The sequence below is a fragment of the Acidithiobacillus sp. YTS05 genome (assembly GCF_024396695.1).
In the GTDB taxonomy this organism is placed as follows: domain Bacteria; phylum Pseudomonadota; class Gammaproteobacteria; order Acidithiobacillales; family Acidithiobacillaceae; genus Igneacidithiobacillus; species Igneacidithiobacillus copahuensis.
Genome location: NZ_CP094359.1, coordinates 1,356,685 through 1,470,855, shown reverse-complemented (window position 1 = coordinate 1,470,855; position 114,171 = coordinate 1,356,685). Strand labels below are relative to the sequence as shown.

The following is a 114,171-nucleotide window of genomic DNA, read 5'->3' as shown; positions in this document are numbered from 1 at the left end:
ATCGACCTCCTCACCGGCGCCGGTTGCGACTGCGACCAGTGTATCGGCTGCCCAGCACAGTGCTGCACAAGTCGTCATGTCTACCCCAGCGGAACCGGCAGCGCTTACCGGCTCGGCCTTCTCACCGGCAGCAACCGCTGCGACAACTTCGGTAACGGCAAGCACACTGTCTTCCCAGGTGGGCGCTTTGGCCTTTCATTTTACCGGAGATTGTTGGGTGCAGGTGCGCGACGCCAGTGGCAACATTGTACTTTCCACCCTCGGCAGGGCAGGACAGGACGTTTCGGTAACGCAAGGGCAGCCACCGTATCGTATACTGGTAGGGAAGGCCAGTGCGGTGCAAATTACCTATGCGGGGAAACCCGTCACCCTTCCGGCCAATGCCCTGAATGTGGCGCGGATGCAGGTGGGTATGGCGCCGGTCACGGCCTCGTCAAACTCGGCAAAACTTGCTCCAACCCCTCTGGCCGCGGCACAATCGCAGCAATCTTCTCGTCCCTCCGCCGCCACTGCCTCTTCTGCTGGCGTAGCGGTGGCAAGCGACATATCTACTTTCAGCGAGGTAGCGCATGCAACATCAGTCACCCATTCAGCGTCGTAAAAGCCGGCAGATCCATGTAGGCAAGGTCGCCATTGGGGGCGACGCGCCGATTTCCGTGCAAAGCATGACCAACACCGAAACCCGCGATGTGGCTGCCACGGTCGCGCAGATTCAGCGGCTCGAGGCAGTCGGTGCCGACATTGTTCGCGTGTCCGTTCCCAGTATGGAGGCAGCCGAAGCGTTCAAGGCCATTCGCGCGCAGGTTGAAGTCCCGCTGGTTGCCGATATCCATTTTGATCACCGCATTGCCTTGCAGGTGATGACGGATGGCGTGGATGGCCTGCGCATCAATCCCGGCAATATCGGTGCGATCGATAAAGCACGGCTGGTCGTGGAGATGGCGAAAGACAAAGGCATTCCCATCCGCATTGGGGTGAATGCCGGCAGCCTCGAAAAAGATCTGCAGGAAAAGTATGGTGAACCGACACCAGAGGCGCTCGTAGAGTCGGCTTTGCGGCATGTTGCCATCCTCGATGAGCTGAACTTTCATGACGTGAAAATCAGCGTCAAGGCATCGGACGTTTTCCTCGCCGTGGATGCCTATCGTCTGCTCGCGCAGAAAGTCGATTATCCATTGCACCTTGGCATCACCGAGGCGGGCGGTCTGCGTTCCGGGACCGTGAAATCTGCCATCGGTCTGGGTCTGCTTCTCAACGAAGGCATTGGTGATACCATCCGCGTATCGCTGGCGGCGGACCCGGTCGAGGAGATTCGCGTCGGCTTCGATATCCTCAAGAGCCTGCATCTGCGCCAAAAGGGGATCAATCTGATCGCCTGTCCGTCCTGTTCGCGACAGGAGTTCGACGTCATCAAAACCATCAATGCCTTGGAAGGGCGCCTGGAAGACATCCTTGAACCCATGGACGTATCGGTGATCGGCTGTGTGGTCAATGGCATCGGCGAGGCCAAAGAAGCGGATATCGGACTGACCGGCGGAGACAAACGCAGCATCCTCTATTACCGCGGCAAGCAGGTGGATCGGATCGAGAACCAGGATATCGTCGACGTCCTCGAGAAACGGATTCGCGCCGAAGTGGCAGAGCGTCGCGCCGCCCGTAACGAAGCCTGAGGACGATTCTTCTTGGCAAAAACGACCCTCAGCGCCGTGCGGGGGATGAACGACATCCTTCCGCCGGAAAGTGGCGCTTGGCAACAACTCGAGCAATCTTTCCGCAGCGTGCTGGCGCAATATGGCTGTGCCGAGATCCGCGTGCCCATCGTCGAGCAAAGCGCACTCTTTGCCCGTGCCATCGGTGATGTCACGGATATCGTGCAGAAGGAAATGTACACCTTTGCTGACCGCAATGGGGACTCCCTGACCCTGCGTCCCGAGGGCACCGCTGGTGTGGTGCGCGCGTTGATCGAGCATGGTGCCCTGCGCGGGCAGACCCCCAGGCTCTACTATATGGGGCCGATGTTTCGCCATGAACGCCCACAACGTGGTCGCTATCGCCAGTTTCACCAGCTCGGCGTCGAGTTCTTTGGCATTGCGGGTGCCAGCGCAGATGCCGAGATCATTGCGCTGTCGGCGCGACTATTGGCCAGCGCCGGGATTCCTGCCCAGCTACAGCTCAATTCCCTGGGCACGCCCGAGTCGCGCGCCGGCTACCGCGAAATTCTTCTCGCGTACCTGCGTCCTCATGCGCAACAACTCTGCAACGATTGTCAAGAGCGGCTGGAGCGTAACCCCCTGCGCGTGCTCGACTGCAAGATTGCGTCCTGTCAGGAGATCGCCCGTGGTGCTCCGCAGTTGCTGCAACATCTCGATCCGGAGTCGGCCGCACACTTCGTGGCTTTGCAGGAACTACTGCAGGCCATGGATATTGCCTATACGATCAACCCGCGCCTGGTGCGTGGTCTCGACTATTACCATCGGACTGTTTTCGAATGGGTAGCAGACGGCCTGGGTTCGCAGGGTACGGTCCTTGCCGGTGGTCGCTACGATGGCCTGGTGGCGCAACTGGGCGGTCCGGAAACACCGGCTATCGGTTTTGCCCTGGGTATGGAGCGGATTCTCGCGCTGCGGTCGCTGACGCAGGCGAGCGAATCCTCGACGGGTCCCGCACTTTTTCTCGGTGCCCTGGATGAGCCCGCATTGTCAGCCGTCTTCCAGCGCGCTGAGGAGTTGCGCAGCCAGGGTCTCAGTGTCGTGGTAGCCGGGCCGGGCTCGGTGAAATCCTTGCTAAAACAGGCGCAGCGCAGCGCAGCACGTTACCAGGTATTACTGGGCGGCAGCGACCTGACGGGCGGCGATATTCTCCTCAAGGAACAAGAGGGACAGGGCGAGTGGCGCGGCCCCTGGGCAGAACTGCCGCGTGCTTTGGCAACCCTCGGCGTTGATTTCCCCTAGCTCCCCCTCCATACTACGCGGCAAACGCCACAGGCAAAAACCTCATGACTGGCCCCGACTTTACTGAACTCCTCCAACGTCATCGTAAGCTGTTGATCATAGTCTTCGTGCTGATCATCGCCGGGGTGCTGGCGTTTTTTGCCTACGACAAATACCAGCGGCATCAAGTCGAACGCGCAGCGGTTCTGTACAGCGAGCTGAGTGATAGCCTGGCAAGTGGCAACGACGCCACGGCCCGCGCCAGCGCCGAAACCCTGATCCATGATTATTCGGCTACCCCCTACGCCAGTATGGCGAGGTTCTATCTGGCTCGGCTCGACATCGATGCCAAGCAGGATGACAAGGCAGAAGGGCAGCTACTGCAGCTGACCCGACAAGCTGACCTGCCCGAGGGGATGCAGGGGCTGGCGCGTAGCGCGCTGGCGCGATTGTATGTGGATAACGGAAAAAATCAGCAGGCGTTGGAGTTGTTGCAGAAGCCCGATGGCGCCTTTGCAGCGGTGGATTGGGAGTTGCGCGGCGATGCGGAAGCGAAGCTGCGACACGATGACCGTGCTCGCGACGACTACGAAAAGGCCATCGCCCACCTGCCCGCAAGTGACCCCTATGTGGTATACCTTCAAATGAAAATGGCAAATTTGGGAGTTTCTTGATGAGCTATGCTACGGCAGGCGGCATGCGTACTGGACTGCGTGCCATCGCCATGCTTGGGATGATCTTCACGCTGGGTGGTTGTGGTGTCTGGAATTGGGCCTTTGGCCCCTCCGCGCCGGCGCCCAAGCCAATGACGGCCATGCACCAGGAACAGGTCACTGTCGGTTTTGCCACCGACTGGCAGGCGCGTCTCTATGGCAACTGGCGCCTGGACCCCTATAACGCCACGCAGATTCGCGTGACGGACCACGCAATTTATCTCAGCGACGACGCTGGTGATCTGCTCGCTCTCTCGCGTAGCGGGCGTTTGCGTTGGGTGTATCGTTTGAACGGTAAGAGTCCTTGTGGCCCCACAGTTGCTGATGGTGTGGTCTATGTGGGTACAGATCGCGGCACTCTCTATGCGGTCTCCGCTGCACAGGGCAAGAAACTTTGGGATGTGCAGCTGGGCGCAGAGCCAAGCAGCCCCATCACCGTGGCCAATCAGCGTCTCTTCCTGCAGTTGTCGAATGGGCACTTGTTGGCCCTGGATGCCCAAAATGGCTCGGTGGACTGGACTTTCTCCCTTCCGCAACCTTCCTTGCTGCTGCGGCGAAGCAGCGGCATCGTGGTTTCCGGCCAGACCCTGTATACCGGTTTTGCCGACGGTAAACTGCTTGCCCTTAACGCCGACGATGGCGCCGAACTCTGGCGCGCTACCATCGCCATCCCCCACGGCAACAACGAACTCGCGCGCATGGTGGACGTCGCCGCAACTCCGGTATTGGACGGCAATCGCGTCATTGCCGCCGCCTATCAGGGGAATGTAGCAGCCTTTAGCAAGGATAGTGGGGAGCAAGACTGGGCTCGCCCAATGTCCACGCTCCTCACCCCAATTTTGCACGATGGCAAGCTCTTTGCCGCCGGCAGCGATGGCCAGATCTACGCCATGGATCCCGCCAGCGGTACCGTGGAGTGGCGCAATACGCGTTTCAAGGGCCAGTCGCTAAGCGGTATGACCCTCTGTGATGGCAAACTGTTGCTCAGCAATTATGCCGGTCAGGTCATCACTATCGACCCCCAAACCGGCCATCGTACGGGGCAGGAAACCGTCTCCAGCAGCGGGATCCAAACCGCGCCGGTCTGTGTTGGCAAAAATCGTTTTCTCGTATTGAGTGGTGTCGGAACCCTCTATCAGCTGCAGTTTGCGAAGCCCTAGTTGCCATGGCGGCAATACTCGCACTCGTTGGTCGCCCCAATGTCGGTAAATCCACGCTATTCAACCGGCTGACCCGTACCCGGGAGGCGCTGGTCGCAGACATGCCCGGTTTTACCCGCGATCGCCATTATGGGACGGCACGGCACCAAGAGCGGGATTACCTGGTTATCGATACCGGTGGTTTCGAGCCGGAAGAGCGCGAGGGACTGGTCGCTGCCATGGCCCTTCAGACGCGGCAGGCCATTGCCGAGGCCGATGTCCTCCTGTTCCTGGTCGATGCCAAAGAGGGGCTGGCTGGCCAGGACGAGGAAATCGCCCGGGAATTGCGGCGCAGCGGTAAGCCGGTACTACTGCTGGTCAACAAAATGGATGTGCGGCATGCCGTGGCAGAGTTGCCGGAATTCCACCGCCTCGGACTGGGAACACCCATCACCCTCTCCGCAGCCCACGGTCACGGGATGGAACAGCTATGGACCGCCATTTCTGCCCTGCTAGCCGAGGCACCGACGGGAGCCGAAACGTCGAGTGAACTGGAGGACGGCCCAGCCATTGCGGTGCTGGGACGTCCGAATGTCGGAAAATCCACCCTGGTCAACGCCATGTTGGGGGAAAAAAGGGTTATCGTTTTCGATCAGCCGGGAACCACCCGCGACAGCATCCGCATTCCCTATGAACGTGCGGGACGGCGCTACGTAATGATCGACACTGCTGGCGTGCGACGGCGCGCGCGGGTAGGAGAGGGGTTGGAGAAGCTGACCGTGCTGAAGACGCTCGCAGCCCTGCGTGAGGCGGACGTAGTGCTGATGGTCATGGACGCGCATGCTGGTGTCAGTGATCAGGATGCGCATCTGGTGGGTGTCGCGGTAGAACTTGGCCGCCCGATCGTTCTGGTACTGAATAAGTGGGATGGTTTGGAGGTGCGCGCGCGCGAGCGCATCAAGGACGAGCTGGAACGACGGCTGGCCTTTCTCCGCTACGCGCCGTTTCACAGCATTTCGGCCCTGCATGGCAGCGGCGTCGGAGAGTTGTACCGCAGCATCGACAAACTATGGCAAAACAGTCAGCGACATTTTTCCACTGGCGAACTCAACCGCCTGCTGGAGGATATCGTCAGCGGCCATCAGCCACCGCTGGTCGCGGGTCGACGGATCAAACTGCGCTATTGCCACCAGGGTGGTACCCAGCCAATCACACTGGTCTTTCACGGCAATCAGCTCGACCGCCTGCCTGGGGCCTACAAGCGCTATCTGGAGACGGCATTTCGCACGGCGCTGAAACTGGATGGGGTCCCCCTCCGTCTGCTCTTTCGTCAGGGGGAGAATCCCTATGCCAGCCGTGGAGCACGCGCATGAACCTCTCCTCATCCTATCGTTGGTGGCTACCCGCCGGGATTCTCTACGCCGCCTTCTTGTTGCAACACTTTTTCAGCATCCTGCAACTGCCGGCGTGGCATTGGGGGCTGGCAATCGCCTATGCCTTGTGGGCCGCCCTGGCTCTGGGCGCTATTGCCCGCAGCTGGCCGAAACTCACGCCCTACGGCTGGCGACCGCTGGTGATTTTTCTGGGCGCGATTCTCTCGGCGATCGACATATTCGCCGGGCCAGGGCCGGCCTCGGCGCAACGTATAGACACGTGGATGACAGCGCTGATCGGGATCGCCATTGTTTCGATTCTGGCGCGCTTCACGCCGCGAAAGTGGAGCAAGCTCTGGTTTGGGCAGGAGGTGCAACCTGGATCTCGTCCTTATTCGTCACGCTGAAGCCGAAGAGCATAGTGCCGATGACAGCGATGCCGGGCGCCGCTTGACCGCCCGCGGCGAAGCGCAGGCTGCCGTTGTCGCTGGGGCTCTGCGCCATTTCCACCTGCAAGACGCGGAAATCTGGTACAGCCCCAAAGTGCGTACACGGCAGACCGCAGCGGCGCTGCAGGCAGAGCTGCAGGCATCGGTGTATCGCGCTGAGGAGGCGCTCGTCACGGGCAACCTAGCCCAACTGCAGTTTGCCTGGCAGGAAGATCAGAGCAAGCAGGTGATTCTCGTTGGACACCAGCCGTTGCTTGGCGACTGGATAGCGCAACTGGCGGGCATCCACTTGCCGATAGCCAAGGCCAGTGTGACATTTTTGCGGGAAAATCCCTGCAGCGCACAGTTTCAGTTTCTCGGACATTTTCGCCCAGAGCTTTTCGCCGCCGCAAACTCTTCTGAAAAAAATCCGTAAGCGTGCTAAGGTGTCTAGATGGGAGCGACTGATTCGCGCCCGTGTTCCATCATCTATCGTACGCTCGAAAGGAGATGACTTATGTCGGAAAGTGAAGCCCCAGATCTCGTGATTATCCTCATTACCGGGCCAGAGAATCCAAAGCGCTTGCCTTCGGCCTTTTTTCTGGCAGCGACTGCCGCTGCGGGGGAACAAAAGGTGGTGATGTACTTCACCGGCCCGGCGACCGAGCTTCTCGCCAAGGGGAAAGCCGAGTCGATTTTCCCCATGCCCGGCGGCAAGAGTGTCGCCGACTTCATGAAGCTTGCGGAAGACAATGATGTGCAGATCATTGGCTGTCTGCAGTCTCTGGAGTTGAATGGTATGACCAAGGGTGACCTGGCAAAAGAGATCCCACTGTTGAATCCCAGCGCTGCTCTGCCTACCCTGGGCGCTGCCGGCCGCGTTCTGACCTGGTAACTTGCAGTGCCCGCGAATTGCGGGCACAGCTGCATCCATTCGGGAACTGTCTGCGTAGTTACGGACAGGATCAAGACGGAGCAAGCATGACGGCTTCCCGAATCGTAGAAAAATCGCAAACGATATCGTATCCGCGCGGAGCGCGCGTCTTGCACTTGGGGCTCGTTCTACTTTTCAGCTTCGAGTTGCTCAACTCAATTCTTGCCCTCTGGTTCCAACATTTTTCCCTGTTTCAGTGGCATATCCTGGTGGGTATTGTCCTGTCTTTCTGGCTGACGCTCTCCTGGATTGTCTATGGTTCGACGTCTTGGGGTCGACAGTTGTTGTATGTGTGGTACTGGCCGGGAAATATTCCCGCCATCTTTTCTGATGTCGGCAGACTGTTGCGTGGTCAGCTTCCTGGACATGGCCCCCAACCGGGGCTCTCCTCCTGGTGGCAGGGAATGTTTTTCTTGCTCGTCAGCTGGGTCAATTATGCCGGACTGGCTGCCTGGCTGACCATGCAGGGTTATCTTGGCATTCCCGATTTGACCCATATCGGGCTCAGTTCAATGCGGCTCGGTACCCCCATCTTGTTGTACTTCTGGCTGGGTCACGTGGGCATGGCTCTGTATCATGCCGCGCGGCGGCAGCCATTATGGTCCATATTCGCACTTTGGTAAGGGAGAAAAGAAATGCAACGTCGAGATTTTCTTCTGCGCGGTGCCGGGTTTGTAGGCGGAATGGCTGGTGGACTCCTCCTACCTGCCTGGGCACGTGCCAACGCGATCCCCGTCTTTCCCGAGTATTACACCTATGCTGGGTTCTATCCCAAAATCGATCCGCAACAGTATCAACTGCGATGTGGAGGACTCATTGGGAAGCCGCGCAGTTTTACCCTTGCCGAGTTGTATCAGCAAAGCGTTCAGCCCGAAGTGTATACCTTTCATTGCGTCACCGGCTGGACCGTGGCAAACGTGCATTGGCGAGGCATCCAGCTGGCCGACTTTCTCACCGAATTGCAGCCGCTGGACTCTGCACGCTTCGTTGTCTTCCATAGTGCCGATGGTGTGTACGTCGATAGTCTGAGCCTGGATCAGGCGCGGGCACCTGGGGTCCTCCTCGCGACGCATATCGCGGGACAGTCGCTGCTGCGCAAAGGGGGCTATCCGTTGCGTTTGCTGGTACCCCAGATGTATGGCTACAAGAGCGTCAAGTGGGTGAATCGTATTGATTTGACTGCCGAGAGACCCGAGGGCACCTGGGAGCGGGATGGGTATTCGAGTAACGCCTATATCAAGAAAGGCTTCAGTTGGCGCGATCTCCTCTAGCATCACGTGAAGTCGAGTGTCACAAAAGTGTCATAAAAAGTTCATGATAGTGTCATGAACTTTCGGTATGATTAGCAGCGCATAGGGATTTCCGATAGTGAAGTCCCCTACATGCTGCAGTGATTTTGATAACGCCATCTTCGGAGGTTTTATGTTGCCAGGTTTTAAGAAGACCGTCGCCCACGCCATGAAGGGCGCCGTTGTTGCGTCCCTCCTCGGCCTTGCTGCCACCGCCGCTACGCCCGCTGTTGCGGCTCCGCAGGTCAGTCTGCTGGAGACCGGTTCCACCCTGTTGTACCCCCTGTTCAACCTGTGGGTGCCGGAATACACCAAGATGCACCCCAACGTGAAAATCACCACCCAGGGTACCGGTAGCGGCACGGGTATTGCTCAATCCATCTCTGGTGTGGCCCAGATCGGTGCTTCCGACGCCTACATGTCAGATGCCCAGGTGAAGATGCATCCGATGTTGAACATCCCCCTGGCCATCTCCATCCAGATGATCAACTATAACCTGCCGGGTCTGAACAACAAGCATATCAAGCTCTCCGGACCGGTGCTGGCGGGCATCTATTCCGGCAAGATCACCAACTGGGACGATCCTGAGATCGCCAAGATGAATCCCGGCATCAAGCTGCCCAATCACAAGATCATCCCGATCCATCGTACCGATGGTTCTGGTGACACCTTCATCTTCACCACCTATCTCTCCGACACCGATGCCACCTGGTCCAAGAGCGTTGGTTACAGTACCACGGTCAGCTGGCCGACCGTACAGGGCGGAATCGGCGCCGTTGGCAACCCCGGAATGGTCGAAGCCCTGAAGTCCACCCCCTATGGTGTGGCCTACATCGGCATCAGCTGGAAGGAGCCGGTCGAGAAGGCGGGTCTGGGCATCGCCATGCTGAAGAATCGTGACGGTAACTTTGTGTTGCCCACCGTGGCGAACGCGAAGGCGGCCGCCGGCGAAATGGTCAGCAAGACACCGGCCGATGAGCGGATCAGCCTGGTCTTCGCTCCGGGCAAGAACTCCTACCCGATCATCAACTATGAATATGCCATCGTGAAGAAGCAGCAGCCGAACGCGGAAACCGCTGCGGCATTGAAGGACTTCCTCAACTGGGCGCTCGATCCCAAGGGTGGCAACGCCCCGCACTTCATGGAAAAGGTACACTTCGTACCGCTACCGGAGAGTGCTGTGGAGTTGTCCCGCAAGCAGGTTGCCGAGATTCAGTAAATTTTCGGCCCTGGAGCCTGGGTCTGCGACCCAGGCTCTCCACAGAATGAACGACGCGGCCCTTTTGTCGGAAGTGCCGCGCGTTTATTATGAGGCCTGCTCCACCGGAGGGTGAACATGAAGGTTTCCGTCTTTCGCTTTGGATTGGTAGGCACGGCCAGCTTTCTGCCGTTATCACTTATCCTTCTCGTAGCTTTTCTGACGGCCTATTCCTGGCCTGCCATCCAATACAACGGCCTGCAATTTTTGTGGACTAACGATTGGAATCTTGGCAGTCTCTATGGCAATCCAGTGTCCATCCACGGCCAACAAGTCATGCCGGGGGCACGCTACGGGATCTGGTTTCTTGTCGTTGGCACCTTGGCCAGTTCCTTCCTTGCTCTTCTGTTTGCGCTTCCGATTGCGGTGGGAGCAGCGTATTTTCTCGTCGAGATGATGCCCAAGTGGCTCTCCGGGCCGCTCGCACTGCTGGTCGATTTGTTGGCGGCCATCCCCAGTGTGGTTTTCGGACTGTGGGGATATGTGTTGCTGATTCCCCTTTTGGGGCAGACAGTCTTTCCATGGATGACCCAGCACATTGGATTCATTCCTTATCTGGGAGGCAGCCCGGGCAGCGGTTATGGCTTGCTGACGACTGCCATCGTCCTGGCGTTCATGATCGTGCCGCTGATCTCAGCGACGATGCGCGAAGGTATCAGCGCCATCGAACCTTCTCTCAAGGAAGCAGGCCTGGGTCTCGGTCTGAACCGTCTGGAGGTGCTGTGGAATATCATCCTGCCCAAACTCAAGACGACTCTGGTCGGCGTCTCTATTCTGGCCCTGGGACGTGCCCTCGGCGAAACCATGGCCGTCGTTATGGTCAGTGGTAACGCCCTTAACTATCTGCCAAACAACATCTATACCCCGATTTCCACCATGGCAGCGTTTATCGTCTCGCAGTTGGAGAGTGCCCTGCAGGATCCCACCAACATGGCGGTGGAAGCCTTAGCGGAGATCGCTCTGGTGCTTCTCGTGCTTACTGTGATTGTCAATATCATTGCCCGTATGATCCTCTGGGGAGCGAAGGTGCGCTCATGAGTACATCCAATCTCACGACGTCCATGACCGCCAGTGTCGGTTCTAAACGCCGGCAAATTCGCGTTTCCTGGAAACGTCATCTCTTTCGTACCCTCGGTACCGCCTTTGTCTGGTTCAGTTTCGTCATTGTTGCCGTTGCTTTCCTGTCCATCATATTGGATGTATTCCTCAAGGCATTGCCCGGATTGAAGCTCAGTCTTCTGACCGAGGTGAGCAACGGGATGAGCGGTGGCCTGAAAAATGCCATCGAGGGTACCCTCGTTCTTTCTCTTGGTTCCCTGCTGATCTCGGCGCCCGTCGGCATTGCGGCGGGGATCTACCTGAGCGAGTTTGGTAGCGGTATCGCCGGCAAATCCCTGCGTTTTCTGTCCGATGTTCTGGTGGGCGTTCCATCTATCGTGTTGGGTTACGTGGGGTATATCACGATGGTGATCTATCTCGGTTGGCAGTTTTCCGTGGCGGCCGGCATCATTACCCTGAGTATCATGCTGTTGCCGTATATCGCCCGTACCACCGAGATGGCGCTGGGCAATATCCCGCAAGCCGTGCGAGAGGCGGGCTTTGGTATTGGCGCGGGCGAGGGCTCGGTGATTTTACGGATTCTTCTGCCCGGAGCCATGCCCGCGGTCATGACGGGGCTGTTTTACGCGTTGGCCCTCTCGATGGGGGAGACGGCGCCGCTGATCTATACCGCTGGATGGTCTAACTATATGTGGAATGGACAGTTCACCAACCAGCCGATCGGGTACTTGACCTACGTCATCTGGACCTTTATCAACGAGCCTTTTGAAGAGGCCCACATCCTTGCCTTTGCGGCAGCGTTTTTGATTACCATGGTAGTACTGGGACTGATATTGCTCGGGCGTTGGCTGATGGTGCAGCAGTTGCGTAAGCGTGGCGCTTACCAATAAAAGCTAGTTCGTCAGTTCAAGGAAGGGGAAACCCCGCCGCGCGCAACATGGCTGACAAGCGAATGAGGGGAAGGCCAATGATGGCATTGGGATCTTCTCCCTCCATGCGCTCGATCAGACAAATACCCAGTCCTTCGGAGCGCAGGCTCCCAGCACAATCGAATGGTTGTTCTTTTTCGATGTAGCGAACAATTTCGTCTTCGCCAAATTTGCGCATCAACACGTGGTAGGGAATCAATTCGGTCTGCGCGTCACCGGACGGACCCAGCAGACAGAGACCATTCAACAGCTCTACTTTTTGTCCCTGCATCATCTGTAACTGAGCAAAGGCCTGTTCGGCAGAACCCGACTTGCCCAACAGGGCGCCGTCGCAACGTACCAGCTGGTCGGCGCCAATGACCCAGGCTTTCGGGTGTTGCTGCCAGATCGCGCGGGCCTTTTCATAGGCCAGGCGTTGTACGAGTGCCTCCGGTGCTTCCTGAGTCTTGCGGCTCTCATCAATCGCTGGCGACTGCCAGGTGAAGGGGATGCCCAATCGGGCGAGCAATTCCCGTCGGTAGGGACTGGAAGAGGCAAGGATGAGCTGCATATCAGCCCGTATTACGCTGCCCGGCGGCAATCGCGTTGATGCTGCGCAGCAAAGGATCGAGCCAGGTTTCCCGAAACTCGGGAGGGGTATCCTCGTTGCGGTACCGCCGTAACAGGGCAAGCTGGATATGGTTCAGTGGCTCCATGTAGACGTTGCGGCGCTGCAGGGAGAAGGCCAGTACCGGGTTTTCTTCGAGCAACTCTTGCTTCTCCTGGATGAGTAGGGTCTCCTGCATACTGACCATAAATTCTGCATGGATTTTTGCAAAGATCTGCTGCGCACACTTCTGATCGCGAGGTAGCGTCGCATACTCTGCGGCAAGTGTCATGTCCGCTTTTGCCATCGCCATGGTGATATTGCCCAGCAAGGAATAAAAAAACGGCCAGCGCTGGTACATTTTTCGCAAAAGCTCCAGTCGCTCGGGGTCTTCGCCACGCCAGCTGCGAATGGCCGAGCCCAGCCCAAACCAGGCCGGCAAAACATGCCGCGACTGTGCCCAGGCAAAGACCCAGGGAATTGCACGAATCGAATTCATCGAGCGGTCGCCACGCTGACGATGCGAGGGACGGGAACCGATGTTCATATGCGCGATCTCGTTCAGCGGAGTGGCCTCGTAGAAGTAATCCATAAAGCCCGGAGTTTGTTGAATCAGTTCGCGATAGACCGCTTCGCCGGTCTTGGTGAGTTCATCCATCACTTTGAGGAAACTGGGATCATCGGTGGGCACCGCCTGTATCAATCCAAAGCTGGCGCGCATCAATCCGGTGACACCGACGGTTAGCTCATATACGGCAGTTTCCAGGTTGGCATATTTGAACGAAAGCACCTCTCCCTGCTCGGTGATCTTGATCTGCCCGCGGACGGTATTGGCCGGCTGCGCCAGAATGGCTTCGTGGGTAGGTCCACCGCCGCGGCCGACGCTCCCGCCGCGACCGTGGAAGACCCGGATATGAATACGCCGGCGGTCTGCCAGGGCGCTCAGTTCGAGCTGTGCTTGGTATAACGACCAGCTCGAGGAGAGAATGCCGCCATCCTTGCAGGAGTCCGAGTATCCCAGCATGACTTCCTGCACATTTTCCTGGCTGCGCAGGATCTCGGCATACTCCGGATTGTCGAGTAATCTCCCCATCACGGTTTCCATGCGCTCGAGATCGTGGATGGTCTCAAACAGCGGCGTGACTGCGATCTCGCTATACAAGCCTTGGCGTGACCAGCCGGCAAGACCAAACTCTTTTGCCAAGACTAGGACTTCTAGAATATTGCTGGCCTCGTGGGTCATCGATACCACGTAATTTCCAAACGCGCGTTCTCCGACTTCTCGGCGCAACTGACCAATGCACTTGAACATCGCGCAGGTCTCCATCGCTAGGGGCGACAGTTGTTCGGGCATGCCTTCAACCAGTCTACCGGGCTTGCGTAGGGCATCACTCAACACCGCGAGTTTTTGTTCTTCCTCCATCTCGGCATAACCCTGAAACTCCGCTATTCCTGCAAAGAGTTCCGTGAGGGTGCGGGTATGTACGGTGGACTCTTGCCGAATATCCAGCGAAGCCAGGTGGAATCCGAAGGTTTCTACCAGCCAGACAAGATCTTGTACCGTATGATTGGCGATGTATTCATCACCGTGGCCCCGCAGCGAGTCACGAACCAATATCAGATCGGCGAGAAAGTCCTGATCACTGATGTACGCCGGAGTATCCGCCGCAAAGCCGCTGCCACTTTGACCATTTTCGAGCTGGTGCAGACGCAGATCGAGACGGGTCATCATGTAGCGCAACTTCCGCCGGTACGGCTCGCTGGGAAAGCGTTGATTCACCCATTCCGCAAGTTCTGGAAAGTCGTCGGCGTCCTTCTCCAGGGAGGCGAGGAGGATCGGCGAAATGCTGCAAAAGCGCGCCGAGTGCCCCAATAGCGGATAGAGTTCGGAGAGACGCCGCTGGTACTCGCGGAGGACCTCGATACTCTGCGTGCGCAGGGTCCAGCCGGTAATGGCCGCGGTCACGTTGGGGTTGCCATCGCGATCCCCGCCGATCCAGGAGCCGAAGCGAATGAAAGCGGGAATATCGACCTGCCGATCGCCGTACACCCGGCGCGCTGCGCGCCGCGCGGCGTGATAGGTCATCGGTACTGCCTGAAAGAGACTGTCGCGAAAATAGAAGAGGCCATTTTCGACTTCGTCCTGCACCTGCGGTTGATTGGTCCGCACCTCCTCCGTCTCCCAGAGGATCTGGATCTGCGCTTGCAGTTGACGCAGCACGTCACCTTCTTCCTCTTCGGTCAAGGTCGGGTCATCCAGGGCCTTGCTGGTGAGAAAGATCCGTCGCAGAGCATGCAGTACGGTGCGGCGCTTGGACTCGGTAGGATGCGCCGTAAAGACCGGCAGGTAGCGCAGTTGGCCCAGCAGAAACTGCAATTGTCCGGCATTTATGCCGGCCTCCTGCAAGCGCCGGAAGGTATCTTCAAAGGAGCCAACCCAAAGCCCGCTGCCGCGCTGCAACAAGCGACGCCGCTGCACATGCTGGAACTCCTCCTCGGCGATGTTAACCAGACTGAAGTAGGTGTTGAATGCACGGATGACAAGTACGAGGTCATCCTGGGGCAGGGCATCGATGAAACGGGCAAGGCGTTGACGGAGCTTGGCATCTTCCCGGCGATGCAGGCGGATGTAGCCCTGGCGAAGCTGCTCTACGGCGCTGAATACCCGCTCGCCGGCTTGCTCGCGCAACACCTCTCCCAGAATGTTTCCCAAGCGTTTTACGCGAGCACGCAACGCACGGTCGCTGGTCAGTTTTTTGGCGTCCACAAACTCTCCCCGGTACGGAATGTTGGCATGGGTGATAATGCAGAGAACTTATCGGCAATCCGGCAAAAGGTCAAAGACCCGTCCTGACGAAGTCTATGCGACGGAGGATTGGCATGCTGTCAGCACGGTGTCTTCCCCATAGCGCACCGACATCTTTTGAGTTAGTCTAAGGGTACTAGCCGATGGCACGATTTGCGTAAAAAAGGAGACAATAGTGGCCAGTCAACAAAAAGGGCAAATTTTGCAAGACCCTTTCCTCAATCTGTTGCGTAAGGAGCACGTTCCGGTAGCCATCTATCTGGTCAACGGCATCAAGTTGCAGGGCTTTGTCGAATCCTTCGACCAGTTCGTTGTGCTGTTGCGCAACAATGTCAGTCAGATGATCTATAAGCACGCGATTTCCACGGTGGTCCCCAGTCGCGACGTGCGTTTGCCACTGCCGGAAGGGGAAGGCGAAGCGACTGCCGGAGACGAGGCCGCAGACTGAGTCAGAGCCCAGGGATTCAGCGGTCGCATCGAGATCGCTGCTTACTGATCCACATTCATACCCCAGGAAGCACGGCGGACGATGGTGGAGAGGAGTTTCAGCAGTTGGCGGCAGACACTGGTGCCGAAATACTGGGCCTGTGGACGGTGTCGCGCGCGCGCCTGGATCCTGCCACCTGTGTTGGAAGTGGCAAAGTTCAGGAAATTGCCGATTTTGTGCGCGCCAACGCGGTCGATCTGATTCTTTTTGACCGTCCGCTGAGTCCGATTCAGGAACGGAACCTGGAGCGCTCCTGTGCTGCGCGGGTCATCGACCGGGTGGGACTCATCCTCGACATTTTCGCCCGGCGTGCACGTACGCACGAGGGACAACTGCAGGTCGAATTGGCACAACTGGATCATTTGCGCACCCGACTGGTGCGTGGCTGGACCCACCTCGAGCGGCAGCGGGGTGGCATCGGCCTGCGCGGACCTGGCGAAACGCAGCTGGAAACAGATCGCCGCTTGATCGGTGTGCGGATTCGCATCTTGCGCGAGCGGCTGGCACGGGTCGCTGCCCAGCGAGCTACGCAGCGACGCGCTCGGCTGCGTGCACCAGCGCCCACGGTTGCTTTGGTAGGCTATACCAACGCTGGAAAATCTTCTCTTTTCAATGTGCTGACGGCAAATGATCAGTATGCCGCCGATCAGCTTTTTGCAACGCTCGATCCCGCCATTCGCCGTCTCTCCGGCAATGGACCGACAACCCTGATAGCGGACACCGTTGGGTTTTTGCGCGATCTGCCGACGGAATTGATCGCCGCTTTCCGCGCCACCCTGGAAGAGGTGGGGCAGGCTCAGTTGCTGCTGCACGTCATTGACGCAGCGGCGCCCGATCGCGACGCGCAGATTCTTGCGGTGGAAAACGTTCTTGCCGAGATTGGCGCGGCCGGCGTGCCGCGTCTACGCGTATTCAACAAGATCGATCTGTTGGGTGAGGAGGTGCGGGAACGGGTAGATGAAACTGGCCAGGTGAGCGATCTCTGGCTCAGTGCCCATAGTGGTGCCGGCGTGGCCCGCCTGGCGGAAATAATCACGCAGCGCCTGCACGGTGCCCGCCTGCGTCTGCGTTGTACGTTGCGACCAGAGGCGGGGGCGCTGCGCGCACGCCTCTTTCGGGAGGCCGCGGTCCTGGAGGAACGTTTCGATAGCGAGGGGAGTAATCATCTGCTCATCGAAATCGACCAACAAACCTGGACCGGTTTGCAGGCAGAAATCGGGGCAGAGAGTTGTCAGCGGGAGGATCTGCCTTCTACAATGCGCCCATAGTCCGGGGTAAGGAGAGCGGGATGCCGTGGAGTGATCCAGGCGGAAACGGTAAACAAGACGGTAACGGCAGCAATAAAGGTCCCTTGGGACGGCGTCCCGGAAATTCCGGCGCAAGCTGGAATATCGACAAGATCACCAAAGAACTGCGCAAGCTCGGCGGCAAATTGTCGTCGTCTCCCGGATCTGGACCGCGACGAAAAATTCCTTTTGTTCGTTGGTTTCCCCTGATCGTGGTGCTTGTGCTGGTTGGTGTCTGGCTGCTCTCCGGCTTCTATCAAGTCGGCAGCGGTCAGGAGGGCATCGTGCTGCGCTTCGGTCGTGTGGTCGCCACCGTGCCGCCGGGAAGCCACTATCATTGGCCCAGTCCCATCGAGACGGTCGGGACCGTCGAGGTTGGGCGCAGCCGGCGCTTGGTCCTGGGCTACGGGGATTCGGGAGAGGCACTCAGCCCAGGTCGCATCCTCACCAGCAATAATGAGGTAGTCGATGTGCGCTATGCCGCGGATTACCGCATTGCGCACCCCCGCGACTTTCTTTTTGCCAGCAGTAATCCGCAGCAATATCTGGCCTTTGTACTGAGCGCTGCATTGCGCCAGGTGACCAGCGGTATGAGTTCTCAACAGCTGCTTGCCACGGCACACGCGCCGCTTGAGCAGCAGCTTCTGCAGAAGGCACAAAATCTCCTGGCCGGCAGCGATAGTGGCATCAGCCTGCAATCCGTGCAGATCATCGAGCTCACCCATCCCAAGGCGCTGGATGCCGAGTACGAGAAGATTACCAAGGCGCGCAAGGATGCTGCCGAGCAAGCCGAGCAGGCGAAGGCAGATACCGCCAAGACACTGCTTGCCGCCAAGGCTGAGGCTGCCAAGATGACCGATCGCGCCAGCGTCCAGGCAGAACAGTTACTCGGTAAGGCACAAGGAGACGTCGCCCGTTTCAATGCCGTCTATCAGGCCTATCAGCAGGATCCGCAAATCAGCACCAAGCAGATGTACCTGCAGACCATGCAGGACATACTGGCCAAGGCAGGCAAGATCGTCGTGGCGGATGGAAATGGTGCGCAGGTGGCAGTACAGGTTGCTGCACCAACCCAGTCGGCTCCGGCAGCTAAAGCTAGTGCTCCCACCAGCAGTGGAGATAAGGCCTCATGAAACCGATGACCTGGGGCTGGATAGCCCTGGCAGTTGCTGTTTTGCTATACCTGCTATCCGCCAGTTTCTACCAGCTGCGTCCAGGGCAGAGTGCGGTTATTCTCAACGCCGGGCACGTAGCGGCGGAGCGTTCGCAGGCAGGCCTCTACGTCCACTGGCCTTTTTTACAGTCGGTGCAGGTCATTGATACGCGCAGACGCAGCCAGAGTACCAAGGCAGTCACCGTTACGCCAACTACGGGACCAAGTCTGCAGCTCGACTGTTTTGTGCAGTGGCACGTGAGCGACGCAAAAAAGTTTTACCAGCGGGGTCTGAACACTGCCTTGGCCGAGAGCCAGATCAGTGACGTCGTGCAAGCCGCTCTCTCGCGTATCGTCGATAAAAATTCTGGCGTGACACCAAGCAATGCCGTTCTGGACGCTTGGCAGCAAACCTTGCGTAGCCAAGTGAGTGATTCTCTCGCGCGCGATGGCATTTCTCTGGATGAGCTGCATTTTCTGGAGCTTGGTTTGACTGCAGAGGCGCAACAGGACGTCTATCAGCAAATGCGAACGGAACTGCAGAGCAAGCTTGCGGCGGAAGAGCTGGCCGGCAAGGAACAGGTGGAGCAGATCAAAAATGCCGCGGAGAAGGAACGCCAGCAAGTTCTCAGCCAGGCCTATGCCTCGTCGCAGCAAACCTTGGGCAAGGCACAAGCGCAGGCAGCCAAGCTCTATGCCGATGCCTACGGAAAAAATCCACGTTTTTATGCCTTTTATCGTAGTCTCGAGGTATTGCGCGATAGCACCAAGGCGGGGGACGTCTGGGTCCTGCCGGCCAACTCTCCGTTGCTCCGCTATCTGCATGAGGGACTGCAAGGAGGCGGCAAGCCGTGAGCAAACGGAAAGATATCTTGGCGAGTTGGATGTTGCCTGCCGGTTTTGAGGATATGGGACCGCAGCAGGCGGCAGCACTCGAAGGAAAGCGTCGGGAGCTGCTGGATCTCTTCGCATCCTGGGGATACCGACAGGTGATCCCGCCCATGCTGGAGCATCTGGAGGGCTTGCTGACCGGCAGCGCCATCGATCTCGATCTGGAAACCTGGAAGGTACTCGATCAGGCCAGTGGACGGGTGCTGGGCTTCCGCTCGGATATGACGCCACAAATGGCGCGGATCGATGTGCAGATGGCACGCGGTGATGAGGCGCGACGCCTGAGTTACGCCGGCACCGTGTTGCGCGCACGTCCCGATGCCCTCGGTGGGAGTCGCGCGCCCTTTCAGGTGGGAGCCGAGATGTTTGGCGTCGCTAGTGCCGATGCCGATCTCGAAATTCTGAGCCTGATGGTGGAGAGCGTACAGCGCTGCTGTCCCGGTACCGAACTGGTATTGGACCTGGGGCATGTCGCAATTTCGCAATGTCTGGCAGAAGCGTGCGGGCTTGGTCAGCAGGATCGAGAGGAGCTATTGCGTTTCCTGGAACGCAAAGCCTGGCCGGATCTGCGACAGCTTCTGCAGGCGAATGCGGTGCCTGCGCAGCAGGCCGAAGCATTTCGGGCGTTGTCCGAACTGCATGGCGATCATGAAATCCTGGATCGCGCCCGGCAACGCTTTGCCTCTTATCCCGTCATTCTGCGCGCTCTGGAAGAGCTCGATTTTGTCTGGCAAGTACTTGCCCAGCGCTATCCGCAGCTCAGCATTCGTGCGGATCTAGCGGAAATGCAGGGGCATCGCTACCACACCGGCATGCTCTTTGCGCTATTCTCGCCGCAGCAGGGCGCGGCGATTGCCCGCGGCGGGCGGTATGACGGTGTCGGCAAGGCCTTTGGCCGCTATCGTCCGGCGACCGGATTCAGTCTCGATTTGCGTCCCTTGTTGCGCGATCTGACCGAGGAAAGAAATTCTCCACGGGTCCTTGCCCCGGGTGGTTCCGACCCCAGCCTGTGGCAGGCCATTCAGGACCTGCGTGCACAGGGGTATACCGTTGTCCAGGACCTGGCTGGTGGCGCCCCCGCGCAACCGTTGCCGGCAGGCTTCGACGCCTGCCTGGTAGTGGAGGGGGGGCGATGGACACTGGCCGGCCGCGAGCCTGAATTTCCCTTTTCTGCATCCTGATCTTTTGCGGAGTCGCTATCGATGTCCAGAAACGTAGTGGTAATAGGCACCCAGTGGGGTGATGAGGGCAAGGGCAAGATTGTCGACTGGCTTACCGAGCAATGTCAGGCAGTTGCGCGCTTCCAGGGTGGCAATAATGCCGGTCACACCCTGGTCATCGCGGGCAAAAAGACGGTGCTGCATCTCATTCCGTCCGGTATCCTGCGACCGGAGGTACAGTGTCTTATCGGTAACGGCGTGGTGCTCGATCCTGTGGCCCTGTTCGAAGAGTTGGATCCATTGCTGGAAACCGTTCCAGATGCGGCCCAGCGCCTGGTCATTTCCGAGGCGTGTCCGCTGATCTTGCCCTATCACAAGCGGCTGGACCTTGCCCGGGAACGGGCCAAAGGGGAAGCGCGCATAGGGACTACCGGGCGAGGGATTGGGCCTGCATATGAAGACAAGGTAGCGCGACGGGCCTTACGGGTGGCGGACCTGTTTCACCGCGAGCGTTTCGCAGCAAAACTGGGCGAGGCACTCGACTATCACAACTTTGTTCTGCAGCACTACTTCAAGGAAAAACCAGAGGATTTTCATCAGACGCTGGAGCAGAGTCTCGCCTATGCGGAACGTCTGGTACCCATGGTTGCCGATGTCTCCCTGCGCCTCAGCCAGATTCAGGCGGCCGGTGGACGGATTCTGTTTGAGGGGGCGCAAGGGACCATGCTCGACGTCGACCACGGCACCTACCCGTTTGTCACCTCTTCCAACACGGTGGCCGGGGCCGCCGCTGCCGGTACCGGGGTAGGGCCCGGCGAACTGGGTTACGTTCTCGGCATCACCAAGGCCTACACCACCCGCGTCGGCTCCGGCCCATTTCCCACCGAGCTCTTCGATGACACTGGACGCTGGCTGGCGGAGAAGGGCGGCGAGGTGGGCGCCACGACCGGGCGGGCGCGGCGTTGTGGCTGGTTCGATGCCGTGGCCCTGCGCGCTTCCTGTCGGGTCAACGGGGTGACCGGCCTGTGCATGACCAAACTCGACGTGCTCGATGGCCTGGCGGAAATTCGTGTCGCTACCGGCTATCGGGTACGGGGTGCGGAGTGTCGTGACCTGCCTGGCGGCGCCGAATCGCTGGCGGATTGTGAACCTGTCTACGAAAGTTTTCCGGGCTGGTCGGAATCCACTGCCGGTGTTCAACGTTGGCAAGACCTGCCACAAAACGCGCGAAGCTATCTTGAAGCTCTGGCGGAGCTGGTGGAGCGGCCCCTGGCAATTGTTTCTACCGGGCCGGACCGAGCCCACACGATTCTCCGTGAGGCGTTTTTATGAGCTTGAGTTTCTTGTCTTTTCTTGTCTGCATTGCGTAGTATGTCGCGTATCATTCCCAGTGGCTGTCATCAAAGTGTCATAAAACTGTCGCACTATTGTCATGGTTTTGGGTCATACTATTGTTTGCTGCAACCCGAACAGGGGGATTGAGGGATGCTCGAAACGCAAGTTCAGAAGGACATGGGTCGTAATACCAAAAAAGGGGAGCGCTCGCTGCGACTGTATCTCGCCCGCCATCAGGATGAGATCGAGGCGGCACAACGGCTGCGCTATCGCGTGTTCAGCGCGGAGTACGGTGCCCAGCTGAGTGGCCCGCCGGGAATCGATCAGGATGAATATGATCCCTTCTGCGAGCACCTGATCGTCGAAGATGAGGTCCGTCAGGAGGTGGTTGGTACCTATCGTCTTTTCCTGCCCGAGCAAGTACCCAATGTAGGCCGCTATTATGCGCAGACGGAGTTTGATCTCTCGCGTCCCTTGGCCCTGGGCTCTCGGGTCATGGAACTCGGTCGCTCCTGCGTGCATCCAGACTATCGCCAGGGAGCCGTGATCGTGCTGTTGTGGTCTGGCTTGGCAGAGGCTATGGGCATGTGGGACATCGACCATCTCATGGGTTGCGCCAGCGTGCATAGCACCGATGGCCCGGCGCTTGGCGCCCTGTATCGCTCGCTGGAGCAGCAGATGGTGCCAGCAGAGCAGCGCGTCTTTCCCCTGCGCCCGGTACCCGGTTTCGATTCCGACGCCCAGGTGGAGCCCGTCGAGTTGCCGGCATTGCTGAAAGGCTACTTACGGGCAGGGGTGCGGCTGGGGGGCGAGCCGTATTGGGACCCCCAGTTTCATTGCGCTGACTTTTTTGTGTGGTGCGATTCGCGACTTATTACCTCGCGCTACCAGCAGCGTTTTCTGGATCCTGTGGTCCAAGGCAAATGATCTTTCGTCGGCGGCGTATTTCCGCTTCTGCACAAGCGCAACTGATCCCCTATCCCAGCGACCGTATCCTGCGGCGCAGCGAGCCGCGTTTTTATCGCCGCTTGTGGCGTATCCCCGCCCTTGCCCTGCACTTGGCTTTGGCATTTCCCCTGAGCTGGTGGTACTACGGGCGCAGGGTGGAAATCGATGGATCTGCGTTGGCGGTATTTCGCTGGTGGTGTGGGGTTGCGCTGCGCATCCTGGGGATCCGGCTGCGGGTAGCGGGAACCTTACCCATGGCACCGACGATGTTGGCGGCCAACCACGTCTCTTATCTCGATATTCTTGCGCTTGCCGCGATCCGGCCGGGTCAGTTTGTCGCCAAAAAGGAGATGGAGTCCTGGCCTCTCTTTGGCCGCCTGGCGCACCGCCTGGGAACCTTTTTCATTGACCGTGGTGATGCCCGGGCCAGCCAGCGGGTGTTGAAAGAGGCGGCCGAGGTCCTCCGTGATGGCCGTATCCTGTCCATCTTTCCCGAGGGAACGACAAGCGATGGTACGGACGTCGGCGACTTTTTTGCCGCTCCTTTCGAGACCGCCGTCAGTGCCGGCAGCATGGTGGTACCGGTTACCCTGCGGTATGAGGATGTCCTGCGTCCCGGGCATGCGGATCAGGTCTGCCCGTTCATTGGCGACGATACCCTTGCGGGACATCTGTGGCGGCTCACGGCATCGGCACCGCTCACCCTGCGCATCCACTTCGGTTCGCCCTTATCGCCCCAGCTCGGTCGAAGAGAGCTCGCCAAGGAGACCCAGCGTCTGATTCGCGAGTCGTTACAGCGGATGGAGGAGGGCGCGGCAGTGACCTATCTGGATCCGTATCGCCACCGCCTGCGCGATGCCTGGGAGGCCTGGCGTCACGGTAGTCAGTCCCGCTAGGGTTTTTCAGGCCACATCAGTATTCTTCGTAGACGCTGTCATTGCTGCAGCCGTTCCAGGCGTGTACGGTCTCTACCAGCAGTTCTACATTGTCTATTGGTGTTTGCGGCGTGATGCCGTGGCCCAAGTTGAAGATATGTCCTGGCCTTCCCGCATTCGCACAAAGGATATTTTCGATTTCAGCGCGCAACAGGGCGGCTTGACCATAAAGTGCAATCGGGTCGAGATTGCCCTGTACGGCGATTTTCTTACCCAGACGTGTGCGCGCCACGTTAATGTCGATGGTCCAATCCAGGCCGATGACGTTGGCACCGCTCGCCGCCATGCGCTCCAACCAGTTACCCCCGCCTTTGCTGAAGAGGATGATGGGCAGCTCTTTGGCCTCTGCTGTGGCGCGCAGTCCGGCGATGACCCGCTGCAAGGGGGCCAGAGAAAAACGCTCGTAGGCCGAAGTCGTCAACGTACCGCCCCAGGTATCAAACAGCATTAGTGCCTGAGCGCCCGCCGCGGCTTGCGCGTGCAGGTAGTCTGTCAGCGCCAGCACCAAGCGTTCGAGCAATGCCTCCAGGCTTTCCGGATCGGAATACATCCAAGTCTTTGCATGCAGGAAGTCGCGGCTCCCTCGGCCCTCGATCATGTAGCAGGCGAGGGTCCAGGGGCTGCCGGCAAAGCCAATGAGCGGGACCCGACCGTCCAGCTCCCGACGGATGAGACGTACTGCGTCCATGACGTAGCGTAGATCTTGCTCGGGATCGGGCTGCCCCAGGCGCCGCAGATCACTGGCCTCGCGTAATGGATCGCGAAATACCGGACCCTCGCCTTCGAGGAAATCCAGTTCCATGCCCATAGCGTGGGGCACGGTGAGGATGTCGGAAAAGAGGATGGCGGCGTCGAGATCAAAGCGTCGCAGAGGTTGCAGTGTTACCTCGCAGGCCAATTCCGGCGTCTGGCAGAGCTCCAGAAAACCCGACACCTTGGCACGGGTGGCGCGATACTCTGGCAGGTAGCGCCCGGCTTGACGCATCAGCCAGACCGGCGTGCGATCGACCTCCTGGCCCCAGCAGGCCCGCAGGAAGCGGTCTGTCTTGCTCATTCTGCGGCGCTCAAAAAATCGAGGATGCCGTCGGCCGCCCGACGTCCTTCATCCACCGCCGTCACCACGAGGTCAGAACCACGGTGCATGTCACCGCCTACAAAGACCTTGGGGTTACTGGTCTGGAACTGGCTGTTGGCCGTCACCCGGCCGGCCTTGTCGGTGGCGATGCCAAAGTCGTCAAACCAGGCTGCGGGGGAGGGATCGAAGCCGAAGGCAATGATCACGGCATCGGCGAGCAAAAGCTCTTCTGAGCCGGGCACGACTTCGGGGTAGCGGCGACCTTTGTCATCGGCCGCACCGAGTTGCGTGCGCAAGACCTTGACCCCTTGTGGACCAGACTCAGGACTGCCAACAATCTCCACGGGCTGGCGATTGAAGAGGAATTTCACTCCTTCCTCGCGGGCGTTACTGACTTCCCGGCGGGAGCCGGGCATGTTTTCTTCGTCACGGCGATAGACGCAACTGACCGCCGTCGCACCCTGGCGGATGGCCGTGCGCACACAATCCATGGCGGTGTCACCACCACCCAGCACGACCACGCGTTTGCCGGTCAGGTTGATATAGGGATGCAGAGGATCGGGCAGGGCCATCAGATGGGAGATATTGCCATTGAGGAAGTCCAGGGCCTTGTAGACGCCCGGCAGCTCCTCGCCGGGGAAATGCCCCTGCTTGGCCTTGTAGGTGCCCATGCCCAGGAACACGGCGTCGAAGTCGCGCAGTAGATCGGCAAAGGGAATGTCCTTGCCGACTTCCTGCCCAAGACGGAACTCGATGCCCATTTCCCGCAGCAGATCGGCACGCCGCGCGACCACTTCCTTTTCCAGTTTGAAGGGGGGAATGCCGAAGGTCAGCAGGCCACCCACGGCGGGGTAGCGGTCGAAGACCACTACATCGACGCCATTGCGATTGAGGATATCGGCACAGCCGAGGCCCGCCGGCCCGGCGCCGACCACTGCCACGCGCTTGCCCAAACGCGCAACCGGCTCCTGTACCGGCTTCCAGCCGCGCGCCAGGGCTTCTTCGGTGATGAACTTCTCCAGGTTGCCGATGGTGACCGCGCCGTAGTCTTCGTTGAGAGTACAAGCGCCTTCGCAAAGGCGATCCTGGGGACAGATACGACCACAGATTTCCGGCAGGGTGTTGGTACTGTGGGAAAGGGTTGCGGCCTCCTCGATGCGGTTTTCGACGATCAACTGCAACCAGTTGGGAATGTAGTTGTGCACCGGGCACTTCCACTCACAGTAGGGATTACCGCAATGCAGACAACGGTCGGCCTGCAAACGGGCGCTGTCGAGATCGAAGACTTCATAGATCTCGCGGAAGGCTTCGCGACGCTCCTCTACCGGCAATTTCTTGGGATCCTGCCGACCATCTTCCAAAAAGGCAAAATTATTCATGTCAATTCCTCGCGATGGACAAGGTCAGCTGGCTTCTTCGAGCAACACATCGAGCTTGGCCGCCTTGGGCACCACCAGCCAGACCTGTGCAACAAAACGCGACCAATTGTGCAGTAAATCCTGGGCCAGCAGGCTGCCAGTCCATTCTGCGTGACGCTTGATATGGCGCTTCAGTAAGACTTCGTAGCCGCGCATGGATTCGGTATCGATACGATGGACATTGACCAGCTCGCCATTGACGCGATTGGGAAACTGGCCCTCGGCATCGCGCACGAAGGCGAGACCACCGGTCATGCCGGCACCGAAATTGACGCCAACCCGGCCGAGAATGATGACCTGACCGCCCGTCATGTATTCGCAGGCGTGGTCTCCGGCGCCCTCGATGACCGCAACCGCACCGGAGTTGCGCACCGCAAAGCGCTCGCCGGCGCGGCCGGCGGCGTGCAGCATGCCGCCGGTGGCACCATAGAGGCAGGTGTTGCCGATGATGGCCGATTCTGCGGCAACATAGGGGGCATTTTCGGGCGGGGCGATGATGATGCGGCCACCATTCATGGCCTTGCCGACATAATCATTGGCATCGCCGTGCAGACGCAGGGTCATGCCCTGTACCGAGAAGGCGCCAAAGGACTGACCAGCGGTGCCGTGCAGCTCGACATGAATGCAGTCATCGGGCAGACCGGCATTGCCATAGCGTTTGGCAATCTCGCCTCCCAGCCTTGCGGCAATGGAGCGGTGGGTGTTCTGAATGCGGTAGTGCAACCGCGTGGGGATCTTCTCCTCCAGGGCCGGGCGGGCATCGGCCACGATCTGCTCGGCGAGTTCGCCGCGGTCGAAGGGCGGATTGCGATCCTGCTGATGGATGTTGTGATCAGCATTTTCCAGCGTGGCATTGCCGAGCAGCGGACGCAGATCCAGGGCGGCCTGCTTTTCCGTACTGGCCTTACCGATCTCCAGCAGGTCACTACGTCCGACCAGATCGTCAAAGCGACGAATGCCGAGTTCGGCCATGATCTCCCGCACCTCTTCGGCAACAAAGCGGAAGTAGTTGATCACCAGTTCCGGCAGTCCCTTGAAATGCTTGCGCAGGGTCTCATCCTGAGTAGCCACGCCCGTGGCGCAGTTGTTGAGATGGCAGATCCGTAGATACTTGCAGCCGAGCACGATCATCGGCGCGGTACCAAAGCCGAAGCTCTCGGCGCCGAGCAGGGCACCTTTCACCACATCGAGCCCGGTCTTGAAACCACCGTCGGCCTGCAGACGCACGCGATGGCGCAGGAAGTTCTTGCGCAGGGTGACCTGGGTTTCCGCCAGCCCCAGCTCCCAGGGGGAACCCGCATACTTGACCGAAGTGAGCGGACTGGCGCCAGTCCCGCCATCGTAGCCAGCGATGGTGATGCGGTCGGCATAGGCCTTGGCCACACCGGCAGCAACGGTGCCCACGCCGGCCTCGGAGACCAGTTTGACCGAGACAAAGGCGCCGGGATTGACCTGCTTGAGGTCAAAAATGAGCTGTGCCAGGTCTTCGATGGAGTAGATGTCATGGTGCGGTGGCGGGCTGATCAGCGCCACACCTTCCTTGGCGTAGCGCAGGCGCGCGATGATGCCGCTGACCTTGTGACCAGGCAGCTGACCGCCTTCGCCGGGCTTGGCGCCCTGGGCGATCTTGATCTGCAGCTCTTCGGCATTGACCGCGTATTCCGGCGTCACCCCAAAACGGCCAGAAGCAATCTGCTTGATTTTGCTGACCTTGTTGTTGTGATAGCGGGCAGGGTCTTCGCCGCCCTCGCCGGAGTTGGAACGCCCACCGATAGTGTTCATGGCAATGGCCAGGGCCTCATGGGCCTCGGGAGAGAGCGCACCCAGGGACATCGCCGCGGTATCGAAGCGCGGAGTGATGGCCTCGACCGGTTCCACTTCATGCAAGGGGATCGCCTTGCCGCCGCGCAGATCCAGTAGGTCGCGGAGATTGGTGACCGGCCGTCCATTCACCAGTTCGGCGAAGCTGCGATAGTCCTCCTGGCGGCCGGAACGGGTGGCAGCCTGTAGACTGGCAACCACATCCGGGTTGTAGGCGTGGTATTCGCCGCCATGGATATATTTCAACTGACCGCCGGCACTCATGCGTCGATGCGGACGCCAGGCATCTGCCAGCAGGCGCCGTACGTCGGTTTCCAGGTGCCGGAAATCCGCGCCCTCAATGCGGCTGACCGTACCGCGAAAACAGCGTTCCACCACCCGCGACGATAGGCCCAACGCCTCAAAGAGCTGGCTACTGCGATAGGAGGCGAGGGTGGAGATCCCCATTTTAGAGAGAATCTTGTACAAGCCTTTGTCGATGCCCTTGCGATAATTGGCCAGGGCCTTGCTTACCCCCACCGGCTGGCTGAAGGCGCGGCGCTCGGCCAGGCTACGCACTATGCTGTAGGCGAGGTAGGGATACACTGCGGTAGCGCCGTAGCCGATGAGGGTGGCGAAGTGATGGGGGTCGCGGGCGTGGGCGGTAGCAACGAGAATGTTGCAGCGAGTACGCAAGCCGGCGTCTATGAGGGCGTGATGCACCGCACCCACCGCCATGAGCGCGGGGATATAGACCTGATCCTTCTGCAATCCGCTGTCGTCCAGTACCACAATGACGGCTCCGGCCTGCACCCCGGCCACGACTTCGGCGCAGAGACTGCTGACCGCAGATTCGAGATCAGCACTGCTCGGGTAGCAGATGTTGAAAATCTGCGCGCGGAAGGCGGGTTCCGCACGCGAAATCAGCGCCTGAAAGGCCGCATCGGATAGTACCGGGGAGTGCACCTCGATACGCCGCGCATACTCCGGGCGCTCGGCAAAGAGATTGCTTTCCGTCCCCAAAATGGCATTCAGGGACATGACCAGGGATTCCCGCAACGGGTCGATCGGCGGGTTGGTAACCTGGGCAAACTGCTGGCGGAAGTAGTCGGCCAGGTGCCGCGGCTGGGTGGAAAGCACCGCCACCGGGGTATCATCGCCCATGGAGCCAACCGCCTCTTGGCCTCCTTCGGCGAGCACCCGGATGACCTGGTCTTCCTCTTCCATGCTGACGCCAAAGGCCTTTTCCCAGGCAACCAGATCCGTCACCGGGCGGGCGATTTCCGGCGCATCGTCATCTGCATCGAGATGTTCGGCATATTCCGCCAGCCAGTCGCCGTAGGGGGCGCTGTTCTGGATGCGCAGGTCGATACTGGCGTTGTCCAGTAGCTGGCCGTTGCGCAGGTCTACCGCAAGTATTTGCCCCGGCCCCACCCGTCCCTGGGCGGTGATATCCTGGTGTGCGTAGTCGAAAACGCCCACTTCCGAGGCAATATTGATGATGCGGTCGCGGGTGATGACGTAGCGCGCGGGTCGCAGGCCGTTGCGATCCAGAGCGCAGACCGCCATCTGGCCGTTATTGAGCACCAAACCGGCAGGGCCATCCCAGGCCTCCATGCGCATGGAGTGATATTCATAGAAGGCGCGCAGTTCCGGGGCCATGTTGGGGACATTGTGCCAAGCCGGGGGAACCAGCAGGCGCAGGGCCTTGAAGAAGTCCATCCCACCTTGCACCAGCAGTTCGAGCATGTTGTCCAAACTGAAGGAATCACTGCCGCCACCCACTGCTGGCAGCACCTCCTCCATGGGCAGGAGATCGGATTGCAGCAGGGGGGCCCGTGCCCGTGCCCAGTTGCGGTTGCCCTGAATGGTGTTCAGCTCGCCGTTGTGGGCGAGAATGCGGAAGGGTTGGCATAAACGCCATTCCGGCCAGGTATTGGTGGAGAAGCGTTGATGGTAGCTGACCAGCGCCGAGGCAAAACGTGGGTCGCGCAGATCAGGATAGAAATCCGGCAGATGCTCGGGCATGACCAGCCCTTTGTAGCCGATCACCCGGCTGGAGCAGGTGACCGCAAAGAAATCGCTGTCGGACGCGCAGCGCTTTTCCACCCGGCGGCGCAGACGGTAACAGAGGCGTTCGAAGGCATCGTCGTCTGCTTCCTCTCCGCTGAGGAATGCCTGCTCGACGCCAGGGAGAGTCTTCAGCGCCTCCGCACCGCAGGCCTCGGCCACGGTGGGCACGGCACGCCAGCCAAGCAGGGTAAGGTCCAGGGCTTGCGCTTCTTCCGCAATGATCTGGTGTATTCCCTTTGCCCGCTGCACGTCGCGAGGCAGAAAAAACTGCCCAACGGCAAAGCGCGCTGGCAGCGTAATGCCCGACTCGGTCGCCACGGCGCGGAAAAAGTCCTGGGGCATCTGGATGAGCAGCCCGCAACCATCCCCACTCTTGCCGTCGGCGGCGACCGCTCCACGGTGGGTCAGGCGGGCCAACGAGCCGATGGCCGTGGCCACGATGCTGTGACTGGCCTGGTTGTCCATCTGGGCAATGAGGCCAAAACCACAAGAATCGCGTTCAAAATCTGAAGAGTAGAGATTATTTGTCATGCTTTCACCATCGGCCGGACCATTCCCTCCCGCCCTATGGCGAAAGGGCTACCATTATAAGCCGCTGATGCAGCAGAAACCAAGCCGTTTTGGTAATCCGCAGCGGCCTAAGCCTCGGGGTAAGAGCACTAGGGATGTCCGTCCTGCCGGTCCTGTGGGCCGCGCCTCCGTTGCGGATGGCGTTGGTCCTGCTCTCTGCCCGCGTCCGGTCGTCGCTGCTCCGCGGCACTTCCTGGGCGCTGCGCGAAATTCTGCGGACGCTCCCTGGGTACGAGCTGGCCTTGGTAGCGGTCGGGCGGTGCTACTGGTCGCTGGGCATTCGGAAACCCCTGCATTAGGGGGCGATCAGGTCTCCGATTCTCAAAATCCGGCCTGCCGGGACGAAAATCCGGTTGCGTTGGTCGCTGCCCAAAGCGCTGGAAAAAAGTACCGGGAGGCGGCGGCGGAGAACCGTAGGGCGGTCGCCTTGGCAGGGGAGCACCGCGTGGTAACGGCGGCGGTGGAGCAGGATAGTACTGATAATATTGCCGCGGGTAATAATACCAGAGCATGTATTGAGCATAGAGCGGTGGCGAGTAATATTGCGCATATCCGGGCTGCAAATCGAAGTAGGTATACTCCCCCGGCGCTGCGTAGACCGAGCTCGTGTAGCCGCTCTGATAGTAGCCGTAGGGGTAATAGGCGCAGCCCCCCAGTATGCCCAGAATTGCCGGAATGGCGAGCCACGACACCAGTTTTCTGACAGACAATGATGTCGTTGGCTCGAGAGAGAATCTTCTTGCGTTCATCCGTCATTCCTCGCTAGGTCTATCCCGCAGCCACTGGTTGCCCGGCGCCTTGCGGGCGCGGCAGTCTATAGCTCGTGGTTGGCGAGTAGCTGAAACTGCTCCAGCGCCGCCTCCAGATCTTCGATGATCGCACGCGCAATTACTTCTGGCGAGGGCAGGTTGTCGGAATCGGATAGCGAATCATCCTTCAACCAGAAGATGTCCAGACTGGCCTTGTCGCGGTTGACGAGTTCCTCGTAGTCGTAGGCGCGCCAGCGGCCTTGCGGGTTTTCTTCTGACCAGGTGGGCGAGCGTAGATGGCCTACACCGCCGTAGCACTGGACAAATTCCTCCAGGTCTTCGCGCCGCAAGGGGTTGGTCTTGAGGGTGAAGTGCAGATTGGTGCGCAGGTCGTAGATCCACAGCTTCTTGGTCCATGGGGCCTCACCGGCAGGCTTTTTGACAAAAAACAGCACGTTCGCCTTCACGCCCTGGGCGTAAAACAGGCCAGTGGGCAGGCGCAGCAGGGTGTGCACGTCGCAATCGTGCAGCAGCTTGCGGCGAATGGTTTCGCCGGCGCCACCCTCGAAGAGCACATTGTCGGGCACGACCACGGCGGCGCGGCCGTTTTGCCTGAGCAGGGTCTTGACGTGCTGGACGAAGTTGAGCTGCTTGTTCGAGGTGGTGGTCCAGAAGTCGCCACGCTCGACGATGTCGCGCTCCTTGCTGACCTTGCCCTCCTCACCGACGATGGTGGTGCTGCTCTTCTTGCCGAAGGGCGGATTGGTCAGGATCAGGTCGAAGCGGTCACCGGGGTCGGCGGCCAGTGAATCGCTCACCACGATGGGCTCGAAGTCCTGGCTACCGATACCGTGCAGCAGCAGGTTCATGGCGCAGAGCCGCGCCGTGGCCTGCACCAGCTCCCAGCCCTTGAAGGTTTCCTCCTTGAGTTTCCTGCGCTGATCCTTCGTCATGTGCGGGTTGTGCTGCACCACGTAGTCGTGCGCCGCAAGCAGAAAACCGCCTGTGCCGCAGGCCGGGTCGCAGATGGTCTCGCCGGGCTTCGGGGCCATGACCTCCACAATGGCCTGAATCAACGGGCGCGGGGTGAAATACTGGCCTGCACCCGACTTGGTGTCTTGGGCGTTCTTCTCCAGCAGGCCCTCGTAGGCATCGCCTTTCACATCGCTGCTCATCGACACCCACTGTTCCTTATCGATGAGATCGACCACCAGCCGCCGCAGCTTGGCCGGGTCTTGGAACTTGTTCTGCGACTTGCTGAAGATCAACCCGAGCAGGCCCTTCTGGTTGCCTAGCGCCTCCAGGGTATGGCGGTAGTGGTCGAACAACTCGTCGCCATCTTTCTTGAGGAAGCTCGGCCAACCGTACTGCTCCGGCACCGGGCTCGGCTGGTGGTAGGGCGCCCTGGTGCGCTCGTCGGCCATCTTGAGGAACAGCAGATAAGTGAGCTGCTCGACATAGTCGCCATACGACATCCCGTCGTCGCGCAGAACGTTGCAGTAATTCCAGAGTTTTTGGACGATGGTGGCGGTGTTCATGAAATTCCCCACAGATTTTGGGTCCGCATACCCACTAGGATGACGCCTCTATGTTCTGCAAGCTCTTCAGAGTCCGGCCCTCTTGGTCCTTCCATTCCATACGACCGTTAGCACTGCGTCCAAGTATGACCGCAGCAGCCGTGGAGGGTGAGCTAAACACGTAATCCTGGGCAAAACGGAATCCGTTGTCAGAGCGTTGCAATACACCGTTCTTAATCAGCTCCTCGCGCAGGTCGTACATGCCGCGCACATGCTGTTGCATCGAAGGTGCTGTCTCGGCTACCGCTTCGGATTCTGTCTTGACTATGAATCCTTGGGTAGCCTCGTAACCACGCGCAGTCGCCCCTTTCCCCTTGCAGAAAAGCATTCTTTGCCCTGATGAACCTGCCATTGTCGCCGTCGGTTCAAAGGCGTGGACACCCAACACCGGCAGCATGCCGAGTAGATTGTCCAAAAAAACCTGCATATCGGCGCGATCTGCCTCCGAGAGGCTGGGGTCAGTCGGTTGGTTGACGTTGTCCAGGGGCAATCGTTTGGCTGATCTTGCCAAGCGAAGGAGCTGCGCTTCCAAAAACTGCACATGCGCCTTGTTGATTTGACCAGATGCTGCGATGAAGCAGATTGCCCGATTCCAGAAGTCTTTCTGTGCGTAATGGCTCTCCAGACGGGCACGCACGGGATCCCCCTCACCGATATAGAGCATTTCTCCCTCACCGTCTTCGCGTGGTCCCAGGAGAATATAGACCCCGGTCTGATCCAGCTCTGGACGCTGTTTGATCTTTGGCAACAAGGCGCGGGGAAAAATGATCGCCTTACCAATCCAATTGGATCGCTCCGCAAAGCGCAGACCATCCGGGTCACCGTCGGCAACAAAGATGCGGAGAGAAAACGGTTGTGCGTGGAGCATCTGCGATTCGCTCATGCGGAGGCGGCAAAACGAAGGATATGTTCCTTGTCTGCGAAAGGGAGAACGTTGACACCGGTCTGCCGGAGTTCTTCGACAGCCTCCTCATAGGCGGCAGATCTGTTACCCTGTTCGTCTGGTCCTTTTACGGCGAATAGCAATTCCTGCGGCAGTAGCTGACGCTTACGAAGTCTGGCTGTACGCAGAGCCCATTGGCCGCCGTGATCAATGATTCTGCTGGGATCGTCATGAGCCAGGTAAAGCGGCTTGATCGCTTTCAGCGGATGTTCGGGTCCACCTTCTACGAAGGGAAATTTCGCCCCATAGATGTCATCCCCCAAGCGCTCTTCATGAAAACGATCTGCCAGCCGGGCAGCAGCCAGCCAGTCGCGCAAGCCCTTCACCATTAAATTTTCCTGATATTCCTTGGTGGCAAAGTTCCGTCCCACATACAAGTCGTAGAGTGCGTTTAGCTGTTCCTTTGGGTCTGCGGCAAGCACGGATCTGGGCTCACTGAACCTGATGATGGTTTCCCGCGGTCGAACGAGTTCAGCAAAGAGCATCCTGCCGAAATCCGCGTTGCCATGCTGCACCTGTTCGCCGTCCCACTTTTGCAGCATAGCGGCAATACGCTGCAGTTCCTCGCGTACATTATGGATCGTCTTGTTGTAGGTTCCAGATTTCATTTCTGGGAAGAAGCTAGTTATGCGGGCATAACGTCGGTCCAGCAAACGAAAGCCAAAATACTTTTCCCCCGGGGCGAGCAGAATGATGCCTACGTTGGCAAATTCCCCCGTCTCCACGAAGGGCAAGAAGCGAGCAATGGCATAGAGGCAAGGGATTTTGGTCATCTTGGTACCCAGAAATCGTCTGTACGGTATCGCATCAACCACTGGCCAATAGCTTGGAAATCAAAATTGGTGGGCACCGTTTGCTCGTCGTCCAGAAACCGCCATTCGGAAGGGACACTATCACAGATCGACTCCCAGTCCAGCATTGCCTGCTCAAAGCGTTCGGCATAGATCTGTTCGGTTACCCAGTCCTGGAAGAGCATCGGAGCTTGCCCCCAAAAAGCATGAATCCCCTCAAAGTCGCGCGCTGAGCATTGAAGATCGAAGGCCTGATTATGGTCAATGACCGCCAACTTGTCATTTACCACATCCCAGAGCAGGTTTGGGTTTCCTCCCCGGTCTCCCAGGGTCCGGTCGCTATTGCAGATCCACCAGTCAAAGGCAAGGACATCGCGCTGCTCCTGAGCAGGTACCATGGGTATCTGGGAGACGTTCAGTTCCGTTGCCTCCAGTTTGCGGGAGGCAAAGGCCTTACCTGCGCCCAGATCAGCGAGATCGTTGCGTGGGGCAATGGCGAGTAGTGCGGTAGAAATCTCGGCAATCTCGAACGGTGCAATCGGCAGGCCAAGGCGTTGCCCGAGCTGACCGGCAATCCATTCGCAAATCAGACTACGCCTGCCGGCTCCGCGCCCTTTGACGAAATACACCGCGCCATCGTCGCCCCGGCAGATGAACGGTCGAGTCATCCCCTGAGTAGAACGGTCGATGATTTCGACAATCTCGACGGTCAAGCGGCGCCCTCTTTCATGGGCTGGACCGGCACCAGATCACCGGAAAATGCCCGACTCAGTATGGACTGGCGCAGGCGCTCGGCGCGCTGGAGATTGGCTTCCACCTGGGCCTCTGTTTCCCGTAGGAGAGAAAGGCGGCGGTCAACTTCGGCGACGATGCGGTGTTGTTCATCAATCGGCGGCAGTGGGACTGGAAGCGCTTTGATAATTCCAAGATTTAAAATCTCCATCGTTCCACCGTGTGCCTGCAACTTGAAATAATGCTTCGCCCAAGCGGATTGAAGCATGTATGCCGCATACGCTGGCGCGATGAAAGCTTGATTTAGAGATAGTTTCAGAAGGCGTGGATTGATGATGCCGGGTACCGCATTTGGCGGGAGCACTAACACTTTCCCTGCCGTACCTACGAGGCTAATTAGCAGGTCCCCCGGCTTGACAGCACAACTCTCCAGCTCGCGGTACTTTTCCTCGTCGATGAAGTAATCGCCAAACGTCGGATCACCACTAATTACTTGCTCTTGTCCATAAATCTTGTAGCCGGCCTCGACATACATTTCCTTCTTCAAGGCACTGCCGAAGGGTCCAGCCTTTAAAGCGTGTTTATTCGATAAGGAAACCTGTTCGAAGCCACACCAAGTCCACCCCTCCGGCAATTCGGGCAGGTCGGTGGTGTCGGGCGCAGCGGGTTCTTTGTATTTGCCCTTGCCGCGCCACTGGCTGCGGCGGGTTTCGAGGATGCGTTGCAGGAGCTGTTCGCCGGTCTCGTAGCTGCGGCCTTCGCGGCGGGCGAGTTCGGCTTCGGTTTCGACGAGGCGGCCTTCGACGGCGGCTTTGAGGACGGCGGCTTTGTAGCGCTTCAGGTTAGCCTTGACGCGCTTGAGGTTGGCGACGGCTTCGTCGAGGCAGGAGAATTGTTTTTCAATTTCCGCGACGATGCGTTTTTGTTGGTCGGGGGGTGCGACTGGGATCTTACACTCTTTGATGTAAGTCGTCGGCACGCGCCGCTGACCCACCGCACCAGTCATATACCGCTCCGCCTCACTTCGGAATGCCTGGCTCGAAACATAGTAATAGAGATACTTGGCGTCCATGCCTGACTTGGGGCGGAGCACGTGAAACTCGGTGGACCCAAATCCATAGCCGTTTTCCAGCGCAGGCACTACCGCCATCTTGCCGTTTTCCATACAGGGGGTGATCTTGGCAAAGAGTACGTCCCCCTCAAGGAAAGCGGTAAATCCTTTCTTTACTTCACCAGCAGGCCGAGTTTCTTTGACGAGGATTGATCCGTCGGCTGCGCCAACGGCGGTCATTGGAACGAACGAAACGGGCAAGTCTTCTGGTATCAAAGCCTTGCTGGCTCTGGGATTCACCTCGGCGACATCTTCAATTGCCATGGACGGATAGGGACGCAAATGGTCCAATAAGATTTCTACACTTTTGTGCCGCGTGATGCGCCCTGCTTCGCCATCCGCCAATGAAGCAGAAACCCTGGCCTCCAGCGAGCCCTCGGCTTGCTCCAGTTTCTCTCCCCCGTTCACTTCATCCGCCCCTTCGCCTTGCGATACACGGCGCTGTCCTCCCGCTTGCCCACGGCCACTACGACCACCACGACGCGTTCGTCGAATATCCGATAGACCAGCCGGTATCCGGCGGCGCGCAGCTTGATCTTGTAGCAGTCGGGCATGCCCGAGAGCCGGGCGGATTCGACGCGGGGGTTTTCCAGCCGCTCCAGCAGCTTGGCCTTGAATTGTTCGCGCAACAGGCGGTCGAGCTTTTGCCACTCCTTCCAGGCGCTATCCCGGAATTCGAGGCTATAGGTCATCGGGCGAGACCTTGATGGTGGGCTCGTGTTCGCGCTCCTTCACCATGCGGACCAGTTCGATGTCGTCGAGCTTTTCGATCATGGCCTCGAACGCAGCAGCGGGCACCAGATAAGCGGCGGGTCTGTTGTGGTTGAGCACGGCAACAGGAAAGCCGTCCGCTTCCTCGATAACCGCAGAAGGGTTCTTTTTCAGCTCACTGATGCTGATTGATGCGTTGGTATACAGAATTTCCATTTCCGGCTCCTCGAGAGCGATAATTTGGTCTCAATTTTAGTTGTTAATTGTCATGCCGCCAACGTCTCGTTCAATTCTTCGATGATCGCATTCAGCTTCTCGCCAAACAGTTGATGTACCTTGCCCAGCCCGCCCTGTTGAGCGAAGGGGGCGTACTCGAAGTCGTCCGGCTCAATGCCGAGGTTGCCGGCGATGTGGTCGCGGATCATTTCCAGCCAGAGCAGTTGTTCGGGGGTGAAGGTTTGACCTTGTAGCGCCAGCCAAGCCTTGAAATTGGCGTTGACGCGCTCGGGGAAGGGGATGAGTTCGTTATCCTGATGGATGGCGAAGCGCACCAGCGAGACGAGATCGGTGAGGATGCGGCGTCCAGAGGCGCCTTTGACCTTGGATTTTTCCAGTGCGGCATAGGCGCTCCAGAGCTGGGATTCGTTCCACAGATAGGGCGGCTTTTCGATGGCGTCGGCGAGTTCGCGCACGGCCTTGAAGTCCAGCCGCTGGCGATAGGGACGGTTGAAGAGGATTTGCAGGGCGGTGATCTCGTCCTTGTGCTCGGCGATGAACTGCTCGAAGCTCTGCACCATGCCGCGCGCGCGGTCGAGGGCGTCGGCGCTGAAGCCCGCCTCCAGCACTTCGTCGGCGCTAACGGTGTCGATGATGATGTCATCCTGCCGTTTGATCTCGGCCAGCAGCTCGCGCACTTTCGGGTCATGCAGCGGGCGCACGGCGGTTTCGATGGCCTGCCGGTGGGCTTCCGGGGTAGGGTGTTCATCCGGGTCGAGCGCGGCGATGATGCCGTGGGCTAGGTCTTTCAGGCCGATGCCGCCAGTGGCTTCGCGGATACGCTGGTCGTTCTCCGCGGTGATGCGGTGCTCCATGCGTGCCAGGCGCCCGGCCAGCGAGGTGAGCACTTCGTCTTCGGTATTGCCGAAAGCGACGGCCTGCAGGAGTTTTTCGAAGCTGACGGTGGGCTTCTGCTCCATGGGGCGGGAGTCGGTCTTGTCCTGCTCGCAGACGCCCACGGCATCGACAATGACGAAATGGTCCTTGGCGCGGGCGTCAGGCGTGACACTTTGCAGGTCGTCGGCAGAAATGATCCGCACGCCACGGCCTTTCATCTGTTCGAAGAAGGCGCGGGATTTGACGGCGCGCAGGAAGAAAACGACTTCCACCGCTTTGATGTCGGTGCCGGTGGCGATCATGTCCACGGTGACAGCGACGCGCGGCATGGGGCTGGTGCGAAATTCGTTGATGAGATCTTTGGGCTTGGCCCCCGTCGTGCGGTAGGTAATTTTTTGGGCGAAGTCGTTGCCCTTGCCAAATTCCTCGCGCACGATTTCAACGATGTTCTCGGCGTGGGCATCGTCCTTGGCGAAGATGAGGGTCTTGGGCACCCAGGTACGATCGGGGAAGATTTCGGTGAAGAGCTTATCGCGGTAGGTCTGGATGATTTTTCTGATCTGATCGGGTGCGACCACGTCGCGATCGAGCTGATTGGGGTCGTAGGCAAAGTCGTCGTCGAGCTGTTCCCAGCGCTTCTTGCGGGTTTCGCGCTCCTGGATCTGCACGCTGTAGCCGGCCTCGACCTTGCTGCCCTGCTCGGTGATAGCGGTGCGGATACGGTAGACGTCGTAGTTGACGTTGACGCCGTCGGCTACGGCCATCTCGTGGTTGTATTCCATCACCAGATTTTGGTGGAAGAAGCCAAAGGTCTGCTTGCCGGGCGTGGCCGTCAGCCCAATGAGGTAGGCGTCGAAATACTCCAATACCTGCGCCCAGAGCTTGTAAATAGAGCGGTGGGCCTCGTCGGTGACAATGATGTCGAAGGTTTCGATGGGAAGCTTCGGGTTGTACTCAATTGGGTCGGGACGCTTGAACAGGCCACCGAGATCCTCAGCAGGCATTTCTTCGAGGTCTTCCGGCAGATCGCTTCCCTTGAGCATGGCGTATAGGCGCTGGATGGTACAGATGCAGACCCGTGCGGTGGTATCCAAGGTGTTGCCGCTCAGGCGCTGGACGATGTATTCCTCGATGAACTTGAAGTTGTTGTAGGGCGAGTTGTATTGCTGGAATTCCTTCAGCGTCTGGTCGGCGAGGTTGCCGCGATCGACCAGAAACAGAACGCGCCGCGCACCTGCAAATTTGATCAGCCGGTAGAGGAAAGAGATGGCGGTGAAGGTTTTGCCGGAACCGGTCGCCATCTGGATCAGGGCGCGCGGGCGGTCATCGCGCAGGGACTGCTCGAGGTTGGTAATGGCCTTGATCTGCGCGGGCCAAAGGCCTTCTTCCACCAGCGGTGGCAGGTGCTGCAGGCGGGCGAGAAAGGTCTTGCCTGGGTCCAGATAGCTTGGGGCGGTTTCAGCTATGCCCAGCTTGCTACTGCTTAGCCAGTCGGTGAACAACTCGGGACGATGGAAGGCGAAGACCGACCGGGCCTTGGGCTGAGGGTCGAAGCCGTTGGTGAAGCGCGTCTCGATGCCGGTGGACTGGTAGGCGAAGGGTAGGGGGTCGGCCCAGCGTGGCAGGCCGTCGGGCAGTCCCTGACTGTAGCGATCAGACTGAATTTCTACGCCGGAGAGTGTGACGCCGGCCTTTTTGGCCTCAATGACCCCGGCGGCTTTGCCATCCACGTAGAGCAGGTAGTCGGCAAAGCCGTGGCCGGACTTGAGGGGGAATTCACGGATGGCGACGCCGCGATGGGCGCTGATATGGGCATCCTGCGGGTCGCATACGGCCCAGCCCGCTTGCCGGAGCAGCTCGTCAATCTGTTTGCGGGCGTTGTCTTCGGGCTTCATGAGCGGTCCTTCAACCTTGGGGCCGATATCGCATAGCGGACGGATCCTTTGCGTTATTGTAACGGATTTTCTTCTCTTTTGTCATTGCATCAGCAAACGATCGGTACGGAAAGAAGCGAAACTGGTGTTTTGTTTGGGTTGGGCGTAGTTTATTTGCAGAGGCACCCGCATAGGAGGCGAATCCATTGAGAAATCTCTTATATTCGGTTTCAGCGCTTGGAATGTTTGGAGCGGGAATCGGAATTGCGATGGCTGGGGTGGAGAGTGTGCCTACGCCGCAGGCGCTCTGGCAGGAAATCCAGGTTCTGCAGAAGAATCAGGCCATCATGCCTGAAAGTTCTCCATTTCAGGCTGGCTCCCGCACAGTGGATGCCTTTACGATCGATCTCGCCAATGCGGCTGCCGTTCAGTCCATTTCTCAGGCAGGGGGCATCATCCATGTTTCCCGATATAAAAATGACAGTCTGCTCGTAAAGGAAAACTTCAACAAAAATAGAAAACCAACGGGTGTGACAGCTATGCTCAAGCTTGCCGGGTATGATGCAGCGGATCGAAATTGGGTCATGGCAGCCTACAAGCCTGATGGGACCATGGTTTCCTTCGGGAAGATAGGTTCCTGTATTGCATGCCACACGATGGTACAGAAGCAGGATTTCGTATTTGCCCCGCCGCCGCAGCAATTGCTATCCATTCGTACCTGGAAAGCCTTTTTCCCGAAGCAGGAGATGAATCCAGCTTACGTATCTCTCCTCAAAGAGCACCCTGAGGCGGTTGTTAAATGAAGTAGTGCGCGCGAGCGATAGACCATAGGTCAAGCTCATGAAGACGCTAAGAATATTGTTGGTTCTTTTATTACCGTTATTCGCCGTGGCATCCTCTGCTTTTGGTGATAGCCTCAATGACTCTGCGGCACTTTCCGGGCTGCACTCGGCCAAGGCAATATTTTTGGTCAACATTAAAAAGCCAGAGGCCGTAGATCATCTGATCCAGGTCATTGCTCTTACCAGGAAACAGTTGCTTCAGCAGCACGTCAAGCCTCAGTTTATTGTGGTTTTTATAGGTCCAGATGTTGCCTTTTTGACCAAGGATCGTCGTGGAATTTCCTACATGGACGAGCGGAGCGTGGCTGAACTGCAACAGGAAATCGCCAAACTCAGCAAACTCGGCGTGTCATTTCAAGCTTGTGGCGTCGCCATGCATGGGATGGATGTCCATCCCAAAAGCCTCATTCCAGACGTGCAGCCCGTCGAAAGTGGATTCATCTCGGTGATCGCTTACCAAGAAAAGGGCTATGCACTCGTTCCGGTGTATTGACAACCATTCGCAATGGAAAAAAATGAAAACCTTCATCTTATTTGTAGTTGCAGTTGCGCTACTAGAAACGGCAGTCACGGCCTCTGCGAAGATCATTGGTGATTCCAGCAAAGCCTGCGAATATCTGTCGGCGCATGCGCTGACTGGTTACGACGCTAGCAAGGCCGCTGCGGAGAAACTCTCGGGTTTGCATATCCCATTGTACGTCGATTCTTCCAAGATCATTGCCAAGGTGGGGCATATTCCCTATGTCCCATATTTCTCCAGCATTCCTGAACCAGGACACTGCGTTGCCCTTTCGCCCACCATCTTGAATACCAGTGTCTCCTAATTGGGAAGAACTTGGCTTTGGTTGGTGGCGATCGCAGGGACTCGCGAAAAGAAGGCATACCACGAAGCGGTTATGGCGGCAGAACATCCGTTTCTGCGCCATGTGGCTGGCTGGATAGGAATGGGTAAAGGTGTGTCCAAAAAAGCGGTCCTCGCTTCCGAGTGCCAAGCATCCCACTGGTTGCATTCTTCATCATCACTGCAGGAGTTTTCTCTGATCCAGGGCGATCTGGCTGACAATAAATATCTGCCAAGCATTGCGCAGATGCATCAGGAGATCGCCAAGTGTTCCGAGAGCAATGCGCGCCCAGGTCTACATTTAAAAAATTACCAGAACTAGCAGGAGGGGTATCTGATATTATTTTCTTTTTAATACCCAACGAATGATCAGGAGAATTAATCCAAGAATAAAAAGTATCGCGCCTCGTAATACCCATATCCTTTCATTGATCATGAAGCTAGTTCTCGGATACGGAAAAATCCCTGTTCCTTGCAGGAAAAATAGCAAACCAAAAAGTATGAAAAATATTCCTGCCACCAATAGCAGTATACGCAGTATCTTTCTCATTAAGCACCTCGATGATTAGAGAGGAGAGAGAATCCGGATTGCTTGATATCACGGATTCAGAATAACGAAAGCTGTTTTGTTTCTTCCGGCTTGGATCGTGGAAGTCGATTACGTTTACGGCTACCGTGACGTTGCAGAATTTGTTCTGCTTCCTCTCGAGCTGCCGAGGCCCGGCGCGCAGCGTAGATTCGGGTGCGAGCCTGGCGCGTGGCGACCGCAAGAGACACGATTGGCGAGGGATAATCCCGATCCAGCTCGACGTTGTATCTTCTTGCAGTTTCTCTGGGCAAAAGCCACGGTTGCTGAATCCATGGGGCTGGCAAGGCGGCGAGTTCGGGAAGCCACTGCCGCAAAAAGGTACCCTCGGGGTCCAACTCTTGCGCTTGCTTGGTAACATTGTAGATCCGTAAGGCATTGATCCCCGTGGTTCCGGCTTGCATCTGCACCTGTGGGTAATGAATCCCGGGCTCATAGTCCAGAAAAAGGCGAGCAAGATGCAAGGCCGGCTCCCGCCAATGCAACCACAGTGCGTAGCTGCTGAAGGAAACGAGCATGGCGCGCATGCGAAAGTTTAGCCAGCCAGTCGCTTGCAAAGACCGCATGCAGGCATCGACCAAGGGAAAGCCGGTTTCCCCGCAAGACCAGGCGTCAAAGCGCGTCCGGTCAAACTCTGACTCTCGTAGTCCGTCGAGCGCACGCTGCAGGTTCTCGTGTTCGATACGCGGCTCGTCTTCGAACTTTTGCATGAAGTGTCCCCGCCACGCCAGGCGCGCCTGCAAAGCACTCAGACCGCGACTGGACCTCAAACGTTGCGCGGCGGCAAGCTCTTGAACGGACTGACGCGTGCTGTAAATTCCAAGAGCGAGGTAGGGGGAGAGGCGCGAACAGGTTCTGAAAGCCGTGCGTGGGCTCGACATACCGGCCAGATAGTGCTGCTGTTTTTCCCGAATGAATTGCTGCAATTGTGCGTGCGCGGCGGCAGGTGTCGCGACGGGGATATGCTGCTCGAGAAGTGGCTCGTCCAGGTCGAGATCTTCTGCGCTTGGGAGCTGCGTAGTGGGGATACTGCCCAGGGGAGGCTGGATACCGCACAGGGTGGCGGGGGCTTCTGCTATCTGCAAACGCATAAAGCGATCGCGCTGGGCCTGCCATCGATCTCGATCTTTCAGACCGCGCTGCACGCCATCCTGGCTAGACTGTTCCCATGGAATTCCCCGCTGACGCAACCAGGCAGCAACGCGTCGATCACGGGCATAGGTCCAGCTGTTCCCGATCTCCTCGTGACCATAGACAGCCTTGATGCCCAACTCTGCGTGGAGTTTGTGGAATATTTCGATTATATCGCCACGCAGTATGGTGAGTGCTGCTCCGCGTTCGCGTAGCTCCTGATCCAGTGTCTGCAGTCGCGCTCGCAGCCATTGCCAGTGTCGTGCAGACATGTCCTTTTGCCGCCACAACTCTACTTCGATCACGTACAAAGGCAGCACCGAGCCCATGGCTGCAGCGCGTTGCAGCGGTTCGTGATCCCGCACACGCAAATCGCGCTTGAACCAGACGATATTCGGGGCAGACATGGGCAACTCCGGGATCAGGTCTGTGTCTCATCCAACGACTGATAAATCCATCAGCCTCAGTATGCAGAGGAATTGCAGCGATAGCCAGACTCCGCAATCTCTCTGTGCGTCGCGGGGCACTGATCTCATCGTACGCCGAGTATCCAGCCCTCAATCTGAGCATAGCGATATTCCTCTGGCGTGAGATCGGGTCGTAGATAATTCGCTAAACTACCGTCCTGGTCAGACGTACAGAGCCATGCCGCAGAAACGTAGGCATCATGCTCATCGGGTGTGCGGTTTTCTATCGGAAAAGTATGATTCCAAAGGGATGGGTAAATCTCAGCGAGCGCGGACTTTCCTGCGGGAATTTCCCAGCCATCAAACGGCCAGAAGTGAATGCGGTCACCGAGCGCATTGCGTAGAAAGAGAAGCCAGGGCAGTCCCGCGTGAGTGGATTTGGCTACTTGCCCGGGAACGTCGAAATGAAATACCGACTTTGCACCGCCTGCCCGTATCTCCGTCAGTCGGCGCCAGGTGGCTTTGCCGGTTCGCATTTGTTCGGCCTGACGGCGTAGAGCTTCCACCGCCTGAATATCCGTAGGCCAGTGCTGGCGAAAATCGACCAGAAATTCATTCCAGTCGGCTTTCAGGTGATACTGGTCAAAATACTGCATTGGGAAGGAAAATGCGTGATCAATGCCCACCAACTTGGGTACGCCCATGCGCAATTCCTCGCGTAGCCATTCGGCCAAGGCCTGTCGGGACCAATGTTTTCCGTGTACTTTTGGTGAAGACACCGCTACTGGCGCGGTATCGCGCTCAGCAAGAAAAACCCGAATTCCGCTCTGGCTGCGCTGCGGATCTCCTGCACCAGAATAATCGATGCCAATGTATTGTCGAAACGCAGGATACATCGCAGTCAGCCTTCTCCGTAGCCGGAGCTTGTATCTTATCAAAGTTCCGGGAGCAACCTGCGTAACTGTTTGGTGGAGATGAGGCCAGGAACACGACCGAGCTCACCATCTTTGTCCCGGAACAAAAGGGCCGGAGTGCCATCAAAGCCCAAGCGCAAGAACATCGCTTTATTGACCTGCAATTCTTTACTTATTTTGGGGGTTAACGCTCGATGCGGGAGCTGATCATAGTCGCCCGTACGCAAGACGGGACCGACCATGGTCTCGAAATGCTGCAGTGTCGCCAGAGGATGAGAAGACAACAACCATGCAGCGGCTTCTCCAGGACTTTGCGGGGTCAGGATAGCTACTGGAACATATCGAACCGTGAGTTTCCCTGCCCGAATCAGTGGCACCTCGTTTTCGTATAACAGGTGACAATAGGGGCAATTAGGGTCCTGAAAGTCATAGATGATTGGGCCGCCATGGCCATCTTGAATGTAGGTCAGGCGCTCAGGCAGTACTTGATCCCACAGAGTTTGCTCAGCCTGTGCTGCCGTCAGGGAGCGATCTGCTGCGTTGGCCAGGTCGTGAATGGCAGAAAAAAAGAAAGCAGATGTGATAAACAGAACTGTCAACACGCCTCGAGTGGATGTTTTTGCCATTTTTGTTCCTCTAAAACGTCATTACTTGATAGCCATCCGCGACCAGCCGCGTCAGTTCCGGTCCGATAGCCCGTGCCTCGATTTCCGCCTTCTGCAGGTGTTCCGCCTCCCCCATTTGTCGTGCATTGTAGACGCAGGCTACGGTCGTCATGCCGCTATTCAAAAGCTGTTGCAATACCTTTTCGAGTTCACTACCACTCTCCAAAATCTGCCCTGGGACCCGAACCCCTGGTCCAAAAAAATAAAAACGCAGATCATCGAGTAGCTTTTCTTGTTGGGCTACCAAAGCAAAGCGCATAGCCATCTCTACTTTTACCGATTCCTTCATGTCTGATAACAGAACTACTGCCAATTTGCTCATTAGTCACTCCTTTTTCGCTCACTGATCAATCGACGTTGAATCCGTCGCATCGCGCTTTCCTTCCAGATTGCCTTCGCCGGGACCTGCCTTTGCTTCAGACCGTCGCATCTGTTGGCAAAGGCGTGATTTGAACTCATCCCCCAGATGTGCCTCGCGCCAGGGTGCTGCCACGGTCGAAAAAGTTTGATGCAGCCAGCGAACCTGTCGATCGTACTGGCGGCAGGAAGCACAGAACAATAAGTGCATACGTAATTTAATGCGCTCACCCAATGGCAATCGCAAGTCCTGGTTTCGCGATATGCTCTGAGCAGCCTCCTTGCAGGTCATCATGAAATGCTCTTTTTTCACGAATGAACCTCTCCTTGGGGAAAATATGCCTCCAGACATCGGGCAATGCGTAGCCGCGCTCGATGCAGAAGAACGGCCAGATGACCGATGCTCACCTCGAGAAGCCTTGCACAGCAGGCGGTATCCTCCCCATACCACTCTCGATGCATAAAGGCCATTTGCTGTGCTTTTGGCAAGCCCTCGAAGCATCGTTGTATTGCCTGCAAAAGATCTTGATCTTCTGCCAGGTTTTCTGGATTCCTTCCCCAATTCCCAGGTCGCAAGGCCCATCGCCCATCGGCCTGGAACAGCAGCTGCTCCATTTCGTCTTCTCCGCCATCCCGGTCTTCCAGATAGACTTGAGGATGCCGTTTCTGCTGACGGAAATGATCCAGGATCTTGTGTTCCAGAATTCCGAACATCCAAGTCTGCTCTCGTGCAGCACCTGCGTACTCCTTGCGACCAACCCAAGCCGCTAGTAAGGTTTCCTGGACAAGATCCTCGGCCAATGCTTTGTTGCCATTCAAACGAAACAATGCGTGACGAAACAGGGCGTCTCCATATCGTTCCACCCAAGACTCAGGGGAGGATCTCTCCGCCGATTCCGCTGTTGGTGTGTTCACTGTCTTCGTCTCCACAGTGCTTGCCATCAAGTCTTCCCGTTCTCGTGCGATTGTCGCGTGGGCCAGTACCATCGTTTATCCATCTTCCCTGATCAGCCCCTCTGCCACTGCGTTCTTCACAAAGGTTGCAAGATCGAAGTCCGGTTCTGTTGCAATCGTCATTTGTCCGGCTTCCTGGATGCCGTACCCGGACAACAAGAACCCATACCAGCGTGCCTCAGCCGGCCCAACAGGGCGCATCAGGACTTCTTCGGTGGGTCTTGCGACCAAGATTGATTCTGCGCTCAAGTGGTCCAGGTCTAGAGTCCCGGCGTTTTCCGGGTCCTGGCAGAATGCCCAAATGGAAAAAATAGGATAGTCCGACTCCACCAGGCGCGCGGAGTTGTGCAGCCCCAGTGCCGAGAAACCATCCTCCGCGAGGTATGCCTCATGCTGACGCCATTCCAAACGGGCTAGATCAGGAAGATACGGGATTGTATGGGCGAGTGGGTGTCCCACAAGCCAGGAGCTCAGCTCTTGGCCGTAAGCATTGCGATCGCCACTGGCAGAGGGATGGTTCTGCACATACTCGCGACAAAGGGCCCGAAAACACTCCTCTCCCAGTAGCTGTTCTGTTGTCCGATAGATGTCGGCCAACGCCAGACGAAAGCCTTCGAGGATATTGTTGCGATAGATCACGGTGGAGACTTCGGGAGGAATGCAGCCGGAAAGCCCGCGCAATGTCTTTCCGTCATCGGAGGAGAAGAGCACATCGCGAAACCGTTCCTGCCATTGGCGAATCTCATCCATGGGTTCTCTCCAGGTGCTTTTGGGCGACCGAAGCCTCTCGCAACAGCTCATCAAGGCTGGGCAGATCGACATCCCATTCGATCAGCGTTGGCACTCGGCGATTCAGGAGCTGTAGGGTTTTCTCGTATAAATCCCATACTTCAGGCCACACCGCGCGGCTGTGGGTGTCGATCAGGACACGGGTATCAGCAACTTCTTCGATACTGAATCCTGCCAAGTGGATTTCCTGCACTGCGTCCAACCGAAGATTCGCCAGATAAAACAGGGGGTCAAAGCGCTGGTTCCGGCTGCTGACATACAAGTTGTTGACATCCAGCAGCAGCCCGCATCCGGTTCTCTCTACCAGGGCATTGAGCATGGCCCATTCGGGCAGACTTTCTCCGGAATAGTGCAGATAGGCGGAAACGTTCTCTATCAGTATCTGACGCCCCAACACTTCCTGGACCTGCAGAATGCGCGGTACCAGGTGATCTAACATGAGCTCGGTTCCCGGTAGCGGCAGTAAATCATGGAGATACTGCCCGCCCACGGAAACCCAGCACAGATGTTCGGAAACCAGGCCTGGCTCATAGCGTCGAACTACCTGCTGGAGTTGACGGAGATGGCGGGCATTCAGCGGATCTGCGCTGCCCAGGGAGAGGGCCACACCATGCAGACTCAAGGGATACTCCTGGCGAACCCGCTCCATCACTTGATGAACCCGACCTCCCGGAGCAAACAGATTTTCGCTGTGCACTTCCATCCAGGAAACGTCCGGGCGACTTGCCAGCACCTCGGCATAATGGGGGGCACGGAGGCCAATCCCCGCAGCGGCGGGAACAACATCGTTTGTCCGTCGGCCAGCGACCGAATGGGCTTGGAGGGTGTCGAGCATGCGATATTCTCCTGAAAAAGAGGCTTTCTCATGTTTCCCGGTAAGATTCATGAGGAAACATCCTGTTTGCTGAAAAATGGTCCAGGCTTTCACGCCTGGACCAAAGCGCCGCTTACTTGCCTGGAGTCAGGCTACCACCCACAATCTTCTGACAAACCCCTTTCGGTACAGCAAGCCAGGCATCGGGGTTACCGTTGGTTGCGGCCGACCCTCGGGTAATACCACCGATGGACATGCACTGGTTTTGATGCGCCTTGGCGATGCCATAGCACTTTACGTACCCTTCGGGCATCATGCCCGCCCAAGCGGTACTGGCAAAACCTGCCCCCGCAAGCGCCAAAACCCCAGCCATGGCGACATGCCGAACCATTTTGTTCCGGTTGCTTCCGTGTTGTTCCATTTACGATACTCCTTTTTCAGTCAATACCACGTGGTTTCTCACGATTCCTGCGCCGAAGCCCAGGCTGGAGAAAGAGCTTGGCTATCTGGATGTCTTCCAAACCTTGTTGATAACTGCGTCAACGGATAGAACTCCAGGGCCATAGATAGTCAAATACAGGAGGAATATCCCCCACGGCACTTGAAAAAGAACACCCGTCCAACCCATCTGAGGGTAGGAAATAATTGTCAGGATGTTGTAGATAAAGAGAAAAGCTGCGGCAAAACGTCCGGCCATTCCCAGCGCAAGCAGCACGGGAAACGCCAACTCGATACCCGTTCCAAGATAGGCTGCCCACACCGGTGGTAGAAGAGGGACGTGATACATGTACCGGAACAAGGTGATAGTGGACGACATGCTTTGCCACTTGACGACACCCGCATTCCAGAAGATCTGCGCTACCCAGAGCCTTGCGCCCAATGCTGCAAGGGAGGAAAGATGCTGGGCGGACTGCACCAGACGGTCGTAGATCTGGTCCATCCGATGCATGAGCATGGAGCAACTGGCCATCTTTGCCTCCTACTTGCCGGGCACCAGACTGCCACCCACAATTTTCTGGCAGATCCCGGAGGGTAAGAGCAAGAAAGAATACTTGCCACCATTATGAATGGATTGACCCGCACAGGAGTGGGTGGTGGTCGCACAATCGTTCATGTGCGCCCGGGCAATGCCATAACACTTGACCCAGTTGGAGGCATAGGCCTGGGGCGCCATGACCAACCCAGCCATGCCCATCACCGCTACTAAGGCGCCAACCGCCACTTTTTCTGACAGGGAATTCTTGGATACAGTTCTACTATTGGACATTTGACTTCTCCTTGGGTAACACCGTAACTCAGTGCTTTCACCTAGTTAGTCGCCAGAACCTCCGATTTATTACAGGCTCAAAATCAGCTACTGGCTGGGCAGCTATGCGATTTGGTCTCCCCGAGTCGGCCATACGCACCGCCAAGCGTCGCTTCAAAGATCAAATGCAGCACCCATGTGGACGCGGAAAGCTACCTATTCCTCTGCGCTCAGATCGGCGTGGATGAGGACCAGATCGCCGAATCTACGGTAGCGATTGAGGGCTCCCGCACAGGTGGCTCGTTTCCCTTTTCCCCATTCTGGAGCCGTGCAAAAATTCCCCGGAACTTGCGAAAGATGACTTTCCGGCAGAGTCTTGCGAGATCGGCTCATGGGTAATGTAATAGCATTCATCACAAAATTTTGGACTTTGACGAGAGCTCGATCCTTGAGAGAATGACGTCATGACCACCTGTCCCTCGGGAACTTGCATTTTGGTCTGCCCACCTGAAACGTCGAGAGGCATCAAATTGAATCTACCGGAATCCTTGCGTTCATACGTGCAACTGGACGGCACGGGAACCCTCCCCGTCGTTTTGGGCCATGGCTTTGGCACTGATAGGAGCGCCTGGGACGCGCTCCTGCGCTGCCTTCCAGAGGATCTGGCCTATATTCGCTACGACTTGGCGGGAGCAGGTTCGGATACTGACACGGCGCATCGATATCGAGCAGATTATCATTCCACTCTTTTCGCCTACGCAGATGACTTGATTCAGCTGCTGGATACTTTGGGGCTGCAGTCGGTCACCTATATTGGCCACTCTATGAGTTGTATGATCGGTGCCATCGCCGCCGTTGCCCGCCCAGACTTGTTCGCGCGGCTGATCCTGATTGGTGCCTCGCCACACTACCTGAAGAAGCCCGATTATCCGGGAGAACTGCAGCCAACCGATCTGGATACCTTGTACACCGCAATGGCCACAAATTATCAGGCCTGGGCAGCAGGCTTTGCACCGCAGATCTTTGGGCTGGAAGATGCTGCGTTGTTGACAGATTATGCCAAGACCCTCTTTCGCCTGCAGCCGGATATCGCTTTGCGTACCTTGCAAATGATTTTTCACTCGGATCTACGGCGTTTGGTCGAAAACATTCGGCAGCCCGTTCACTTGATCAATAGCCGTCAAGATTTTGCAGTTCCAGAGGGTGTGGCTCTTTGGCTCCATGAACACATCTCCGGAAGCACCCTCGACTGGATCGAGGCCCCCGGTCATCTCCCACACGTCACGAGTGCGCCTGACGTTTGTCTGGCAATTTGTTCCTACTTGCCAATCGAGATCTATTGAAATGGATGCGTTCCCAGCAACCGCTGCTGATACCTGGATTCCCGAGGGGCTCACGGCGTTTTGTCGATTCGTTTCCCATCTGAGCGGCGCGTTTCTGGTGCTCACGGTCCATTGGCGAGTAGGTGAGGACATCGCTATTCTCGCGAGCAATGCGGATCTTCCGATTCAGAAGATACGGCCAGAAAACCTCGTCGAAAGACTCGATACCTCGGCAGCCATCGTGGATCTCAGTGCGTCCGTATCGCACCTGTCATCGGCGTTGCTGATGCTCTATCCGGCGGAGGAGAGAAACCTCTATTTTCTCGCTGTGGAGGCCGAGGAAGAACGATACAGTGGCTTGCTCCTTCTGAAATCTGGACCCTTGGAGACGTTCCAGGATGCATTGATCCTGGACTATCTTCGCAGCGTTTTGCGGCAGATGCTCGGGGATTACTGGCTACTTCGAGAACGCCGATATTTTCAAGCAAAATTCCACGATCTTTTTGATAGCCTTCCGATCGGTATTCTCCTGATTGAGGGTAACGGCACGGTAGGCCATGTCAACTCCACGGCGGAAGCACTATTGGGGATTCCTGCTGGACAATCTTCCGTGGCAACCATTGCACGTGCATTTCAGAAACTGCGGGATCGCTGCATCAATGCAGCAGAGCTGCAGCGTTTGTATGCTCCCCTGCAACAGGATCTGCAGTTTGCCATTCAGTGCGATTGGTCGACCGACGAGCAAGTCCTTTATGTGGATACCCATCCCATTCTGGGCAATGCGCGGCAAGGGCGTGTCTGGATTCTGCAGGATGTCACCGCGCAGCGGATAAGAGAACAGTCGTTGCAAAAGACGGCAGAGAGGGATGCCCTGACCGGCGCCTACAATCGACACTTCTTGGAACGATATCGTAACGATTTCGAGCAGAAAACCAGCACGTCTGAGAATTCAACCGCCGTGATGATGATCGATATCGATCATTTCAAAGCGATCAATGATCAGCTCGGCCACGCCGTCGGAGACGACGTGCTGCGCGCTGTCTCCCAGCGTTTGCAAGGTCAGCTGCGGCAGAGGGACGCAGGGGTATTCATCCGCTGGGGCGGAGAAGAGTTTGTGCTTTTGGTGCCGGTAAGAACGCCGGAGGAAGGGTCGCTTGTCGCAGAGCGATTGCGAGCGAGTATCGCCCATCGACCTATACGAGTCGCAGCAGAGCAAACCATCTCTGTCACGATAAGCCTGGGGGCCACTTTTTACCGTACTGGGGAAGGAGTTACAGAAGATACTATTCCGCGGGCGGATACCGCCCTCTATCGAGCCAAGCAAGGAGGCAGAAATCGCTGCGAGTGGAGCCAGTGAGGTAGTTTCCCGGGCGACAAGCAAAATTGGCGATCTAGCCTGCTCTATTTCACAGTGACGGACGGGAGCGATTCTGGGTTCTGCGATACACTGGTTAGCCTAGATTAGCCCAGAAAAATTAAGGCACTTGGACGATCTGCCTAAGTGCCTGTTTTGATTGGTGGGTTGTGAGGGGATCGAACCCACGACCCGCTGATTAAGAGTCCTCGCCCTGCCAGTTTTACGCTGTTTTATCTAGACATACAAACGCCTGCAAACGTTTGAAAAACTAGGTAGAATAGACTATACTTTGTTTGAAGTCGTAAGCAGCCATTTGAGGTGATCTGCTTACGATTTGCTTACGATTTGCTTACAGGACGGCGAGGGCGGAAACATGGCAGGCAAGCTCAGCAAGACCGACATAGACGCGGCCCAAGCGCCAGCAACCGGGCAGGGGTTTCTTTGGGACGGCGAGACCAAGGGCTTTGGGCTGCGAATCTCGGCAGGCGGGCGAAAGACCTTCATCTTGCAGCGGCGCATCAAGGGCCGAGAGAAGCGCATCACCTTGGGCGCGTACCCTGAGATCACGGTCGAACAGGCGCGGAAGCTGGCGCTGGCGCATATTGGAGAGATCGCCAAGGGTGGAGACCCGGTTGCTCAGAAGGCAGCCGAGACCCTACAGGCAAAGACGCTGCGGGAGGTTATCGCGGATTATCTGGCATCCGGGAAGCTCAAGAGGTCCACGGAGAAAGACTTGCAGACCACATTGGGCATCCACTGCACTGCATGGATGGATAAGCCCGTGACCAGTATCGGGCGGGACACAATAGCCAAGCTCCATGCACGGGTAGGAAAAGAGATCAACGAGACCACGGGGAAGCCAAAACAGGCTACGGCCAATAAACTTGCGCGGTATCTCAAGGCGCTAATGAACTACGCGGCGGACACTTACCGAACGGCGGACGGTCAGCCCATCATGCAGGACAACCCGGTCGCGGTTCTCAAAAAGCGCATGTACAAGGTAGCTCGGCGGACCGGGCACCTGGAGCCGCACCAGATAGCAGCATGGTGGGCAGCTACGGAAGCCTTGCAAGACTCATGGCGCGACTATCTGCGGACCATGCTGCTGACGGGCCTGCGGGCGAATGAAGCCTTGCACCTGCGGTGGGCGGACGTGGACCTTGCCGGTCGGACCTTGACGGTCAGAAACACGAAAAACGGCACCGACCACAGCCTGCCTATGGGCGAATGGTTGACCGCCATGCTCACTGCACGGCCACGGCGCGACGCCTATGTATTCACCGGCGAGAAAGGCTTGCCCACCAATCGGCGCTATGGCATCGACAAAGTGGCAGAGGCTACCGGCCTCGATATTCAGCGGCACGACTTGAGGCGGTCATTCTTGACCGTGGCGGACGCGGTGGACGTGCCCTATTTCGCACTGAAAGCCCTTGCAAATCACAAGAGCGGGTCCGGCGGCGACATTACCGCCGGATACATCCAGCACAGCATAGCGCGCCTTAAAAGACCCGTGCAGGCTATCGAGGATTTTATCTTGTCGGCGGCGGGCGTGAGATCGTCTGCCGTTGTCCTCCCCATGCACGGGGGGGCAGAGGCAATAAAAAGCGGCAATAAATAGCCTAAAAAAATACCACTGCGCCGTATAAAAAAATAAAAACCAAATTCAAACATAAGCTTATGTAATAGTACCACTGCGCGGTAATTGCGATATTATCCGCCGGTCGTGTACTCTTGCCGTGGTTTTAAATGATTGGAGATTCCCATGGCAACTGTATTCGAGAGCACCCGCCTGTACGGGCAAAAGGAAATCGCCCCGCTGCTCGGCAAGTCAGAATTTTGGTTCGAGCGCGCGCGGTGGGCGGGGACCGGCCCGGCATTTAGGAAAATCGGTCGCAGCGTCCGCTATCTGGGGAGCGATCTTAATGCTTGGCTGGACACGCAGACCCGGAAAAGCACCAGCGCATGAACCCCACCCACAAAAAAGCCCGCCATTCAGGGCGGGCAGGAGTGCAATTCGATGAAAAATATAGCAGATTTTTACGCCCTAATACAACCCACCGTGCAGGGCAAAATGGCCCTGATAGATTACGGGGACGGTATACCAAAGCCGCGCAAGGGATGGCGCGCAGGCACGGGCGTTGTACCGTTGGACAACCCCTTGCAGGATGAAGTTATTGCCTATCCTATTGCGCCCGGTTATGTCGTTATAGACCTTGACCGGAAAAACGGGAAAGATGGCGTCAAGTCTTTGAAAGAACGCTGGAAAGAACGCCATAACACGCTGATCACCAAGACTAAATCAGGCGGCCTGCACGTCTGGTACGCGCTCCCTAAAGGGGCGCAGTTGGGCAATAGAACTGGCATCCTGCCCGGTGTCGATTTGCGGACGGTTGGCGGTTTTGTGCGAGACTTTCCAAGCCCCGGCTATGCGGTTTGGCGCGATCTTCCCATCGCAGAGATTCCACCCGGTTTGCTGGCCCTTATCCAAGAAGCCGCGCCAAAACCCAAAGAATCACCCATGCAGGGGTTTGGTGAGCGCCAGCCGTGGGTGGCTTCAATCGACTCAGAACGCGAACTGTCCGAGATTGCCCCATTTTTAAGGCTGGAGAATCGGGACGATTGGCAGTTTGCGATGGACGCCTTGGCGCATGACCGCGACCAGCTCGAGGCCGCTGGAATCGACGTTTTGGGCTTGGCGGTCAGCATGAGCAGGACCGCGCAGGGGTTTGAGGACGAGCCAGAGGAAACTATCAAGGAGGCCTTGGAGCGCCCCGAGGATCAGCGATTTTCTGGGGCCTGCGTCAAAGCACTGATCGTCCGCGCAAAAGCCGCGAAGTGGACCCCGCAAAAGTCAGCCACACCTGCCCCCATGCCCGACCCGGAACCGCTGCCCACGGGCCTGCCGCCTGTCGATTCGTTCGATGAGAACTTGCTGCCTTTGGGCTTGCGTGCCTACGTCACCGACATAGCAGAGCGGTTGCAGTGCCCGCTGGACTTCCCCGCCGTGGCTTTTCTGGTCTGCCTGTCTAGCGTGGTCGGGGGGCGCGTGGCGATCAAACCCAAGCGTCGTGACGACTGGACGGTCCTGCCGAACCTTTGGGGTGCAATCGTAGGCAGACCAAGTTTGATGAAAACCCCTGCACTGAGCGAAGCAACCAAAATGCTGTACCGGATGGAGGAGCTGGCGCGCAGCTTGCACGCGGAGAAGATGAATGCCTATGAAGCCGAGATGGAGGCCAGCAAGGTACGGGCTGCCGCCAACAAAAAAAAGGCTGCCAAGCTGCTAGACAAGAGCGACCAGGACAAAAGCGTGCTGGTGGAGATGCTACGAAAAGAGCAACCCCCGGCACCGCCCACGCTGCGGCGGTATATAGCCAATGACGCCACTGTCGAGAAATTGGGGGAGCTTCTACAGGAGAACCCGGAGGGTCTATTGCTTTTTCGTGACGAGCTTGTGGGCTGGCTGCGGAATATGGACCGAGACGGGCACGAGGGGGATCGCGCCTTTTACCTGGAGGCATGGACTGGCGGTAAGCCCTTCACCTATGACCGGATCGCGCGCGGCAGCGTGTTCATCGACAAAGTTACCCTGTCCGTGCTTGGCGGCATCCAACCGGGACCGCTTCGGAGTTACGTTAGCCAAGCAACCCAAGGGGGTGCAGGGGATGATGGCCTTCTGCAACGTTTTCAGTTGCTGGTCTGGCCCGACGCAATAGGGGGGTGGCGCAACGTGGACCGCTGGCCCGATACCGAGGCCAAGCAGGGGGTGTGGGGCATATTCGAGAGGCTGGCGGACCTGACCGCCCCTACTGTTGATGACGAGCCGCCCGCCCTACGCTTCGACGAGGAAGGGCAAAAAGTTTTCGACGGCTGGCGCACGGAGTTGGAGGCCCGGCTGCGGGTGGAGGACTTGTCCGCCGTACTGGAGAGCCACATGGCAAAGTATCGGTCTCTGGTCCCAAGCATTGCGCTGTTGTCGCACTTGGTCGAAGGGGGGGCGGCGATAGGGCGCGTAAAAGCAGAGCACGTCCGCCGGGCAATCGGCTGGGCCCGATACTTGGAGAGCCATGCCCGCCGCGTGTATAGCGTAGCCCTTGATCCCGATATGGCCGCCGCTGTCGCCCTGTCTGAGAGGCTGAAAACCCTGCCCGACCCCATCACTGCCCGCGACGTGTACCGCCGGGGATGGTCTGGGCTGGATCGCAAGGCCACCGATGGCGCCCTGCGCGTGCTGGTTGACTTTGGGCACCTCCTGCCGGTTGAGCAAGACACCAACGGACGACCAACGACCCTATACCGCATCAACCCTAAACTAAAAAATTTTTCTGAATCTCTAGGGGAAGGCACTGACAAAACTGCCAAAACCCCCATTTGCCCCCCTTTTGTCAGTTTTGTCAGTCCATCCTCTAAGGAAACTGAAAAATTTTCGGTGGCGAGAACCCCCCGCATGTTGGCCGTGATCGACCGGCTACGTTCCGTTGGTAATTTTGGAGTTTTGAAATGAAAGACCCAATCCTTAGTAAAGCAACACGCGCTGAACTTCTACTCATGACAGCCGCCGCGCTGCGCGCAATCACCCCAGCGGACTGGTACTGGCGAGTCATCTGGTCGGAGGACGAAGACGTCTACCGACTGAACAGCCACATGCTTGTCACCAGAGCCGTATCCCTTGCGCGGGGCATGTTGGCCGAGATCGACCGGAGAACATCAGACGATGACTAAGCCGTCCACACCTAGACCAATCAAGGACCGCTGCATGGCACGCACCCGTTCGGGCGGCCAGTGTCAGAGACACCCCGTGCCGGGCAAGACCCGCTGCCGCTTGCATGGTGGGCTGTCCACGGGTCCAAAAACCAGCGAAGACCTTGCACGGGTCGCGGCAATGAATTTCAAGCACGGCAGGCGCACAAAGGCGGTCCTGGCTGCGGAGCACGAGCGGGGCGAGCGCAAGCGGCAGGTCGCCTACCTCAAAAAAATCATTAAATTCATCCGGTGGACCGTTGCCATTGCCGGGCCGGGCAGTTACTGCACGGTGCCAGACGACCCAGAGCGAACCATCGACGGGCTACGGGCCGAGATGAGTAATGCGGAAGTATGGGAGACCTTGCGCGAGGCCGACCGTAGGACGCTGGACGAGTTTAGGCGCTGGTCAGACGAGGAAGAAAAGAAACTCTGGGACTGGGATCGTGCAGGGGAGGGCAGCGCGCCGAGAAAACCACTAAACAAAAAGGAGCAGGCACGGGCGTTTGCCAAGGCAGCCCGCCTGCTGCGAGGCCCACCCAAAAAATAACCCCCTGCACGGTGAAAAATTTGCGAGGGGGTTGACCCACCTTTCTTGTGTTTCTTCGACCGTCCCCGCGCCCCCCTGCACCCGCCGGACACCATCCTGCACCAGCAAACCCCATGAACGCACCACACCCACGGGCAGAGATGCCCGCCAAGGCCCCATATTTGCCGTAGGAGCGGTTTTCAGCGTGTAGTGCTGGGGTTTTGGGTTTGGGTCCGCCGTTGATCGCGCCTTGCAGGGCATTTATAGCGGTTTTCTGCTGGCGCTGGCGCTGCTGTTCTCCACCGTGCAAAAGCTGCGGAGTGGACCCCGCTAAAAACCGGGGTTACCGGGGTTACCAGCCCGGTGTAGTGCTTGGGGTTTCCCTGTCTGGCTGCCTGCTGGCGCTCCGCTGCGATTCTCCACCGCGCACGGGGTCGGTTTTTCTCTCAGATGCTTACGATATGCTTACGGGAAAAATTGAAGGCACCTAGCCGACTGCGCTAAGTGCCTGTTTTATTTGGTGGGTTGTGAGGGGATCGAACCCACGACCCGCTGATTAAGAGTCTTAGGATTTGGCATTTACGACGTTTTACCCGCTCTCATGTATCTTGACTTATCAATTAGTTAGGCAGATACTACCTTTGCCAAAATTGATGAATTTACCGTAAATTGGTTGGATATAGGTTGGATGATCCAACCCGAATCAGTTGGTCTGATCGTTCCGCTCATCGTTCTTATAATGTTATATTATTCAATGCAGTAGATCGTATGTGCGGCCGAATGACGCGAAATCACTGGTTCCAGATTAATGGGAGACCACGATGCCTGAAAAAATGAATTTCACCAAAGCCAGCCTTTCGACGCTGGAACCAATCCTCGGTAAGCGTCGCCGCGTCTATGACGAAAAACAAAAAGGCCTAGCGGTATATATTTCCCCGGCCGGGACCAAGACCTTCTACTGCATTCGCAAGGTAGACGGCAGGGTGGAGGAAATTCGTATAGGCGACGCCGCTACCGTGACCATTGAGACAGCTCGCACGACCGCCGCGGGGATTATCAACCAGATTGCCGCAGGGACTAACCCGGCTGAGCAGCGGCGCATCAAGAAGGCAGAGATGACGTTCTCCGACCTGTTCAGCGAATGGGTGAAGGATTGCCGCGCCAAGGGTAAAAAAAGCCTGAGTAACGACGAGCGCAACTTTCGTCTGCACCTGCAAGAGATCGCCAAGAAGAAACTGTCCGATATCGAACGTCAGCATATTCGCGCTCTGCACCGGAAGGTCAGCACGGGAGCCGGAATCTATCAGGGCAATCGTGTATTGGCCTTGGTCCGTGCCGTGTTCAATTTCGGAATCAACACACTGGATATTCCGCGACTGGGCAATCCGGCTGCTGGCCTCAAGATGAACCGAGAGGAAAGTCGGGATCGTCGCCTGCACCCCGATGAAATGCCAAGATTCTTTGAGGCACTGGCCGCCGAGGAAAGTCCGGACGTGCGCGATTATGTCATGCTGTCCCTGCTGACCGGGGCACGTCGGTCCAACGTGCTGGCGATGCATTGGAAGGAGATCAATCTAGAGCGCAAAACGTGGACCATTCCTGGCTCCAAGGCAAAGGCTGGCGATAGCATTGCCGTACCTCTCACCGACGCCGCCATAGAGGTGCTGCAGTCCCGCGCAGAGACATCCGGGGCGCAGGGGTGGGTATTTCCCGGGCCTGGCAAGACCGGCCATCTCGTAGAACCCAAAAAGGGCTGGAAACGGCTATTGCAGCGGGCAGGCATTGATGACCTACGCATCCACGACTTGCGCCGTTCGCTTGCGTCCTTTCAGATTGATGCGGGGGTATCTCTGGCTGTCATAGGCAAGGGGCTGGGACACCACTCGCAGCAAACGACCGCCGTCTATGCAAGGTTGGCGCAAGACCCCGTTGCCGATGCCTGGCAGAGAGGCACCGACGCCATTCTGGTGGCTGCCGGAGTCAAAAAACCTGTCGAGGTCACGCCGATGAAAAAATTGCCTAGCCATCGCAAAAACGCTATATTATGAAGTGGGTCACGGAGACACTTGACCAGCGTGTTGATGATGAACTCAACGCCCTGCCGTCCGCGTTGCGCGCACGTCTATTGCGGATAGTGGAGTTGATTGAGCAGGTGGGCCTAGAGCAGGTCCACGAGCCACATATCAAACACCTGGAGGGCAAGCTCTGGGAAATACGCGCCAAGGCGCCGGACGGGATTGCCAGAGCGATATATGTCACTGCAACAGGGAGACGGCTGGTCATCCTGCATGCTTTTGTCAAGAAAGCGCAGAAGACCCCCAAGCGGGCCATAGAGATGGCACGGCAACGCGCCAAGGAGGTTTTGCAATGAGCCGCTTATCGGAACTGAAAGAGCAATGGATGAAAGACCCCGCGTTCAAAGCGGAATACGACGCGCTGGAGGATGAGTTCAGCCTCGCTCGCGAGTTGATCGAAGCCCGGACCCGCGCTGGGCTGTCGCAAGCAGAATTGGCGCAACGCATGGGTACCACCCAATCGGCTATTGCCCGTCTGGAAAGTGGCAAATCCCCGCCATCTATGCGAACCATTGCGCGGATCGCCGCCGCTACTGGAAGCCGCGCCATTGTGCGGCTGGAGCCACGCTCTTGAATGAACGCATAGCAGACGTGCCGAACACCGAGGGCACGTCAACCTTGCGACTCATGGGCTGGCGCATTATATCGGTTCCTCTTGGATGACACCCCTGCCTAGCCCATGCCAGCGCGAAGGTCCACGCCGCCTGGAAAACTGCAGGTGGTGGCTATCGCATCCATTGGCCGGAGATTGATGAGGACTTGAGCACCTAGGGAATGCTGAGAGGGGTACCCGCACTGCGAGGAAGAACAGAATAACCAATTGTTGCCATGCCCTGGTCTGACCCCCGAAAAAATGAGGCCTTGCCGGCCTTGGGGATGACACCTATTCCGCAGGAGGTAGAGATTATGTCGGTACAATTGCCAGAACCAGATTATTACACCGTTGAGGAAGTAATCGATAGGTGGTCGGTATCGATCGACTTCCTTTTGCGATTGGCAACGGAAAACAAAATTGAGATTTGCGCCCGTCTCCAAACACCACTAAAAACCATAGTGTTAGATAAGCTTGACAACACACTGCTCACCTATGAGCGCGCAGTTGAGCTAGGGCTGCTCCATGCTTCAGACTCAGCGGATGGAAAAATAGAACGAAAACTGTGGGATAGCACGTGGTATATGATGGCCGGGACAACGTTCAAACTAAGCAGAGTAGAAGCCTTGCATCTTCTCGATGGGGAAAAAGAGGTCGTTCCGGACCACTTAATACTTCGCTCGCTAACTGGATACGACGATCTTCCAGAATGGGTTGGTGGTCTAATATTTACCGGATTTAGCGGTTTTGAGCGCGCTACTTTCCTCGGCATTGTCTCTTGGAAGAGGGACGTCGATAACGGGATGTTATTGCCACGTGTCACCAAAGATGACTTGGTGATCCTGTCCGAAGAAATCAGGCGGATAGAGACCCTTCATCTGGCAGCCGAGCAAGCCGTCGCTAAGGATGTGCTGGGCGGAAAGGCGGTAACCAGCCGCCGGATATTGTTGAGCGTCGTCAATGCGCTCTGTATCAAAGCGGGCATTGATCCGAAGGGGAGGAGCGCCACCAGTGAAATCATGACGCTCTTGGACCTGCAAGGCACCCCTGCATCTGAGCACACCATCCGGGACGCCATGAAAGAAATTCCCGAAGCCATCAAAGTTCGCAAAACAGCAAACAGCAAATAGAGCTATTTGCCGCATCGGGAGAATGGCTCCCCCGATCCTAGCCTCACGTTATCCGCAACTGTGAGGCAACTTCCATGCAGAGCAATTTTGAATCTGTGGCCCCGATTGTCGCAGAGATTGGCCGTACCCTGGGCTACCCACCTGAAGCTATCCCCTTACAAATCAACGAAAAGCTTGCTTCTGAAGTGTTGGGCGTCAAAGTCTCTACTTTGACTAACTGGCGCACCACTGGGCGTTATAACTTGCCCTACATAAAAGTTGGCCGATTGGTGCGTTATCGTGTGGAAGATCTTGCCGCTTGGATTGCTAAGCGCCGACAAGGCGCAGGCAGCTGATCCAATGGCCTCAGACATCATCGAGCAATTTACTCAGGCCCTGGCTGAAGGCGGCATCGAGCTTGCCAATGGCGAGCGCATTATTCCAGATGGGAAACTGCACCGGGTCTGTCTCACTACTGACAAGCCGGGGCAACGGACGGGCTGGTATCGTTTACACCTCGACCCGCCACCTGCTGGTGTTGCTGGTGACTGGCGGACCGGTTGCCGAGTGAAGTGGTGCAGCAAGCGCCCAGAACGCCTCAGTCCAGCCGAGCGGGATACACTGCGGCGCCGTATTAAGCGCGAACAGGCCGAGCGAGAGGCCGCGGAACGGGCGCGGCACACAGAAGCCGCACAGAGGGGCGCGTGGGTATGGAATCATGCTCAGCCTGCAAGCTCTGCCCATGCCTACCTGCAACGCAAACACCTTGCCCCGGGCATTGCGCGGCAACGTGGAGTCTCTCTGGTTTTGCCGGTGGTAGACCTCGCCGGGTACCTGCGAGGAGTGCAATACATACAACCGGGTGGCACAAAGCGATTCATTGCGGACATGAAAAAGGCCGGTGGCTATATTCCAGTGTCAGCAAGGCCGGACGGCAGTCGCCCGCTTTGGATTTGTGAGGGCTGGGGCACCGCCTGTGCTTTGCAGATCGTGCGCACGGAAGTGTGCTGCATTGCTGGCCTTGACGCGGGGAACCTCGCCAGCGTCGCCCTAGCAGCCCGCTCCAAATGGCCTGCGTTGGATCTTGTGATCTGCCCGGATTTTGATGCTGTTGGCCGGCGAAAAGGGCAGGAAGCGGCGGAGAAGGCCCGTGCTTATCTTCTGCCGCCACCTGCCGAGATTCCGGAAGGCTGTACCGATTGGCTGGACTTGCTGAACGCCAATCGGCAGGGGGTGGCACGTGCTTAACTCAGAATATTGGGACGCCGTGCCCCCTTATGGTTGCGACGAGGCACCCCCCGCCGCGCCTACTGCTGGAGTTAAAATACCAGAGCCGCAAGCGGCCCGCCCGCCATTGTTTACCGCGATAGGTGAACTGCTGGCCCACCCTCGACCTATCGACTGGCTTGTGCGTGGTTGGCTGGAACGAAACACCACTGCCGCGCTGATAGCAGAGCCGGGACGGGGCAAATCGTTTGTTGCCCTGGATATGGCCTGCTGCGTGGCGCTTGGCAAGCCTTGGCACGGCATCCGTACCAAGCAAGCTCGCGGGCTGTTTTTGGCTGGTGAGGGACAGGCCGCCATGGTACGCCGGGCCTGCGCTTGGGGCATTGTGTATGACGACTTGAGCGCGGCGCCTCTGCACTTGAGCAGCGGGGGCGTGGCCCTGAATGACAAGGACGCACTGGCATTCATACAAGCCGAAATCGACGCGATGCCAGAACCACCCGGGCTGGTGATTGTGGATACTTTGCAGCGTGGGCTATCTGGTGACGAAAACAGTGCCGAGGCCATGGGAGGATTTGTCGATGCTCTGGATAGCTTGCGGCAGAAATACACTTGCACGTGCCTGGTAATTCACCACCCCAGCAAAACCGCTCCAGGTGAGCCGCGCGGCCATTCCTCACTCAAAGGCGCAATAGACACCATGGCCGTACTGGAAGCGCGAGAGCGTGGCGTTATCGTTCTGACAAACCCCAAGCAGCGCGGGGGCGATACTGCCCGGCCTCTAGCCTTCCAATTCCGCACAGTAGAGCTTCCCCAGGCTTGGGCGGACGAGGACGGCACACCCACCGAAAGCGCGGTATTAGTGGCCTGCGACTTGCCCCAGGTATCCACCAAGCCAGAAAAGGGATTGGGCGACAAGCAAAGGCTGGCGTTGTCCATTCTCAAGCGATTGATTGCCGAATATGAGCGCAACCTTGCACAAGGTGGCAGGGACACGAAAGCTGCCAAAGTGGAACTGTCCGAGTGGCGCAAGGCCGCCAAAGAGGAAGGGATGGCCATTCACAACTTCTCGCGCTGGATAGCTGCTCTCGAGGACAGGCGATTAATCACCATAGACGGGATTTTTGTCTCTCTGGCCGATTCCTCACATTCCTCATTTGAGGAAAACGGGGAAAGCTCTGTTGTTGCTCCTCACTCTCCTCATTTGCCTTTAGGCATGAGGGGGGTGAGGAACGAGACGACGAGCGAGGACGAGGAGGGCGGCTATGAAGAGTTCTGATTCTTTTTTGGCGGAACTCAGGAGCCTGGGCCTCGCCCTCACCGTTAAGGGCGACCGCCTCATGGTTCGGCCTTCTGGATTGCTCACCGACGAAATGCGGCAGGCAATCCAGGAGCACCGTTCCGCTATTTTTTCTTTGGTGGCATCAGAGCGCATGGAACAGTCCGAAAATCGCACGGCTGCCATCCATGCTGAGAATGGCAAACAGCGGTCAGCTATGACCCGGAAATTAGAATCTTTGCGCTGCTGTAGCTGCGGAAATTTCTGGCCCATGTCGCAAGATATAAGCGACTCTGCATTTGGCCTTGGCCGTTGCGCTCTCACGCGTAGCGGACTGTCACCCGATGGAAGCGCATGCTGGCCACAAGCGATGCGAAAATGCTCCCACTTCAACTCAGACGAGATAAACTCGCGAGGAGGATAGCGATGAGATCCTCGCACCTTGATCCCGCCGACTTGTGGTTGCTCCAGAACGACCCACAACTTGCCAAAACGACTCCGCAGGCGCTTACAAGTCGCCGCATGAGGCAGCAGCACGCCCAGGGCGGGGAATTGCTGGAGGACTTGGCAACAGAAGGATCCGTACAGCCTTTGGATGTAGCCAATCCTGACGTGGATAGACTCGTTCGGCTCGCTCCCCCCACACTCCGCAAGCTAGTGGCCTTACGCATAGAGTTCCCGAGTGCAAGCCAAGCACAACTTGCCAGGATGATGGGCTGCACCCGGCAGGCGGTAAACAAGAAACGCCGGCGGCTGTTGGCCTACCTTGAGGCCATGGCGGCATCCACTATAACCGCAAGATCTGGATCAGTCACTGAAGCACCCTATTTTATGGAGCCCAATGGACAACTTGCCTGGGATTTCGTAGATTATGAGTGAAAACGTTATGGCACTTGCTTTCCGGGACGAATTACCCACATTGAGCGAGCTATGTGAGAACAATCGGCATTGTTCTTGCGCATAGAGCTGATGATAGGGGCGTCCATGTCTGTTGCTGCTGTAAAGACTGGCAACGCGGTTATTCAGCAGAGAACACACCAATGACAGGAACGCAGCGGAAGCTGCCGTTCCCGTCCAGCTTGAGTGGAGTGCTATCGACTCAGAAGCTGACGTTCGGTGATGGCTTCACGAACTACCGGAGTTCGGCCATTGCCGTCGGTAGTATTGGCTCCGCTCAATGGCTGGTGTCGTGCGCGTAGCCAACATTGACGCAGCGCAGTACCGGTGTGACCGCTTTTCTCTGCGGTGCGAAGCGGCACCCAAACCGGACTGTCGACAGGAAGTGTTAAAGAAAATGCTCAACAATGCTGGCAATCGTTGCTACAGCGGCAATGATTGCTGCGATGGTTTTATATTTCGCCCACCGTTTAGTTTCTAGCTCTCGTGCTTCCGACTTTCCTTGCAACCATTCAAGTGCATATTCATGTTTATCACCCCTTGCAAGTTCGCCAGAGGCAACAGATGCTTTGACGGCAGGAATACCCAAAGACTCAAACTCTGCAACGCACAATGCTTTGAATTCTTTGAGCGATGCTTGCAATTCGCCTTCATTCCATTCGAGTCCGCAAGACCCGTAATGAGCATTTGCTATTCGTAAGCTGTTAAACAAGTTCGCGTCAATATCAACTTCTTGATTTGGAAGAAACTCAACACCCGCAGACTTAACTTGCGTAGACCATACAAGGCGTTGAGTTCTCGTATTCCTGACCCGGATGTTGGGCATGGCAAAACCCTTGCTTGTGGTAAAATCTGGCACCGTCTCCGTCCCATCTGATCTATTCGAAAAACTCCTCATCTACTCGCTTGAGGCTGATGGCCTCGTCGACACAACATGCGACCTCTTGCTTGATCATCAACTTGGCCAACTGCTTGCCATCGATCAGGACAATGCGTTTGCCGAGCATTTCCGCTGTCTGGCATGCTGGATTAATAACCGCCTGCGTTCCGGCTGGCCAATTGTGTTGTCCGAGCTCACGTCTGAACGAGTCGTTGCAAGCGAATGCCGCTAACGGGCTCGGCTTGCCCGACGCGCAGTACAGACGCAAGCGACCGATCAGATAGCGCGCAAGCCCGCAACCGAACGTCGTGGAAGACCGGGCCCGCATTGACGGTGCGCAGCAATTCAGCCAACACGAAGGCGGACGACAACGCACCGACGAATGGAACCGCGATTGACTTGTTTGCCACGAGAACCCGCCCACATTCGTCTGGGCTGATTGAGTGGTACCCCGGATTCTCTGTTTGGCGCCGCACCTTGGCCTCCCTCTCTCGCCGCTTCTGAGCGTCCTCCACCGGCCAAAGATCCACGGCGGTCCGCTGGTTTGGCCATGTGTGCACAGCGATGGAGTCGAAGTTCTCGGCATCTCCCCCAAGTCCCGAGTCAAAAATCAGCGGAAACTCGGCCTGTGCCAACCAGTGGCGTGCTTGATTGTCATGGAAGCCTGACAGCGCCAGTGCCGGCTCGCGGCTGCTTCGCCGGTAGTTGCTATCAACGAATCGCTCGATTAGCCGCGTATTGAAGCCCCGATCCTCAAGCCACCTGGCGACCACACGCGTCTTCCGGGCACCCACCATGCCCGAGTTCAGAAGCGCGCCGGTCTCCAGATTCGGAGGTTCAACGGCGTCGTCGTCGCACAGGTAGATCGTCGATGCGCGGGGGTCACCGTAAGGGAGGCATGCCAAAGCCCAAAGATACGCCTGCCCTAGGTGGCCAAGGCCGAAGCAGGACAGCTCCAGGGGCGCCTCCTCGGCCAAGATGCCCAGAGACTCCGGCGAAGCTATGGGTAAGTCGGGACGCCACAAGGAGAAGGCGATTGGGCGGCGCATGGCCGTTATGGCAATGCGGGCGAAAGAGGCGAATACTTCGCCAATAGCGACCGCCGCCGCCGCAAGCGGTGCCAACGAACATAAGGGATTTTCCGGAAGCCGCGGAACCTTCGTGGCAGGCCCGACGCTGACTCTCCATCCATCGAACGTAAGGCGCAGGGATCGACGCTTTTGTTGCGCGTTTCCCACCAGGATGCTGATCGAATCAGAGTCAAGGTCTGCGACCGAGCGTTCTGCACCGAGTTCTTCGATCGCCTCCCCGATGGTTCCCTTTATGCTGACGCGCGTTAGGTTTTGAGCTGTCCAGACGTCGTCCGGCGCAGTCACCAGCACAGGGGCTGCAAAGCACTTCACAGCTAGGTTCACCGCTGTCATCACTGCCACCTGCAGTGCGTGCGAACCGGCTACGTCAGACCCGACAAGAATTTGCAGCCGATGGGCTGTTCGCGCAGCCCTGGAGATTCCGGGCGTCGTTCCATCACGGTCGAGCCAAAGCTTGTCGATACGGGATATGTCCCCCAATGCTGGGAAGTGAGTCATTGGATCACCATAAGGTTAAACGCACAGGGACATCAGGGTCCGACGCAGTGAAAGACTGCCACCGGCGTTGACCGAGAAAGCGATGGATGCCCACTCGCGAAAGAGACCACCCAGACGTGTCTCCGAAGGATGGCAGGATCAGCGCTACGTGTCCCACGACAGGGATCATCGGGTTCGCCTTGTCTACTGCACTTTGTCTAACGTCGAGCGTCGGATGTGTGTGGGCGTCGGCTAGAACGTGCAGTTGGCGTTCTTTACAGAGGGTCCAAAGCGACGAGAAGCCGGCGCGATGAAACTCCACAATGCCGTAGTTCAACGCGCGTGAGTCGAGATCGTCATAGCAAATGAAGTCGACGACCTGCCTCTTCGGGACATCCTGCCGGCCGAGGAGAAACGCGCCCGACTCGCGGCCTCGGCCGCGCGAAGCTAACTGGCGTACCAATCGCCGCCACAGCAGCAGCGAGATCGCAATCTGCTCGTTACTGTCCAACGTAATCTCCGCAGTTCAGCCAACGATACACCAACGTCATGAAATCGGTGAGTGTCACTTGGGGAGTCCAGGCGTCCTGTGTCCATGGATGGCCTGGGATCGCCAGTCGGTCGTAGTGGTGGTAGAAGCCGCGCCCAGGCGCAGCCCATCCGGCCGTCTTAAACACCGCAGCGACAGTGGAGCCAGGACGGCCCTTAGGCCACTTTTCTGGGGCGAGGAAGGCGCCGGTCTTCTCGTCCCAGAAGCCGCCCGTGTTCGGTTGGCTGCCATAATTGCCGACGTCCCAATGCACAAGCCACCGGCTAGGACTGCTCTCACGAGGCGACGCCGTAATCCAGGTATCAACAAAAGGCCAAGCGAGTTGCGCCACTGGGGTAGCGAGCGACCAATACCCCCTGGCAACACCGGCTCGAAAGCGCCCGCCGACAAGTTCCGCTTCGAGCAGGCGCTGTGCGTTGGTCGACATGTGCTAACCTTGGGGAGTAATTTCTTTGACCAAGTTGAACTCGAGCGTGCGCTCTCCAGGCATTAGGAGATCGCCGAGATGTTGGTCAATGCGCGGAATGGTCTTGGACGGCTCAAGCTCCAGTACGAGCTCGGCACCTGCCACGTCGTCGATGTGCAAGCGTCTTTTGGCCCAGACGGTGGCCGTCTCCACCGTGGCGGCCGGCGAAAAGTGGCGCTTCGGTTCTTGGCCGTTGTAGTTTACGGTTACCTCAATGCTGTGCACCGCCTTCGTGTGGATATGCTGCTTTTCGGGCAACAACAACTCCAGCACCGTTAGATTCAAGTCGGCCGGTGCATGGGTGTCGCACTCACCTTCCACATTGCAGCGCGCCTCGTCTGCCTCCCCCACGAAGACGAATTCGTCTTCGCCCGGCAAGGCATCGTGGCGCGCGAGCACCTCTTTCAGGAGTTCGTCGCCTGCAGCCTCAATGACCTTTGGTTCTCCATTGCCGTGCAAGAACAGCTCAAACAGTTCACGTTCCATAAATCACCTCGCGCAAAATCACCGTTGCGGTCGTATGAGGTGTATGGGACACTTGTTGTCCCATGAAACAACCCCGCACAATTCATCCCTGCATCCAACCGTCTTGGTTGCACGCGAGCGCTCAAGAAAGTTGTTGCCTGAATAGACAACAGAATGCCTGATTAGTTTGGAGCCGTCAAGGGGTGCGCCAGGTCCCCGTCAAAGTCGCATTTCATGAGTCGTTGATTCCGAGGAAACGGAGGACGCGGTGCTGCAGTTGTGAGCAGTAGCGCTGGGCGGCGGGGATGAAGTCGGCTCCGGCCATGCGCAGCAAGGGGGTATAGTGATACCGGAAAGACTTCCCATATATCCGGCTGTGCATAACCAAGACGCCCGCCGGGCGCGGCAGCATCAAGGTGACATTCCTGCCGTATGTGGGTATCAAACCAAAAAAACGCCCCTGAGCCGGGGCCGGCGGGGCGATTCCTGTAATTATGTCCCCCGGTGGGTGAGACTTTCAAAAAAGTTTACCATGTGGTCTGCTGCATGAGAATATCCCTTCCGTGATCGAAAAGGACTTGTTGCGCAGACGCTACAAGCGTGTGTATCGTTAACAGGTCGCACTCCAGAAAGAAGATCTTTATGGTTTCATGAAATAACCTGAGGCAGCTTCGGCTTTGGTCGCTATTTCATGCTTCACAACCCGGCTCCGGCCGTTCCCTGAAAATAGCCAAGGTCTCTTTGACGGTGCGCACCATTGCATTACAGAACATATCGCATATATCTGTGTTATTAGTTAAAAAAAGATATTGCTCAACCGCCTTAATGACCGCAGCGTTAGCAAATTCTATCTCAGAAATCCCAAATCTTTCCAGCGCAAGCGCTCGCAAACGGGACTGCCACTGAGTATTCCCCCACATATGTATATATGCAAAAGCCAATATATTGACTCTATAGTCAATATAGCAACAGCGGAACCCTTTAAAATAGTTCCAGTCAACAAGAACAGCCTTCTGTTCTTGTCGGACAACATTTCTTATATAGAAATCGCCATTACTGAACAGTCTCTCTCCAGCAATATGAATCTGTTGCAGTTGTTCGATTTCGCTAGGATCAAATCGTCGGGCTAACCTTTGTTGCCGATCGCCAGAGTTAAGGCTCTCTTTCCACCGAGAAAGGTCAAAAGCTATTGTATCAAGCGATATGCCGCCGCGAAGAAATATATCTTCAACTATTGGAGTACCGATTATTGAAAGATCGCTCACCATATTAATCATTAGGTTGGCCGTATCGAGATCAATCCTGCTTCCCCCATCTTCGTGTCCCCACGTTTCATTGAAGGTGGCCCCTTCGTATAATTTGAGACATCCTTGTCTGCGGTTCAAGTCTACGGCAACCACATCCGGTATGACTAATGTAGCAAATCCGTCCTGATACTTTGCTTTCATATAAGGAAGCACGTCATTATAGATGACCGTATCTTCAATGTGGTTAAGGAGTTTGTAAGTTGCTTTTTGCATGGTTCTCCATATTTCGTCGTGGCTTATTGATCACCAATTAAATGGGGGGTTTGGTAATAGAAATATCATCCACCAAGTAACCCGCCTTGACCTACCATGATCGGCTTGTGGAAGTTTTTACAAAGCGCAGCGGCATAATCCACCCTTTTCTGTGGAAAGAGCTGTGCGCGCTTTAGCCAACATTGGTGCGGACGCTCGTACCCTCCCATGCAGGATATTCGACATCTGTCGCCGCGAAATCCCCATCCTTTCGGCCAAACGTCCCACCCCGATTGTCTTTGCCGTCACCTGTAGCCTTGCCAGGAGCCCTTCCGCCTCTTCCGGTGCCATGCCGTACTCACTCTGTGCCTCCAGGTCCATCCCCAGGTAGAACTGCTCCTCCCAGCGGTTTGCCTCCTTGCCGATATGGTCGATGCCACTGGCTCGTATGTGCCGCCGCCGGGTGTGGCCTCGGTCAGTATAGTCGCCGTCGAGAAACTTTGCCTCCTGGTGCAGGTGATACTGCGCCAAAGCCCGCCGGTAGGTTTTTAGTTGGTTGGGCACTACTTGCTGGCCTGTGTCTCGGTCAAAGCACAAGGACATTGCCTTTCGGTGGTCCCGATCGTAGGGCGACACCGCACGCGGGAGATTTTGGCAGTTGGCCTTACGTTTTTTAGGCTTTTCCGGTTGGTTCGGATTTGTGTCCGTGGTAGACATACCCAAAGCCGGTTGGGCCTGATACGCCAGCAGGAAATTGAAAGCCCGCACCTGCTCAGCTCGCGGTACGGCTTACCCAGGTTGTATTTCTTGAACCAGCGCAGCTGGCAGAGGATGCCACCCAGATGCAGGCCATGATGCATCGACTGAAGACACAAGTGGGTCGCGGTATCTACCGACTCCGCAAGCAAACGGTAGAACCGGTCTTTGGCATCATCAAATCGGTGATGGGCTTCCGGCAGTTCTCATTGCGCGGCTTGACACAGGTACAGGGGGAATGGAGCCTCGTTTGCCTCGCGTGGAATGTGAAACGCATGGCCGTATTGCGCCTATAGGACAGGAAAATGGATAAAAACAGCAGAAAACTGGGTATAACTGCGCCAAAGTCCCCCAAAAATAGCATTTTCAAAAAATCCTGGGCGGAAATGCGCAGCACTCCAAAATCAAAACCGACGGGCTGCTAGAATCCGAAACCAGAGGTCATGTTGCCACCGCTCTACCCCTATCTCTTCAAGCGGGACGGTAGGCCTTGGGATGGCTATGGGTGCATCCTCATCCCGGTAAGGTGGCAGCAAATGCCCCAGCCCATGCGCGGAGGCCTTGCGCAGGACGGGACTGCCTGTGTCGTTGATGTTGAATAGCGCGTAACGCTTGGAGGACACGGCATAGCAAAAGAGCGGCGCCATAGTTTCGGTGATGTGTCCATCCCTCAGAGCGTAGTCGGCCGCCTCGATCTTGAGCAACGGATCCCTTTCCGCATAAGGATTGAGCGGGGTAAACCATTCCTGCACCTCCCGCGTCTAGCCCAGGAACTTAGCCTCCGGCATTCCCTTCGGCCTTGCCAAGGCCATGCTGTCGGTATCGCAAAAGGCCCTAACGTCGCTTCCGTCGACCAGGCCAAGGGAGTTCTCCCGTCAGTTCAGCCAATCCTCCGTTGTCTTCAAGACGTTGCCCAAAACGAGTAATTTCAACTTCTGGTAAATCGTCACTGTCGAACCATAGCAAGGAGATGGTGGTATCGGTGCGCTGGTAGTGCCTTGCTATTTCCCAGAGGTCTAGGCCCTTTTCCCAGTTATCGAACCAGACGTCCTGTGAAACTTCTCCCGTCTCAGTGGCGCTATTCCCTGAAGTGCGGATTCGGTGAGCCACGGAGCCTGCTGGAATTACCGACCTGGGAGATATCCAGGCCCCTGCTTGCCGCAAGGCCGTGGAGCGTGCGGCATACCGCACCGCACCGCGCTCCATGGTGACGAACGCGCATGGCATATCGCTAAGGCTGGCGAATCTTGACGCCGCTGCGGGGAATGATGTGCCAAACAAGTCGGCCATGTGTTGGATGAGCTCCGGGGAGGGCTCTTCCTTGGGAACAGCGGAGAGCCATTGCTGATAGGGCATCAGCAGTTCAGCGGCAAACGTGTCGCAGGCGATCTCGTTCGGATGTCGCTTTGCATAGGACCATGACGGCACCTCGTCGTGACTTGATTCCAAGCCGAGCACGATATGAGCTATTTCGTGGCAGACAGTGAAGCGCTGGCGTTCTTCGGTTTCCAGCGAATTCACAGTGATGATGTGCTTCCCGTTCGGCATGGTAACGGTATAGCCAGACTCCCCCTCGCCAAGCTCATCCTTCTTGACCTTGGCGTTAGCCGTGGTCACATACGGGGACAGGTCTTCTCGGATGATCGAAACATCGACTCTCGCGACAAATGCGCGTGCTCTCTGCCTGACATCCGCCTCGTCCATGTTCAGTCGTCCTCGTCGTCGTCGAAGGCCTTTTTTATTCGGGCGATGAGCTTCGCGGGGTCAGGCCTTGCATTTCCCCGATGCCTGACTCCAGCTGCGGCCGAAAATACATCAATGCTGATTGAGGGGTCTTGCAGCACGAATTCAACAAGGCTGGGATCAGCGTCAGCGTGGTCAGCCAGCCACATTACAAGTGCTGTATCCCTTTCTCTCGGCTTGAGAACCTTCAGAAGCTTCTCAACCAGGTCTTTGGATGGGTTTGTCTTCTCGCCTGTTTCGAGGCGGTGGACATAAGCATGATCAATTGACGATAGCTGGCCGATCTCACGCAGGGAAAGGGTTCTGCGTTCGCGTAGCGTCTTGAGGGCGACGCCTAGGCCTGTCTGCGGCATGAGTTCTGATCCTTGCGATTGCGGGAAGAAGGGCCAAGGTCTCTGGTGCCTCTCCCCAGTCGGTTGATGTTCAAAGGCGCACGCCGCACCCAGTTGCACCGGCGTACGTGCTCTGGTACATTGTTGTCCATACAGACAACGGATGTAGGTTTTACACCTTCACTAGGTCGGATTGGCATAGCCTTACCTGTTGTCTGCGTGAGCAACCAATTGTGCTACAGCAGGCGATCATTGACAACCCAGCCGGAGCGGCTGGGACTTCGATAGTTCCACTGTAGGAGAGCCATCATGGCAGGCAAGAATCAGCACGTTGTTCCTCATCAGGACGATTGGACCGTCAAGGGAGTCGGCAATCAACGGGCGACCTCCATGCACGACACGCAGCAACAGGCCATTGACGCGGCGAGGGATGTCGCACGCAACCAGCAGTCCGAACTCGTCATCCATCGTCCGGACAAGGACAGCCAAGGCAACGATCCCTTCCCGCCGATGGGCTGAAGCACCATGACGGGCATTCCTACCTACCATGTGCTCGCCCTGTCAGGGGGTGGCTATCGCGGCCTTTGATTGGGTCAACGGCATCCATTCCCCCGCGTTGCGAACTCGACTGACCGACCATACCCATCAGCTTGCCACGCCCGATTGCGATCCGTTGCGGGACCGGGAGTGCCCTGTATGCAATTCATGAGTTCCTGGGCTACCAACACGACAGGAGGACGTTGTTGCATTTCTCAAAGGCCACGCTGGAGGTGTTCTGTCTATACGTTCAGGCTAGTGATGCTGACTGCGAAGCTGGTGGGCTTCTTCTCGGCTCGGTTCATGGATCCCATATGCTCATCGAGCAAGCGACGGAACCTACGCCACATGACAAAAGGCTTCGCTACCTGTTCGAGCGAATGCCGTTTGGCCACGAAGCAATCGCTGTGTCTCGATGGGCAGAGAGTCAGGGAACCGTTCGCTATCTGGGCGAATGGCATACCCATGTGGAAGACGATCCCCATCCTTCTGGTCTCGATAGATCGGAATGGAAGCTCTTGTCAGCGAAGCGTCGGGACAAGAGGCCTGTGCTTGCAGTTATCGTCGGGCGAAAAAATTTGCATGTCGAATTGGTACCGAGTTCAGGCCGTGGTCCGGTGTTCTGCTGTGTGGAATAGAGGCTGACGTACGATGCTTTCTGCAACTGGGCGATGGCCGCAAATGCGGAATGCTTCAGAGCCCGGATTTCGGTCCAGTGGCCGCATTCAAAGACCGAACGGCAGGTAGTCGAGGGGATGCGGCCAAATTCAGCGCATTGCGCTAACGGCCGGATTGGCCGAACTCCGGGCGCTGACAACGCCCAGCTGGAATGACTGCTTGGGGTCATTTGCTTTCCGCTGCTGTATGACCGCAATCAGTCTTTTTCCGCCCTTTGAGATCGCGTCAACCTCACGACATTAGCAAGTCTCAGTCACAGGGCCCAACGTTAATATAAAGTTGCATCGTCTGCAATGTCTTGTGGGTGGTGATTGTCGCCCGCGTACACTTGCCGGAGGCCAATCACTGAATCTGTCACAATATGAAAGACCCGGCAGGGAACCGGGCCTGGCCGAGGAGGACTGAACTGGATGGTACAGATTCAAGATCGCGGTGGCGCCTTGGTGAGCACGCACACATAGTCTGGTCCAGCTTGATGGCAATACCGCTGACCATTGGTGTACTGCTGAATGGGTTCAGGTGCGATCCGATCGGTGGCATGCAGGTAGACGTCATTAGCGATCCAGCCGGTCAGGATCAGCACCAGAATCACCGCCCCAGTGACCGCGTAAGACCAAGTAAGATCTGCCCGCACGGCCGCTTGGGCAGCTTTCCTCGCCTCGTCGGTGAAGTTGGCCAGCGCTTCCTGCTTTGCACCCTGGATATAGCGTTGTATAGCCTCTCCTGAAAGCTTGGACGCGAGCGCCTGCTCTGCTTTCTCCAACTTGAGGCTACCGCTCTGCAAGGCCTTTTCCAGAGTGCCTTTACCTTTATCCATCGACTGGTCGAGCAAGGGCTCCACCTCCGCGTAAAAGTTCCGAGCGAATTTTCTCCCGCCCGCCTCGAGCCGCGACGCAAAGGCATCGGATTGCCCGGCAATGCTCGCCGTCACCTCGTTGGCCGCCCGATTCGCTCCTTGAAAGATGATATCGGGGATTTTGGCTACCTGGACCGACAGATCGGCTGCCGCCGCCATGGACACGGTCGCCGCCTGGTAGGAGATCCTTGTCGCGAGCACAGTACCCCATAGGGGATCGTCGGGGCCGATCCGAAAGCGGGTTGACCAGCCGATGAATCCGCTGAGGTCATCTGCATCGATGCCCTTCACCGCCTGCGGCATGGGTTCCGTGTTGGGCGTTTTCTTCTCGGTCACAACAGTCATGATTCATTCCCCCTCTATCAATGGGATCATGGACTCTTGCCAGGACTTTCGTAGCCAGTTCTTGATGATCTGCCGCTCTACAATAAACAATGGGCTCTCCGGGCCAGCCAGCGAGGCAAACGACCGGCCCTGGTATTCCTTGACCCTCGCCCCTACCCGGGAGGCCAGTTCAGGGATTTCTCCGGTCAAACCGCCCGAAGCGATCCAGGCATCCTTGTATTGCGGAACAGTGAACCAATAATAATCCCGGTCATAATCCGATTCGTGGCGATTGACGACGGCGATTTTGCGATCCGCTGCCTGGCAAATCATGGATTCGTTTGCGAGGGTGGCGCTGCTGGATTCCCGCCCGACCATCCACGCTACGCAAATTTTAAATCCCAACTCCCGCGCAACCGGTACAATAAGCTCCGCGTAAGAGTCCAGGGCCTTGTGCGCATTAGCCGGCGCGTTCATCACCACAAAATCGCTTTCCAGCGCTTCCAGGTGGCCAAATAAGGTGGCGATCGCGTTCTCGGCATCCTTGCCGCTTTTATCCAAATTTACCGACAAAACGGAGACCACATTTTCGTACCGTTCCTTCACATCCCCGATTTTGGTATCGCCCTCCACAATCGCGACGTTCCGTCCAACGAACAATCCGAATTCTACTGCAAGCATGGAAAAGATGCTTTTTCCAACGCCGCCCTTGTCGCCATGGCTAATTACCAGATGTTTCATGGAAACCTCCTTTACAGTTTATCCAGATCAATGGAGAGTGATTTACGGGGTTCATGCGGCTCTGTTGTTTTTTGGAATTGGGGTAAGCCAACAGGCTTTGGCGCCATACCGGGCAAGGGCCGTTGCTCGACCCACAGTCGCCCATCGTCCACTCCTTTGCGTGCCCGCCGGACCGCGTTGCCGAAACAAATTGGCGATCCGAAACGTGCGTCTATGGCCGCTTCCACCAGTGCACAAATATCCTTCCACGATTCGCCAGATCGGTGCGCCGCCTCAATGGCTTCGAGGTAGGGAAGCACCTTTGCTGTTAGCGTTCGCGCCATACTGTGTCCTCCTAAAAGAGGCATCAGTGCCCTGTGCCTGATTTGCGCCTCTTGCCCATAGCTGGCGGAATGTCAACCAAAAACACGGTTTGATTTTTGGTTGACACGGAGTGACACGGGAATGCTCCATAACGAATGGCTATTCACACGCTTTGCCGTGTAAATACTGCACCCATGCGTATATTCTCGTTTGTTTACGCCCACCCTTCGGGTAGGCTTTTATCCGCACAAACGCACCGTGTTGGGTACGCTCCGATTGCGCTTGTGCTGCCGAGCCAACTCGCCGATCCGCTGTGCCGATTCCGGCGTCGTTGACATGCTGGCTGATACCGGCTGGTCGACGGTTCTAGACTCTGGTGGTTAGACGTGGCCGTGGTGTTGGCGGTTAGCGGGCCATTCCTTGGTCTCGCTCTTGGCTGCGTTTCTGTTCGGCAGGCCAGAAGATTCGCTCTTTTTTCAGGAGGTCGCGGTGGCGTTTTTCTTCCGCGCATGCACGTTGGACCGATTGGGCTTCCCGGTTTTCTTGTCTGGTTGCCTGGATAGTACCGCGCATGGCCGCATCCCGCGCAGATTCCTGATGGACGTATTTGCCCCAACTCTCTGCCAGCCTTTCCTTGTCATCGGTAAGGATTTCCAGATGGTGCTTTTCTCGGCTCAAAGCGACGTATCCGAGATTTGCTCCGGCTTTTGTCTTTTCGGCAATGACGATGGCACGATCGACCGTCGCCCCCTGCGAGGCATGCACGGTTCGGCAGTATCCGTAATCCATAACCTCCTCTGTCTTCAGTTCTACCGATCTTCCGTCGCTCATATTGGCGAACGCTTTCCCATCCTTTATTGCAATGACAGCATCATCGCCGTTGCGCAGGTCGATATCCCGGGTCTTGTCGTTCTTTCGGAACAGGACCTTGTCACCTTGGCGCAATACCATTAGGCGCACGTTGTACAATTGCAGTTTTGTGGATGGCGTGAGGTTCACCGGCGCTTTTCCCTCATCGAGTAGTGGGACTATTTTCAGCTTTCCCTTTTCGGTTCCCACAATCTTCCAGCGGGTGCCGCGATCGCCGACACCTTGCTCCTCTCGGCCAAGCTCCACCACTTGCCCTGGCTGATAGAATGCTGCCTGCCTCTGATGGGTTGCACTCAGGCTGACTTTGTCGAGCGCGGTGATCATTACGGATTCTTGGCCCAGTTCGCCACGATCAATCAGGCCCTTGCGGATCTCCTCATTGGCGATCTGTCTGGTGCCATTGCTGGCTGCGAGGACCAGGGTTTGCCCTCGGTCCTCGGGAGACAGCCGAAGGTAGGATTTGGCAGCGGCTCTCGCCAATAGCTCCTGCTTGATGGTTTTGTCGAGCTTCTTTTGACCCGGCACGGGATCGCTCATGGGGACTTCCCGCATATATGGATCGGCAAGTCGCAATCCTTTCTCTGCGTCTCCGCTGGCGAAGGCCTCGGCAATCGCCAATAGCGCCTTGTCCTTCTGCCGGTTGATCTTGGAGATGCCGGCCTGACGGAACTCGTTACACCGTAACAGCTGCTCGAAGGGATTACCGGCCTGCACGGCTTGTAATTGCTTGGGGTCGCCCACGGCCAGTGTCCGCGCCCCATCCTGTTCTGCGCGCCGATAAAATCGCAGCAGGTCCTGGCGGGACACCATGCCCGCTTCATCCAGAATGTAGAGGGTCTTGCCGGGCGCCTCTGTCGGCTTGCTGCGCAGGAACGATTCCAGAGTCTGCGTAGTACAGCCAGCGGATTGCAGCTCTGCTGCAGCTTTGGCCGAGGGAGCGAGTCCCACCACGGCATAGCCCGCTTGCCGATACTGATCCACGATGACGGCCATACTCGTGGTTTTCCCCGCACCGGCCGCACCCACAATACCCTGATGTTGTTCCCTGCCGGTGAGGGCCATCTGTATGGCCTCAACCTGCCCATCGGAATAGTTCCAGCCCTGCGCGTGCTGTCTTTGCTTCAGCAGCGCCGACACGGCGTCCGGGGAGTGCAGAGCTTTGGTCTGGCTCTGGGTAGCAATGGTCAGGATCGCCAGTTCTTCCTCAACGGCCCGCGTGGTGGTGTGCATCTTACGCATCTTGTTGGTTCCGTCCCGATCCACTGCTCCACCATCCAGCAGTTCTGGGGTCGAATGCAGGGCAGCATCGATAGCCTCGATGAGAATACCTTCTGCCATGCCCTGGCGCAGAGCCTCGGCCCGGACGGCCGACGCCGAAAATACCGTATCGTGTTCACTGCAATGATCCAGCGCCCGTTGCACGGCTATCGCTGCCCGGTCTGGGTGAGGCGTTTCAGGCTGCTTGGCTCGCTCCATGCTCCTCACCAGTAGGTTGTGGGTGGGGACCTTGGCCTCCCGCAGCCGTTGCCGCCACTCCCAACGTTGTTCCGCTTGGCTCAGTTGTCGTTTCTCGGCGCGGGTGGCGGACCAGGCCGCGTCCCGTTGCGCGACGCTGGCGCCCTCGATGCCGCCCTTGTCGGCCAGGTCCGCCTGGATTTGCCCCCGCCGCCGACTGAATGCCTCGATCTGGTCTCGGGTAATGCCCGCCACTTCAAAACCGGTGGCACTTTGCTCCAGTTCATAACCATGCTCTACGGCTAATCGGGCCATGGTGGCCAGATAAATGGCGTCAGCCTCTTTCTGGAGTTCACAATCGACGCCCTGGTCGTTGTTGATGCTGGTCCAATTTCCATCGGACCGCCGCATGGCGTTGAGAACCGTCACATGGCTATGCAGGTCCATATCTACCAGCCCATCGACTGGACGTGCATCCTCATGCCGATGCACGGCGGCGATGATGTCCCCGTTGTACTCCGATACCCTGCCGCCCTTGCCAAGACGAGCATAGACCATGCGTTCCTGCAGAAACGCAACTGCGGCCTTGACCCCCTCGTCGTGCCATACTTTCCAGCGCTCATCCTCGCAGGCCATAATGGATACCGATTTGGGAGCACTGATGACGTACCCGTCGCCCATGCGACGATTTTGGTGCCGGCCCGCCAAATCCGTTCCATCCGGCAGCTTGCCTTCCAGTAGCGCCTGGAACTGGTCGGCATCCACGGCTCCAGACAGACCCAGGGCTTCCGCACCACGGCCCGCCCAAAAGGAGGGCGCCCCGCCACGCTCGCTATAATAACCAACCGCCTGTTCTGCCGACTCGCTCGGGCGTTCATTGCGCAGATAGTTCGCAACCCCTGCCGCACCGCCACTGCTTTTGATAGGCTTGACCCGTATCATTATCCACCCCAACTAATCCATGTTTCCCGTGTATAGCTGGCGCGGTGTCAACAAAGATGAGCATGTTGGCAGTGGCGGGTTTCGGGCACGAAAACGTCAAAATATTCCTCCCCTCATGGCGGGCGAGGGGTTTCCCCTGACGGGTACCCCGGTACACACTTCCCGCCTTGTTGCGGGCAGCGCATCACCGTATACTCCTCGGTATGATTCGATCATTCCGCCACAAGGGGCTGGAGGCATTCTATGCATCGGGCTCTCTCGCCGGCATCCAAGCACAGCACGCCAAGCGGCTCCGCATGCTACTTGCAGCCTTGGATACTGCACAGGCGATCGGCGACATGGACATCCCAGGATTTCGCCTGCATCCTCTCCAAGGTACGGAGAAGGGGCGCTGGTCGATTCGGGTCAACGCGAATTGGCGGTTGACCTTCGATTTTCAGGACGGTCATGCCTATGTCTTGGATTATGAGGACTACCACTAATGGAAATGCACAATCCCCCACATCCCGGCGAATTTATCCGTGAGGTCTACCTCGAACCGAATGGGATCACCGGACGGCAGTTGGCGACCAAGCTTGGGGTATCGGCCTCTACCTTGGCCCGTGTCCTCAATGGTAGCAACGGCGTGAGCTCGGAGATGGCCCTACGGTTATCCAAGGCGCTGGGGCGCTCTGCGGAAAGCTGGATGATCATGCAGGATCATTTTGACTTGTGGCAGGCACGACAGCGGGTAAACCTGGATCAGGTCCAGAGGCTGGATCTTCAGCCGGCAGACCAATGATTCGATGCTCGCACAAATCATGGGTGATAGATTGAGCCATCACCCATCGACAAAATCGCCGGCAAACTACAGCCTTGGCACTCCATGAACGCCGTAGAAATTGAACAAGCCATCACCGACCTTGCCGAGCAGCCTTTCGACCCGGCAGAGTTCCCCTATGCTTTCCTGGAAGCCTTTGGCAATAAGGCAACGACGATCCAACGCCTACGCAGCGGTGTCACGAACAAATCCGACCTCGGCGGTGTGCTCCAGACCAACAATATACATATCCTCACCTGCGAAACAGGACAGGTGACGCAGGCCCTCGCGGCCCTCAAGGCGAGCCCTGCCACAATGAAGGCCAAGGCGAAGTTCGTCCTCGCCACGGACGGCGTGGACTTCGAGGCGGAAGATCTATTGAGCGGCGAGACTGTCGCCTGCGCCTTCTCGAATTTTCCGGACCATTTCGGCTTTTTTCTGCCACTGGCAGGCATCAGCACCGTCCGGCAGATCAGTGAAAACGCCTTCGACATCCGCGCCACGAGCCGCCTCAATCGCCTCTACGTCGAGTTGCTGAAAGACAACCCCGAATGGGCGACGGCAGAACGCCGCCACGACATGAACCACTTCATGGCGCGGCTGATTTTTTGCTTCTTTGCCGAAGATACTGGCATCTTTGGCGGCCGGGGCCGTTTCACCCAGACCGTCGAGCGGATGAGCGCTCGCGACGCCTCCAACACGCACGAGGTCATCGGCACCCTGTTCCGGTCCATGAATACCCCAATCAATGACAGAACCGCTGCGGACATTCCCCGTTGGGCAGCCAGCCTCGATTTTCCCTACGTCAACGGTGGCCTGTTCTCCGGCAGTATGGAAACGCCGCGTTTCAGCAAGATCTCCCGGTCCTACCTGCTCCATGTCGGTGGCTTGGACTGGACCAAGATCAATCCCGATATCTTCGGTTCCATGATCCAGGCTATCGCCGAAGACGAGGAACGGGGCGAACTGGGGATGCACTACACCAGCGTTCCTAACATCCTCAAGGTACTGAACCCCCTGTTCCTCGACGACCTGCGGGCAAAACTGGCCGACGCAGGCGACAATCCCCGCCTGTTGCTCAACCTGCGCAAGCGTCTATCGCGCATTCGGGTGTTCGATCCCGCCTGTGGTTCTGGCAATTTTCTGGTGATCGCCTACAAGGAAATGCGCGCCATTGAGGCGGAGATCAATAAGCGACGAGGTGAGCCAGATCGCCGGTCGGATATTCCCCTTACCAACTTCCGGGGTATCGAGTTGCGTGATTTTCCGGCAGAGATTGCCCGTCTGGCGCTCGTTATTGCTGAGTATCAACGCGATGTTTTGTACCGTGGGCCGCAGCTGGCCCTGGCTGAGTTTCTGCCCCTGCGTAAAGAAAACTGGATCATCCGTGGCAACGCACTGCGGCTGGACTGGTTAAGCATCTGCCCGCCAACTGGCACTGGCGTGACAGTGCAGACGGATGATCTATTTGAGGAGCCGATCGACCAAGCCGAAATCGACTTCCAAAACGAAGGTGGCGAGACATATCTCTGCGGTAATCCCCCTTATCTGGGAAACAAACTCCAATCAGAAGAACAGAAGTCCGATCTAGCAGCCGTATTCGAAGGTCGCTTAGAAGGCTGGAAATCGCTCGACTATGTGGCCGGCTGGTTGATGAAAGCAGTGGACTACGGTCTTCAGAGCAGAGCTGCTTCCGCATTCGTGGTTACGAATTCCATTTGCCAGGGACAACAGGTTCCCATTCTCTGGCGATCGATTTTCGAAAAGGGCTACGCAATTCAGTTTGCTTATACATCTTTCAAGTGGAAGAATTTGGCGAGCCATAATGCGGGCGTTATCGTGATCATAGTCGGACTATCTAATCTCCCTGTGAAAAAGAAGCGTCTGTATACAGTTGACAGCGGCGGAACCACTTTGGAGAGAATTTGTGAGAACATAAACCCGTACTTAGTTGATGGCCAAAATTTAGTTGTGGATGCCCGACGCGACGCCCCGAAAGACCGCGCATTAATGCTATTTGGAAACATGCCGCGCGATGGTGGGCATCTCATCGTATCGCCTATAGAAAAGGAAACTATAAGTCAAAAAGATCAGATTTTTGTAAAATATGTTAGGCGTTTTATAGGATCTGAAGATTTTATTCAAGGAAAAGTTCGATACTGTCTATGGATCGACCATGAAAATTGGACCAATGCCGCCTCTTCTCCTGCTATTGCCAGGCGTCTTGATGGCGTGCGTGAAATGCGGCTGTCTAGCAAGGCTAGGTCTACGCGAGACCATGCCAAGACTCCATACAGATTCGTTCAAATTCAAGGGGTCGCACGGCAGCTCACCATTGTCGTGCCACGCGTTAGCTCCGAGCGTCGTCCCTATCTTCCGATTGGCCTTTTGGAAGCAAGAGCAATCGTTGCCGATAGTGCCTTCGCACTTTATGACGCACCACTTTGGACAATTTCCTTGATAGCGTCACGGTTGCATATCGTCTGGATTGCTGCCGTTTGCGGAAAGCTAAAGTCAGATTATCGGTACTCGAACACTTTAGGATGGAATACTTTTCCAATCCCAATGTTAACTGAAAAAAACAAAGAAGATTTGACCCGTTGTGCCGAGAATATCATCTTGGCGCGGGAAGTGCATTTTCCCGCAGCAAGTGCTGATCTTTATGATCCTGAGTCAATGCCCGCAAACTTGCGCCAAGCACACGAACGGAACGATGAGGTTCTTGAGCGCATCTATATCGGTCGTAAATTTCGCAATGATACCGAACGACTGGAAAAGCTATTCTCACTATATGGAAATGGCCAGAAGAAAGTTCTGACCAGATAGCAGAAATCTAATACTCCCGGAGCTGAACATGAGCCAAATAGACTATATAATCCAACCGAACAGTCGGACGACACTTGATGCATTGCAATCCATCTTGCAGAACGACTGTGTAGAGAGGCTTGACATGGCAGTTGCCTATGTAACCAGTGGTGGCGCCTATGATTTTGCTCAGGGAGCATCTAATATACTAGGTGACTATTGGGCGTCGCTTCCGAAAAGGTGGATTACGTCCTTTGACTATTGCCGCACAGAACCAATTGCTCTCAAGTATCTTTTATCGTTACCAAACTCTTCCGTACGTATTCATGACGCTATATTCTGCTTGGAATATGATGGAACTCCAAAAGTCCCATTTCATCCGAAGGCTTTCTTAATACGCACCAACCAACGCGATTACGCGCTTGCTGGGTCCGGCAATATGTCTAGATCTGGTCTAACAAGAGGTATCGAAGCAGGTCTTGTTGTAAGTGTGAATCGAATTCCCCCTATCGAGCCAATGGCAGCCGCGGCGATCAACGCAATGCACACTTGGTTCTCAAGAACATGGCACACGTCGGTACCGCTGTCCCTGTCTCTCCTGGAGAGATATAATAGTATCTTTGAGTGCAAAAAAAATTTGAAGACGCCGGTGCCCACTGAGGATGACATCGCGAGCACCGATATTAGTCGTGGAGGTTTATCAAATAGAGATTTGCAAAAACTTCGCGTGTGTAAGCATTTCTGGATTGATGCCGGGAATATCACCAGGAACCGAGGACCACATTTGCCCGGAAATCAACTTATGATGAAGCGCCTTTCGAGAGTTTTCTTCGGATTCAGTTCGATCGCTGTTCCAGAGAATACGCACATCGGTGACATCGAGATCAGTTTCAATGGTAGTCATGGCGTGGGCGTGCGGTTCTCGTTAACTTATAGCGACAACAAGATGGATAAGTTAGTTCTACCAATACCAGGTGTTGACGGTCCTCCTGCTTATGATAATACGCATTTGTTGTTTGAGCGTATCATGCCAGGAGTCTTCGAGTTGACCACTGGTACCAGAGCTCAAAAGCGTCAATGGCTCAGGAAAAGCACTACAATCGATGGGGCGTTTAGGATGTCCAGCGGACGCGAGTGGGGTGTATTCTGAATGAATGCCATGAGTAGCGACTTGGGACGTCCACAGACCGTCCCTTCTGTTTCCGTCACCTACGCTCGCAGTGGCGCATCCACCAAGGCCAATGCCTTGGGGATGCGCCCCATGCAGGAGCGGGCTTTTGAAAAGCGCGGCGAGCAATACCTGCTCATCAAGTCGCCACCCGCCTCGGGCAAGAGCCGGGCGCTGATGTTCATTGCTCTGGACAAGCTTTACAACCAGGGCTTGAAACAAGCCATCATCGTGGTACCGGAGAAGGCCATTGGCGCAAGCTTTAACGATGAGCCACTGTCGCAGTACGGTTTCTGGGCCGACTGGCGGGTGGAGCCCAAATGGAACCTTTGCAATGCCCCAGGCACCGACAACGGCGGCAAGGTCAAAGCCGTCGGAGCATTCCTACAGAGCGACGACCAAGTGCTGGTTTGCACCCACGCGACCTTCCGCTTTGCGGTCGATGCCTACGGTGTAGAGGTTTTTGACGATCGCTTGATCGCGATTGACGAGTTCCACCATGTCTCTTCCAATCCCGACAACAAGCTTGGCACGCACCTCGGCCAATTCATCGCCCGCGGTAAGACGCACATCGTCGCCATGACCGGCTCCTACTTCCGGGGTGACGCGGAAGCGGTGTTGACCCCATCGGACGAGGCCAAGTTCGAGTCGGTGACCTACACCTACTATGAGCAACTGAACGGCTATGAATACCTGAAGCAGCTCGACATCGGGTATTTCTTTTACAGCGGTGCCTACGTCGAGGAGATCCTCCAGGTTCTCAACCCTGCCGAGAAAACTATCTTGCACATTCCCAACGTCAATTCTCGGGAGAGCACCAAGGACAAGATGCGCGAGGTGGAGCACATCCTTGAGGCACTGGGAACCTGGCAAGGCACCGATCCCGCGACGGGTTTCCAGCTCGTCCGGCGGCCAGATGGCCGCGTCTTACGAATTGCCGATCTCGTGGATGACGATGCCAGCAAGCGCGACCGGGTGTCCGCCGCGCTCAAAGACCCCGCGCAAAAGCACAACCGCGACCATGTCGATATCATTATCGCCTTGGGGATGGCCAAAGAGGGCTTCGACTGGATTTGGTGCGAGCACGCGCTGACCGTAGGCTACCGGGCGAGCCTCACCGAGATCGTCCAGATCATCGGCCGTGCCACTCGGGACGCTCCGGGCAAGACCCACGCCCGTTTCACGAACCTCATTGCCGAGCCGGATGCGGCAGAAGCCGCTGTCACCGAGGCCATCAACGATACCCTGAAGGCTATTGCTGCCAGCCTCTTGATGGAACAGGTCCTGGCCCCGCGCTTCGAGTTCAAAGCCAAAAATCCCGACAATGGCCCAACCTCAGGTTTCGACTACGGCCAGGATGGCTACAATCCCGATCGCTGCAATGTCGGTGTCAATGAACAGACAGGAGCGTTCCAGATCGAGATCAAGGGCCTTGCCGAACCCAAAAGCCCCGAGACGGTGCGCATTTGCCGGGAAGACCTGAACGAAGTGATCGCTGCTTTCGTGCAGGACAAACCCAGCATCGAGCGGGGGCTCTTCGATGAGGATCTGGTGCCCGAGGAGCTGACCCAGCTGCGTCTGAGCAAAATCATCAAGGATAAGTACCCGGAGCTCGATACCGAGGACCAGGAGACGGTGCGTCAACATGCCGTTGCAGCACTGAACCTCACCCAGCAGGCCAAGCGAGTGATCAACGAAGGCGCGCAAGATAGCGCCCCAAATACCGCCCTGATCCACGGAGTGCGCCGCTTTGCCATGGACGTGCGGGAACTAGATATCGACCTCATCGACCGCATCAATCCTTTTGGGGAAGCCTACGCCATCCTCGCCAAGGCCATGAGCGAGGAAAGTTTGAAGCAGGTGGCGGCGGTCATTACCGCCAAGCGCACGAGTCTCACACCGGAGGAGGCGAAGGAGTTGGCCATCCGCGCCGTACAGTTCAAGAAGGAGCGGGGACGCATTCCGTCGCTCACCGCTCAGGATCCCTGGGAGCGACGCATGGCCGAGGGGGCCACCGCCTTCCTGCGCTTCAAGGCGGAGGGGCGCTATGACTAATACCGAACTCGACGACCTCGCCGCAGAGCTGGCCGACTTCGCGCCGCCTGAGAAAAAAGACGGACGCACGGCCAGAGAAGAGCGCATCATCGCAGGCTTCGAGGATATCCAACGCTTTGTGGCCACCCACGGTCGGGTACCGCAGCATGGGGAAGATCGGGATATCTTCGAGCGCCTCTACGCCGTGCGCCTGGATCGCTTGCGGGCACTTCCGGAGTGCCGGGCTTTGCTGGAGCCGCTGGATCATCAGGACTTGCTAGCCAAAGAGCACTCCACCGCGCAAGCAGCGGATATTGCTGATCTCGAAGACTTAGCCGCTGAACTGGCCGGTGCGGACGAAGCAAGCGACATCACAGTACTGCGCCATGTCCGTACCAGCGCCGAGAAACGTGCCGCCGAGGAGGTCGCCGACCGTAAGCCGTGCAAGGATTTCGAGACCTTTCGGCCCTTGTTCGAGCGGGTGCAAACCGATATCCAGACCGGTATGCGGCAGTCCCAGCCCATCGAGGCGGGACGCCGCGCCATTGAAGCCGGAGATTTTTTTGTCCTAGATGGGCTCACCCTCTACGTCGCCGAGATTGGGGAGCCTTTAAAAACCACTGCCGGCGAAGTGGATCGGCGCTTGCGCGTCATTTATTCCAATGGCACGGAGAGCAATCTGCTGCTTCGCTCCCTGCAGCGGGCCTTCTACAATGACCCGGCGGCTAGGCGCCTGGCCTCGCCCGAAACGGGGCAACTCACCCTTGGTGGTGATTTCGATGCGGACGATGTGGAAAGTGGCACTATCTACGTCCTGCGCTCACTATCGACCGACCCCTACGTCGCGCAGCACCGCGAGCTTATTCACAAGATTGGGGTGACGGGAGGCAAGGTCGAAAGCCGTATCGCCAATGCCGAGAATGAGGCCACCTATCTGCTGGCCCAAGTCGAGGTAGTCGCGACCTATAAACTGGCAGGGATTCACCGCACACGGCTGGAGCACCTGCTCCACCGGCTGTTTGCGCCAGCGAGGCTGAACATCACCATCCACGATCGCTTTGGCCACCCAGTGCAGCCCGAGGAATGGTTCCTGGTGCCCTTATTCGTCATCGACGAGGCGGTGGAGCGCATCAAAGATGGCAGCATCATCCACTACGTCTACGACCTGGAGACGGCTAGCCTCAAGCCATCCCCCTAGCTCACCCACATCCGCAAAGGAGCCACGCCATGCCCGAAATCGTCTGCCCCCACTGCCATACGGCCTTTCAGGTCGATGAATCTGGCTACGCCGAGATCCTGCGCCAGGTTCGCGACAAGGAATTCAACAAGCAGGTGGAAACATCTTGCCTTCGCCTTTATCGATTGGTGCCGGACAAAAATCTTCGAGTACGCGGTTCTGGTGGTAATGCCATGTTGGGTGTTTTAGGGGCTCGAATGATTTTTCTAGGGTAGATGGAGATAGTATGGCACAGCCCAACATTGAGTCCTGGTCCGACTTATCTTTAACCGAACTGTTTTATGCCTTCAGGAAGGCAAAGGCAGATTGCTATTTTGAACGCTCACTCTTTGTTGCCCGCGAGTTCGTCGATTACGAATCAACCCTGCCAACAAGGTTGACGGGCTTGCTGGAGCGTCTCCAGGCCGGCCAGATTATCGATGTGCTTACAGAACACCTGGGCGAGCCTCGCCTAGTCGCAAAGAAGTTGTCTGCCAAGCCCAAAACGGACAAGAAAATACCTAATGGGCACGGGTTTTTCTCCAACCCTGACCGGGCCTTCCAGCACCTATATGTCACGCATGACCTGACACCGGAATTCCGTTTGGTTGGTGACTTCCCGGTGGAAATGCACGTCCTGTCCGCGCTTTGGATCAACCTGGTCGGACACAAGTTTGATGCTGCATTGACCAAATCGGCTTATGGCTCTCGTTTACGGAGGTATCGCCCTGAGCCAGGCTCACCTGAAGGAACACTCGGCCCCTATCACACCGAGGCGATCGGGTCGTTCCGCCCATATTTCGCCCCGTATCGGCAATGGCGGGAACGGGGTCTCAAGGCAATCCGCGAAGAACTGGAGGCCGAAAAATCTGTTATTGCCATCACGATGGACTTGACCAGTTACTACCATCGGATTGCACCAGCGTTCATGAAGGAGAAGTGTTTCTATGATTGTGCCAAGATCGAATTGACGCCATGGGAAATGGCGTTTACCACCGCTTTTGCAGATACCCTTGTGGCTTGGTCCGACCGGGCTTTGGCAAAGCTTGTCGAACTGGGGTGCAAGCCCGAAAAGGCGGACGTGCCACTTGTTGGCGGCTTGCCTATTGGTCTCTCAATTTCCCGCGTGGTATCGAATGCCCTGCTGATTGGTCTAGACCGTGAAATTGAGCAACAACTAAGCCCTGTCTACTACGGCAGATATGTGGACGATATTTTCATTGTGCTGCGCGATCCAGGGGATGTGGTTGATTTTCCACAATTGCAGAAGTTTATCGCCAAACGGACGTCGAGCTTCCCCCCGCCGCGAAAAGGTCAAGAGGAGAAGATCTATCTGGAATTGCCGGGAGCCTATCAAGGCGAGACCACGCTGTTGCTGCAACAGTCCAAGCAGAAGGTCTTCTTTCTGGAGGGACAAGGCGGTCTAGATTTGCTGGATAGCATTGAGTCCCAGATTCGGAGCGTGTCGAGCGAACGCCGCATGATGCCAAATCCTGATAATCTGGAGTCCATGGCTGCCGCCAAGGTATTAGCTGCGGCAGGGCAGGCATCCGAAGAAGCAGACACCTTGCGCAGAGCTGACGGCTTGTCCGTCAGGCGGCTGGGGTGGTCTGTTTTGTTGCGTGCCGTGGAGACGCTTTCGCGGGACTTGCGTCCAGATGACTGGAAGGATGAACGCGGCAAGTTTTACCAATTCGCCTTTAGTCACATTCTTCGACCGGACAAGATTTTTGATCACTTGGATTACCTGCCGCGCTTGCTATCGCTAGCCGTGGCGTTGAAAGACTGGCCAGATGCAAAACGCCTGTTTGATGCGGCGTTGGCCTCTCTGACAGAGGTTGAGAAGGCAACAGAAAAGAGATTTATCCGTGTGAACGGACATGACACAGCACTAGAAAGAGGCCTGCAGGCCGAATGGGAGTCCGTCCGAGATGGCGTGAGGAAATCTGCTGCAGACGCCATCTCTAGGTCGCTGAGCTGGGGAAAGCGGAGGGGTGGTATGCAGCCCTTGCCTAAGGTCGCTCTCGAATTGTGTGTGGCTGTCGGCTTGCAGGGCACGGAAGAGGACTTGGAAGGGGTATCACTCGCAATTCGCGAAGCTGATTGGGCGAAGACTGCTTACAAGGATCATCTGCGTAGGGATGCGATTCGTCAGCGCAAAGTAATTAGTGGCGAGGAGCAGATTGCCACTTGTTACGATCGTCTGGAGGACCTCTCTGACTTCCTTCAGAGATCGGCAAATAGCGGCGATCTGAGCACATTCCGAGTGCATCCCAGAGCAGGGCGATCGGCGACAAAGGGCGAGACCATTTCATTCTTGCCTTATTTGTTTCCCACGCGCCCTTATTCGACAGAAGAGGTTTCTCTCTTCCTACCTCATGACTGTGTTTTCCTCGGCAAAGATCGCGACAAGAAGACTCCAACTGGGAATTGGGCACGCTATGTGCGGGCGATTCGGGGAGTCTGGGTCTGGGAATCGCTTCTTGAACCTGCTGCGCAGGAGCTCGGTGAAGCCGACCCGAATGACATCAAGCTGGCCATCCTGGATGGCGAGCGTCATAAGCCGGTGTTGCTTGGCATCAGCAGTCTGTTGACCTCGGATGACACTTGGAAAGCGGCTGCTAGTGGCCGGTCAGACTTGTCGAGGTCACGGTATAAGAGAATTGAGGATGTGGTGAATCAGGCTATTAAGGCAAGTCCTAGGCCCACACATCTACTGTTGCCGGAATTATCTTTGCCCGAACGGTGGCTTGGCACCGTCACTAGTCTGCTCCGGGAGTCAGGAATCAGTCTAATTGCTGGTCTGGACTATCATATCGCGGAATCCACCATTCACAGTGAGGCCGTTCTCGTTCTTGCCGATGATCGCCTTGGTTTCCCCGCATTTGTCCGGGTACACCAGCCCAAGACGCTGCCGGCCCCAGGGGAAGATTTCCTTTTGCAGAGGGATTTCGGTAAGCACTGGACCTTATTCCCTGGGGATCGCAACGCCAAGCCTGTTTACCTCCACAAAGGTTTTGCCTTTGGCGTACTGGTCTGCTCCGAGCTCCAGAATGTTCAGCACCGACTGAATTTTCAAGGAGCGGTAGACTGCATGATGGTCCTGTCCTGGAATCAAGACCTTGAGACATTCTCCGCGCTGGTAGAGTCCGCCAGCTTGGACGTTCATGCCTATGTGGCCTTGGTCAACAACAGGCGATTTGGCGACAGCCGTGTGCGAGTACCCGAAAAGACCAATCACAAGCGGGACGTCTGTCGGTTACGCGGCGGCGAGAACGAGCACGTGGTAGTGGTCAATCTGGATATCCAAAAACTGCGGGAATTCCAAAGTCGGGCTAATCGTTGGCCTGATAAAGATGATCCATTCAAGCCCGTACCTGAGGGGTTCAAAATCCATGCTTATCGGAATGCCATCCCTTCATAACGCGGAGTAGCAGTCCATCATCCTGCGTTTGCAGCCAGCGGAGATCCCTACACCACGCCTACCCGGATAGCGCGTTTTTCCTCTGAGGTTGGATATAAGTTGGATGAAAAACAAAAGGCACCCAGCAATTCACGCTAAGTGCCTGTTTTAATGGTGGGTTGTGAGGGGATCGAACCCACGACCCGCTGATTAAGAGTCAGCTGCTCTACCAACTGAGCTAACAACCCGATCTGCAGGATAATAGCAAAATTCCCAGACAAAGCAAGGCTGGCTCCCGTCCAGTACGCAGTGAAAGCCTGGATTTGTCTATACTTCGCCTTGTAGTTCTCAGGAATCAGGCGCCTGGTGCAGAAGGCGATAGCTATGCGCGGCAATCATGCGGTCTTCGTCGGTGGGAATGCAAAGTATCTCTATCGGGCTGTCGCTCTGGGAGATTCGTCTCTGCCCGGCCTGATTGGCGGCGCTATCCAGGACGAATCCCAGGCTGGAGAGGGGGGCGCAGATCAGCTCGCGTACCAGATCGGCATGTTCGCCGATTCCGCCCGTAAAGACCAAGCGATCCACACCTCCCAAAACCGCCAGAAAACTGCCGATCATCTTGCGCACACTGTAGGCCAAGGCATCGATGGCAAAGGCGGCTTGTGGCTCGTTGTTCCGGGCCGCCAGCAGCACCTGCATGTCGCCACTGATGCCGGACAGACCAAGCAAACCGGAGAGATGGTTCAGGACCCGTTCGAGCTGGTTGGCGGTATAGCCCTTTTCCTCGAGCAGAAAAAGAAGCACCCCGGGGTCGAGATCACCGCAACGGGTGCCCATGACCACGCCGCCCGTGGGGCTGAGCCCCATGCTGGTATCCACGCAGACGCCGTCCCGCACTGCCGCCAGACTGGCACCATTCCCCAGATGCGCGATGATGCTCCGTCCGCTGTTCGGAATTTGGGTGCAGATGTATTCATAAGAGAGTCCATGGAAACCATATTTCCGTACCCCTTCCTGCCACAGATTGCGGGGCAGGGGATAGCGCGCCGCCAGTTCTGGAATACTGCGGTGAAAGGTGGTATCGAAGCAGGCGAACTGCGGGGTTTGCGGCCAGCGCTGCTTGGCGGCATCCATGACGGCAATCTCGGCAGGAAGATGCAGAGGGGCAAAACGCAAAGAGGCCCGGAGGGTTTGCAATACCAGGGCATCGATGCGGCAGTGCTCGCGCAAGTCTGGGCCGCCGGAAACGACGCGGTGCCCAATCGCTGCGAGTTGCTGCACCCCCAGCTCCTGGAAACAGTCGAGCAGAGCGCGTAGGGCGCTGGAATGATCAGGGAAAACGGCATTGCGATCGATGTTGGCGCTTTTCGCTCGCCACCACAGGCGACCGACACTCTGACCAATGCGCTCGATCGCGCCTTCTCCCAGCCTTTGCCCGCTCTCGTCGGCATATTCGTACAGAGCGAACTTGAGGGAAGATGAGCCGCCATTGAGGGCCAGAATCAGCTCAGCCATGTGGAGTCTTCATGTATCCAGCCAGGCTGTAGTGCTGATGCGCTCGCGCAGACGTTGCAGGAAGCGGGCGGCATCGGCGCCAAAGATCACCCGATGATCACAACTCAGGGTACATTCACTGCTGCCATCGGCTTGGGTTGCCGCTACTGCCAGGATGGCTGCAGCACCCAGGGGCACGATGGCATCGAAGTTGTGCACCACGTCAAAGACGCCAAGATTGGAAAGATAGAAGGTACCGCCGCGATAATCCTCCGGAGCCAAGCGACCTTTTTTGATCTTGCCGAGCAGAATGCGCCAGTCTTCTGCCAGCTCCTTGAGCGGACGTCGGGCCGCATCGCGCAGAACCGGGGTCAACAGGGCGTCACCGGTATCCACGGCAATCGCCACGTCCACCCGTTCCCGTTTGGCCAGCCCCTGGGGGGTCCAGAGATGGTTGAACCAGGGATCTTCCGCGACCGTCAGCGCGCAGGCCCTTGCCAGCACGAGGGTGAGGCTGAGCTTCGCAGCTTTGGCTTGTGTTTGCAGTGCACTGAGGGGTAGGCGTGCGCCAATCTGAAAGGTTGGCGTCTGCACGGCATCCTGCATATTCCGAGCTGCCGCAGCCCGCACACCAGAGAGGCGCTCGATCTGGTAATCAGGGCCGGTACTGAGATCTGGCAGTGGGCCGCGCAGTGCCGTCGCAAGTACGCGACGACTGTCGATGGGACCTGTGCCCAACAGATTCAGATCTACACCCAGTTCCTGAGCCAGGGCACGGGCATAGGGGCTGGCAAGAACGCCATCTGCCGCTGCGCGCGGGGTGGATGGCTCGGTAGGTGCGACAGGGACCGACTCTTGCGCGGCTGCTTGTGGCGGCGTTGCCTGAGATATTTTCGGGACAGGTGTTGCAGCAGGGGTGGCTGATGGGGCGACAGAGCCAGAAGCTGCAGTGTTGCTTGCAGAAGTGGTTGCGTCCAGATCCTCTTTACTATCCACCAGCCAGGCGATCACCGAACGCACCGGGATGTCCGTATCCACTGGCGCCAGGGGGCCCGCCAGGAACCCATCCTGGAAGGCCTCGACATCCAGTATCGCCTTGTCGGTTTCCACTTCGGCGAGGGCATCTCCCTTTTTTACCGCATCACCGACGGCCTTGTTCCAGCGAACCAGGCGTCCTGTCTGCATGGTATCCGACAGGACGGGCATGATGACTTCCTGTTTCATACGGGTGCTCCTGACATTTGGACAAGGTCTCTGGCGGATCGACAGGTCCGCTCGACATTGGGGATTGTGGCGGCCTCCAGCTCCGCTGCAAAGGGTGTGGGAAGATCGAGCCCGGCTGTGCGCTGGATGGGGTGGTCCAGAAAATAGAAGCAGCGCTCTTGCAAGGTCGCAGCGATTTCCGCGCCAGCACCGGCAAAGCGGCAATCTTCTTCCAGAACCAGGGCACGATGGGTCCTACCAACTGACTGTATACAGGGCTCCCAGTCGATGGGGGAGAGACTGCGCAGGTCGATGACCTCCATTTCGATGCCCTCCCTTGCCAGCTCCTCCGCCGCCGCCAGGGCCACTTCCACCATGCGCGAATAGGCGATACAAGTTAGATCGCGTCCCGGACGCCGGACCACTGCGGCGTGTATGGGCAACGGAGTAGCATTCGTCGCTACTTCTCCTTTGTGGAAATACAGGAGTTCGTGTTCAAGGACGATGATCGGGTCATCGGAGCGGATGGCCTGCCGAAGTTGCCAGTAGGCATCCTGAGGGGTTGCGGGAACGAGAATGCGCAGGCCGGGAACATTCATCAGGGTATGTTCGAGGCGCTGCGAGTGCTGTGCCCCGAGCTGTTTGGCGACCCCGCCCGGCATTCGCACCGTCAAACCCATGGCAAACTGCCCGCCAGACATGAAAGGAATCTTGGCGGCCATATTGATCAGGGCATCGAGGGCGAGGAGGGCGAAATTGATGGTCATGATCTCCACCACCGGCCGCAGTCCCAACATCGCCGCACCAACACCGAGTCCGGTAAAGCTGTTTTCCGAGATCGGGGTATCGCGTACCCGCCACTCGCCATATTTGGCCAGGAGCCCTTCGCTGACACGGTAGGTGCCGCTATACAGGCCAACATCCTCACCCAAAAGAAACACGTTTCCATCCTGTGCCATCTCTTCGTCCAAGGCGCGATTCAGGGCCTGCCAATAGAGCATCTCCGTCATGCCGCGCCCCTCCCAAAGAAGTCCTCGAAGCGATGATTTTTCTGAAATACTGCCTGCACATCGGTAAGGCTCGGCGCGGCTGCTGCCTGCGCTTCGGCGAGGGCTATGCGCATTTCCTCGGCGATTTCCTCTTGCAGACCTTGCAGCCTCTCACTATTGAGGTGACCGGCGGCGCAGCATTGCTCCTGAAATTGCAGTACGCAATCGCCGGCGGGGCAATTGGCCTGTGTACTCAACTCTCCTTCCAATTCTTATATGGATGCCTCCATTTGAGCAAGTCGACGTTCGATGTATGACGGTGAGGTCAAAGTGCTGCCTTATATCCGGCCTGTTATGCAGGAGGTTCCTGCTGGCCCTGATGAAATCCGCTGAAAGGGACCTTATCTTTATTGCGTCCTTTTTTGGGACAAGATTGATCCAGGCTCTCCCTTCCCCGGTCTGACCTGTTACGCCATCAATCGTGCCTACCTGCGCAACTGTGAAACTATAAACATGCTATTCGACTATCGTCCTGTAATCATGCGACGGCTACCGCTATTGGCTTGTAATTCGGGTCATACTGGCGGTTTTTGGCCAGCAACGCCCAGATCGTTCGAGCCATTTTATTGGCTTGTGCTACGACGACCACATTGTGGGGCCGCCGACAGCGTAATTTGTCGATCCAGGGATTTCGATCCCTGGTCTGGCAATTCACCACGGCTCGCGCCCCATGGGCCAATAGGGTTCGGAGATAGGTATCTCCGCGCTTGCTGATACCCAACAGGCGAATCTTCCCGCCAGTACCGGTCTGCCGTGGAACCAACCCCAAGAACGACGCGAACTCCCGGCCAGAGCGAAAGGACTTCATATCCCCTACTGTAGCCACGATAGCTGTGGCAGTGAGTAGCCCCACGCCAGGGATCGCCATCAAACGGGCCACCGCTTCCTGGTCCTTTTTCCATAGCCTCAGCCGTTTCTCTATATCGGCTATGTCTTTGTCGAATTCTGCCAGCCGCTGGATCTGACGCCGGAAGGTCTCTAGTGCCACGGCCGATAGCCTGTCCTCCAACGTCGAGAGAGCATCGGGGATCTCCTTGAGACCTTTCTCGCGGCCTTGGGGAAGATCTATACCAAATTCATAGAGCAGCCCCCGAATCTCATTCACCTGCATGGTCCGGATCTTGACCAACTGTTCCCGCATGCGATGCAAGGCCAGAACGGACTGCTGCTCCTCGCTTTTGACGGCGACAAAGCGCATACCAGGACGCTGAACAGTTTCCCAGATCGCCGCTGCGTCTGCCGCATCGGTCTTGTTGGTCTTGACGAAAGGGCGCACAAACTGCGCCGCGATCAAGCGCACCTCGTGCCCTAGCTTGCCCAGTTCCCGCGCCCAGTAGTGGGCACTACCACAAGCTTCCATGGCGACAATGCCGGGCTCGCGGTTCACAAAGAACTCGAGCAATTTGCCACGTCGCACTTGCTTGCGATGAATCTCGCCCGTCTCCCAATCTACCCAGTGCAACTGCATCACCCGTTTTGCCAAATCCAGCCCATAAATTGTATTCTGCATCGTGAGTCCTCCTTGACCCATTTGTGGATGAACTTCCACCTTGGCACTTTGATGCCGTTCGGTTCAAGCGAGGGCTCCCTGCCTACTCGTGGAGCTCCCCGCTGCCGATCCTATAAGGGGAGGCATCCATTACATCTTTGATGGGATCCTGGCGTTGGTAGGCCTGTACCTCGCTGGCCGGACGATAGGCGCCTGGATCGGCCATGGAATGGCCGCGGTAGCGGTAGGTCTCGAACTCGAGAAACTGGGGGCCATCACCGGCACGAATGCGTGCCAGGGCCTGCTCGCTCGCCTGCTGCACCGCCAGGACGTCCATGCCATTGATCCGCTCGGCGGGAATATTGTAGGCGCAGGCGCGGCGATAGACCTCGACCACGGCGGAGTGGCGATGGATTTCCGTACCGATCTGATAGTGATTGTTTTCGCAGACAAAAAGGATGGGCAGACGCCATAGGGCGGCCATGTTCAGGGATTCATGGAAGGTTCCCTGATTCACCGCGCCGTCGCCAAAGAAGCAAATGATGGCTTCGGGTAGCTGGCGATAGGCGACGGCATAGCCAGCCCCCAGGGCAATGGGAAAGGTCTCCCCGACGATGGCGTAACCCCCCAGAAAGCGCCTTTGCGCATCGAAAAGATGCATGGAACCGCCCATTCCCCCGCTTACCCCGGTCTTTTTGCCGAGAAGTTCCGCAAAAATGGCCACCGCCGGAATGCCACGCAGGAGGGCGTGTACGTGTTCGCGGTAGGTGCTGACGATGTAGTCGCCGGGTTCGGCGCAACTAAGCACCCCAGCTGCCACAGCCTCTTCCCCGGGGTATAGGTGTAAAAAACCGGCGATTCTGCCGGCGGCGTACTCCTGAGCCGCGGTCTCTTCCAGGGCGCGAGCGCGCAGCATCTGGCGCAGTAAAAAAACGGGATCGACGCTATGCATGGTCCACCTCCGGCAGAAACTCGTCGAGGGCTTTGCTAAGCGGCACCAGATACATCAGGGCCGGACCACCATGCATGAGCACTGCCTGGAAAGCGGCACTCATGATCTCATCGCGGCTTGCGCCCGCTTTGACGGCGCCATGCACATGCAAGGCGATACACCACTCGCATTGTGCCGCAACGGCCAAGCCCACATTGATAAGTTCCTTTTGCGCTTTGCTCAGCGCGGGACTCCCCTCTGCTTTTCCCATGAAAGAAAGAAAGCTATTGATTTCTGAAGGATATTGTTCCTTGAGACGGTGGGTGAGCTCTTCAATCTGCGTGATGCGATCCTGCATTTCCGGCATGACGACCTCCCTGAAGGTTGGTAATTCCGATCTGGATCTCGGAATTTAGCGTAGACAGTCTGCTGGAAATGAGCAAGTCACTTATTACAGCTCGGAGTGCAGGAGCAGGCTGCGCCCCGTCATTTCTTGCGGTTTCTCCACTCCCAAAAGATCCAGTACGGTGGGCGCGACGTCGGCCAAACCGGCACCAATTCCGAGGCGCGCTCCGGGCTCTCCCAGCAACAAAAAGGGCACCGGGTAGACGGTATGCTGGGTGTGCGGTTCGCCACTGACGGGGTCGACCATTTCGTCGCAATTACCATGATCGGCGCTGAGAATGACCCGATACCCGTGCGCCAGAGCCACCTGTACAATACGATGAAATTGCAGATCGAGGGTCTCGACGGCGCGCAGGATGGCAGGGATCTTGGCGGTGTGGCCAACCATGTCGCCATTGGCAAAATTGACCAGCACAAACGCATACTTGTCCGCGCGCAGTGCGCCAATGACGCGATCCGCCACTGCCGGCGCACTCATCTCGGGTTGCAGATCGTAGGTGGCAACGGCAGGGGAGGGGATAATCGTGCGCTCTTCCCCAGCAAAAGCTTGTTCGCGACCACCATTGAAGAAATAGGTCACGTGCGCGTACTTTTCGGTTTCCGCACAGTGGAACTGTGCCAAGCCGGCATTGGCAAGGACCTCTGCCAATACCTGCGCGGGGATTTCCGTCGGAAAAAGCACTGGTAGGGCAAAGTTCTCGTCATAGGCGGTCATGCAGGTACTGACACGCGCGCTTTCACTGCCGCGATCGAACTCGGCAAAATTGGGAAGGGCGATGGCGGCGCAGAGCTGGCGCATGCGATCGGAGCGGAAATTGAAGAAAAGTACCGGCTCGTCGGCGGCGATGCGCGCCCTTCGCGGATCACCAATCACCGTAGGCTGAATAAACTCATCCCCGTCATCCCGTTGCCAGCCCGCCTGTACGGCGCTCAGGGCATCCTCTGTCGATTGCCCCTCGCCAAGCAGCATGGCTCGCCAAGCCTTTTCTGTACGCTTCCAATGCTGGGCACGGTCCATGGCGTAGTAACGGCCCGAGAGCGTAGCGATATGGCCGGTGCCGAGCTGCTGCAAGGCCTCCTGCAGACGCTGCACATAGCGATCGGCGCTGCGCGGCGGCGTATCCCGACCATCGCTGATGAAATGCACGACCGGTTCCATGCCGGCCTGTACCAGAAGGGGCAGCAATCCCAGGAGATGCTCGATATGCGAATGCACGCCGCCATCGGAGACCATACCAATCAGATGGATGCGTTTGTCTTTCTGCAGCATTTTCTGCCAGTTGGGTAAGCGTTCCAGGCTCCCATCGGCAATGGCATCGGCAATGCGCAGCAAGTCCTGTTTGAGAATGCGCCCTGATCCCAGAGTCAGATGACCGACCTCAGAATTGCCGAACTGCCCATCCGGTAAGCCCACCGCCCGCCCGGAGGCTTGCAGGGCACTATGCGGGTTGCTGGCAAAGTAATGATCGAGATGTGGAGTCCGCGCCTGCGCCCAACCATTGAAGGCTCGACTGGGGTTAAGCCCAAAGCCATCAAAAATCACCAGCAGAACTTTCTTATCGGGCATGCCACACTCCTCATCCAGGAAAAAAATCGACGTTAGCTATGCAGGGATTTCTCCAGCTCCAGCACCTGGCGGGTAGTGGAGAGAATGGTATCAGGATTGAGGCTGATGGAATCAATACCCAGTCGTACCAGAAATTCCGCCATTTCCGGATAATCCGAGGGCGCCTGGCCACAGAGACCGGAGTGGATGTGGTTACGCCGGCAGCCCTCTACGGCCTGTTGGATGAGCACCTTTACCGCGGGATCGCGCTCGTCATAGTCGAAGGCAACGATGGCGGAGTCGCGATCAACCCCTAGCGCAAGCTGGGTTAGGTCGTTGCTGCCGATGGAAAAGCCATCGAAGCGCTTGGCAAACTCATCGATCAGCAAGACGTTGCTGGGCACTTCACACATGGCGTAGACTTGCAAATCGTTTTCGCCCCTACGCAGGCCAAATTCGGCCATCTTCGCCAACACTGCGTCGGCTTCCTCTATCCGGCGGACGAAAGGCAGCATGACAATGACATTGTCCAGCCCCATTTCCTCCCGTACGCGCCGAATCGCGCGACATTCCAGGCGAAATCCCTCTTCATAATTGGGATGGGCGTAACGCGAGGCACCGCGAAAACCCAACATGGGATTGGCTTCTTCGGGCTCAAAATCCGTACCCCCGATCAACGCGGCATACTCGTTGCTCTTGAAGTCCGAGCTACGCAGCACCACGGGTTTCGGATAAAAGGCAGCGGCAATGGTCCCGACCCCCTCGGACAGACGTTGCACGAAATATTCTTCCGGGCTCGAGTACCCTGCGGTCCGTCGCTTGATCTCGTGGCGCACCTTCGCGTCGCTGATCCGTTCGGGATGTAACAGGGCCAATGGATGGATCTTGATGGCATTGGCAATGATGAATTCCATGCGCGCCAGTCCGACGCCATCATTGGGCAAGGCTTGCAACTGGAAGGCCAGCTCCGGATCGCCCAGATTCATCATGATTTCCGTTTTCGGCCGTGCCAACCCAGAAAGATCAGTCTCTACCACCTCAAAACGCAGAGTGCCGGCGTACACGTTGCCTACCTCCCCCTCGGCGCAGGAGAGGGTCGCTGCTTGCCCATCCGGGATCCGGCTCATGGCTCCCTCTGCCCCTACCACCGCCGGAATGCCCAATTCCCGGGCAATAATGGCGGCATGACAGGTGCGGCCACCACGCTCGGTAACGATACCCGCAGCTAGCTTCATCACCGGCTCCCAATCGGGAGTGGTATTGTCGGCGATCAGGATCTCTCCTGGCTGGAAGAAATGCAGTTCCTCCAACGTAGCGATGTGTCGCGCCCGACCCGTAGCGATTTTGCTCCCTACTGCACGGCCGCTGACGAGTATGGCACCCCTCTCGCGCAGATAATACTCCTGCAACACAGTACCCTTGCGCTGCGAGGCGACGGTCTCCGGCCGGGCCTGCACGATGTATAGTTGGCCGTCTTCGCCATCCTTGGCCCACTCCATATCCATCGGCCGTTCTTCGCCAATCGCCTTGCTGTAGTGTTCTTCAATCTGGATGGCATAGCCGGAGAGGGTGAGCACGTCTTCGTCCGCAAGGGAAAAGCGCTGTTGTTCGGCAGCCGTGGTGGCAAGGTTGCGCACGCCATGATGGGTACTGCCGGCGGCGTAGACCATCTTCAGCTTTTTACTGCCGAGAACGCGTCGCAAGACCGCACGCTTTCCCCGTCGAAAGCCGGACTTGAACACATAAAATTCGTCGGGATTGACCGCACCCTGCACGACGTTCTCCCCCAGTCCATAGGAAGATGTGATGAAAATGACGTCGCGAAAACCGGTTTCTGTATCCAGTGAGAACATCACACCGCTGCTGGCAAGATCAGAACGCACCATCTTCATGATGCCAATGGAAAGGGCGACATGGAAATGATCGAAGCCCTCGTCCATGCGGTAGTGAATGGCGCGATCGGTGAAGAGGCTGGCAAAACAACGCCGACAGGCATCGAGCAAATCCGCTTCCCCACTGATATTGAGATAGGTATCCTGCTGCCCTGCAAAACTCGCGGTGGGCAGATCTTCGGCGGTGGCCGAAGAGCGGATGGCGAGCGAGAGATTTTCGCCATATTCCTCCCGCAGGCGGGCGTAGGCGGCGAGAATCTCTTCTTGCAGTTGCTTCGGCAATTCCAGACTGTAAATCAGCTCCCGCGCTGCCTTGCCACGCCGCGCAAGATCCTCGACCTGATGCGGCTGCAAGCCGTCGAGAATTGCATGGAGTTTGGGCCAGGCCTGGTGGCGATCGAGCAGATCCCGATAGGCGTGAGCGGTAACGGCAAAGCCGTTGGGTACCCGCACCCCCAGCGGGCGCAGCGCCCGATACATTTCCCCGAGCGAGGCGTTTTTGCCGCCCACCAAAGCAATGTCATCGATCCCGATTTCGGCAAAGAAGCGGATGTATTCCACGGCAGGCCCCTCCAAAACGGATATGCTCCTTTGAAGATAGACCCCATCCCTGGCTACCGCAAGGACGATTCCGTCGACAGTGGATGGCCCGCCGCATGGTGAAGTTCAGCCTCTGGCCAACTGCGTCGCAGCTCTGGAAGAGGCCGTTGCAGCAATCCTTCGAGCCGCGCCATTTCCGGCTGGAAGCGCTCAATCAACCAGTCCCGAGCTTGCGGATCGATGGCGGGCTTTTTTTCCTTCCGCAGGAAAAGATTGCGCCAGATATACTCCCCCCAGCGTTGCGGAAAAAAATATTCGCCAATGGTCCGGCTAATGGGATTTCCAGCCAGTCGCCGCGCCCAGTTGCCGCGGGGGCGTGCGTAGTGGTTGTGCGCCCTACGGAAATCGATGCGTTGAAACGGCAGGGGAGAAACTTGCAGAAATTCTGCCAGATCATGGAGAACCTGTAGCGGTTTGCGTTGCAGATCCTCCAATAGAAGCACTCTCACCTGATTTCGACCAAACAGCGAAAAGTAGCGCTGAATCTGATCATGATACAAACCCAGCTCGACGTATAACTGGGATACGCCCCAACCTTTGTCCGGACGCGTCCAGTCCCGTTGCAAGGCGCTGTAAAAATCGAGATCGGTAACGCCCTCATTGAAGTCCATCAGATATTGCGCATAGGCCCGCTGTACCGGATCGCGCAGGATGATGATGATCTTGCTGTCTGGACAACATTGCGCGATTTCCTGCGCAGCGACTTCCGACCACAGGTAGGAGGGGCTGGCATCGCCCCGATACGTCACTTGGCCCGAGTCCTGATACAGTCGAAGATACTGCTCTTCGGAGTCAATATAACGGATACAATGACGTTGTTCCGGGGCCGGATGCGGGTGCGTGAAATAATGCGGCTCTTTCATTTCCGGAAAATAGATCTCAGGATGTTGCTTGAGATACGCCCAAAGAGAAGTGGTCCCACTTTTTACCGCACCGACGATAAATAAATTAGGCCAATTTTGCATCTTACTCATTTTCTGGTGTATGAAATGGAAATCCTGCATGGCGCAGGGTCTGCGCCAGAATGCTTGGGGAAAGGCCGTTGGGTAGGGGACCCAAGCGCAAACGATAGGCCCAAGATCCATGATCAATACCGGGCGCGATCTGTACTTTCGCGATACCGGCACGCTGCGTCTTTTCCCACGCCACTTGCGCCAAATAGATGCTGGAATATGCCGCAGACCAAAGATAATGCTGGTCGGAGGTCGCCGCCATCGTTGGTGCCGCGGCATCCGCGGCGGCAGCAGCCAAGCCCGCCACCGCAATCGGAGTCGTAGCGAAAATATCCAATGCCCGAGCTGCGCCAGATCCCAGTTGTAGCAAGCCAAAACTGCCAGGGGGGCTCTTTTGGTCGATCAGAACCGCTACGCGACGATGATTGGTAAGATTTTCGACCAGCGCGCAGGATGGCGAAGGAAGCACGCTGCTGGCAGCTGTCAGCTCTTTCTCCGGGCTGCTTTGCATTCCCGATCCGTTGTCCTGCCAAGCAAGCCAGGTCGCCATACCACGAAGTGGGGGGTGGGGAGTGGCACGGGAGTCGGCCAATTGACAAGCGCTTTGCAGGACTGGAGTAGCGGCCATGGCAACGGGCACATAAACCAGCAGAAGCGCTGTCGCCAGGCGCAACACGATCACTATACCCCTCCCGAAGCGAACAGGGCGCGGAGGGAAGCAAGGTAAACCTGCGGCAGGCGCTCCAGGTCGGCCAGGGCCACATGCTCGTCAATCTTATGGATACTCGCATTGCAGGGACCAAGCTCCACCACCTCACCGCCCAGCAGGGCAATGAAGCGGCCATCGGAGGTGCCACCCCCAGTGGACAGCTTTGCCGGCCGTCCCATGATCTCGGTGATGCCCGTTTGCACCGCATCCAATAACTTGCCGGGCGCGGTATAAAACGGTGGCCCGGAGAACTGCCAGTCCAGCTCGTAGCGCAGCTGCTTACGATCCAGAATTTCCTGTACGGCTGCCTGCAGGTCCTCCACGCTGGATGCTGGCGAAAAGCGAAAATTGAATTGCAGCTCGAGCACACCGGGAATGACATTGGTAGCGCCGGTGCCAGCGTGGATATTCGAGATCTGCAGGCGCGTGGGGGGGAAGTCAGGGCTGCCGGCATCCCATTCACGTCCGACAAGTTCCTGGAGGGCTGGCAAGACCCGATGAATAGGGTTGTCCGCCTTCTCCGGGTAGGCCACATGGCCCTGCACACCGAGGATGCGGAGGGTGCCATTGAGGGAACCACGGCGGCCATTCTTGACCACATCGGCCAGGCTTTCTTCCGAAGAAGGCTCGCCGACCAGGCAGTAGTCGATCCGTTCACCACGGCAGTGGAGTTGCTCGACCACGTGGCGGGTACCATGGGTAGCGACGCCCTCCTCATCGGAGGTGATCAGAAAAGCAATGCGGCCTGAATGATCGGGAGACTCGCGCAGAAAATCCTCGGTAGCCACCAGCATTGCCGCGAGACTTCCTTTCATGTCGGCAGCCCCCCGGCCATACAGATTCCCATCGCGAATGATCGGCACGAAGGGATCGCTATGCCAGGCATCGAGCGGCCCGGTCGGGACGACATCGGTGTGTCCGGCAAAGCAGAACACGGGGCCCTCTGAACCGTGTACGGCCCAGAAGTTCTCCACGCCGCCGGCAGGCATGCGCTCGATGGTAAATCCGAGCGCCGCAAGCTTTTCGATCATCCACTCCTGACAGCCCGCATCCGCAGGTGTTACCGACTGACGGGCAATCAGTTCCTTGCTGTAGTCGAGAACGCGCATCAGAGATCGCGCAGAATTTCGTTGATGCCGACCTTACTCAAGGTTTTGGCATCGACCTTTTTCACAATTACGGCGCAATAGAGACTGTAACTGCCGTCCTTGGCGGGCAGATTGCCGGACACCACCACCGAACCGGCGGGCACCCGGCCATAGCTGATCTCGCCGGTGCTGCGGTCGAAGATCCGCGTGCTGGCCCCCAAAAATACCCCCATGGAAATCACCGAGCCTTCCTCGACGATCACTCCTTCCACCACTTCGGAGCGGGCGCCGATGAAGCAGTTGTCTTCGATGATGGTAGGGTTGGCCTGGAGTGGCTCGAGCACGCCGCCGATGCCGACGCCACCGGAGAGATGCACATTCTTACCGATCTGCGCGCAGGAACCCACCGTCGCCCAGGTGTCGACCATCGTACCCTCATCGACATAGGCGCCGATGTTGACGAAGGAGGGCATGAGCACGCAATTGCGACCAATGAATGCCCCTTTGCGCACGGTCGCGGGTGGCACCACGCGAAATCCGCCAGTGCGGAAGTCGTTGCTGTTGTAATCGCTGAACTTGCCTGGCACTTTGTCGTAATACTGTGTCTCGCCACCATTCATGCGGAAATTGTCTTGCAGGCGAAAGGAGAGCAGCACCGCTTTCTTGATCCACTGATGGGTGTGCCACTGCCTATCGATCTTTTCGGCCACGCGCAGCACGCCCTTGTCGAGCCCCTCCAGTACCTGATGCACCGCCTCGCGCAGCTCTGCAGGGGCCTGTTTGGGGGAAATTTCGGCCCGCTGTTCCCAGGCCGTATCAATGATTTCTTGCAATGCAGTCACTAGATAATTTCCTTTTAGGATCAAGAGAATGTTTGGAGAAACTTACGGATTCTGATCAGCCCTTCACGACAAATGTCCAGAGGACCAACCAGGGCGATGCGCACGCGCTCGACGCCAGGATGGGCCCCATGCGCCGCACGTGCCAGATAGGTGCCGGGCAGGCAGCGTACGTGTTGGACCGCGTAGAGATCGCGGGTAAAGGCCTCGCCATCGCCCACCTGCAACCAGAGATAAAAGCCACCATCGGGACGTTCGACGGGGAGGAGATCACCCAGGATTTCTGCCGCCGCCGCAAATTTCTCTGCGTAGTCCTCGCGCATGGCAATGACATGTTTTTCGTCGCCCCAGGCCGCCGCCGACGCGGCCTGGATGAAGGGCGGCATGGCATTACCCAGGTAGGTGCGATAGAGCCGGAAAGCCGCCAACAGCTCTGCGTCACCGGCAACGAAGCCGCTGCGCGCACCGGGGATACTGGAACGCTTGGAGAGGCTGTGAAATGCCAAAACCTTGCTCAAAGAGCCGCTGCGGGCTGCGGCGCTCAGTACCCCAGCCGGAGGGGTATCGAAGTAGATCTCGCTGTAGCATTCATCCGCCGCCAAAATGAAATCATATTGCCGCGCCGTGGCGACCAGAAAATCCCAATCCTCCGCCTGCAAGGCAGCCCCGGTGGGATTGTGTGGGCTGTTCACATAGAGCAGGGCACAACGCTGCCAGATCTCCGGCGCTACCGCCCGGTAGTCCGGTTGGCCGCTTGCCTCGCAATTGAGATAGTACGGTTGCGCCCCCGCGAGGATCGCTGCGCCCTCGTAGATCTGATAGAAAGGGTTGGGTAACAGAATCAGATCCTTGCCGGAGCCACTATCCGTCAGTGCCTGGGCAACGCTGAACAACGCCTCACGACTGCCGTTGGCAGGCAAAATGTGCTTTTCGGGATCGAGGAAGCCCTCGGGCAGGGTGAAGCGCCGGGACGCCCAGGCGGCGATCGCCTCACGCAAGGTGTCCGCGCCGAGTACTTTGGGGTACTCCGCAAGGCCATGCAGATGTTCGATGATACTTTCCACCACCAGGGCGGGAGCAGGATGCCGCGGTTCCCCGATGGAAAAATCGATCAGGGGTAGGGCCGGGGGGTGTACACCGGCCAGCAAATCGCGCAGACGCTCAAAGGGGTATGCCTGCAGTGACGACAGTCGTGGGTTCATTTTACAATCGCCTCCCCATCAGCGCGTCACGGGATCTGAGTGAACATGATTCATCCGCAAAAGTTTGGGCCAAGCAGGCAGCGCTGACAAGTGTCCGGGAGTTCCTCAGCACATTCTACGCAGCTATTGCCGGTTTTGAGCCTGATTCTGGGCGCTGGCCTATGGGGCACCTATTGGTGGCCCTTGCACTTTTTTACCGCGCAAGGCTTTGGTGGGCCGTGGTTGATCGCCATCACCTATCTTTTGCTGGCCGCGGCTGGGAGCCTTTTGGCCTGGCGGCGTGGCGTGCACAAAGTCCGTCGTGGCGATTGGCGCAGCCTTTTCTGGCTCGCACTGTTTGGTGGCTGGACCAATGTGGCGTTCATGATGGCCCTATTTCACGGGCAGGTCGTCATCGTCCTGCTGCTTTTTTACCTGTCGCCGGTCTGGGCGGTATTGCTCGCCCGCGTCTTCCTGAAAGAGGCCATCGGCTGGCGCGGCGCCTTGGCCGTGCTGCTCGCGGTGTCCGGCACCGTACTGGTGGTTGTGCAGGGAAATCTGGATCTGCGCACAGCCGGGCTGGTCACGCTGTTTTTTGCCGTGAGCAGCGGCTTTGCCTTTGCCTTGAGTAACGTCGTGCTGCGCGGGGCCAGTCTCAGCTCTGACCTCATCCGGGCGGTCGCCATCTGGTGGGGTTGCGCCATTATTGCCTTGGCCTTCGCCGTCAATGAGGCTTGGCCAGCCGCGCCCCACTGGCCAGTACTCTTCCTTCCCCTCTTCGCTTGGTTCTGGGTCGGTTTCGCTACCGCCAGCACCATCTATGGGGTCAGCCGTTTACCCATCCGTATTTCTGCAGTGATTATGCCAATCGAGGTCATTGTGGGTGCTGTCTCTGCCTGGATTTGGGCAAATCAATCAATGAGCTTTATCGAAATCGCGGGGGCAGCGCTGATTCTGTCTGCTTCTCTCGTGCAGTTAATTCGCCAAAAGGCGGGCGCGTAAGGCGTCGGCGTCTTCCAGCACCACATTGGCTCCCCAGGCACTGGGTGGATCGGACTCCTGCCAATAGCCCCAGGACGCAGCCCAGGCGTGACAACCTGCCGCGTGGGCGGCTTCGATGTCACGGCGATCATCTCCCAGAAACACGGTCGCCTCGGGCTCGATTCCAAGATGCCGCAGGGCATACTGCACCGGCAGGGGCGAGGGCTTAGGTTTCTCGGTGGTGTCGCCACCAACCACGATGGCGGGAGGATAGGGCAGGGCGAGGGTGCCCAATAAATCGTGGGTCAACTCCTCGCTTTTGTTGGTGACGATGGCCCAAGGAATTTGCCTTTCCGAGAGGTACCGCAGAGTCTGCAGGATTCCGGGAAAGAGGACACTGGCGCGGTGCGCGCGGGCGCGATACAGGCGCAAAAAATCCAGCCGCATCTGGGCATAGTCGGGATCGGCGGGAGTTATACCAAATGCCTTCCCGAGCAGTCCCGGCGCACCATGAGAGGCCATCCGACGGAGTGCGTCGAACGCCGGTACTGGCAGATTTCGCTCTCTGGCCAGATCCTGCACTGCACCGACCAGATCCGGCGCACTGTCCACCAAGGTGCCATCCAAATCAAAGAGCAGGGCCTGCCAATGCATCATGCAGGCTTCTGGCAATGACAGAGATAGTTGACGCTTACGTCGCCCGTCAGCCGTGCCACGCGCCGCCAAGGGTCATAGTGCATGCCCTGGAGATCGCGCAGACGCAGGCCGCTGGCGCGAATCATGTCCAGCAATTCACTCGGCCGCAAGAATTTTTCATAGTCATGGGTACCGCGGGGTAACAGACCCAAGAGATATTCTGCACCAACAATGGCATAGAGATAACTCTTCGGGTTGCGGTTGAGAGTGGAGAGAAACACGCTTCCCCCGGGTTTTACCAATTTCGCGCAGGAGGCAATGATGGAAGCGGGGTCAGGGACGTGTTCGAGCATCTCCATGCAGGTCACGACATCGTAGCTGTCGGGCTCTGCCGCCGCGAGATCTTCCACGGCGACTGCGCGATATTGCATCTCGATTCCCCGCTCTACGGCATGTTGCTTTCCCGCCTGAATCGCGTCTTCCGCCAGATCGATCCCCAGCACCTCCGCACCCTGCCAGGCCATGGATTCGCTCAGGATACCGGCACCGCAGCCGACATCCAGCACGCGCTTGCCGCGCAGCCCACCCGATACTTTTTCGTTGATATATTGGAGACGTAGCGGATTGATTTCATGCAAAGTGTGGAGCGGGCCCTGGGGGTCCCACCAGGTATTTGCGAAAGACTGAAACTTGTCGATCTCCGCTGGATCCAGATTGCTCATCAGCTGTTCTCCCGTGCAATGCGCAAGGCCCAGTCCTGCGCTTCCCGGCCGAGTTCGGCATCATCCCAATGCAGCGCCCGGCCATCCTGTATTTTCTGTACGCCCGCCACCCAAACATTGCGCACCTGATCGCGTCCAGCGCAGTAGACGAGCTGCGAGATAGGGTCGTAGACCGGACTGGTGGCAGGATGATCGAGACTGATTGCGATACAGTCGGCGGCCTTGCCGACCTCCAGGCTACCAGTCTCCTTTTCCCAACCCAGGGCCCGCGCCCCGCCCAGGGTCGCCAGGTACAGCGCCTGCTTGGCGGGTAAAGCGGTAGGGTCGCCTTCTCGTCCTTTGGCCAGCAGGGCTGCCGTGCGCAATTCGCCGAGCATGTCGAGATCATTGTTGCTGGCTGCGCCATCGGTACCCAGGCCAACTCCCTGACCCTGCACCAGGAGAGTAGCTACCGGGGCAATCCCCGAACCCAGCTTGAGATTGGACTCCGGGCAGTGCGCAATCTGCAAGCCAGTCTCCTTACAGATGGCCAGGTCATCTTCATTCAATTGCGTCATGTGCACGGCAAGAAACCGCTCATTCAGCAATCCCAGTTCGTGCAGGCGACGTAATGGGCGCCGGTCGTCTCTAGCTAAAGCATCGCGCACTTCCCCTGCCGTTTCATGCACATGCATGTGCAGGAAGCTTCCGTGTTGCCGTGCCAGTGCAGCAGCCTCCTGCAGCGGCCCGTCACTCACCGTGTAGGGTGCATGGGGCGCGATACTGTGGCGCAGCAGCGCAGGATTTCCCAGGATAGCGATGTGCTCCGCAGCTAGACGCAGGGCGTCTTCGGCATTGCGCGTGTAGGTCGTGGGAAAGTCGATGATGACATGGCCAAGTACCATGCGCATGCCCATCTCCTGCGCGACTTCTGCTGCCTCCTGCGGGAAAAAATACATATCGTTGAAGCAGGTAGTGCCCCCGCGCAGCATTTCTGCGATGGCCAAGCGTGTGCCTACGCGCACAAAGTCGGGAGCGACGAAGCGCCCCTCAGCGGGCCAGATGTGCTCCCGCAGCCAGACCATCAACGGTAGGTCATCGGCCAGGCCGCGCAAGAGCGTCATGGCTGCATGGGTATGGACATTCACAAAACCCGGCAACAAAACCTGGCCGGGGAGGGGAGTAAGCTGTGCCTCGGGGAACCGCTCCCGTAAATCAGTATGGTGACCCGTTGCGACAATTTTGCCATCCCGAACCGCTACCCCATGGGCGGGAAGGAAGCCATCCGGAACGATCGGGACCAGCCACTCCGGCAGGAGTAGTTCTACGTCAGAAAGCGATTTCTTCGTCACGCAACAACACCCCGGGAGTTGGAATTCCCGGGAGTGTAGCACGGCAGCAGGGAAGTCTCAGCCCAGGCGTGCCTGCAGGGCTTGTGCATAGGCCCAGACCGTAGCGGAATAGTTGATGCTCGGATTGTAGCCCATGATGGCGTAAAAATTGGGATAGGCAATAAAGAAGCGCGGTCCTCGCTCGGTGGCCAGCTGCAGCAGTCCCACTTGGGTACTGGCGGGCATCGGTGTTGCTATATTGGGGCGAATGCCAGCGCGCTCGATTTCCCTCAGGGGATAGCGGCCATGCAGAAAGGCAGTCGCCTGTGCCGGATTGAGAACGGTGGCTTCGCGCAAAACCGGCTGTCCGGGCTGCCAGCCATGGCCAAGAAAGAATTTGGAAGTCGACGCCAAGACATCCGGTACCGAGCGCCATAGATCTGGCAAACCATCGCCGGGAGGATCATCCCAGACGGTTCCATATTTCAGATAGCTACTCGCAAGGAACTGCGACATTCCCATCGCGCCGGCCTCCGATCCCCGCAAGGAAGACACAGGCTGTCCCAATTGATGTGCCAAACGAATAGTCTCGGCCGCTTGGTACAAAAAGAAGGAGCTTCGCGCTGGTAGTCCTAAGGCTAGAGACAAGTTTGCATCCAGCACCGGAAAATTTCCCTGGAACGTACCGAAGCCAGTCTCAATATTCAGAATCCCCATGAGGATTTCCGGCGAGACTCCATATCTTCCGGAAACCTGCGCAATAACATTCTGATGCGCCTGCCAAAAATTTACCCCTCGCTGTAGGCGATCGGCGCGCACGAAGCGATCGCGATAGCGCCACCAGGGGTATGGCTGGGGGGGAGTGGCAGAGGGAGGAGGTGGGGTCATCAGCGCGAGGGCCCGCTGGTTGAAGCGTGCATTGTAGAGAGCAGGCAGGACCCACTGCTCGGGCAACTGATACTTGATCTGTAAGGCGCAGGCGAAATTCCGCAGCTGTACTTGGTATTCTTGTGGAAACCCGGGAAAGAACAGATTCTGCGAGCAATCTATTTGCCGAGTTCGAGCAGGTTGTGCTGGTGCACTGGCCGGTGCTGGCGACACTGACTGGGGCGCAATGGCGGGAGTCGTTTGTTGCGGGTAGACCTGGTGCGCGACAGGAGTCACCTGATTGGCACAAGCGCTGAGGAGTAGAGTGCAGCCGAGCAGAATGGGGCCGGTAATAAATCTTTGGTTCACGCTACTCATGACGCTCCTGAAAACCTAAATGATCTATCGTTGATCAATTGCCATACACGCCGCTCAGAATTTGGGCCCGCGGTAGAGCCTTCCAGAACTTCATTGATTGAGTACGTGGTCATTCAGGGACTGCATGGCAAGAAGTTCCGGGGGCATGGGACGCCTGACGCCATCCAGACGTTGAGCCCAATAGGGATTATGCAGGCTCTGCACGGTAATCCCGGCATGACGATTGAGGGCGCTGACGAATTGGTCACCACCAATATAAATACCGACATGAGTATACGGGGCGCCCATGGTGTTGAAAAAGACCAGGTCGCCTTTGCGAATGCGGGAGAAAGAAACCGCCGGAAGGGCGAGGGCCTGTGCTCGAGCGGTACGCGGCACGGTTACTCCCGCCTCTTGCAGTACGTATTGAATCAGGCCGCTGCAGTCAAATCCATGATGCCGGCTTTCGCCGCCCCATACATAGGGCTTGCCAATTTGCGCAATGGCATTGACCAGCACTGCATCCAAAACTGTCGCTTCGCGATGGGAGTCGTAATAGGAATAGCTGTTTTGCGGAGTCGTTGCCGGGGCTTGAGTCGCAACCGGTGGCTGCCAGCCGTCACCCCCCCCATATTCCGCGCAACCAGAGAGTACCAGAGAGGAAACGGCGAAAAGTACGCCCACGAATCGGGCATATGGACTGACGTTTTTTAATTTACGCATGCATTCATCCCGTTATTCTTTCCGATCTGTAACGGTTTATAGAACAAAACCTTTTTTTTGGCAAGAGGAACTTGTCACGGAAAATAGCATTGAATTCCGCTCTCAAAGAAATACGATATAAAAACTTCATCTTCTCCTGATGCTTGAACTTCTCGGCTACCCGCAATATGCAGCTAGTCGTTGTTGAGGATCATTGTGAGCATGAAGAGATGGAGGGGGCAGGCGGGATCAGCACTTCAAGTGCCTCGGATAGGTTCGCAGGGCCGAATGCGTGATTTAACATAATATAGATTATGCGACATTAGAGACTGGGCATTGAATCGGGAAATCCCTTGCTTCCCGCCAGCCCGTTGCCCCTCTACGCGCTGATACGCTCCAGGTCCGAAGGCCGATTGATCAGGCTATCTCGACTCATCGCGCAATGCGCACAGAAACCCGTGCGCATTCCCTGTGGCAACACACACAACGGTAGGACCTCCAGCCGCTCGCTGCTGAGATACTGTTCAGGGAAAGCGCAAAGTTGTTGCTTGATGACAAAGTTCAGGTAATGCTCGATAGTGCTCGGTGACAGGTCCGCCACCTCCCGCACCCGCGCTTGCAGCCACTGACGAGCCTTATCCTTGCCGGCGTGCAGCTCTACCAGACGCTGAAATAATCCAGTGCCCACAGAGATGGACAGAGCCGGACCCCCAGACTCCCCCCGATATTCCAGAAATACATGGGACTGCTCTGTTTCCGCGACTGCGTCCAAGGTTGCCTCTCGCAGTTCGTAAGACAATAATAACTTTCCCATGATCCTACCCCGCTCTCATCTTATCTCGCATTTTTCAAGTGTAGCACCAAATCAGCAGAACGTGCTTGCCGTTAAGAAAGAGAAATGCTTTCTGTTCCATGGCAGAAGCCAGACGATTGGCGCGCTGAAAGGTCAACCCTGGCACCCAGAAATGTCGTTCCCACCAGGCATCGGTACCACCCCACATAGACTGATAATATTGGCCTCCGAGCTTGCGTAACAAGCGTTGATCGCGTTTGCGGTTGCGATATTCTGACTGCCAGCGTGAACCCGGATTCCAGGCGCCCAGTACGGCACCGCGCAGACGCGTGGGAGCACCAATCACGAATTCGACTTTTGCGTTTTCCGTTTTGTAACGGGATCTTGTATAGGCTTCTTGCAGCTCCGGTGAAGCTAGAACAGTGGAAAAGGTTCGGCGCTGACGACCGCGATGTTCAGTCTCTTGTGTGTTACATGCCTTGGCAGAAGCGCGAGGTCGCAGGTTGAACTTTCGGTAGATCAATGCGCTACACCGGAACCTGCAACTTCTCGTAGCGCTTGCGTTCCTGCTGAAACAGCTCTGCCGGCATGAAGAATGCCAAGAACAGGCTGGGAATCGCGGCAGCAAAACTCAGCAGGAAAAAGTGAAAATAACCCAGGTCTCGCACCAGGAAGCCGCTGAAACTGCCCGCTACGGTAGCGGCGAGAGACATCAAGGCCGAGCCAATCGCGAAATGGGTGGCTTCAAACCCCCTGCGGCAACGTTGCATCAGAAAGACCATGAGCACTGCCGTACCCAGACCCCCGGCGAATTGCTCGAACGCGGCAACGGCCGCAACCGAAAACACATCCGGCTTGGCCCAGGCAAGCCACGCGTAGGCAAGAATTGCAAAGGATTGAATGAAGGTCAGGATAAAAATACTTCGTTGCAGACTCCAGCGTGCGATAATCAAGCCACCCAGAATAGAACCCGCGATTCCAGTGATGGTTCCCACGGCGCCAGTAAGTACACCGCGTGCGATCAAACCATAGCCCAAGCTATGCAAAAATGGGGTAACCATGGCGAAAAGAAAGGCGTCGCCGGCGCGAAACAGCAAGATGAACAGTAATGCCCAGACGATGTGTGGTTGCGTAAGATAGCTACGTACGGAGTTGATCACTTGCTCCCAGCGCTGCCCTTTGGGC

At 57.3% G+C, this 114,171-nt stretch carries 114 protein-coding genes, 1 tRNA gene and 2 pseudogenes (2 of these 117 cut by a window edge); 54 read left to right on the top strand and 63 right to left on the bottom strand.

Translation table 11 applies throughout. The features are described from left to right. From MQE22_RS07285 to pstA, 14 genes are all read left to right on the top strand, one after another. Positions 1-601: the 3' portion of a helix-turn-helix domain-containing protein gene (locus MQE22_RS07285; protein WP_215871101.1), read on the top strand. Its footprint begins 386 nt before the window's first position; only the last 601 of its 987 coding nucleotides appear in the window; its start codon lies beyond the left edge, outside the window; the stop codon is at positions 599-601. Then, entirely contained in the window at positions 570-1,670 is a 1,101-nt protein-coding gene (ispG, locus tag MQE22_RS07280; protein WP_215871102.1) for a flavodoxin-dependent (E)-4-hydroxy-3-methylbut-2-enyl-diphosphate synthase, read from the top strand. The genes MQE22_RS07285 and ispG overlap by 32 nt, the downstream gene beginning before the upstream one ends. A gap of 12 nt (positions 1,671-1,682) precedes the next feature. Further along, positions 1,683-2,951, top strand: coding sequence for a histidine--tRNA ligase (hisS, locus tag MQE22_RS07275; RefSeq protein WP_215871103.1), 1,269 nt, complete (start codon positions 1,683-1,685; stop codon positions 2,949-2,951). Between the two features lie 44 nt (positions 2,952-2,995). Then, complete coding sequence (locus MQE22_RS07270) at positions 2,996-3,604, top strand: YfgM family protein (RefSeq protein ID WP_215871104.1); 609 nt, start codon at positions 2,996-2,998, stop codon at positions 3,602-3,604. Then, the gene (bamB, locus tag MQE22_RS07265; protein WP_226827046.1) at positions 3,604-4,803 is read left to right on the top strand and encodes an outer membrane protein assembly factor BamB; all 1,200 of its coding nucleotides are present in this window, start codon (positions 3,604-3,606) and stop codon (positions 4,801-4,803) included. Before MQE22_RS07270 ends, bamB begins: the two co-directional genes overlap by 1 nt. A 5-nt stretch (positions 4,804-4,808) precedes the next feature. Beyond that, entirely contained in the window at positions 4,809-6,155 is a 1,347-nt protein-coding gene (gene der / locus MQE22_RS07260; protein ID WP_215871105.1) for a ribosome biogenesis GTPase Der, read from the top strand. Then, positions 6,152-6,562, top strand: coding sequence for a hypothetical protein (locus MQE22_RS07255; RefSeq protein WP_215871106.1), 411 nt, complete (start codon positions 6,152-6,154; stop codon positions 6,560-6,562). Before der ends, MQE22_RS07255 begins: the two co-directional genes overlap by 4 nt. Further along, a complete protein-coding gene (locus MQE22_RS07250; RefSeq protein ID WP_215871107.1) occupies positions 6,516-7,019 on the top strand; it encodes a SixA phosphatase family protein in 504 nt (167 codons plus the stop codon). The genes MQE22_RS07255 and MQE22_RS07250 overlap by 47 nt, the downstream gene beginning before the upstream one ends. 81 nt (positions 7,020-7,100) lie before the next feature. Further along, positions 7,101-7,478, top strand: a complete 378-nt coding sequence (locus MQE22_RS07245; RefSeq protein ID WP_215871108.1) for a DsrE family protein — start codon at positions 7,101-7,103, stop codon at positions 7,476-7,478. A gap of 86 nt (positions 7,479-7,564) precedes the next feature. Continuing rightward, on the top strand, positions 7,565-8,140 hold the full coding sequence (locus MQE22_RS07240) for a cytochrome b/b6 domain-containing protein (protein WP_215871109.1): 576 nt from the start codon (positions 7,565-7,567) through the stop codon (positions 8,138-8,140). A gap of 12 nt (positions 8,141-8,152) precedes the next feature. After that, the gene (locus tag MQE22_RS07235; RefSeq protein WP_215871110.1) at positions 8,153-8,788 is read left to right on the top strand and encodes a molybdopterin-dependent oxidoreductase; all 636 of its coding nucleotides are present in this window, start codon (positions 8,153-8,155) and stop codon (positions 8,786-8,788) included. A 151-nt stretch (positions 8,789-8,939) separates the two neighbouring features. After that, a complete protein-coding gene (gene pstS / locus MQE22_RS07230) occupies positions 8,940-10,025 on the top strand; it encodes a phosphate ABC transporter substrate-binding protein PstS (protein ID WP_215871111.1) in 1,086 nt (361 codons plus the stop codon). 117 nt (positions 10,026-10,142) lie between these two features. After that, the gene (gene pstC / locus MQE22_RS07225) at positions 10,143-11,102 is read left to right on the top strand and encodes a phosphate ABC transporter permease subunit PstC (RefSeq protein WP_215871112.1); all 960 of its coding nucleotides are present in this window, start codon (positions 10,143-10,145) and stop codon (positions 11,100-11,102) included. Next, positions 11,099-12,013, top strand: a complete 915-nt coding sequence (gene pstA, locus MQE22_RS07220) for a phosphate ABC transporter permease PstA (protein WP_226827048.1) — start codon at positions 11,099-11,101, stop codon at positions 12,011-12,013. The genes pstC and pstA overlap by 4 nt, the downstream gene beginning before the upstream one ends. A 16-nt stretch (positions 12,014-12,029) precedes the next feature. On the opposite strand, the gene MQE22_RS07215 is transcribed toward pstA, so the two are convergent. Together MQE22_RS07215 and ppc are read right to left on the bottom strand one after the other, a co-directional pair. After that, positions 12,030-12,602: a Maf family protein gene (locus MQE22_RS07215; RefSeq protein WP_215871113.1), complete on the bottom strand. Its 573-nt coding sequence runs from the start codon at positions 12,600-12,602 to the stop codon at positions 12,030-12,032. A 1-nt stretch (position 12,603) separates the two neighbouring features. Continuing rightward, positions 12,604-15,405, bottom strand: coding sequence for a phosphoenolpyruvate carboxylase (ppc, locus tag MQE22_RS07210; RefSeq protein WP_215871114.1), 2,802 nt, complete (start codon positions 15,403-15,405; stop codon positions 12,604-12,606). 214 nt (positions 15,406-15,619) lie between these two features. On the opposite strand from ppc, the gene hfq reads away from it, so the two are divergent. From hfq to MQE22_RS07170, 8 genes are all read left to right on the top strand, one after another. Beyond that, on the top strand, positions 15,620-15,892 hold the full coding sequence (gene hfq, locus MQE22_RS07205; protein WP_215871115.1) for an RNA chaperone Hfq: 273 nt from the start codon (positions 15,620-15,622) through the stop codon (positions 15,890-15,892). Continuing rightward, positions 15,889-17,199: a ribosome rescue GTPase HflX gene (gene hflX, locus MQE22_RS07200; protein WP_226838221.1), complete on the top strand. Its 1,311-nt coding sequence runs from the start codon at positions 15,889-15,891 to the stop codon at positions 17,197-17,199. The genes hfq and hflX overlap by 4 nt, the downstream gene beginning before the upstream one ends. Before the next feature lie 20 nt (positions 17,200-17,219). Next, the gene (gene hflK, locus MQE22_RS07195) at positions 17,220-18,350 is read left to right on the top strand and encodes a protease modulator HflK (protein ID WP_215871116.1); all 1,131 of its coding nucleotides are present in this window, start codon (positions 17,220-17,222) and stop codon (positions 18,348-18,350) included. Continuing rightward, positions 18,347-19,225 (top strand): SPFH domain-containing protein, encoded by an 879-nt coding sequence (locus MQE22_RS07190; protein WP_215871117.1) that lies wholly within the window; start codon positions 18,347-18,349, stop codon positions 19,223-19,225. Before hflK ends, MQE22_RS07190 begins: the two co-directional genes overlap by 4 nt. Further along, positions 19,222-20,442, top strand: coding sequence for an ATP phosphoribosyltransferase regulatory subunit (locus tag MQE22_RS07185; RefSeq protein WP_255789442.1), 1,221 nt, complete (start codon positions 19,222-19,224; stop codon positions 20,440-20,442). The genes MQE22_RS07190 and MQE22_RS07185 overlap by 4 nt, the downstream gene beginning before the upstream one ends. Positions 20,443-20,463: 21 nt before the next feature. Further along, the gene (locus MQE22_RS07180; RefSeq protein ID WP_215871118.1) at positions 20,464-21,753 is read left to right on the top strand and encodes an adenylosuccinate synthase; all 1,290 of its coding nucleotides are present in this window, start codon (positions 20,464-20,466) and stop codon (positions 21,751-21,753) included. A gap of 153 nt (positions 21,754-21,906) precedes the next feature. Beyond that, positions 21,907-22,683, top strand: a complete 777-nt coding sequence (locus MQE22_RS07175) for a GNAT family N-acetyltransferase (RefSeq protein ID WP_215871119.1) — start codon at positions 21,907-21,909, stop codon at positions 22,681-22,683. Further along, positions 22,680-23,600 (top strand): lysophospholipid acyltransferase family protein, encoded by a 921-nt coding sequence (locus MQE22_RS07170; protein ID WP_215871120.1) that lies wholly within the window; start codon positions 22,680-22,682, stop codon positions 23,598-23,600. The genes MQE22_RS07175 and MQE22_RS07170 overlap by 4 nt, the downstream gene beginning before the upstream one ends. A 16-nt stretch (positions 23,601-23,616) precedes the next feature. Here MQE22_RS07170 and hemE read toward each other — a convergent pair whose 3' ends face one another. From hemE to MQE22_RS07110, 12 genes are all read right to left on the bottom strand, one after another. Beyond that, entirely contained in the window at positions 23,617-24,693 is a 1,077-nt protein-coding gene (gene hemE, locus MQE22_RS07165; RefSeq protein ID WP_215871121.1) for a uroporphyrinogen decarboxylase, read from the bottom strand. Continuing rightward, complete coding sequence (locus MQE22_RS07160; RefSeq protein WP_226827050.1) at positions 24,690-26,093, bottom strand: FAD-dependent oxidoreductase; 1,404 nt, start codon at positions 26,091-26,093, stop codon at positions 24,690-24,692. The genes hemE and MQE22_RS07160 overlap by 4 nt, the downstream gene beginning before the upstream one ends. A 24-nt stretch (positions 26,094-26,117) precedes the next feature. Further along, positions 26,118-30,536, bottom strand: a complete 4,419-nt coding sequence (gene gltB / locus MQE22_RS07155) for a glutamate synthase large subunit (protein ID WP_215871122.1) — start codon at positions 30,534-30,536, stop codon at positions 26,118-26,120. 128 nt (positions 30,537-30,664) lie between these two features. Beyond that, positions 30,665-31,324 (bottom strand): hypothetical protein, encoded by a 660-nt coding sequence (locus tag MQE22_RS07150; RefSeq protein ID WP_215871123.1) that lies wholly within the window; start codon positions 31,322-31,324, stop codon positions 30,665-30,667. 65 nt (positions 31,325-31,389) lie between these two features. Further along, positions 31,390-32,862: a type I restriction-modification system subunit M gene (locus MQE22_RS07145; RefSeq protein ID WP_255789440.1), complete on the bottom strand. Its 1,473-nt coding sequence runs from the start codon at positions 32,860-32,862 to the stop codon at positions 31,390-31,392. 34 nt (positions 32,863-32,896) lie between these two features. Then, positions 32,897-33,784: a GIY-YIG nuclease family protein gene (locus MQE22_RS07140; RefSeq protein ID WP_255789439.1), complete on the bottom strand. Its 888-nt coding sequence runs from the start codon at positions 33,782-33,784 to the stop codon at positions 32,897-32,899. Beyond that, a complete protein-coding gene (locus MQE22_RS07135; RefSeq protein WP_255789438.1) occupies positions 33,781-34,617 on the bottom strand; it encodes a DUF3037 domain-containing protein in 837 nt (278 codons plus the stop codon). Before MQE22_RS07135 ends, MQE22_RS07140 begins: the two co-directional genes overlap by 4 nt. Continuing rightward, complete coding sequence (locus MQE22_RS07130; protein ID WP_255789437.1) at positions 34,614-35,348, bottom strand: HipA family kinase; 735 nt, start codon at positions 35,346-35,348, stop codon at positions 34,614-34,616. The genes MQE22_RS07135 and MQE22_RS07130 overlap by 4 nt, the downstream gene beginning before the upstream one ends. Next, positions 35,345-36,886 carry a restriction endonuclease subunit S gene (locus MQE22_RS07125; protein WP_255789436.1) on the bottom strand — a complete coding sequence of 514 codons (1,542 nt, stop codon included), beginning with the start codon at positions 36,884-36,886 and terminating at the stop codon, positions 35,345-35,347. The genes MQE22_RS07130 and MQE22_RS07125 overlap by 4 nt, the downstream gene beginning before the upstream one ends. Beyond that, a complete protein-coding gene (locus tag MQE22_RS07120; protein WP_215871128.1) occupies positions 36,883-37,170 on the bottom strand; it encodes a type II toxin-antitoxin system RelE family toxin in 288 nt (95 codons plus the stop codon). Before MQE22_RS07120 ends, MQE22_RS07125 begins: the two co-directional genes overlap by 4 nt. Continuing rightward, positions 37,160-37,405, bottom strand: coding sequence for a type II toxin-antitoxin system Phd/YefM family antitoxin (locus MQE22_RS07115; RefSeq protein ID WP_215871129.1), 246 nt, complete (start codon positions 37,403-37,405; stop codon positions 37,160-37,162). Before MQE22_RS07115 ends, MQE22_RS07120 begins: the two co-directional genes overlap by 11 nt. A 50-nt stretch (positions 37,406-37,455) precedes the next feature. Beyond that, positions 37,456-40,197, bottom strand: a complete 2,742-nt coding sequence (locus tag MQE22_RS07110; protein ID WP_215871130.1) for a type I restriction endonuclease subunit R — start codon at positions 40,195-40,197, stop codon at positions 37,456-37,458. A gap of 185 nt (positions 40,198-40,382) precedes the next feature. Here MQE22_RS07110 and MQE22_RS07105 point away from each other — a divergent pair, with 185 nt between their 5' ends. The 4 genes from MQE22_RS07105 to MQE22_RS07090 all read left to right on the top strand — a co-directional run bounded on the left by MQE22_RS07105 (position 40,383) and on the right by MQE22_RS07090 (position 42,181). Next, positions 40,383-40,979 (top strand): cytochrome P460 family protein, encoded by a 597-nt coding sequence (locus MQE22_RS07105; RefSeq protein WP_226826866.1) that lies wholly within the window; start codon positions 40,383-40,385, stop codon positions 40,977-40,979. A gap of 37 nt (positions 40,980-41,016) precedes the next feature. Next, entirely contained in the window at positions 41,017-41,511 is a 495-nt protein-coding gene (locus tag MQE22_RS07100) for a DsrE family protein (protein ID WP_215871131.1), read from the top strand. Between the two features lie 22 nt (positions 41,512-41,533). Further along, complete coding sequence (locus tag MQE22_RS07095; protein ID WP_215871132.1) at positions 41,534-41,842, top strand: hypothetical protein; 309 nt, start codon at positions 41,534-41,536, stop codon at positions 41,840-41,842. Positions 41,843-41,914: 72 nt separating this feature from the next. Beyond that, positions 41,915-42,181: a hypothetical protein gene (locus MQE22_RS07090; protein WP_215871133.1), complete on the top strand. Its 267-nt coding sequence runs from the start codon at positions 41,915-41,917 to the stop codon at positions 42,179-42,181. Between the two features lie 284 nt (positions 42,182-42,465). Here MQE22_RS07090 and MQE22_RS07085 read toward each other — a convergent pair whose 3' ends face one another. The 11 genes from MQE22_RS07085 to MQE22_RS07035 form a co-directional block, all read right to left on the bottom strand. Next, complete coding sequence (locus MQE22_RS07085) at positions 42,466-43,983, bottom strand: FAD-binding domain-containing protein (protein WP_215871134.1); 1,518 nt, start codon at positions 43,981-43,983, stop codon at positions 42,466-42,468. Between the two features lie 125 nt (positions 43,984-44,108). Then, positions 44,109-44,879 carry a hypothetical protein gene (locus MQE22_RS07080; RefSeq protein WP_215871135.1) on the bottom strand — a complete coding sequence of 257 codons (771 nt, stop codon included), beginning with the start codon at positions 44,877-44,879 and terminating at the stop codon, positions 44,109-44,111. A gap of 38 nt (positions 44,880-44,917) precedes the next feature. Next, positions 44,918-45,523, bottom strand: a complete 606-nt coding sequence (locus MQE22_RS07075) for a thioredoxin fold domain-containing protein (protein WP_215871136.1) — start codon at positions 45,521-45,523, stop codon at positions 44,918-44,920. A 10-nt stretch (positions 45,524-45,533) separates the two neighbouring features. Then, positions 45,534-45,884 (bottom strand): DsrE family protein, encoded by a 351-nt coding sequence (locus MQE22_RS07070; RefSeq protein ID WP_215871137.1) that lies wholly within the window; start codon positions 45,882-45,884, stop codon positions 45,534-45,536. An 18-nt stretch (positions 45,885-45,902) separates the two neighbouring features. Next, positions 45,903-46,232, bottom strand: coding sequence for a zf-HC2 domain-containing protein (locus MQE22_RS07065; protein ID WP_215871138.1), 330 nt, complete (start codon positions 46,230-46,232; stop codon positions 45,903-45,905). Further along, entirely contained in the window at positions 46,229-46,834 is a 606-nt protein-coding gene (locus MQE22_RS07060) for a sigma-70 family RNA polymerase sigma factor (RefSeq protein ID WP_255789435.1), read from the bottom strand. Before MQE22_RS07060 ends, MQE22_RS07065 begins: the two co-directional genes overlap by 4 nt. A 75-nt stretch (positions 46,835-46,909) precedes the next feature. Further along, positions 46,910-47,623 (bottom strand): HvfC/BufC N-terminal domain-containing protein, encoded by a 714-nt coding sequence (locus MQE22_RS07055; protein ID WP_215871140.1) that lies wholly within the window; start codon positions 47,621-47,623, stop codon positions 46,910-46,912. After that, positions 47,616-48,497: an MNIO family bufferin maturase gene (gene bufB / locus MQE22_RS07050; RefSeq protein ID WP_215871141.1), complete on the bottom strand. Its 882-nt coding sequence runs from the start codon at positions 48,495-48,497 to the stop codon at positions 47,616-47,618. Before bufB ends, MQE22_RS07055 begins: the two co-directional genes overlap by 8 nt. A 112-nt stretch (positions 48,498-48,609) precedes the next feature. Then, positions 48,610-48,897 carry a BufA1 family periplasmic bufferin-type metallophore gene (locus MQE22_RS07045; RefSeq protein WP_215871142.1) on the bottom strand — a complete coding sequence of 96 codons (288 nt, stop codon included), beginning with the start codon at positions 48,895-48,897 and terminating at the stop codon, positions 48,610-48,612. An 81-nt stretch (positions 48,898-48,978) separates the two neighbouring features. Further along, on the bottom strand, positions 48,979-49,446 hold the full coding sequence (locus MQE22_RS07040) for a DoxX family protein (RefSeq protein ID WP_215871143.1): 468 nt from the start codon (positions 49,444-49,446) through the stop codon (positions 48,979-48,981). A 9-nt stretch (positions 49,447-49,455) separates the two neighbouring features. Continuing rightward, a complete protein-coding gene (locus tag MQE22_RS07035) occupies positions 49,456-49,743 on the bottom strand; it encodes a BufA1 family periplasmic bufferin-type metallophore (RefSeq protein WP_215871144.1) in 288 nt (95 codons plus the stop codon). 527 nt (positions 49,744-50,270) lie between these two features. Here MQE22_RS07035 and MQE22_RS07030 point away from each other — a divergent pair. The 16 genes and pseudogenes from MQE22_RS07030 to MQE22_RS13840 all read left to right on the top strand — a co-directional run bounded on the left by MQE22_RS07030 (position 50,271) and on the right by MQE22_RS13840 (position 64,376). Then, complete coding sequence (locus tag MQE22_RS07030) at positions 50,271-51,065, top strand: alpha/beta fold hydrolase (RefSeq protein WP_215871145.1); 795 nt, start codon at positions 50,271-50,273, stop codon at positions 51,063-51,065. Between the two features lies 1 nt (position 51,066). Then, positions 51,067-52,401, top strand: coding sequence for a GGDEF domain-containing protein (locus MQE22_RS07025; RefSeq protein WP_215871146.1), 1,335 nt, complete (start codon positions 51,067-51,069; stop codon positions 52,399-52,401). A 373-nt stretch (positions 52,402-52,774) separates the two neighbouring features. After that, the gene (locus MQE22_RS07020) at positions 52,775-54,019 is read left to right on the top strand and encodes a tyrosine-type recombinase/integrase (RefSeq protein WP_255789434.1); all 1,245 of its coding nucleotides are present in this window, start codon (positions 52,775-52,777) and stop codon (positions 54,017-54,019) included. Between the two features lie 144 nt (positions 54,020-54,163). Beyond that, on the top strand, positions 54,164-54,367 hold the full coding sequence (locus MQE22_RS07015) for a helix-turn-helix transcriptional regulator (RefSeq protein WP_255789433.1): 204 nt from the start codon (positions 54,164-54,166) through the stop codon (positions 54,365-54,367). A gap of 180 nt (positions 54,368-54,547) precedes the next feature. Continuing rightward, the gene (locus MQE22_RS07010) at positions 54,548-56,905 is read left to right on the top strand and encodes a DUF3987 domain-containing protein (protein ID WP_255789432.1); all 2,358 of its coding nucleotides are present in this window, start codon (positions 54,548-54,550) and stop codon (positions 56,903-56,905) included. Continuing rightward, complete coding sequence (locus MQE22_RS07005; RefSeq protein ID WP_255789431.1) at positions 56,902-57,123, top strand: hypothetical protein; 222 nt, start codon at positions 56,902-56,904, stop codon at positions 57,121-57,123. The genes MQE22_RS07010 and MQE22_RS07005 overlap by 4 nt, the downstream gene beginning before the upstream one ends. 34 nt (positions 57,124-57,157) lie before the next feature. Beyond that, positions 57,158-57,691, top strand: a complete 534-nt coding sequence (locus tag MQE22_RS07000; RefSeq protein ID WP_255789430.1) for an HGGxSTG domain-containing protein — start codon at positions 57,158-57,160, stop codon at positions 57,689-57,691. A gap of 800 nt (positions 57,692-58,491) precedes the next feature. After that, positions 58,492-59,718 (top strand): tyrosine-type recombinase/integrase, encoded by a 1,227-nt coding sequence (locus tag MQE22_RS06995; protein WP_255789429.1) that lies wholly within the window; start codon positions 58,492-58,494, stop codon positions 59,716-59,718. Then, positions 59,715-60,041 (top strand): type II toxin-antitoxin system RelE/ParE family toxin, encoded by a 327-nt coding sequence (locus MQE22_RS06990; protein WP_255789428.1) that lies wholly within the window; start codon positions 59,715-59,717, stop codon positions 60,039-60,041. Before MQE22_RS06995 ends, MQE22_RS06990 begins: the two co-directional genes overlap by 4 nt. Next, complete coding sequence (locus tag MQE22_RS06985; RefSeq protein ID WP_255789427.1) at positions 60,038-60,319, top strand: helix-turn-helix domain-containing protein; 282 nt, start codon at positions 60,038-60,040, stop codon at positions 60,317-60,319. The genes MQE22_RS06990 and MQE22_RS06985 overlap by 4 nt, the downstream gene beginning before the upstream one ends. Before the next feature lie 110 nt (positions 60,320-60,429). After that, positions 60,430-60,516: pseudogene (locus MQE22_RS13845) on the top strand (DUF2442 domain-containing protein); the annotation flags it as partial. A gap of 135 nt (positions 60,517-60,651) precedes the next feature. Further along, complete coding sequence (locus tag MQE22_RS06980) at positions 60,652-61,467, top strand: hypothetical protein (protein WP_255789426.1); 816 nt, start codon at positions 60,652-60,654, stop codon at positions 61,465-61,467. Positions 61,468-61,541: 74 nt separating this feature from the next. Beyond that, complete coding sequence (locus MQE22_RS06975; protein WP_255789425.1) at positions 61,542-61,802, top strand: helix-turn-helix domain-containing protein; 261 nt, start codon at positions 61,542-61,544, stop codon at positions 61,800-61,802. A gap of 4 nt (positions 61,803-61,806) precedes the next feature. After that, positions 61,807-62,694, top strand: coding sequence for a toprim domain-containing protein (locus MQE22_RS06970; RefSeq protein ID WP_255789424.1), 888 nt, complete (start codon positions 61,807-61,809; stop codon positions 62,692-62,694). A 106-nt stretch (positions 62,695-62,800) separates the two neighbouring features. Further along, the gene (locus MQE22_RS06965) at positions 62,801-63,952 is read left to right on the top strand and encodes an AAA family ATPase (protein ID WP_255789423.1); all 1,152 of its coding nucleotides are present in this window, start codon (positions 62,801-62,803) and stop codon (positions 63,950-63,952) included. Further along, complete coding sequence (locus MQE22_RS13840) at positions 63,939-64,376, top strand: TubC N-terminal docking domain-related protein (protein WP_483190445.1); 438 nt, start codon at positions 63,939-63,941, stop codon at positions 64,374-64,376. Before MQE22_RS06965 ends, MQE22_RS13840 begins: the two co-directional genes overlap by 14 nt. Positions 64,377-65,237: 861 nt before the next feature. Here MQE22_RS13840 and MQE22_RS06960 read toward each other — a convergent pair. The 9 genes from MQE22_RS06960 to MQE22_RS06920 form a co-directional block, all read right to left on the bottom strand. Then, positions 65,238-65,708, bottom strand: coding sequence for a hypothetical protein (locus MQE22_RS06960; RefSeq protein ID WP_255789422.1), 471 nt, complete (start codon positions 65,706-65,708; stop codon positions 65,238-65,240). A gap of 19 nt (positions 65,709-65,727) precedes the next feature. After that, complete coding sequence (locus tag MQE22_RS06955; RefSeq protein WP_255789421.1) at positions 65,728-65,856, bottom strand: hypothetical protein; 129 nt, start codon at positions 65,854-65,856, stop codon at positions 65,728-65,730. Between the two features lie 67 nt (positions 65,857-65,923). Then, entirely contained in the window at positions 65,924-67,153 is a 1,230-nt protein-coding gene (locus MQE22_RS06950) for a ThiF family adenylyltransferase (RefSeq protein ID WP_255789420.1), read from the bottom strand. Between the two features lie 169 nt (positions 67,154-67,322). Beyond that, positions 67,323-67,808 carry a hypothetical protein gene (locus MQE22_RS06945; RefSeq protein WP_255789419.1) on the bottom strand — a complete coding sequence of 162 codons (486 nt, stop codon included), beginning with the start codon at positions 67,806-67,808 and terminating at the stop codon, positions 67,323-67,325. After that, positions 67,798-68,274 (bottom strand): DUF7665 family protein, encoded by a 477-nt coding sequence (locus MQE22_RS06940; protein ID WP_255789418.1) that lies wholly within the window; start codon positions 68,272-68,274, stop codon positions 67,798-67,800. The genes MQE22_RS06945 and MQE22_RS06940 overlap by 11 nt, the downstream gene beginning before the upstream one ends. Before the next feature lie 3 nt (positions 68,275-68,277). Continuing rightward, positions 68,278-68,799, bottom strand: coding sequence for a hypothetical protein (locus MQE22_RS06935; protein ID WP_255789417.1), 522 nt, complete (start codon positions 68,797-68,799; stop codon positions 68,278-68,280). A 211-nt stretch (positions 68,800-69,010) separates the two neighbouring features. Then, positions 69,011-69,193: a hypothetical protein gene (locus tag MQE22_RS06930; protein ID WP_255789416.1), complete on the bottom strand. Its 183-nt coding sequence runs from the start codon at positions 69,191-69,193 to the stop codon at positions 69,011-69,013. A 274-nt stretch (positions 69,194-69,467) separates the two neighbouring features. Further along, positions 69,468-70,298: a hypothetical protein gene (locus MQE22_RS06925; RefSeq protein ID WP_255789415.1), complete on the bottom strand. Its 831-nt coding sequence runs from the start codon at positions 70,296-70,298 to the stop codon at positions 69,468-69,470. 117 nt (positions 70,299-70,415) lie between these two features. After that, positions 70,416-70,841 (bottom strand): helix-turn-helix domain-containing protein, encoded by a 426-nt coding sequence (locus MQE22_RS06920; protein ID WP_255789414.1) that lies wholly within the window; start codon positions 70,839-70,841, stop codon positions 70,416-70,418. 278 nt (positions 70,842-71,119) lie between these two features. Here MQE22_RS06920 and MQE22_RS06915 point away from each other — a divergent pair. Next, positions 71,120-71,329 (top strand): annotated as a pseudogene (locus tag MQE22_RS06915) (transposase); the annotation flags it as partial. Positions 71,330-71,867: 538 nt separating this feature from the next. Here the strand turns inward: MQE22_RS06915 and MQE22_RS06910 are convergent. Further along, positions 71,868-72,737, bottom strand: a complete 870-nt coding sequence (locus MQE22_RS06910; protein WP_255789413.1) for an ImmA/IrrE family metallo-endopeptidase — start codon at positions 72,735-72,737, stop codon at positions 71,868-71,870. 2 nt (positions 72,738-72,739) lie between these two features. Continuing rightward, on the bottom strand, positions 72,740-73,129 hold the full coding sequence (locus MQE22_RS06905) for a helix-turn-helix domain-containing protein (RefSeq protein ID WP_255789412.1): 390 nt from the start codon (positions 73,127-73,129) through the stop codon (positions 72,740-72,742). Positions 73,130-73,417: 288 nt separating this feature from the next. Between MQE22_RS06905 and MQE22_RS06900 the strand changes: the two genes are divergently transcribed. Next, positions 73,418-73,627 (top strand): DUF2188 domain-containing protein, encoded by a 210-nt coding sequence (locus MQE22_RS06900; RefSeq protein ID WP_255789411.1) that lies wholly within the window; start codon positions 73,418-73,420, stop codon positions 73,625-73,627. Positions 73,628-73,878: 251 nt separating this feature from the next. Beyond that, positions 73,879-74,283, top strand: coding sequence for a Mov34/MPN/PAD-1 family protein (locus MQE22_RS06895; RefSeq protein WP_483190459.1), 405 nt, complete (start codon positions 73,879-73,881; stop codon positions 74,281-74,283). A gap of 461 nt (positions 74,284-74,744) precedes the next feature. Here the strand turns inward: MQE22_RS06895 and MQE22_RS06890 are convergent, their stop codons facing one another. From MQE22_RS06890 to mobF, 4 genes are all read right to left on the bottom strand, one after another. Next, positions 74,745-75,524 (bottom strand): hypothetical protein, encoded by a 780-nt coding sequence (locus tag MQE22_RS06890; RefSeq protein WP_255789410.1) that lies wholly within the window; start codon positions 75,522-75,524, stop codon positions 74,745-74,747. A gap of 3 nt (positions 75,525-75,527) precedes the next feature. Continuing rightward, on the bottom strand, positions 75,528-76,244 hold the full coding sequence (locus MQE22_RS06885) for a hypothetical protein (protein WP_255789409.1): 717 nt from the start codon (positions 76,242-76,244) through the stop codon (positions 75,528-75,530). A gap of 11 nt (positions 76,245-76,255) precedes the next feature. Beyond that, positions 76,256-76,567, bottom strand: a complete 312-nt coding sequence (locus MQE22_RS06880; RefSeq protein ID WP_255789408.1) for a hypothetical protein — start codon at positions 76,565-76,567, stop codon at positions 76,256-76,258. A 385-nt stretch (positions 76,568-76,952) separates the two neighbouring features. Further along, positions 76,953-79,814, bottom strand: coding sequence for a MobF family relaxase (mobF, locus tag MQE22_RS06875; protein WP_255789407.1), 2,862 nt, complete (start codon positions 79,812-79,814; stop codon positions 76,953-76,955). Between the two features lie 203 nt (positions 79,815-80,017). On the opposite strand from mobF, the gene MQE22_RS06870 reads away from it, so the two are divergent. From MQE22_RS06870 to MQE22_RS06835, 8 genes are all read left to right on the top strand, one after another. Further along, a complete protein-coding gene (locus tag MQE22_RS06870; RefSeq protein WP_255789406.1) occupies positions 80,018-80,296 on the top strand; it encodes a type II toxin-antitoxin system RelE/ParE family toxin in 279 nt (92 codons plus the stop codon). Beyond that, positions 80,296-80,595: a HigA family addiction module antitoxin gene (locus tag MQE22_RS06865; RefSeq protein ID WP_255789405.1), complete on the top strand. Its 300-nt coding sequence runs from the start codon at positions 80,296-80,298 to the stop codon at positions 80,593-80,595. Before MQE22_RS06870 ends, MQE22_RS06865 begins: the two co-directional genes overlap by 1 nt. A gap of 84 nt (positions 80,596-80,679) precedes the next feature. Beyond that, positions 80,680-83,439 (top strand): class I SAM-dependent DNA methyltransferase, encoded by a 2,760-nt coding sequence (locus MQE22_RS06860; protein ID WP_255789404.1) that lies wholly within the window; start codon positions 80,680-80,682, stop codon positions 83,437-83,439. 124 nt (positions 83,440-83,563) lie between these two features. Continuing rightward, a complete protein-coding gene (locus MQE22_RS06855) occupies positions 83,564-84,568 on the top strand; it encodes a hypothetical protein (RefSeq protein WP_255789403.1) in 1,005 nt (334 codons plus the stop codon). Then, positions 84,569-86,641: a DEAD/DEAH box helicase gene (locus tag MQE22_RS06850; protein WP_255789402.1), complete on the top strand. Its 2,073-nt coding sequence runs from the start codon at positions 84,569-84,571 to the stop codon at positions 86,639-86,641. It begins immediately after the preceding gene. After that, entirely contained in the window at positions 86,634-87,818 is a 1,185-nt protein-coding gene (locus tag MQE22_RS06845; protein ID WP_255789401.1) for a GIY-YIG nuclease family protein, read from the top strand. The genes MQE22_RS06850 and MQE22_RS06845 overlap by 8 nt, the downstream gene beginning before the upstream one ends. Before the next feature lie 29 nt (positions 87,819-87,847). Beyond that, complete coding sequence (locus MQE22_RS06840) at positions 87,848-88,072, top strand: MJ0042-type zinc finger domain-containing protein (protein ID WP_255789400.1); 225 nt, start codon at positions 87,848-87,850, stop codon at positions 88,070-88,072. Positions 88,073-88,083: 11 nt separating this feature from the next. Then, a complete protein-coding gene (locus MQE22_RS06835; RefSeq protein ID WP_255789399.1) occupies positions 88,084-91,260 on the top strand; it encodes an RNA-directed DNA polymerase in 3,177 nt (1,058 codons plus the stop codon). A gap of 151 nt (positions 91,261-91,411) precedes the next feature. On the opposite strand, the gene MQE22_RS06830 is transcribed toward MQE22_RS06835, so the two are convergent. From MQE22_RS06830 to dapC, 15 genes are all read right to left on the bottom strand, one after another. Then, a tRNA-Lys gene (locus MQE22_RS06830) sits at positions 91,412-91,487 on the bottom strand. 100 nt (positions 91,488-91,587) lie between these two features. Then, on the bottom strand, positions 91,588-92,754 hold the full coding sequence (locus MQE22_RS06825) for an acetate/propionate family kinase (protein ID WP_215871155.1): 1,167 nt from the start codon (positions 92,752-92,754) through the stop codon (positions 91,588-91,590). A gap of 9 nt (positions 92,755-92,763) precedes the next feature. After that, on the bottom strand, positions 92,764-93,957 hold the full coding sequence (locus MQE22_RS06820; protein ID WP_215871156.1) for a dihydrolipoamide acetyltransferase family protein: 1,194 nt from the start codon (positions 93,955-93,957) through the stop codon (positions 92,764-92,766). Beyond that, positions 93,954-94,946, bottom strand: a complete 993-nt coding sequence (locus MQE22_RS06815; RefSeq protein ID WP_215871157.1) for an alpha-ketoacid dehydrogenase subunit beta — start codon at positions 94,944-94,946, stop codon at positions 93,954-93,956. The genes MQE22_RS06820 and MQE22_RS06815 overlap by 4 nt, the downstream gene beginning before the upstream one ends. Then, a complete protein-coding gene (locus tag MQE22_RS06810; protein ID WP_255789397.1) occupies positions 94,943-95,182 on the bottom strand; it encodes a hypothetical protein in 240 nt (79 codons plus the stop codon). The genes MQE22_RS06815 and MQE22_RS06810 overlap by 4 nt, the downstream gene beginning before the upstream one ends. A 281-nt stretch (positions 95,183-95,463) precedes the next feature. After that, on the bottom strand, positions 95,464-96,495 hold the full coding sequence (locus tag MQE22_RS06805) for an IS110 family RNA-guided transposase (RefSeq protein WP_255789396.1): 1,032 nt from the start codon (positions 96,493-96,495) through the stop codon (positions 95,464-95,466). An 82-nt stretch (positions 96,496-96,577) separates the two neighbouring features. Continuing rightward, positions 96,578-97,426: a thiamine pyrophosphate-dependent enzyme gene (locus MQE22_RS06800; RefSeq protein ID WP_255789395.1), complete on the bottom strand. Its 849-nt coding sequence runs from the start codon at positions 97,424-97,426 to the stop codon at positions 96,578-96,580. Then, positions 97,419-97,772 carry a carboxymuconolactone decarboxylase family protein gene (locus tag MQE22_RS06795; protein WP_215871159.1) on the bottom strand — a complete coding sequence of 118 codons (354 nt, stop codon included), beginning with the start codon at positions 97,770-97,772 and terminating at the stop codon, positions 97,419-97,421. Before MQE22_RS06795 ends, MQE22_RS06800 begins: the two co-directional genes overlap by 8 nt. 84 nt (positions 97,773-97,856) lie before the next feature. Further along, entirely contained in the window at positions 97,857-99,377 is a 1,521-nt protein-coding gene (gpmI, locus tag MQE22_RS06790) for a 2,3-bisphosphoglycerate-independent phosphoglycerate mutase (protein ID WP_215871160.1), read from the bottom strand. A gap of 32 nt (positions 99,378-99,409) precedes the next feature. After that, entirely contained in the window at positions 99,410-101,809 is a 2,400-nt protein-coding gene (gene ppsA / locus MQE22_RS06785) for a phosphoenolpyruvate synthase (RefSeq protein ID WP_255790271.1), read from the bottom strand. Between the two features lie 53 nt (positions 101,810-101,862). Continuing rightward, entirely contained in the window at positions 101,863-102,813 is a 951-nt protein-coding gene (locus tag MQE22_RS06780) for a sulfotransferase family protein (RefSeq protein ID WP_215871188.1), read from the bottom strand. 1 nt (position 102,814) lies between these two features. Then, positions 102,815-103,483 (bottom strand): septal ring lytic transglycosylase RlpA family protein, encoded by a 669-nt coding sequence (locus tag MQE22_RS06775; protein ID WP_215871162.1) that lies wholly within the window; start codon positions 103,481-103,483, stop codon positions 102,815-102,817. Next, positions 103,483-104,619 carry a succinyl-diaminopimelate desuccinylase gene (dapE, locus tag MQE22_RS06770; RefSeq protein WP_215871163.1) on the bottom strand — a complete coding sequence of 379 codons (1,137 nt, stop codon included), beginning with the start codon at positions 104,617-104,619 and terminating at the stop codon, positions 103,483-103,485. The genes MQE22_RS06775 and dapE overlap by 1 nt, the downstream gene beginning before the upstream one ends. Further along, a complete protein-coding gene (gene dapD / locus MQE22_RS06765; protein ID WP_215871164.1) occupies positions 104,619-105,440 on the bottom strand; it encodes a 2,3,4,5-tetrahydropyridine-2,6-dicarboxylate N-succinyltransferase in 822 nt (273 codons plus the stop codon). The genes dapE and dapD overlap by 1 nt, the downstream gene beginning before the upstream one ends. 20 nt (positions 105,441-105,460) lie before the next feature. Beyond that, a complete protein-coding gene (gene dapC, locus MQE22_RS06760) occupies positions 105,461-106,639 on the bottom strand; it encodes a succinyldiaminopimelate transaminase (RefSeq protein ID WP_215871165.1) in 1,179 nt (392 codons plus the stop codon). 90 nt (positions 106,640-106,729) lie between these two features. Here dapC and MQE22_RS06755 point away from each other — a divergent pair, with 90 nt between their 5' ends. Beyond that, positions 106,730-107,620, top strand: coding sequence for a DMT family transporter (locus tag MQE22_RS06755; RefSeq protein ID WP_215871166.1), 891 nt, complete (start codon positions 106,730-106,732; stop codon positions 107,618-107,620). Here the strand turns inward: MQE22_RS06755 and MQE22_RS06750 are convergent. From MQE22_RS06750 to MQE22_RS06715, 8 genes are all read right to left on the bottom strand, one after another. Then, positions 107,594-108,256 (bottom strand): HAD family hydrolase, encoded by a 663-nt coding sequence (locus MQE22_RS06750; RefSeq protein WP_215871167.1) that lies wholly within the window; start codon positions 108,254-108,256, stop codon positions 107,594-107,596. The two genes, MQE22_RS06755 and MQE22_RS06750, sit on opposite strands and share 27 nt — an antisense overlap. Then, positions 108,253-108,957: a bifunctional 2-polyprenyl-6-hydroxyphenol methylase/3-demethylubiquinol 3-O-methyltransferase UbiG gene (gene ubiG / locus MQE22_RS06745; RefSeq protein WP_215871168.1), complete on the bottom strand. Its 705-nt coding sequence runs from the start codon at positions 108,955-108,957 to the stop codon at positions 108,253-108,255. The genes MQE22_RS06750 and ubiG overlap by 4 nt, the downstream gene beginning before the upstream one ends. Next, positions 108,957-110,288 carry a TRZ/ATZ family hydrolase gene (locus tag MQE22_RS06740; RefSeq protein ID WP_215871169.1) on the bottom strand — a complete coding sequence of 444 codons (1,332 nt, stop codon included), beginning with the start codon at positions 110,286-110,288 and terminating at the stop codon, positions 108,957-108,959. Before MQE22_RS06740 ends, ubiG begins: the two co-directional genes overlap by 1 nt. Before the next feature lie 57 nt (positions 110,289-110,345). Then, positions 110,346-111,512 carry a lytic murein transglycosylase gene (locus tag MQE22_RS06735; RefSeq protein ID WP_215871170.1) on the bottom strand — a complete coding sequence of 389 codons (1,167 nt, stop codon included), beginning with the start codon at positions 111,510-111,512 and terminating at the stop codon, positions 110,346-110,348. Positions 111,513-111,602: 90 nt separating this feature from the next. Further along, positions 111,603-112,214: a C40 family peptidase gene (locus MQE22_RS06730; protein WP_215871171.1), complete on the bottom strand. Its 612-nt coding sequence runs from the start codon at positions 112,212-112,214 to the stop codon at positions 111,603-111,605. A 358-nt stretch (positions 112,215-112,572) separates the two neighbouring features. Then, a complete protein-coding gene (locus tag MQE22_RS06725; RefSeq protein WP_215871172.1) occupies positions 112,573-113,007 on the bottom strand; it encodes a hypothetical protein in 435 nt (144 codons plus the stop codon). Between the two features lie 34 nt (positions 113,008-113,041). Continuing rightward, positions 113,042-113,332, bottom strand: coding sequence for a DUF3293 domain-containing protein (locus tag MQE22_RS06720; RefSeq protein WP_215871173.1), 291 nt, complete (start codon positions 113,330-113,332; stop codon positions 113,042-113,044). Positions 113,333-113,513: 181 nt separating this feature from the next. Beyond that, positions 113,514-114,171: the 3' portion of an MFS transporter gene (locus MQE22_RS06715; protein ID WP_215871174.1), read on the bottom strand. Its footprint extends 560 nt past the window's final position; 658 of the gene's 1,218 nt are visible here — the last part of the coding sequence; its start codon lies beyond the right edge, outside the window; it ends in the stop codon at positions 113,514-113,516.

Excerpts from the sequence above, each read along its gene's own strand:
- ispG (WP_215871102.1), top strand. The coding sequence starts at position 570 with ATGCAACATCAGTCACCCATTCAGCGTCGTAAAAGCCGGCAGATCCAT.
- MQE22_RS07270 (WP_215871104.1), top strand. The coding sequence starts at position 2,996 with ATGACTGGCCCCGACTTTACTGAACTCCTCCAACGTCATCGTAAGCTG.
- bamB (WP_226827046.1), top strand. The coding sequence starts at position 3,604 with ATGAGCTATGCTACGGCAGGCGGCATGCGTACTGGACTGCGTGCCATC.
- der (WP_215871105.1), top strand. The coding sequence starts at position 4,809 with ATGGCGGCAATACTCGCACTCGTTGGTCGCCCCAATGTCGGTAAATCC.
- MQE22_RS07255 (WP_215871106.1), top strand. The coding sequence starts at position 6,152 with ATGAACCTCTCCTCATCCTATCGTTGGTGGCTACCCGCCGGGATTCTC.
- MQE22_RS07245 (WP_215871108.1), top strand. The coding sequence starts at position 7,101 with ATGTCGGAAAGTGAAGCCCCAGATCTCGTGATTATCCTCATTACCGGG.
- MQE22_RS07240 (WP_215871109.1), top strand. The coding sequence starts at position 7,565 with ATGACGGCTTCCCGAATCGTAGAAAAATCGCAAACGATATCGTATCCG.
- MQE22_RS07235 (WP_215871110.1), top strand. The coding sequence starts at position 8,153 with ATGCAACGTCGAGATTTTCTTCTGCGCGGTGCCGGGTTTGTAGGCGGA.
- pstS (WP_215871111.1), top strand. The coding sequence starts at position 8,940 with ATGTTGCCAGGTTTTAAGAAGACCGTCGCCCACGCCATGAAGGGCGCC.
- pstC (WP_215871112.1), top strand. The coding sequence starts at position 10,143 with ATGAAGGTTTCCGTCTTTCGCTTTGGATTGGTAGGCACGGCCAGCTTT.
- pstA (WP_226827048.1), top strand. The coding sequence starts at position 11,099 with ATGAGTACATCCAATCTCACGACGTCCATGACCGCCAGTGTCGGTTCT.
- MQE22_RS07215 (WP_215871113.1), bottom strand. The coding sequence starts at position 12,602 with ATGCAGCTCATCCTTGCCTCTTCCAGTCCCTACCGACGGGAATTGCTC.
- hflK (WP_215871116.1), top strand. The coding sequence starts at position 17,220 with ATGCCGTGGAGTGATCCAGGCGGAAACGGTAAACAAGACGGTAACGGC.
- MQE22_RS07190 (WP_215871117.1), top strand. The coding sequence starts at position 18,347 with ATGAAACCGATGACCTGGGGCTGGATAGCCCTGGCAGTTGCTGTTTTG.
- MQE22_RS07180 (WP_215871118.1), top strand. The coding sequence starts at position 20,464 with ATGTCCAGAAACGTAGTGGTAATAGGCACCCAGTGGGGTGATGAGGGC.
- MQE22_RS07175 (WP_215871119.1), top strand. The coding sequence starts at position 21,907 with ATGCTCGAAACGCAAGTTCAGAAGGACATGGGTCGTAATACCAAAAAA.
- MQE22_RS07170 (WP_215871120.1), top strand. The coding sequence starts at position 22,680 with ATGATCTTTCGTCGGCGGCGTATTTCCGCTTCTGCACAAGCGCAACTG.
- hemE (WP_215871121.1), bottom strand. The coding sequence starts at position 24,693 with ATGAGCAAGACAGACCGCTTCCTGCGGGCCTGCTGGGGCCAGGAGGTC.
- MQE22_RS07160 (WP_226827050.1), bottom strand. The coding sequence starts at position 26,093 with ATGAATAATTTTGCCTTTTTGGAAGATGGTCGGCAGGATCCCAAGAAA.
- gltB (WP_215871122.1), bottom strand. The coding sequence starts at position 30,536 with ATGACAAATAATCTCTACTCTTCAGATTTTGAACGCGATTCTTGTGGT.
- MQE22_RS07150 (WP_215871123.1), bottom strand. The coding sequence starts at position 31,324 with ATGAACGCAAGAAGATTCTCTCTCGAGCCAACGACATCATTGTCTGTC.
- MQE22_RS07145 (WP_255789440.1), bottom strand. The coding sequence starts at position 32,862 with ATGAACACCGCCACCATCGTCCAAAAACTCTGGAATTACTGCAACGTT.
- MQE22_RS07140 (WP_255789439.1), bottom strand. The coding sequence starts at position 33,784 with ATGAGCGAATCGCAGATGCTCCACGCACAACCGTTTTCTCTCCGCATC.
- MQE22_RS07135 (WP_255789438.1), bottom strand. The coding sequence starts at position 34,617 with ATGACCAAAATCCCTTGCCTCTATGCCATTGCTCGCTTCTTGCCCTTC.
- MQE22_RS07120 (WP_215871128.1), bottom strand. The coding sequence starts at position 37,170 with ATGACCTATAGCCTCGAATTCCGGGATAGCGCCTGGAAGGAGTGGCAA.
- MQE22_RS07115 (WP_215871129.1), bottom strand. The coding sequence starts at position 37,405 with ATGGAAATTCTGTATACCAACGCATCAATCAGCATCAGTGAGCTGAAA.
- MQE22_RS07110 (WP_215871130.1), bottom strand. The coding sequence starts at position 40,197 with ATGAAGCCCGAAGACAACGCCCGCAAACAGATTGACGAGCTGCTCCGG.
- MQE22_RS07100 (WP_215871131.1), top strand. The coding sequence starts at position 41,017 with ATGAAGACGCTAAGAATATTGTTGGTTCTTTTATTACCGTTATTCGCC.
- MQE22_RS07095 (WP_215871132.1), top strand. The coding sequence starts at position 41,534 with ATGAAAACCTTCATCTTATTTGTAGTTGCAGTTGCGCTACTAGAAACG.
- MQE22_RS07090 (WP_215871133.1), top strand. The coding sequence starts at position 41,915 with ATGGCGGCAGAACATCCGTTTCTGCGCCATGTGGCTGGCTGGATAGGA.
- MQE22_RS07085 (WP_215871134.1), bottom strand. The coding sequence starts at position 43,983 with ATGTCTGCCCCGAATATCGTCTGGTTCAAGCGCGATTTGCGTGTGCGG.
- MQE22_RS07080 (WP_215871135.1), bottom strand. The coding sequence starts at position 44,879 with ATGTATCCTGCGTTTCGACAATACATTGGCATCGATTATTCTGGTGCA.
- MQE22_RS07075 (WP_215871136.1), bottom strand. The coding sequence starts at position 45,523 with ATGGCAAAAACATCCACTCGAGGCGTGTTGACAGTTCTGTTTATCACA.
- MQE22_RS07070 (WP_215871137.1), bottom strand. The coding sequence starts at position 45,884 with ATGAGCAAATTGGCAGTAGTTCTGTTATCAGACATGAAGGAATCGGTA.
- MQE22_RS07055 (WP_215871140.1), bottom strand. The coding sequence starts at position 47,623 with ATGGATGAGATTCGCCAATGGCAGGAACGGTTTCGCGATGTGCTCTTC.
- bufB (WP_215871141.1), bottom strand. The coding sequence starts at position 48,497 with ATGCTCGACACCCTCCAAGCCCATTCGGTCGCTGGCCGACGGACAAAC.
- MQE22_RS07045 (WP_215871142.1), bottom strand. The coding sequence starts at position 48,897 with ATGGAACAACACGGAAGCAACCGGAACAAAATGGTTCGGCATGTCGCC.
- MQE22_RS07040 (WP_215871143.1), bottom strand. The coding sequence starts at position 49,446 with ATGGCCAGTTGCTCCATGCTCATGCATCGGATGGACCAGATCTACGAC.
- MQE22_RS07035 (WP_215871144.1), bottom strand. The coding sequence starts at position 49,743 with ATGTCCAATAGTAGAACTGTATCCAAGAATTCCCTGTCAGAAAAAGTG.
- MQE22_RS07025 (WP_215871146.1), top strand. The coding sequence starts at position 51,067 with ATGGATGCGTTCCCAGCAACCGCTGCTGATACCTGGATTCCCGAGGGG.
- MQE22_RS07020 (WP_255789434.1), top strand. The coding sequence starts at position 52,775 with ATGGCAGGCAAGCTCAGCAAGACCGACATAGACGCGGCCCAAGCGCCA.
- MQE22_RS07015 (WP_255789433.1), top strand. The coding sequence starts at position 54,164 with ATGGCAACTGTATTCGAGAGCACCCGCCTGTACGGGCAAAAGGAAATC.
- MQE22_RS07005 (WP_255789431.1), top strand. The coding sequence starts at position 56,902 with ATGAAAGACCCAATCCTTAGTAAAGCAACACGCGCTGAACTTCTACTC.
- MQE22_RS07000 (WP_255789430.1), top strand. The coding sequence starts at position 57,158 with ATGGCACGCACCCGTTCGGGCGGCCAGTGTCAGAGACACCCCGTGCCG.
- MQE22_RS06995 (WP_255789429.1), top strand. The coding sequence starts at position 58,492 with ATGCCTGAAAAAATGAATTTCACCAAAGCCAGCCTTTCGACGCTGGAA.
- MQE22_RS06990 (WP_255789428.1), top strand. The coding sequence starts at position 59,715 with ATGAAGTGGGTCACGGAGACACTTGACCAGCGTGTTGATGATGAACTC.
- MQE22_RS06985 (WP_255789427.1), top strand. The coding sequence starts at position 60,038 with ATGAGCCGCTTATCGGAACTGAAAGAGCAATGGATGAAAGACCCCGCG.
- MQE22_RS06980 (WP_255789426.1), top strand. The coding sequence starts at position 60,652 with ATGTCGGTACAATTGCCAGAACCAGATTATTACACCGTTGAGGAAGTA.
- MQE22_RS06975 (WP_255789425.1), top strand. The coding sequence starts at position 61,542 with ATGCAGAGCAATTTTGAATCTGTGGCCCCGATTGTCGCAGAGATTGGC.
- MQE22_RS06970 (WP_255789424.1), top strand. The coding sequence starts at position 61,807 with ATGGCCTCAGACATCATCGAGCAATTTACTCAGGCCCTGGCTGAAGGC.
- MQE22_RS13840 (WP_483190445.1), top strand. The coding sequence starts at position 63,939 with ATGAAGAGTTCTGATTCTTTTTTGGCGGAACTCAGGAGCCTGGGCCTC.
- MQE22_RS06955 (WP_255789421.1), bottom strand. The coding sequence starts at position 65,856 with ATGCTCGGCAAACGCATTGTCCTGATCGATGGCAAGCAGTTGGCCAAG.
- MQE22_RS06950 (WP_255789420.1), bottom strand. The coding sequence starts at position 67,153 with ATGACAGCGGTGAACCTAGCTGTGAAGTGCTTTGCAGCCCCTGTGCTG.
- MQE22_RS06940 (WP_255789418.1), bottom strand. The coding sequence starts at position 68,274 with ATGTCGACCAACGCACAGCGCCTGCTCGAAGCGGAACTTGTCGGCGGG.
- MQE22_RS06935 (WP_255789417.1), bottom strand. The coding sequence starts at position 68,799 with ATGGAACGTGAACTGTTTGAGCTGTTCTTGCACGGCAATGGAGAACCA.
- MQE22_RS06925 (WP_255789415.1), bottom strand. The coding sequence starts at position 70,298 with ATGCAAAAAGCAACTTACAAACTCCTTAACCACATTGAAGATACGGTC.
- MQE22_RS06910 (WP_255789413.1), bottom strand. The coding sequence starts at position 72,737 with ATGGACGAGGCGGATGTCAGGCAGAGAGCACGCGCATTTGTCGCGAGA.
- MQE22_RS06905 (WP_255789412.1), bottom strand. The coding sequence starts at position 73,129 with ATGCCGCAGACAGGCCTAGGCGTCGCCCTCAAGACGCTACGCGAACGC.
- MQE22_RS06900 (WP_255789411.1), top strand. The coding sequence starts at position 73,418 with ATGGCAGGCAAGAATCAGCACGTTGTTCCTCATCAGGACGATTGGACC.
- MQE22_RS06890 (WP_255789410.1), bottom strand. The coding sequence starts at position 75,524 with ATGACTGTTGTGACCGAGAAGAAAACGCCCAACACGGAACCCATGCCG.
- MQE22_RS06885 (WP_255789409.1), bottom strand. The coding sequence starts at position 76,244 with ATGAAACATCTGGTAATTAGCCATGGCGACAAGGGCGGCGTTGGAAAA.
- MQE22_RS06880 (WP_255789408.1), bottom strand. The coding sequence starts at position 76,567 with ATGGCGCGAACGCTAACAGCAAAGGTGCTTCCCTACCTCGAAGCCATT.
- mobF (WP_255789407.1), bottom strand. The coding sequence starts at position 79,814 with ATGATACGGGTCAAGCCTATCAAAAGCAGTGGCGGTGCGGCAGGGGTT.
- MQE22_RS06870 (WP_255789406.1), top strand. The coding sequence starts at position 80,018 with ATGATTCGATCATTCCGCCACAAGGGGCTGGAGGCATTCTATGCATCG.
- MQE22_RS06865 (WP_255789405.1), top strand. The coding sequence starts at position 80,296 with ATGGAAATGCACAATCCCCCACATCCCGGCGAATTTATCCGTGAGGTC.
- MQE22_RS06860 (WP_255789404.1), top strand. The coding sequence starts at position 80,680 with ATGAACGCCGTAGAAATTGAACAAGCCATCACCGACCTTGCCGAGCAG.
- MQE22_RS06855 (WP_255789403.1), top strand. The coding sequence starts at position 83,564 with ATGGCAGTTGCCTATGTAACCAGTGGTGGCGCCTATGATTTTGCTCAG.
- MQE22_RS06850 (WP_255789402.1), top strand. The coding sequence starts at position 84,569 with ATGAATGCCATGAGTAGCGACTTGGGACGTCCACAGACCGTCCCTTCT.
- MQE22_RS06845 (WP_255789401.1), top strand. The coding sequence starts at position 86,634 with ATGACTAATACCGAACTCGACGACCTCGCCGCAGAGCTGGCCGACTTC.
- MQE22_RS06840 (WP_255789400.1), top strand. The coding sequence starts at position 87,848 with ATGCCCGAAATCGTCTGCCCCCACTGCCATACGGCCTTTCAGGTCGAT.
- MQE22_RS06835 (WP_255789399.1), top strand. The coding sequence starts at position 88,084 with ATGGCACAGCCCAACATTGAGTCCTGGTCCGACTTATCTTTAACCGAA.
- MQE22_RS06825 (WP_215871155.1), bottom strand. The coding sequence starts at position 92,754 with ATGGCTGAGCTGATTCTGGCCCTCAATGGCGGCTCATCTTCCCTCAAG.
- MQE22_RS06820 (WP_215871156.1), bottom strand. The coding sequence starts at position 93,957 with ATGAAACAGGAAGTCATCATGCCCGTCCTGTCGGATACCATGCAGACA.
- MQE22_RS06815 (WP_215871157.1), bottom strand. The coding sequence starts at position 94,946 with ATGACGGAGATGCTCTATTGGCAGGCCCTGAATCGCGCCTTGGACGAA.
- MQE22_RS06805 (WP_255789396.1), bottom strand. The coding sequence starts at position 96,495 with ATGCAGAATACAATTTATGGGCTGGATTTGGCAAAACGGGTGATGCAG.
- MQE22_RS06800 (WP_255789395.1), bottom strand. The coding sequence starts at position 97,426 with ATGCATAGCGTCGATCCCGTTTTTTTACTGCGCCAGATGCTGCGCGCT.
- MQE22_RS06795 (WP_215871159.1), bottom strand. The coding sequence starts at position 97,772 with ATGCCGGAAATGCAGGATCGCATCACGCAGATTGAAGAGCTCACCCAC.
- gpmI (WP_215871160.1), bottom strand. The coding sequence starts at position 99,377 with ATGCCCGATAAGAAAGTTCTGCTGGTGATTTTTGATGGCTTTGGGCTT.
- MQE22_RS06780 (WP_215871188.1), bottom strand. The coding sequence starts at position 102,813 with ATGCAAAATTGGCCTAATTTATTTATCGTCGGTGCGGTAAAAAGTGGG.
- dapE (WP_215871163.1), bottom strand. The coding sequence starts at position 104,619 with ATGCGCGTTCTCGACTACAGCAAGGAACTGATTGCCCGTCAGTCGGTA.
- dapC (WP_215871165.1), bottom strand. The coding sequence starts at position 106,639 with ATGAACCCACGACTGTCGTCACTGCAGGCATACCCCTTTGAGCGTCTG.
- MQE22_RS06750 (WP_215871167.1), bottom strand. The coding sequence starts at position 108,256 with ATGATGCATTGGCAGGCCCTGCTCTTTGATTTGGATGGCACCTTGGTG.
- ubiG (WP_215871168.1), bottom strand. The coding sequence starts at position 108,957 with ATGAGCAATCTGGATCCAGCGGAGATCGACAAGTTTCAGTCTTTCGCA.
- MQE22_RS06735 (WP_215871170.1), bottom strand. The coding sequence starts at position 111,512 with ATGAGTAGCGTGAACCAAAGATTTATTACCGGCCCCATTCTGCTCGGC.
- MQE22_RS06730 (WP_215871171.1), bottom strand. The coding sequence starts at position 112,214 with ATGCGTAAATTAAAAAACGTCAGTCCATATGCCCGATTCGTGGGCGTA.
- MQE22_RS06725 (WP_215871172.1), bottom strand. The coding sequence starts at position 113,007 with ATGGGAAAGTTATTATTGTCTTACGAACTGCGAGAGGCAACCTTGGAC.